The organism is Sorangium sp. So ce327 (genome assembly GCF_051530205.1).
Taxonomy (GTDB): Bacteria; Myxococcota_A; Polyangia; order Polyangiales; family Polyangiaceae; genus Sorangium; species Sorangium cellulosum_B.
Genome location: NZ_CP150330.1, coordinates 11,699,451 through 11,814,793, shown reverse-complemented (window position 1 = coordinate 11,814,793; position 115,343 = coordinate 11,699,451). Strand labels below are relative to the sequence as shown.

General features: G+C 71.3%; 90 protein-coding genes, 2 tRNA genes and 1 pseudogene (2 of these 93 cut by a window edge). 50 read left to right on the top strand and 43 right to left on the bottom strand.

Annotation, left to right across the window (positions count from 1 at the left end; translation table 11 throughout):
• A protein-coding gene (locus WME95_RS44405) for a sulfatase-like hydrolase/transferase (protein WP_437905239.1) crosses the window boundary here: on the top strand, positions 1-467 show its 3' portion. The gene continues 1,843 nt to the left of window position 1, outside the view; only the last 467 of its 2,310 coding nucleotides appear in the window; its start codon lies off the left edge, out of view; it ends in the stop codon at positions 465-467.
• 354 nt (positions 468-821) lie between these two features.
• Positions 822-1,589 (top strand): hemerythrin domain-containing protein, encoded by a 768-nt coding sequence (locus WME95_RS44400; protein WP_437905238.1) that lies wholly within the window; start codon positions 822-824, stop codon positions 1,587-1,589.
• A gap of 44 nt (positions 1,590-1,633) precedes the next feature.
• Here the strand turns inward: WME95_RS44400 and WME95_RS44395 are convergent, their stop codons facing one another.
• Complete coding sequence (locus WME95_RS44395) at positions 1,634-2,479, bottom strand: SOS response-associated peptidase (protein WP_437905237.1); 846 nt, start codon at positions 2,477-2,479, stop codon at positions 1,634-1,636.
• Positions 2,480-2,540: 61 nt separating this feature from the next.
• Here WME95_RS44395 and acnA point away from each other — a divergent pair, with 61 nt between their 5' ends.
• The 5 genes from acnA (at position 2,541) to WME95_RS44370 (ending at position 10,578) form a co-directional block, all read left to right on the top strand.
• Positions 2,541-5,294: an aconitate hydratase AcnA gene (acnA, locus tag WME95_RS44390; RefSeq protein WP_437905236.1), complete on the top strand. Its 2,754-nt coding sequence runs from the start codon at positions 2,541-2,543 to the stop codon at positions 5,292-5,294.
• A 126-nt stretch (positions 5,295-5,420) separates the two neighbouring features.
• Positions 5,421-6,722, top strand: coding sequence for a serine--tRNA ligase (serS, locus tag WME95_RS44385; protein ID WP_437905235.1), 1,302 nt, complete (start codon positions 5,421-5,423; stop codon positions 6,720-6,722).
• A gap of 5 nt (positions 6,723-6,727) precedes the next feature.
• A complete protein-coding gene (locus WME95_RS44380; protein ID WP_437905234.1) occupies positions 6,728-8,929 on the top strand; it encodes an ATP-binding protein in 2,202 nt (733 codons plus the stop codon).
• A gap of 20 nt (positions 8,930-8,949) precedes the next feature.
• Positions 8,950-9,978 (top strand): hypothetical protein, encoded by a 1,029-nt coding sequence (locus WME95_RS44375; RefSeq protein WP_437905233.1) that lies wholly within the window; start codon positions 8,950-8,952, stop codon positions 9,976-9,978.
• Positions 9,979-10,128: 150 nt separating this feature from the next.
• Positions 10,129-10,578: a universal stress protein gene (locus WME95_RS44370; protein WP_437796370.1), complete on the top strand. Its 450-nt coding sequence runs from the start codon at positions 10,129-10,131 to the stop codon at positions 10,576-10,578.
• Between the two features lie 16 nt (positions 10,579-10,594).
• On the opposite strand, the gene WME95_RS44365 is transcribed toward WME95_RS44370, so the two are convergent.
• Positions 10,595-11,140: a chalcone isomerase family protein gene (locus WME95_RS44365; RefSeq protein WP_437905232.1), complete on the bottom strand. Its 546-nt coding sequence runs from the start codon at positions 11,138-11,140 to the stop codon at positions 10,595-10,597.
• Between the two features lie 401 nt (positions 11,141-11,541).
• Between WME95_RS44365 and WME95_RS44360 the strand changes: the two genes are divergently transcribed.
• The 3 genes from WME95_RS44360 to WME95_RS44350 all read left to right on the top strand — a co-directional run bounded on the left by WME95_RS44360 (position 11,542) and on the right by WME95_RS44350 (position 16,397).
• Entirely contained in the window at positions 11,542-13,065 is a 1,524-nt protein-coding gene (locus WME95_RS44360; RefSeq protein WP_437905231.1) for a vWA domain-containing protein, read from the top strand.
• Between the two features lie 555 nt (positions 13,066-13,620).
• Entirely contained in the window at positions 13,621-14,817 is a 1,197-nt protein-coding gene (locus tag WME95_RS44355) for an aminotransferase class V-fold PLP-dependent enzyme (protein ID WP_437905230.1), read from the top strand.
• A 197-nt stretch (positions 14,818-15,014) separates the two neighbouring features.
• Positions 15,015-16,397, top strand: coding sequence for a hypothetical protein (locus WME95_RS44350; RefSeq protein WP_437905229.1), 1,383 nt, complete (start codon positions 15,015-15,017; stop codon positions 16,395-16,397).
• Between the two features lie 83 nt (positions 16,398-16,480).
• On the opposite strand, the gene WME95_RS44345 is transcribed toward WME95_RS44350, so the two are convergent.
• Positions 16,481-16,678: a hypothetical protein gene (locus WME95_RS44345; RefSeq protein ID WP_437546818.1), complete on the bottom strand. Its 198-nt coding sequence runs from the start codon at positions 16,676-16,678 to the stop codon at positions 16,481-16,483.
• Positions 16,679-18,401: 1,723 nt separating this feature from the next.
• Here WME95_RS44345 and WME95_RS44340 point away from each other — a divergent pair.
• Both WME95_RS44340 and WME95_RS44335 read left to right on the top strand, forming a co-directional pair.
• Positions 18,402-20,024: a thiamine pyrophosphate-binding protein gene (locus WME95_RS44340; protein WP_437905228.1), complete on the top strand. Its 1,623-nt coding sequence runs from the start codon at positions 18,402-18,404 to the stop codon at positions 20,022-20,024.
• Positions 20,025-20,029: 5 nt separating this feature from the next.
• Positions 20,030-20,551, top strand: coding sequence for a M17 family peptidase N-terminal domain-containing protein (locus WME95_RS44335; RefSeq protein ID WP_437905227.1), 522 nt, complete (start codon positions 20,030-20,032; stop codon positions 20,549-20,551).
• A gap of 33 nt (positions 20,552-20,584) precedes the next feature.
• On the opposite strand, the gene WME95_RS44330 is transcribed toward WME95_RS44335, so the two are convergent.
• From WME95_RS44330 to WME95_RS44305, 6 genes are all read right to left on the bottom strand, one after another.
• On the bottom strand, positions 20,585-22,651 hold the full coding sequence (locus WME95_RS44330) for an ATP-binding protein (protein ID WP_437905226.1): 2,067 nt from the start codon (positions 22,649-22,651) through the stop codon (positions 20,585-20,587).
• A 463-nt stretch (positions 22,652-23,114) separates the two neighbouring features.
• Positions 23,115-23,930 (bottom strand): hypothetical protein, encoded by an 816-nt coding sequence (locus tag WME95_RS44325; protein ID WP_437905225.1) that lies wholly within the window; start codon positions 23,928-23,930, stop codon positions 23,115-23,117.
• A 62-nt stretch (positions 23,931-23,992) separates the two neighbouring features.
• Positions 23,993-26,356, bottom strand: coding sequence for an AAA family ATPase (locus tag WME95_RS44320; protein ID WP_437905224.1), 2,364 nt, complete (start codon positions 26,354-26,356; stop codon positions 23,993-23,995).
• A 134-nt stretch (positions 26,357-26,490) separates the two neighbouring features.
• On the bottom strand, positions 26,491-27,480 hold the full coding sequence (locus WME95_RS44315; RefSeq protein ID WP_437905223.1) for a universal stress protein: 990 nt from the start codon (positions 27,478-27,480) through the stop codon (positions 26,491-26,493).
• On the bottom strand, positions 27,474-30,515 hold the full coding sequence (locus tag WME95_RS44310; RefSeq protein WP_437905222.1) for a glycoside hydrolase family 65 protein: 3,042 nt from the start codon (positions 30,513-30,515) through the stop codon (positions 27,474-27,476). Before WME95_RS44310 ends, WME95_RS44315 begins: the two co-directional genes overlap by 7 nt.
• An 88-nt stretch (positions 30,516-30,603) precedes the next feature.
• On the bottom strand, positions 30,604-31,017 hold the full coding sequence (locus tag WME95_RS44305; RefSeq protein ID WP_012240729.1) for a response regulator: 414 nt from the start codon (positions 31,015-31,017) through the stop codon (positions 30,604-30,606).
• 345 nt (positions 31,018-31,362) lie between these two features.
• On the opposite strand from WME95_RS44305, the gene WME95_RS44300 reads away from it, so the two are divergent.
• Positions 31,363-32,025 (top strand): response regulator, encoded by a 663-nt coding sequence (locus WME95_RS44300; RefSeq protein ID WP_044970202.1) that lies wholly within the window; start codon positions 31,363-31,365, stop codon positions 32,023-32,025.
• A 49-nt stretch (positions 32,026-32,074) separates the two neighbouring features.
• Here the strand turns inward: WME95_RS44300 and WME95_RS44295 are convergent, their stop codons facing one another.
• A complete protein-coding gene (locus tag WME95_RS44295) occupies positions 32,075-32,641 on the bottom strand; it encodes a pentapeptide repeat-containing protein (protein WP_437905221.1) in 567 nt (188 codons plus the stop codon).
• Positions 32,642-32,694: 53 nt separating this feature from the next.
• Between WME95_RS44295 and WME95_RS44290 the strand changes: the two genes are divergently transcribed.
• A complete protein-coding gene (locus WME95_RS44290) occupies positions 32,695-33,588 on the top strand; it encodes an alpha/beta fold hydrolase (protein WP_437905220.1) in 894 nt (297 codons plus the stop codon).
• 79 nt (positions 33,589-33,667) lie between these two features.
• A complete protein-coding gene (gene xth / locus WME95_RS44285; RefSeq protein WP_437905219.1) occupies positions 33,668-34,477 on the top strand; it encodes an exodeoxyribonuclease III in 810 nt (269 codons plus the stop codon).
• 13 nt (positions 34,478-34,490) lie between these two features.
• Here xth and WME95_RS44280 read toward each other — a convergent pair whose 3' ends face one another.
• Complete coding sequence (locus WME95_RS44280; RefSeq protein WP_437905218.1) at positions 34,491-35,540, bottom strand: penicillin-insensitive murein endopeptidase; 1,050 nt, start codon at positions 35,538-35,540, stop codon at positions 34,491-34,493.
• Between the two features lie 364 nt (positions 35,541-35,904).
• Here WME95_RS44280 and WME95_RS44275 point away from each other — a divergent pair.
• The 5 genes from WME95_RS44275 (at position 35,905) to WME95_RS44255 (ending at position 39,762) form a co-directional block, all read left to right on the top strand.
• Positions 35,905-35,978, top strand: a tRNA-Arg gene (locus WME95_RS44275).
• Positions 35,979-36,057: 79 nt separating this feature from the next.
• A tRNA-Lys gene (locus tag WME95_RS44270) sits at positions 36,058-36,130 on the top strand.
• A 949-nt stretch (positions 36,131-37,079) separates the two neighbouring features.
• The gene (locus WME95_RS44265; RefSeq protein WP_437905217.1) at positions 37,080-38,822 is read left to right on the top strand and encodes a transposase; all 1,743 of its coding nucleotides are present in this window, start codon (positions 37,080-37,082) and stop codon (positions 38,820-38,822) included.
• 137 nt (positions 38,823-38,959) lie between these two features.
• Positions 38,960-39,229, top strand: coding sequence for a hypothetical protein (locus WME95_RS44260; protein ID WP_437905216.1), 270 nt, complete (start codon positions 38,960-38,962; stop codon positions 39,227-39,229).
• Positions 39,229-39,762: a hypothetical protein gene (locus tag WME95_RS44255; RefSeq protein WP_437911092.1), complete on the top strand. Its 534-nt coding sequence runs from the start codon at positions 39,229-39,231 to the stop codon at positions 39,760-39,762. The genes WME95_RS44260 and WME95_RS44255 overlap by 1 nt, the downstream gene beginning before the upstream one ends.
• A 237-nt stretch (positions 39,763-39,999) precedes the next feature.
• Here WME95_RS44255 and WME95_RS44250 read toward each other — a convergent pair whose 3' ends face one another.
• Positions 40,000-40,806: an SDR family oxidoreductase gene (locus tag WME95_RS44250; RefSeq protein WP_437905215.1), complete on the bottom strand. Its 807-nt coding sequence runs from the start codon at positions 40,804-40,806 to the stop codon at positions 40,000-40,002.
• A gap of 287 nt (positions 40,807-41,093) precedes the next feature.
• Between WME95_RS44250 and WME95_RS44245 the strand changes: the two genes are divergently transcribed.
• The gene (locus WME95_RS44245; protein WP_437905214.1) at positions 41,094-41,543 is read left to right on the top strand and encodes a hypothetical protein; all 450 of its coding nucleotides are present in this window, start codon (positions 41,094-41,096) and stop codon (positions 41,541-41,543) included.
• A gap of 188 nt (positions 41,544-41,731) precedes the next feature.
• Here the strand turns inward: WME95_RS44245 and WME95_RS44240 are convergent, their stop codons facing one another.
• Positions 41,732-42,457 carry a hypothetical protein gene (locus WME95_RS44240; RefSeq protein ID WP_437546784.1) on the bottom strand — a complete coding sequence of 242 codons (726 nt, stop codon included), beginning with the start codon at positions 42,455-42,457 and terminating at the stop codon, positions 41,732-41,734.
• Positions 42,458-42,815: 358 nt separating this feature from the next.
• Here WME95_RS44240 and WME95_RS44235 point away from each other — a divergent pair, with 358 nt between their 5' ends.
• Together WME95_RS44235 and WME95_RS44230 are read left to right on the top strand one after the other, a co-directional pair.
• Positions 42,816-43,022: a hypothetical protein gene (locus tag WME95_RS44235; protein WP_437905213.1), complete on the top strand. Its 207-nt coding sequence runs from the start codon at positions 42,816-42,818 to the stop codon at positions 43,020-43,022.
• A gap of 76 nt (positions 43,023-43,098) precedes the next feature.
• Positions 43,099-44,514, top strand: coding sequence for a sugar porter family MFS transporter (locus WME95_RS44230; protein ID WP_437905212.1), 1,416 nt, complete (start codon positions 43,099-43,101; stop codon positions 44,512-44,514).
• A gap of 59 nt (positions 44,515-44,573) precedes the next feature.
• Here WME95_RS44230 and WME95_RS44225 read toward each other — a convergent pair whose 3' ends face one another.
• The 4 genes from WME95_RS44225 to WME95_RS44210 all read right to left on the bottom strand — a co-directional run bounded on the left by WME95_RS44225 (position 44,574) and on the right by WME95_RS44210 (position 50,464).
• Positions 44,574-45,413, bottom strand: coding sequence for an SDR family NAD(P)-dependent oxidoreductase (locus WME95_RS44225; protein ID WP_437905211.1), 840 nt, complete (start codon positions 45,411-45,413; stop codon positions 44,574-44,576).
• A 113-nt stretch (positions 45,414-45,526) separates the two neighbouring features.
• On the bottom strand, positions 45,527-48,067 hold the full coding sequence (locus WME95_RS44220; RefSeq protein WP_437905210.1) for a PAS domain S-box protein: 2,541 nt from the start codon (positions 48,065-48,067) through the stop codon (positions 45,527-45,529).
• 79 nt (positions 48,068-48,146) lie between these two features.
• Positions 48,147-50,108 (bottom strand): ferrous iron transporter B, encoded by a 1,962-nt coding sequence (gene feoB, locus WME95_RS44215; RefSeq protein WP_437905209.1) that lies wholly within the window; start codon positions 50,106-50,108, stop codon positions 48,147-48,149.
• Complete coding sequence (locus WME95_RS44210; protein ID WP_437905208.1) at positions 50,105-50,464, bottom strand: FeoA family protein; 360 nt, start codon at positions 50,462-50,464, stop codon at positions 50,105-50,107. Before WME95_RS44210 ends, feoB begins: the two co-directional genes overlap by 4 nt.
• Before the next feature lie 356 nt (positions 50,465-50,820).
• Here WME95_RS44210 and WME95_RS44205 point away from each other — a divergent pair, with 356 nt between their 5' ends.
• The gene (locus tag WME95_RS44205; RefSeq protein WP_437905207.1) at positions 50,821-51,039 is read left to right on the top strand and encodes a heavy-metal-associated domain-containing protein; all 219 of its coding nucleotides are present in this window, start codon (positions 50,821-50,823) and stop codon (positions 51,037-51,039) included.
• Between the two features lie 523 nt (positions 51,040-51,562).
• Positions 51,563-52,822, top strand: a complete 1,260-nt coding sequence (locus tag WME95_RS44200) for a cellulase family glycosylhydrolase (RefSeq protein ID WP_437905206.1) — start codon at positions 51,563-51,565, stop codon at positions 52,820-52,822.
• Positions 52,823-52,870: 48 nt separating this feature from the next.
• On the opposite strand, the gene WME95_RS44195 is transcribed toward WME95_RS44200, so the two are convergent.
• The 7 genes and pseudogenes from WME95_RS44195 to WME95_RS44165 form a co-directional block, all read right to left on the bottom strand.
• Positions 52,871-53,602 (bottom strand): nucleotidyl transferase AbiEii/AbiGii toxin family protein, encoded by a 732-nt coding sequence (locus WME95_RS44195; protein ID WP_437905205.1) that lies wholly within the window; start codon positions 53,600-53,602, stop codon positions 52,871-52,873.
• Positions 53,599-53,970 carry a hypothetical protein gene (locus WME95_RS44190; protein ID WP_437911133.1) on the bottom strand — a complete coding sequence of 124 codons (372 nt, stop codon included), beginning with the start codon at positions 53,968-53,970 and terminating at the stop codon, positions 53,599-53,601. The genes WME95_RS44195 and WME95_RS44190 overlap by 4 nt, the downstream gene beginning before the upstream one ends.
• 75 nt (positions 53,971-54,045) lie before the next feature.
• Positions 54,046-54,132, bottom strand: a pseudogene (locus WME95_RS44185) (hypothetical protein); the annotation flags it as partial.
• Positions 54,095-54,475: an RNA ligase family protein gene (locus tag WME95_RS44180; protein WP_437905204.1), complete on the bottom strand. Its 381-nt coding sequence runs from the start codon at positions 54,473-54,475 to the stop codon at positions 54,095-54,097. The pseudogene WME95_RS44185 and the gene WME95_RS44180, both read right to left, overlap by 38 nt.
• Before the next feature lie 277 nt (positions 54,476-54,752).
• On the bottom strand, positions 54,753-56,666 hold the full coding sequence (locus WME95_RS44175; protein ID WP_437905203.1) for an ATP-binding protein: 1,914 nt from the start codon (positions 56,664-56,666) through the stop codon (positions 54,753-54,755).
• 276 nt (positions 56,667-56,942) lie between these two features.
• Complete coding sequence (locus WME95_RS44170; protein ID WP_437905202.1) at positions 56,943-58,103, bottom strand: Kelch repeat-containing protein; 1,161 nt, start codon at positions 58,101-58,103, stop codon at positions 56,943-56,945.
• A gap of 342 nt (positions 58,104-58,445) precedes the next feature.
• Positions 58,446-60,368 (bottom strand): methionine--tRNA ligase, encoded by a 1,923-nt coding sequence (locus WME95_RS44165; protein WP_437905201.1) that lies wholly within the window; start codon positions 60,366-60,368, stop codon positions 58,446-58,448.
• Between the two features lie 690 nt (positions 60,369-61,058).
• Between WME95_RS44165 and WME95_RS44160 the strand changes: the two genes are divergently transcribed.
• Positions 61,059-62,582, top strand: coding sequence for a serine/threonine-protein kinase (locus WME95_RS44160; RefSeq protein ID WP_437905200.1), 1,524 nt, complete (start codon positions 61,059-61,061; stop codon positions 62,580-62,582).
• Between the two features lie 275 nt (positions 62,583-62,857).
• Positions 62,858-64,144, top strand: coding sequence for an Hsp70 family protein (locus WME95_RS44155; RefSeq protein WP_437905199.1), 1,287 nt, complete (start codon positions 62,858-62,860; stop codon positions 64,142-64,144).
• Positions 64,145-65,340: 1,196 nt separating this feature from the next.
• On the opposite strand, the gene WME95_RS44150 is transcribed toward WME95_RS44155, so the two are convergent.
• Positions 65,341-66,636, bottom strand: a complete 1,296-nt coding sequence (locus WME95_RS44150; RefSeq protein WP_437905198.1) for a metallophosphoesterase — start codon at positions 66,634-66,636, stop codon at positions 65,341-65,343.
• A gap of 766 nt (positions 66,637-67,402) precedes the next feature.
• Here WME95_RS44150 and WME95_RS44145 point away from each other — a divergent pair.
• A complete protein-coding gene (locus WME95_RS44145) occupies positions 67,403-68,797 on the top strand; it encodes a glycoside hydrolase family 6 protein (RefSeq protein ID WP_437905197.1) in 1,395 nt (464 codons plus the stop codon).
• Positions 68,798-69,087: 290 nt separating this feature from the next.
• On the top strand, positions 69,088-70,038 hold the full coding sequence (locus tag WME95_RS44140) for a LysR family transcriptional regulator (protein ID WP_437905196.1): 951 nt from the start codon (positions 69,088-69,090) through the stop codon (positions 70,036-70,038).
• A 14-nt stretch (positions 70,039-70,052) separates the two neighbouring features.
• Here WME95_RS44140 and WME95_RS44135 read toward each other — a convergent pair whose 3' ends face one another.
• Both WME95_RS44135 and WME95_RS44130 read right to left on the bottom strand, forming a co-directional pair.
• Entirely contained in the window at positions 70,053-71,132 is a 1,080-nt protein-coding gene (locus WME95_RS44135; RefSeq protein ID WP_437295898.1) for a hypothetical protein, read from the bottom strand.
• 85 nt (positions 71,133-71,217) lie between these two features.
• Positions 71,218-71,901, bottom strand: a complete 684-nt coding sequence (locus tag WME95_RS44130) for a thioredoxin domain-containing protein (RefSeq protein ID WP_437905195.1) — start codon at positions 71,899-71,901, stop codon at positions 71,218-71,220.
• A 389-nt stretch (positions 71,902-72,290) separates the two neighbouring features.
• Between WME95_RS44130 and WME95_RS44125 the strand changes: the two genes are divergently transcribed.
• Positions 72,291-75,239 (top strand): Eco57I restriction-modification methylase domain-containing protein, encoded by a 2,949-nt coding sequence (locus WME95_RS44125; protein ID WP_437905194.1) that lies wholly within the window; start codon positions 72,291-72,293, stop codon positions 75,237-75,239.
• Between the two features lie 55 nt (positions 75,240-75,294).
• On the opposite strand, the gene WME95_RS44120 is transcribed toward WME95_RS44125, so the two are convergent.
• Complete coding sequence (locus tag WME95_RS44120) at positions 75,295-75,765, bottom strand: response regulator (RefSeq protein ID WP_437295895.1); 471 nt, start codon at positions 75,763-75,765, stop codon at positions 75,295-75,297.
• A 448-nt stretch (positions 75,766-76,213) separates the two neighbouring features.
• Positions 76,214-78,535, bottom strand: a complete 2,322-nt coding sequence (locus tag WME95_RS44115) for an SdrD B-like domain-containing protein (protein ID WP_437905193.1) — start codon at positions 78,533-78,535, stop codon at positions 76,214-76,216.
• A 1,004-nt stretch (positions 78,536-79,539) separates the two neighbouring features.
• Between WME95_RS44115 and WME95_RS44110 the strand changes: the two genes are divergently transcribed.
• The 4 genes from WME95_RS44110 to WME95_RS44095 all read left to right on the top strand — a co-directional run bounded on the left by WME95_RS44110 (position 79,540) and on the right by WME95_RS44095 (position 84,865).
• Positions 79,540-80,964, top strand: coding sequence for a hypothetical protein (locus WME95_RS44110; protein WP_437905192.1), 1,425 nt, complete (start codon positions 79,540-79,542; stop codon positions 80,962-80,964).
• A gap of 212 nt (positions 80,965-81,176) precedes the next feature.
• Positions 81,177-83,141 (top strand): zinc-ribbon domain-containing protein, encoded by a 1,965-nt coding sequence (locus WME95_RS44105; protein ID WP_437905191.1) that lies wholly within the window; start codon positions 81,177-81,179, stop codon positions 83,139-83,141.
• Positions 83,142-83,866: 725 nt separating this feature from the next.
• The gene (locus WME95_RS44100) at positions 83,867-84,538 is read left to right on the top strand and encodes an Rpn family recombination-promoting nuclease/putative transposase (protein WP_437905190.1); all 672 of its coding nucleotides are present in this window, start codon (positions 83,867-83,869) and stop codon (positions 84,536-84,538) included.
• Positions 84,539-84,625: 87 nt separating this feature from the next.
• Positions 84,626-84,865: a DUF4351 domain-containing protein gene (locus WME95_RS44095; protein ID WP_437905189.1), complete on the top strand. Its 240-nt coding sequence runs from the start codon at positions 84,626-84,628 to the stop codon at positions 84,863-84,865.
• Positions 84,866-84,880: 15 nt separating this feature from the next.
• On the opposite strand, the gene WME95_RS44090 is transcribed toward WME95_RS44095, so the two are convergent.
• Both WME95_RS44090 and WME95_RS44085 read right to left on the bottom strand, forming a co-directional pair.
• Positions 84,881-86,611, bottom strand: coding sequence for a DUF3344 domain-containing protein (locus tag WME95_RS44090; protein ID WP_437905188.1), 1,731 nt, complete (start codon positions 86,609-86,611; stop codon positions 84,881-84,883).
• Entirely contained in the window at positions 86,608-88,440 is a 1,833-nt protein-coding gene (locus WME95_RS44085; RefSeq protein ID WP_437905187.1) for an OmpA family protein, read from the bottom strand. Before WME95_RS44085 ends, WME95_RS44090 begins: the two co-directional genes overlap by 4 nt.
• Positions 88,441-89,065: 625 nt before the next feature.
• On the opposite strand from WME95_RS44085, the gene WME95_RS44080 reads away from it, so the two are divergent.
• Positions 89,066-89,614 carry an HD domain-containing protein gene (locus tag WME95_RS44080; RefSeq protein WP_272102011.1) on the top strand — a complete coding sequence of 183 codons (549 nt, stop codon included), beginning with the start codon at positions 89,066-89,068 and terminating at the stop codon, positions 89,612-89,614.
• Positions 89,615-90,059: 445 nt separating this feature from the next.
• A complete protein-coding gene (locus WME95_RS44075) occupies positions 90,060-90,446 on the top strand; it encodes an SPW repeat domain-containing protein (protein WP_437546723.1) in 387 nt (128 codons plus the stop codon).
• Positions 90,447-90,462: 16 nt separating this feature from the next.
• Here WME95_RS44075 and WME95_RS44070 read toward each other — a convergent pair whose 3' ends face one another.
• From WME95_RS44070 to WME95_RS44045, 6 genes are all read right to left on the bottom strand, one after another.
• Complete coding sequence (locus WME95_RS44070) at positions 90,463-91,665, bottom strand: exo-beta-N-acetylmuramidase NamZ family protein (RefSeq protein WP_437905186.1); 1,203 nt, start codon at positions 91,663-91,665, stop codon at positions 90,463-90,465.
• 79 nt (positions 91,666-91,744) lie between these two features.
• On the bottom strand, positions 91,745-92,629 hold the full coding sequence (gene truA, locus WME95_RS44065) for a tRNA pseudouridine(38-40) synthase TruA (RefSeq protein ID WP_437905185.1): 885 nt from the start codon (positions 92,627-92,629) through the stop codon (positions 91,745-91,747).
• Positions 92,630-92,650: 21 nt separating this feature from the next.
• Positions 92,651-93,079 carry a hypothetical protein gene (locus WME95_RS44060; protein ID WP_437905184.1) on the bottom strand — a complete coding sequence of 143 codons (429 nt, stop codon included), beginning with the start codon at positions 93,077-93,079 and terminating at the stop codon, positions 92,651-92,653.
• A gap of 10 nt (positions 93,080-93,089) precedes the next feature.
• Positions 93,090-93,632: an AgmX/PglI C-terminal domain-containing protein gene (locus WME95_RS44055; RefSeq protein ID WP_437546716.1), complete on the bottom strand. Its 543-nt coding sequence runs from the start codon at positions 93,630-93,632 to the stop codon at positions 93,090-93,092.
• A gap of 253 nt (positions 93,633-93,885) precedes the next feature.
• Complete coding sequence (gene rsmD / locus WME95_RS44050) at positions 93,886-94,431, bottom strand: 16S rRNA (guanine(966)-N(2))-methyltransferase RsmD (protein ID WP_437546715.1); 546 nt, start codon at positions 94,429-94,431, stop codon at positions 93,886-93,888.
• Between the two features lie 37 nt (positions 94,432-94,468).
• Positions 94,469-95,614 (bottom strand): hypothetical protein, encoded by a 1,146-nt coding sequence (locus tag WME95_RS44045; protein WP_437905183.1) that lies wholly within the window; start codon positions 95,612-95,614, stop codon positions 94,469-94,471.
• Between the two features lie 281 nt (positions 95,615-95,895).
• On the opposite strand from WME95_RS44045, the gene WME95_RS44040 reads away from it, so the two are divergent.
• The 4 genes from WME95_RS44040 (at position 95,896) to WME95_RS44025 (ending at position 99,329) form a co-directional block, all read left to right on the top strand.
• A complete protein-coding gene (locus WME95_RS44040) occupies positions 95,896-97,323 on the top strand; it encodes a phosphomannomutase/phosphoglucomutase (protein WP_437905182.1) in 1,428 nt (475 codons plus the stop codon).
• A gap of 2 nt (positions 97,324-97,325) precedes the next feature.
• Positions 97,326-98,204: a peptide chain release factor N(5)-glutamine methyltransferase gene (gene prmC, locus WME95_RS44035; RefSeq protein ID WP_437905181.1), complete on the top strand. Its 879-nt coding sequence runs from the start codon at positions 97,326-97,328 to the stop codon at positions 98,202-98,204.
• Between the two features lie 247 nt (positions 98,205-98,451).
• A complete protein-coding gene (locus tag WME95_RS44030) occupies positions 98,452-98,832 on the top strand; it encodes a phage holin family protein (protein ID WP_437546708.1) in 381 nt (126 codons plus the stop codon).
• Positions 98,829-99,329: a hypothetical protein gene (locus tag WME95_RS44025; RefSeq protein WP_437905180.1), complete on the top strand. Its 501-nt coding sequence runs from the start codon at positions 98,829-98,831 to the stop codon at positions 99,327-99,329. Before WME95_RS44030 ends, WME95_RS44025 begins: the two co-directional genes overlap by 4 nt.
• On the opposite strand, the gene WME95_RS44020 is transcribed toward WME95_RS44025, so the two are convergent.
• Positions 99,314-100,018, bottom strand: coding sequence for a hypothetical protein (locus WME95_RS44020; protein WP_437905179.1), 705 nt, complete (start codon positions 100,016-100,018; stop codon positions 99,314-99,316). The two genes, WME95_RS44025 and WME95_RS44020, sit on opposite strands and share 16 nt — an antisense overlap.
• A 638-nt stretch (positions 100,019-100,656) precedes the next feature.
• Here WME95_RS44020 and WME95_RS44015 point away from each other — a divergent pair.
• The 3 genes from WME95_RS44015 to WME95_RS44005 are packed head-to-tail and all read left to right on the top strand — an operon-like array spanning position 100,657 to position 101,680.
• The gene (locus tag WME95_RS44015; protein ID WP_437905178.1) at positions 100,657-100,890 is read left to right on the top strand and encodes a transcriptional regulator; all 234 of its coding nucleotides are present in this window, start codon (positions 100,657-100,659) and stop codon (positions 100,888-100,890) included.
• Positions 100,887-101,435 carry an RNA polymerase sigma factor gene (locus WME95_RS44010; protein ID WP_437905177.1) on the top strand — a complete coding sequence of 183 codons (549 nt, stop codon included), beginning with the start codon at positions 100,887-100,889 and terminating at the stop codon, positions 101,433-101,435. Before WME95_RS44015 ends, WME95_RS44010 begins: the two co-directional genes overlap by 4 nt.
• Positions 101,432-101,680 carry a hypothetical protein gene (locus WME95_RS44005; protein WP_437905176.1) on the top strand — a complete coding sequence of 83 codons (249 nt, stop codon included), beginning with the start codon at positions 101,432-101,434 and terminating at the stop codon, positions 101,678-101,680. Before WME95_RS44010 ends, WME95_RS44005 begins: the two co-directional genes overlap by 4 nt.
• 130 nt (positions 101,681-101,810) lie before the next feature.
• On the opposite strand, the gene WME95_RS44000 is transcribed toward WME95_RS44005, so the two are convergent.
• Positions 101,811-102,911: a hypothetical protein gene (locus WME95_RS44000; protein WP_437905175.1), complete on the bottom strand. Its 1,101-nt coding sequence runs from the start codon at positions 102,909-102,911 to the stop codon at positions 101,811-101,813.
• A 1,030-nt stretch (positions 102,912-103,941) separates the two neighbouring features.
• Here WME95_RS44000 and WME95_RS43995 point away from each other — a divergent pair.
• The 3 genes from WME95_RS43995 (at position 103,942) to WME95_RS43985 (ending at position 106,529) form a co-directional block, all read left to right on the top strand.
• A complete protein-coding gene (locus tag WME95_RS43995; RefSeq protein ID WP_437905174.1) occupies positions 103,942-104,244 on the top strand; it encodes a hypothetical protein in 303 nt (100 codons plus the stop codon).
• A gap of 290 nt (positions 104,245-104,534) precedes the next feature.
• Positions 104,535-105,191, top strand: coding sequence for a DUF4145 domain-containing protein (locus WME95_RS43990; RefSeq protein WP_437905173.1), 657 nt, complete (start codon positions 104,535-104,537; stop codon positions 105,189-105,191).
• Between the two features lie 207 nt (positions 105,192-105,398).
• Positions 105,399-106,529 carry an IS1 family transposase gene (locus tag WME95_RS43985; RefSeq protein ID WP_437905172.1) on the top strand — a complete coding sequence of 377 codons (1,131 nt, stop codon included), beginning with the start codon at positions 105,399-105,401 and terminating at the stop codon, positions 106,527-106,529.
• Positions 106,530-106,759: 230 nt separating this feature from the next.
• Here the strand turns inward: WME95_RS43985 and WME95_RS43980 are convergent, their stop codons facing one another.
• The 4 genes from WME95_RS43980 to WME95_RS43965 form a co-directional block, all read right to left on the bottom strand.
• Positions 106,760-107,338 (bottom strand): hypothetical protein, encoded by a 579-nt coding sequence (locus tag WME95_RS43980; protein WP_437905171.1) that lies wholly within the window; start codon positions 107,336-107,338, stop codon positions 106,760-106,762.
• A 908-nt stretch (positions 107,339-108,246) separates the two neighbouring features.
• Entirely contained in the window at positions 108,247-108,729 is a 483-nt protein-coding gene (locus WME95_RS43975) for a hypothetical protein (protein WP_437905170.1), read from the bottom strand.
• A 28-nt stretch (positions 108,730-108,757) separates the two neighbouring features.
• Positions 108,758-109,444 carry a hypothetical protein gene (locus WME95_RS43970; protein ID WP_437905169.1) on the bottom strand — a complete coding sequence of 229 codons (687 nt, stop codon included), beginning with the start codon at positions 109,442-109,444 and terminating at the stop codon, positions 108,758-108,760.
• Positions 109,445-109,691: 247 nt separating this feature from the next.
• Positions 109,692-110,660, bottom strand: a complete 969-nt coding sequence (locus WME95_RS43965) for a tetratricopeptide repeat protein (protein WP_437905168.1) — start codon at positions 110,658-110,660, stop codon at positions 109,692-109,694.
• An 848-nt stretch (positions 110,661-111,508) separates the two neighbouring features.
• Between WME95_RS43965 and WME95_RS43960 the strand changes: the two genes are divergently transcribed.
• The 4 genes from WME95_RS43960 to WME95_RS43945 all read left to right on the top strand — a co-directional run.
• Entirely contained in the window at positions 111,509-112,102 is a 594-nt protein-coding gene (locus WME95_RS43960) for a hypothetical protein (protein WP_437905167.1), read from the top strand.
• A 296-nt stretch (positions 112,103-112,398) separates the two neighbouring features.
• Positions 112,399-113,700, top strand: a complete 1,302-nt coding sequence (locus tag WME95_RS43955; protein WP_437905166.1) for a sensor histidine kinase — start codon at positions 112,399-112,401, stop codon at positions 113,698-113,700.
• Positions 113,697-114,245, top strand: coding sequence for a response regulator transcription factor (locus WME95_RS43950; protein ID WP_437905165.1), 549 nt, complete (start codon positions 113,697-113,699; stop codon positions 114,243-114,245). The genes WME95_RS43955 and WME95_RS43950 overlap by 4 nt, the downstream gene beginning before the upstream one ends.
• A gap of 75 nt (positions 114,246-114,320) precedes the next feature.
• Positions 114,321-115,343: the 5' portion of a glycoside hydrolase family 15 protein gene (locus WME95_RS43945; protein WP_437905164.1), read on the top strand. It continues 807 nt past the right edge of the window; 1,023 of the gene's 1,830 nt are visible here — the first part of the coding sequence; the start codon lies at positions 114,321-114,323; its stop codon lies beyond the right edge, outside the window.

The following is a 115,343-nucleotide window of genomic DNA, read 5'->3' as shown; positions in this document are numbered from 1 at the left end:
AGCCCGTCCTGACGCTCCCGCTTTATGTCCACTTTCCCGGTGATCTGTACGCCGGCCAGCGCGTCGCTGCCCCGACCGAGATCATCGACGTCGCGCGCACGGCGATCGCCGCCCTCGGCCTCTCGTTCGCCCGCAAACCGCTCGGGAAGGATCTGGCGGCGGTCGCCTCCGGCCTCGAGGGCGTCGAGCGCGGCCCCCAGATCGCCGCCCTCGGCGATCGTTACTCCACCCGCTGGGGCAACCTCGTGCTTTCGGGTCGACTCGGCGTTCCCCCCTACCTCTGCGACCTCGACGTGGACCCGACCTGCGCCTTCAACCGTCGCGAGGTGATGCCCCTCGCCACCGTGTCGCTCTTCCGGCGTACCGTGACGTTCGACCTGTCCGTGCGCGCGCCCGCGGCGCAACGGGAGCCGGCCACGATCGACGCGGAAACGGCGGCCGTGCTCAACGTATGGGGCGCGAACTGAGGCCCGCGCGATCGACCGGCGCCCGCGCCTGCGAGCCGAGCAAAGCCCGCTGACGGCGCCCGGCGGCGCGCCGGCGCCCTGCGCGGGCGAAGGCGTCCGCGACATCGCGCAGGCCGCGCGCGATCACGCTCCAGCGGTGCCATGACGCCTCGCTGCGGGGCAGCACGCCCCGCGTCGCGCGCGCCGCGACGCCCCCGCGCGGGTTGGCCGAACGACGTACGCCTGCGCCCGCGCGTGCGCGTCGTGCGCTCGCTTCACGCGCCCATTTCGCCTGGCATGCTTCGCGCAAACCCGCAGGCCGCACAGGCCAAGCGCCTCGACGGCGCTTCATCTTTCCGTGAGAGGAGTCCCCGCATGAAGGCGACCGACCTATTGAAGGAGCATCACCAGGAAGTCGAAGAGCTCTTCGAGCGCATGTCGCAGGCCGACAGCGACGAGATCGGCGCGCTCCGCGACGAGCTCGTGGCGACCCTCGTGAGCCACTCGGCCATCGAGGAAGAGCTCTTCTACCCCGAGAGCCGGGAGGCGCTCGGCGCCTCCCCCCTGATCCCGACCTCGTACGAGGAGCACGCGCTCGTCGACGTCATGTTGCAGAAATTGCTCAGCACCGAGCCGGGTGACGAAACCTTTCACGCCAGGCTCGGCGTGCTGAAGGAGCTCGTGCAGCACCACGTCGAGGCGGAGGAGAAGGAGCTCTTCCCCCAGGTCGAGAGCGCCATGGGCGCCGCGCGCCTCGAGGAGCTCGGCAGCCGCCTGGAGGCGCGCTTCGGCCAGGTGCGCGAGAGCGACGTGGAGGCGCTCCTCGCTCGGAACGTCGCGAAGAGCATGCCCGCCGCCACCGCCGGCCGCCGCGCGCGCACGGCGAAGCCGTCGGCGCGCAAGGCGGCGGCCAAGCGTCCACCCGCGAAGCGCGCGTCGAAGCGCGCGTCGACGCAGCGCGCCGAGCCGGCGCGGGGCGCGCAGAAGGGGCGCAGCACCGCCGCGACCGGACGGAAGAAGACAGCGGCCACGGCGCCCGCGAAGACCGGGCGAGCCGCGCCCGCGCGCAAGGCGAGCCGACCGGCGAAGACCAGCCGCACAGGCCGCAAGGGCGGTCGCGCGAGCAGCGCCTCCGCGCGCTGAGCGTCGCAGGGCGGCCCGCGCACATCAACGTACGTTGCCGCAGATCAGCGGCGCGAGGTCCGGCCGGAGGGGACGGCGGGCCTCGCGCCGCCATCGAGATCGAACAGCGGAAGCGTGCCGCCGGCCTTCGAGGCAGCGGCCTTCGGAGCAGCGGCCTCCGCCGCGAGCTCCTGCAGCAGGGTGGGGTCGTCGTGGGCGACCGAGTTGACCCGCGGCGAGACGGCGCGCGCCGCGAGGGCGCCGCGAGGCGCCGGCCGGAGCAGCGCCTCGGCCCGATCCGCGTCCGCGCCGTCGCCGAGGCCGAGCCAGAGGTCCACGTCCCCGGGGCCCAGCAGGACCGGCATGCGGTCGTGGATCGGCGCGACGTCGGCGTTCGCGTCGGTGGTCAGGATCGTGAAGCGGACGTCGGGCTCCCCCGTTTCGGGGTCCTTCGCCGGCTGGTACAGCCCGGCCAGTCGGAGCAGCCCGCCCTCCGCGGGGTGGAACCAGGTGGGCCGCCGCGCGCCCTTGGGCCCGGTCCACTCGTAGAAGCCGTCCGCCGGCACCACACAGCGGCGCGCCGCGAACGCCTCGCGGAACGTCGGCTTCGCCCGCGCGCTCTCGGCGCGCGCGTTGGCCAGGAGCGAAGGGCCGGCGCCGCCCCTGGCGAAACGCCCCACGAAGCCCCAGGTCGCAGCCACCAGCGCGCGCCGGCCGTCCCGCGCGCGCAGCACCGGGTGGACGGTCGCAGGTGCGATGTTGAAACGAGGCCGAAACCTTGCCGCTATCTCCGGATCAGCGGCAATCGACCGAGCCCGGCCGCTACCTGCCCGGCCCGCGCCAGAGGAGGACTCGAGCAGCGCGATGAGGGTCGCAAAGTCCGGAACGGCGAGGGTGAAGCGCGCGCACATAACACTAGATTAGCGGCTTCGGGGCGCCTACAAGGGCGCTCCGGACGTTGGAGGAGGCCGCATGGTCGACAGCTTTGGCACCAAGAGCACGCTGACGGTTCAAGCCGAAACATACACCTATTACAAGCTCACCTCGCTGGCGCGAGGCGGCGCGTCGATCGACAAGCTCCCCTTCTCGCTGCGCATCCTCCTGGAGAACCTCCTCCGCCACGAGGACGGGCGCGTCGTGCGCAAGGACCACGTGGAGGCCGTCCTCAACTGGGACCCGAAGGCCCGCCCCTCGCAGGAGATCGCCTTCCACCCGGCGCGCGTGCTGCTCCAGGACTTCACCGGCGTTCCCGCCGTGGTCGATCTCGCCGCCATGCGCGAGGCGCTCGCGAAGCTCGGCGGCGACTCGCTCAAGATCAACCCGCTCCAGCCCGTCGACCTCGTGATCGACCACTCGGTCCAGGTCGACAAGTTTGCGTCCTCGACGGCCGTGAAGGTGAACGCGGCGCTCGAGTTCGAGCGCAACGAGGAGCGCTATGCGTTCCTCCGCTGGGGAGCGCAGGCGTTCACGAACTTCCGCGTGGTGCCGCCCGACCAGGGCATCTGCCACCAGATCAACCTGGAGTACCTCGCGGGCGCCGTCATGCGGCAGGGCACGCTGGTCTACCCGGATACGCTCGTCGGCACCGACTCGCACACCACGATGATCAACGGGCTCGGGGTCGTCGGCTGGGGCGTCGGCGGCATCGAGGCCGAGGCGGCGATGCTCGGCCAGCCGCTCTCGATGCTCATCCCCGAGGTCGTGGGCTTCAAGCTCCACGGCAGCCTGCCCGAGGGCGCGACCGCGACCGATCTCGTCCTCACGGTGACGCAGCTGCTGCGGCAGAAGAAGGTGGTCGGGAAATTCGTGGAGTTCTACGGCCCCGGCCTGAGCGCGCTCTCGCTCCCGGACCGCGCCACGATCGCCAACATGGCGCCCGAGTACGGCGCCACGATCGGCTTCTTCCCCGTCGACGACGAGACGATCGCCTACCTGCGCTTCACCGGCCGGCCCGCGCAGCTCGTCGCGCTCGTCGAGGCCTACTACAAGGAGCAGGGGCTGTTCCGCACGGACAGCACCCCGGACCCGGTCTTCAGCGACACCCTCTCGCTCGACCTCGGCGACGTGGTGCCGTCGATCGCCGGCCCGAAGCGGCCGCAGGACCGCGTCCCGCTGCGCGACGCGAAGCGCGCCTTCCGCGCCTCGCTCCAGGGCATGCTCGAGAAGGAGTTCGCCGCGGCCGACGCGCCCGCGGTCAAGGCGTTCCTCGAGGAGGGGGCCGGCAACGCCGCCGCGCGCGCGCCCGCGCTCGAGAAGGTCATGCGCCCGGCGGAGATCACCGAGGGCGACACGCGCTACACGCTGCGCCACGGCTCGGTCGTGATCGCCGCGATCACGTCCTGCACCAACACGTCGAACCCGGCGGTCATGCTCGGCGCGGGCCTGCTCGCGAAGAAGGCCGTCGAGCGCGGGCTCACGGTGAAGCCGTGGGTGAAGACGTCGCTCGCCCCCGGGTCGAAGGTCGTCACCGACTACCTGCGCCAGGCGGGGCTCCTGCCGTACCTCGAGGCGCTCGGCTTCCACATGGTCGGCTACGGTTGCACGACCTGCATCGGCAACTCCGGGCCGCTGCCGGACGTGATCGGCGACACGATCCGCAACAACGATCTCGTCGTGGCGAGCGTCCTCTCGGGCAACCGCAACTTCGAGGGCCGCATCAACCAGCACGTGCGGATGAACTTCCTCGCCTCTCCGCCGCTCGTCGTGGCGTACGCGCTGCGCGGCGACGTCGACGCCGACCTCTTCAAGGAGCCGGTCGGCACGGATCGCAACGGCGACCCGGTGTACCTGAAGGACATCTGGCCGAGCTCGGCCGAGGTCAACGAGGCGATCCGGACGGCCGTGCGTCCCGAGCAGTTCCAGGTGCAGTACGAGAACGTCTTCGCCGGCGACGAGGAGTGGCAGAAGCTCGCGGTCCCGGGCGGCCAGACGTTCGTGTGGGACGAGGGCTCGACCTACGTGCGCAGGCCGCCGTTCTTCGAGGGGCTGTCGAAGGAGCCGGCGCCGCTCACCGACATCCGGGCCGCGCGCGTGCTCGCGCTGCTCGGCGACTCGGTGACGACCGACCACATCTCCCCGGCCGGCAACATCGCCAAGAACAGCCCCGCCGCGAAGTACCTGGTCGAGCACGGCGTCGCGCCCGCGGACTTCAACTCGTACGGCGCCCGCCGCGGCAACCACGAGGTGATGATGCGCGGCACGTTCGCGAACATCCGCCTCAAGAACGCCCTCCGCCCCGGCGAGGAAGGCGGGATCACGGTGCACCTGCCCGACGGCGAGAAGACCACGATCTACGACGCGGCCATGCAGTACAAGGCCGAGGGCGTGCCGCTGCTCGTGATCGCCGGCGCCGAGTACGGCACCGGGTCGTCGCGCGACTGGGCGGCCAAGGGGACGAAGCTGCTCGGCGTGCGCGCGGTCATCGCGAAGAGCTTCGAGCGCATCCACCGGTCGAACCTGGTCGGCATGGGCGTGCTCCCGCTCGAGTTCGCGCCGGGCGAGGACGCGTCCACCCTCGGCCTCACGGGGCGCGAGGTGTTCGAGATCGACGGCATCTCGGACAACCTCACGCCGGGCAAGAAGCTCAACGTCGTCGCGACCGGGGAAGGCGGGGCGAAGAAGACCTTCACCGTCACCGCGCGCATCGATACGCCGAACGAGGTCGACTACTACCAGCACGGCGGCATCCTCCAGTTCGTGCTGCGCAGCCTCGGCGCCAGCGCCTAGCGCCTCCCTGCGCGCCGCTCCCCGCCGGGCCTCTGGCGGGGAGCGCGGGGAGCGGGCCCATCCTCGGAGCGGAGCGGCGCGTCGCGGCTGCTGACGCGCGTGCGGGCTTCGGCTAAACCCTGGGGTATGCTCGATCCTCGCTACGTCGCGGAGCACCTCGATGAGGTGCGCGCGGCGCTCGCCCTTCGCTCGCCCGCCGCCGCCGCCAGCCTCGGAGGCGACTTCGCCTCCACGGTCAGCGCGAGGCGGTCCAACATCCAGGAGCTCGAGCGGTGGCAGGCGGAGCGCAACGCGGCGAACGACGCGATGGCGCGCCTCGACAAGAAATCGCCCGAGTTCGCGCAGAAGCGCGACGAGCTGAAGGCCCTGTCGACGCGGATCAAGGAGGCCGAGCAGGTCGTCTCCGAGCTCGAGAAGCGGATGACCGAGCTGCTCTCCGTCGTGCCCAACCTGCCGGACCCGTCGGTGCCCGTGGGCGCGGGGGAGGAGGGCAACGTGGTCGTCCGGGCGTGGGGCGAGAAGCCGAGCTTCTCGTTCGCGCCGAAGTCGCACTGGGACATCGGCACGGCCCTCGGCCTCCTCGACTTCGAGCGCGCGGCGAAGCTCTCGGGGGCGCGCTTCACCGTGCTGATGGGCGCGGCCGCCCGCCTCGAGCGGGCGCTCATCTCGTTCATGCTCGACCTGCACACGCGCGAGCAGGGCTACCTCGAGGTGCTGCCGCCCTTCCTCGTCAAGGACACGGCGCTGTTCGGCACGGGCAACCTGCCCAAGTTCGCCGAGGACCTGTTCAAGACGCAGAAGAGCGACCCGGAGAGGGCGTACGACCTGTACCTCATCCCGACGGCCGAGGTCCCGGTCACGAACCTCCACGCCGACGAGATCCTGGACGGCGCGTCGCTCCCGATCGCCTACGCGGCCTACACGCCGTGCTTCCGCAGCGAGGCGGGCAGCCACGGGCGCGACGTCCGCGGGCTCATCCGGCAGCACCAGTTCGACAAGGTCGAGCTCGTGCGGTTCTCGGCGCCGGAGGATTCCGCTCGCCAGCACGAGCTGCTCACCGCGCACGCGGAGGAGGTCCTGAAGCGGCTCGGCCTGCACTACCGGGTGTCGGCGCTCTGCACCGGCGATCTCGGCTTCGGCTCGCAGAAGACGTACGATCTCGAGGTGTGGCTGCCTGGCCAGGGGCTGTACCGCGAGATCTCGAGCTGCTCGAACTTCGGCGACTTCCAGGCGCGCCGCGCCCAGATCCGCTACCGGCCGGAGCCGAAGGCGAAGCCGCGGCTTGTCCACACGATGAACGGGTCGGCGCTCGCGGTGGGGCGGACGGTCATCGCGATCCTCGAGCAGTACCAGCAGGCGGATGGCACGGTGGTCGTGCCGGAGCCGCTCCGGGCGTTCATGGGCTGCGAGGTCCTCCGCGGCAGGTAACAGCGATGGCAGCGGACGAGGAAGCCAAGCGTGAGCTTCCGGAAGCGAAGAGCGCGCACAACGGGGGGGACGGCGAGCGGCGCTCGCAGGTCCCGGAGTCGCGGGGCGCGCGCGGCGGGGGGGACGGCGAGCGGCGCTCGCAGGTCCCGGAGTCGCGGGGCGCGCGCGGCGGGGGAGACGGCGAGCGGCGCTCGCAGGTCCACGGGCCGCCGACCAACGCGGAGACGTCGATGGCGCTCGCGCGCCGGCGGCTCCTCGACCTCTGCAAGCGGCACAAGGACGAGCTCATCGACGACTGGATCGAGAACGTGCTGGCGCTGCCGCCGGAGCGGGGCCGGTACACCGATCGGCCCGTGGGCGAGGTCACGGAGAACGTGCGCTCCTGGCTCGCCGCGTTCACCAGGATCCTCGAGGACGGCAGCGAGACGCTGCTCGACGAGTTCATCACGCACCTGGTCGAGCAGCGCTACGCGACCGGGTACTCCATCAGCGCTCCGCTGATCGCCGCGTCCGAGTTCCGCACCGCGGTCGCGGGCGTCCTCGACACGACGCACGACGACGCCGAGGCGGACGGCTCGTCCTCGATCGACGTGCTCCGCGCCGTCGACGCGCTGCTGCTCCAGTTCGAGCACCGCTTCGCCGAGGCGTACGCCCAGCGCTCGCTGTTCGCCTCCGAGGAGCGCTACCGCGAGATCGTCGAGCTCTCGTCCGACGTGCTCGCGACGATCGACCAGGAGGGCATGCTGACGCGGCTGAACGTGCGGTTCGAGGCGCTCTTCGGGCACTCGCGGCAGGCGTGGATCGGCCGGCCGATCACCGCGCTCGCGGTCGCGGCGGACGTGCCGGCCCTGCGCACGCTCGTGCTGTCCGCGTCGCGGGCCGAGGCGCCGCGGGAGGCCACCATCCGCTGCGGGACGCGCGCCGGCCTGACCAAGGTGATGACGGTCCGGATCACGCGGCTCTACGGCGAGGACGCCTCGCTCGCGCTCATGCGCGACGTCACCGAGGAGGTCGCGCGCCGCGCGCAGATCCTCCACAGCGAGAAGCTCTCCTCGATCGGCCAGGTCGCGGCGAGCGTCGCGCACGAGCTCAACAACCCCATGGCGTGGGTGATGGCGAACCTGGAGCAGATCCGGAGCGGGGCGCACAAGCTCGTCTCGGCGGCGCGCCCGGTCGCCTCGGGCTCGTACGAGGACCTGCTGCGCGCCATCGACCTCATCGATCGCTCGTGCCACGAGGCGCTCGCCGGCGTCGAGCGGATGCGGGACATCGTGACGGACCTCAACCTCTTCTCGAGCAGCAGCGAGCGCAAGCCCGAGCGGGTCGATCTCGTCGACGTGATCGAGCTCGCGCTGCGCATGACGGGCCCGCAGCTCAGCCAGCTCTGCCGCATCGAGCGCAGCTACGGCGAGATGCCGCCGTTCGTCGGCTATCCGGGCAAGCTCTCGCAGGTGTTCGTGAACCTGTTCATCAACGCGGCGCAGGCGATGCCGAACCGCCCTCGCGACGAGAACATGGTGCGCGTGACGACGCGCTTCGACGCCGGCGTCCACCACGTCGAGGTGGAGGACAACGCGCGCGGGATGACCCCGGAGGTCGTCGAGCGGATCTTCGACCCGTTCTTCACGACGAAGGAAGAGAGCGCGCGCCCGGGCATCGGGCTCTGGGTGTCGCGCAACATCGTCGAGGAGCAGCACGGCACGATGACGGTGTCGAGCACGCCCGGCGTCGGGACCGTCTTCACGATCCGCCTGACCGGCCTCAACCCCACGGATCTGCCCGCGCCGCGGCCGCCGCCGGAGCCGCCGCGCGCGTCGTCGCGCGGGACGATCCTGTTCGTCGACGACGAGCCGATGCTGCTCAACGCCTTCGCGCGCGCGTTCGAGGAGCGGCACGAGGTGCTCGTGGCGAAGAGCGGCCACGAGGCGCTCGACCTCCTGCGGGACCGCGGCGGCCGGATCGACGCGATCGTCTGCGATCTGCTGATGCCGCAGATGAGCGGGATGGCCCTGTACGACGAGATCGGCGAGCGGTTCCCGCAGCTCTTGCCGAAGATGGCCTTCATGTCGGGCGGCGCGTTCACGCCGAGCGCGCGGGAGTTCGTGGAGCGGGTGGACAACCCGAAGATCGCGAAGCCGATCTCGCTCGACGATCTGGAGCGGGTGATCGGCGATCTTCTCAGCGGCGGGTCGAAGCGGGGGCACTAGGCTGGAGGAGCGGGGGCTCGATGGTGGTCGCGAAGGTGATGACGATCCGGGACCGGGCGAACCACGCGCGTTACCGGCCGGGGCAGCGGGGCGGCTTCTACGAGAGCTTCTTCCAGCGCGCGAACCACCCGACGCGGCCGCTCGCCTTCTGGATCCGGTACACGCTGTTCAGCCCGGCCGGTCGGCCCGAGGCCGCGGAGGGTGAGCTCTGGGCGGTCTACTTCGACGGTGAGTCGGGGCGCCACGCGGTCGCCAAGCGCGAGGTCCCGTTCGCCGGGCGCTGCTCGTTCGCCCGCGACAGCCTGGCGGTCGCCATCGACGGCGCCCGGCTGAGCCTCGGCAGGCTCACCGGCGCGGCGGGCGAGGGGGAGGACGCCATCACCTGGGACCTCGCCTACGAGGGCGGTGGAGAGCCCCTTCTGCTGCTCCCGGCGGCCCTCTACGGCGCCCCGCTGCCGAAGGCGAAGGCGCTGGTCGGCGCACCGATGGCCGTCTACAGCGGCCTCCTCCGCGTCGCTGGGCGCGAAGTGGACGTCTCGGGCTGGGTGGGCAGCCAGAACCACAACTGGGGGACGAAGCACACGGACCTGTACGCCTGGGGGCAGGTCGCCGGGTTCGAAAGCCACCCGGACAGCTTCCTCGAGGTCGCCACGGCCCGACTGAAGGTCGGACCGTTCTGGACGCCGAACATGACGCCGCTGGTCCTCCGGCACCGCGGCGAGGAGATCGCGCTCAGCTCGCTCGTCCAGTCGGTCCGCGCCGATGCCTCGTTCGACTACTTCACCTGGCGCTTCCGGACGGAGACCGATCGGCTGAGCGTCGAGGGGGAGATCTCCGCGTCCGTCGGCGATTTCGTGGGCCTCGCCTACAGGAACCCTCCTGGCGGCGTGAAGCATTGTCTGAACACCAAGATCGGGGCTTGCACCGTCACGCTGCGGCGGAAGAGCCTGGGCCGCGAGGTCGGGATCGAGACCCTGACCACGGCGCGGCGCGCGGCGTTCGAGATCCTCACGGACGACCGAGGCCATGGCGTGATGATCCGCGCCTGATCCACGCTGGACGCACGGTCCGCGGGGCTTGGCGCGGACGGCCTGGCCGGCGCGAAGGAGCGGGGCGCCGCCGCCGAGAGATGCGCTGCGCGTCCGGCGCCAGGTCGGCTAAAGAAGGTGCGGTACGTCACCGCACGAAAGGCGGACGCCATGAGTCTCAAGCACCCCCGGACCATCCTCGTTGCACTGGACAGCTCCCCCAAGGCGTCGCTCGTCCTCGCGGAGGGCGTCGATCTCGCGCAGAAGCTCGGCGGCAAGCTCGTGCTCGTGCGCGGGATCGGGCTGCACCACAGCCTGCCCGCGGAAGCGTTGAACGAGTCGCCCACCCGGGTCCCCGAGATCCTGGAGCGGAGCGACCGCGAGGAGCTCTCGCAGCTCGCGCGCGACGTGCCGCCCGAGCTCCTCGCGAAGGTCGTGATCCACGTCGGCGTCGCCTGGGAGGTCATCTGCCGGACGGCCGACGAGGAGAACGCGGATCTCATCGTCATCGGGTCGCACGGCTACTCGGGCATCGACAAGGTGCTCGGCACGACGGCGGCGAAGGTCGTCAACCACACGAACCGGTCGGTGCTCGTGGTGCGCGACAAGCCGTCGGACTGACAGCGGCTCGCCTGCCTCAGCGGAGCCTGGCGATGAGCTCTTCGCTCAACGTGGGCTGATCGATCTTGCCCAGCCAGATCCGCCAGGTGGCCTTCATGAAATCGACGCCTGCCACGGTCGCCGTCCCGCCGCCGGCGACCGTGACGGTGGTCGCCTTCGCGCCCGGGTCGTACGCGATGGTGACCTCCGCTCCCGACTTGAGGTCTCCCTCGAACGCCGCCACGAACCTCTCGATCTTCGGCGTGTCCGTGTATCGGTTCAACGCATACGCCTCCCGCAGCGCCTTGACGATGCTCGCGCGGTCGACGTCGCGGAGCATCGTCCAGACGAACTTCTTCGCCGTGTCCATGTCGATGACGGCGTCCTTGGACCTCGTGGCAGGGAGCTGCTCCATGTAATGGCTGATCCGATAGACATCGATGTTGAGCACGCCGATGGTCCTGACGCGGACGCCCGTGCCGGTGAGCGTGTAGCCAGGCAAAGCAAGGAGGCTCCCGACAGCGAGGAAGACCGCCGCGAACGCGGCGAGGAGAGCTGGAGATTTGCTTCGCGCGAGTTGCATCGGATCGACCTCCTCCGGCATCGCCGCTCCGTGCGGCGCATCGTGTCCGGGCGCCGCGCTCCGGCGATCGCCCGTCGACGGTCGCGAATGAGCAAGACCTGAACCACCGATAGAGGGACGTCGGGAGTCACAGATCTCGTGAGATCTCGAGGTGCGCCCTGGAGTCAGGCAGGGACGACCCATGGCTGTGTGCTCGGAGGGGGCTCCGGGCGCGGGCGCGGAGCGGCGGCCTTTCGCCGGTGCGAGGGCCGGCGGCGGTGATGCCGACGCCGGCTCTCCCGGAGATCTTTTTTCGGCCCGGTCCGTAGAAGCCGCGCGCTGCGGGGACCGGGAGATCGCGGCGGAGGGACGCGGGTCCCTCCCTGGGCCGCGCCATGGCTTGCGGCAGAAGGAGCTTCTCGATGCGGACGATGCTCGCTGGATTGCTGATGGGATGGGCGGCTCTGGGCTGCACGGCCAGCGCGACGGCGCCTCCGGGCACGACCGCCGCGGCGGTGGCGGCCGCGCCGGGCGCGGCGGCGCGGGAGGAGGCGGCGAAGCCGGTCGCCGTGGCCGCCGCCCCGACGGAGCCGGCCGAGCCCTCTGCGGCGGCGGCCGACGTGCCGTCGTCCCGGCCGGAGCCGGCGCCCGCGGGGAACCAGGGCGTCTGGATCGGCGCCGCGGGCGCGAGCGCCTTCGCGCTGCCGGGGACGCGCGAGACGCAGCTCGGCGTGTGGATCGATGTCCCGGCGGCGCGCGCGGCCCGCGGACAGCCGCGGGCGCCGGCGGCGGTCGTGCTGCTCGTGGACGCCTCCGGCTCGATGCAAGGCCCCAAGATGGAGAACGCCCGCGCGGCGGCGCAGGCGTTCGTCGACAGGCTCCCCGACGGCGATCTCGTCTCGGTCGCGTCGTTCGCCGACACCGCGCAGGCGCGCGTCTCGCCGACGGTGCTCGGCCGGTCGACGCGCCCCGCGGTGGCGCGCGCCATCGCCGCGCTCGGCCCCGACGGCAGCACCAACCTCTTCGCTGGCCTCCAGCTCGCGGAGCAGCACGCGCTCGCGGCGCCGTCGACGCACGCCGTCCGGCGCGTGGTGCTCATCTCGGACGGCCAGGCGAACATCGGGCCTTCCTCTCCCGACATCCTCGGGGCGCTCGCCCAGCGCGGCGCCGCGCACGGGGTGCAGATCACGTCGATCGGGGTGGGGGCCGACTACGACGAGCGCACGCTCAACGCGCTCGCCATCGGCTCCAGCGGCCGGCTGTACCACCTCACCGAGGCGCGGGAGATGTCCTCCGTCCTCGAGCGCGAGCTCGCCCTGCTCCAGACGACGGCGGCGACGGGCGCGTTCGTCGAGATCGTCCCGGCGCCCGGCGTGGAGCTGCTCGACGTCCCCAACGAGCGCACCGAGCGCTCCGGGGACGCGCTCCGGGTGCTGCTCGGCACGATGTTCGGCGGGCAGCACCGCGAGATGCTCGTGCGGGCGCGGGTCACCGCGCCGGCGGCCGGCTCCCACCCGCTGGCGAGCGTGCGGCTCCACTTCCGCGACGCCGAGAGCGGCAATCTCCCGCGCGTGCAGGAGGTGGTCGCCCGCTACGATGTGACGAGCGATCCGGCCCTCGTCGCCGCGCACCAGAACGAGAAGACCCAGACGATCGCCGCGGTGATGGAGGCGGGCATGATGCAGCTCGACGCGGCCCAGGAGGTGAGCGCGGGCAACTTCGGCGCGGCCGAGGCGAAGCTCGCCGCGGCGGAGGACCGGCTCCGGCAGCAGGCGTCGCGCGCCCGCTCGGACAAGGAGAAGGAGCGCGCCGTCCAGGCCGCCTCGGCGGTGGCGAGCGCGCGGAAGACCGCGCGCGCGGCCGCGGCGGCCCCGCCCTCACCCGCGGCGCGGCGCATGGAGGCGCTCGAGATGAACAGCGCCTCCCCGGTCTGGTCGGGCCGCTGATCCAGCGCCGCCGCCGAGGCGCGCCGCCGGCGCCTGTCTGCTCTGGCGCCTGCCCGTTCTGGCGCCTGCCCGTTCTGGCGCCTGCCCGTTCTGGCGCCTGCCCGTGCTGGCGCCTACCCGTTGCCGATGCCTGCCTGTTGCCGCTGACGCCTGCCCGTCGCTGATGCCTGCTCGTCGCCGCTGACGCCTGCCCGTCGATGACGGGCCGTCATGGTGGGCGGGCGCGGCGTCCATCATGAGAGGGCAGGTGCGGTGTCCATCATGGGACCGAAGATGGGATGTCCATCGTGGGATGGCAGGTGCGGTGTCCGCCATGAGAAGGCAGATGCGATGTCCGTCATGGGACGACCGGACGCCATGTCCATCATGGACGGGTTGACCGGCTCTGCATGACCGGGGGAATCCGGTCATGGTTGATCCATGATTCAACATTGACGATACAATCCATCATGGACTGGCAGCCGCTCCTCGCGTGGCCCTCGACAGGGGTCGGGGCCCGCGCGACATTGTTCCGGGCCCTCCGGCACGTCGCCTCCTCGGGGCCCGCTCCTCGCCATGAACCCGAACGCCTTCCCGGAGTCGCGCGCCGCCGCCGTGCGCGAGCTCTGGTCGCTCGACCCGGCCGTCACCTTCCTGAACCACGGCTCGTACGGCGCCTGCCCGCGCGCGGTGCTCGAGGCGCAGCAGCGCTACCGCGAGCAGCTCGAGCGCGAGCCGGTCCGGTTCTTCCTTCGCGAGCTGGAGCCGTTGCTCGACGCGGCCCAAGGCGCGCTCGCCTCCTTCGTCGGCGCTGACGTCGACGACCTCGTGTTCGTCCCCAACGCGACCGTCGGGGTCAACACGGTGCTGCGGTCGCTCTCGCTGCGACCCGACGACGAGCTCTGCATCACGGATCACGGGTACAACGCCTGCAACAACGCGGCCGAGGCGGTCGCGGCCCGCGCCGGTGCGCGCGTCGTGATCGCGCCGGTGCCGTTCCCCATCGAGGCGCCCGAGCAGGTGGTCGAGGCGGTGCTCGCGCGCGTGGGGCCGCGGACGCGCCTCGTCCTCGTCGACCACGTGACGAGCCCGACAGGGCTCGTGTTCCCTGTCGCCTCGCTGATCGCCGCGCTCGCGGAGCGCGGCGTCGACGTGCTGGTCGACGGCGCGCACGCGCCCGGCATGGTGCCGCTCGATCTCCGCGCCCTCGGGGCGGCCTATTACACCGGCAACTGCCACAAATGGCTCTGTTCGCCGAAGGGCGCGGCGTTCCTCCACGTGCGGCGGGACAAGCAGGGCGCGGTCCGCCCTCTCTCCATCAGCCACGGCGCCAACTCGCCGCGCACCGACAGGTCGCGCTTCCTGCTCGAGTTCGACTGGACCGGCACGGCCGACCCCAGCGCGGCGCTCTGCGTCGCGGACGCGCTCCGCGCCATGGCCGCGCTCGTGCCCGGCGGCTGGCCCGCGCTCCAGGCGCACAACCGGGCGACGGCGCTCGCCGCGCGCGACCTCCTGTGCGAGGCGCTCGGCTGCATGCCGCCGAGCCCCGACGCGATGATCGGCGCGCTCGCGACGGTGCCGCTCCCCGACGCGCCGTCGCCCCGGCTGCGCCTCGATCCGCTCCAGGACGCGCTGCTCGAGCGGTGGGGGATCGAGGTGCCGGTGTTCGCCTGGCCCGCGTCGCCCCGGCGGCACCTCCGGATCTCGGCCCAGATCTACAACGACAGGCCGCACTACGAGCGGCTCGCGGCCGCCCTCGCCGCGCTGCTGTAGCGGCGCGCGGGAGGGCCCGGCCCCGCGCCGCCGCTCCGCGGCGGGGCGCCGCGCGGCGGTCGCCTCTGCCTCCGGGGCGCCCCGCGCCCGTTTCGCCGCGGGTCGGCGCTCGCGTCGGCCGAGGCGCGTCCAGCGCTCGCCGGAGCAGACCGCGCGCGCCCGCCGAGACGATAGGATGCGCGCTCCAAGGAGACACGATGCCACGTCGAATCCTGGTCTTGTCCTCGCTTACCTGGCTGGCGGCGACCCTCGCGGCCGCGCCCTCCGCTGCGCAGCCCGCGACGCCTCGCCCGACAGCTAGCCCTGCGCCCTCCGCGTCGGCGGGAACGCCTCCGGCACCGGGCGCACGGCAGCCGCCCGCGACGCCGGCGCCGAGCACACCGCAGCCGCCCGCGACGCCGGCGACGGGCACACCGCCGTCGCCCGCGACGCCGGCGCCGGGCACACCGCAGCCGCCCGCGACGCCGGCGACGGGCACACCGCCGTCGCCCGCGACGCCGGCGCCGGGCACACCGCAGCCGCCGGCTTCAGGCACACCGCAGCCGCCCGCGACGCCGTTGCCCGGCGGGCCGCCGCAGCCCCCGGCGGTCGGCGCGCCCGAAGCGGGCGCACCTGAGCCGGACGCCTCGCCGCTCGCGCCGGAAGAGGCGCACACCGCGCCGGGAGCCGCCGGGCCGCCCTCGGACCCGGCGCCGCCCGACCGGAAGCCGGGCGGGGCGGAGGCGGGCCGCAAGAGCAGCACGCCGGCGCCCTGGGTGCTGTCCCTCTCGGATACCGAGCTGGGGCCGCCGCCCGCGCGCGGGTCGGGCGGCAGAACCATCGACGAGGGGGTTGTCCCGCTGAGCCAGCGTGGCGCCATCGGCCTGGAGACCTCCTCGTTCACCGGCGGCGACGGCGAGGTCTCCGGGCTCGCGGTCGCGCTCTTCGCCCGCATGCCGTTCGCCCAGCACACGTTCCTCGATGTCCGACTCCCGTTCGGGCTCGCGATGGCCGAGCGCACCGACGCCGTGCTTGGCAACGTGACGCTCGGCGCCCATCACGTCGCCCGCGTCGGCCGGACGGTCTGGCTCACGGTGGGCGGCGACGTCGGGCTGGCGACGCTCTCGGGCAAGACCCACCACCACGCCAGCTACGAGCCCGTCAGCGCCAGCCGGGCGTACTGGGATCTCCACGAGTACTTCCCGAGCATCCTCCCCATCCACGCGCGCCTCGGCGCCGAGGCCCACGTCGGCTCACTGATCATCGGGCGCTTCCAGCTCGAGCCGGTGCTCTACATCCCGCTCGGCCGCAACAAGGAGTACGAGGTCGCGATCCAGCACGCCGCCGAGCTCCAGATCGGCCACGGGATCGGCGGCGGCGTGCGCGTGCAAGGGATGGCGCTGCCCACGTTCGACAACGTGAGCATCCGGCACGCCGTCGCCCGCAATCTCTACGTCCTGGCCGTCGAGCCTTTCCTCGCCATCGAGCGCAACCTCGCGTTCCTCCGAACGGGCCTGCTGCTGCCCTTCGACGAGGAGCTCGGCCCGCCGCTCGACCACACGTGGGGCTTCCACTTCACCGCGGGCGTCCGCGCCGACTGAGGCCCGCGGCCGGGGCGCCCGGCGGCGGGCCGCCTGCCCGGCGGCCGAGCCCGCAGCGCACGAACCTGCACCCCCGCTCCAGCCTAGGCGCCGCGCGCGCGGCTTGCTTCGCCGATCGCGTAGGTGATGTGCCCCTCCAGCTCGCCCGCGGGCAGCTGCTCGGACTCCACGACGACGAGGCGTGCTCCCGCGTCCTCCGCGAGCAGCTCGAAGGTCTTCGGCGCACGATCGTGCAAGTGGCTCGGCAAGACGATGGCCAGCGGGCGGAGGCGGACGGCCACCCCCCACGCCGAGCCTGCATCGCAGGAGCGGACGAGGAAACGAGCCCGCGCTGCAACCCTCCGGCAACGAGCCAGAAAATGGGGGCTGCAGTCGAGCGCCAGCACCATGGGTATCCGGATCAACTGACTGCTACTAGGGGGCTCCGACATAGGAAGATGCTACTCCAGCGAAGCGCGATTGCGCGTCCTCTTATCCCGCATAACCGATACAGAGCCTTCCCGAAATAGAAAACAACAAGCTCGCCAGCTCATGTAAGCAGTCACGCGTGATTTTGGTGTATTGGGTAACGTTCTGTGAGCGCAGGATATTTGAAATGAACGCTGCGAGAGGGGGAGGCGCCAGCGCACGAGAGTCCCCGCGGGACCGCGCGCAAAATCGCCGAGAATTCGGCCCTCCTTGCGCTTCAACAGGAGCGCGTGATGCCCTGAGCGATCGCGCGTTGATGAAATGATGCGCCATGGACGGAGAAGGTCTCGGCGCATACCAGTGAATGCAACATGGCGATCCGGTGTCGGGAACGCCCGGACGGGTGAAGTCGGCGCACACGTGGTAGACGCCGCTCGGGACGTAGGTTGTGAAGGCAGCGTCCACGAGAGCGTCGCACAAGATGGCTCGTGTTCACCCCTGACGCTGCCCAGATCGCCGCAGCGGCTCCACGCCTCCTGCCTGTCGAGGTCGGCAGGCGGCAAAGGAGTTGGCGAGCACACGTCATGGAGATCGTGTGTCATCGCCACGCGGCAGGCGAGCCGCGCCAGCGCCGCCATCGGCCGGACCCGCTGCCCGGTCGTCGCGGCGCTCCCTCGCCGCGCGCCATGCATCGCGGCAGGCCGCGCCGCGCGCGCCCCGTGAGGGCTCGGTGAGCTCGACACGCCCTGTGTCGCCAACCACCCAGCGCCCGCCGATCGCCGCGACGGCCCTGAACCGGTTACGCTCCTCACAGAAGCTCGGGGGCGCCACCCACCCAGCCCCCTCCGAATTGTTTCCGCCAGGTTGCGGGGAGCGCCGACGCCGGAGGCGACCGCCGGCGGCGCGATGGCCCCGCCGGCAGAGAACCGGACCCTCTCCGAGGCCGGCGGCTGCAGGGGAGGAGCACCGGGGAGAGGTCGAGAGAGGTGGCGGTGTCGAGCTGGCACCTGCAATAAGGTTCCAACTATATCATCTCGTGGCCCGGATAGAAGAGAACAGCGTCGGGTTGTGATCGCAAAGGCGTCGGCCGTCGCGGTGGGGCGACGACCTCGCATCCAAGGTCGGAGTCGGCGCTGTGGCGGAGCTGTATTTTTACAGTAACACCCCGGGAAGGGGGGTTATCCTTCTCGGCGGTCGGATAGCCGACCTGATCGGGCGATAGCGTGGATCACCCGTCAGGGAGGCGGCGCGCGCGCCAGCAAGCGGGTGGTGCTCTGATCCCGAGAGAGCTCGGACGAGGTCGGGAGGTTAGGAAGAACACTTGCCTACCACCCGGACAATGGGGGTTTCAGGCGGACACGACCCCCGAGCTCCGGTGATGTTTTGACGAGTGGACTCCTCGACGCGCCGCCGCGGCGCGAGGGTCGTGCGGCCGTCGACGCGTGGCACGGGGCTCGTCCCCGGAGCGCCGGCTCGGGGCGCCGAGCGGCCCGGGCCGGCGACGCGGCCGGGCGGCGCGCGCCCGCGCACGGGCGGCGGCGCGAACCGACCGCTCGCCGGCAGGACGCTGGGTCGCACATGGTATATGCCGGCCCCATGGCGCAGGTGCACGGCGGCAGGCTTGTCTCGAAGGCCCTCGCGAGACACGGGGTGACGCACCTCTTCACCCTGTGCGGCGGGCACATCCAGGCGATCTACGACGGGTGCCTGGATGACGGCATCCGGGTGGTCGACGTGCGACACGAGCAGACCGCCGGACACGCCGCCGACGGGTACGCGCGGGTGACCGGGAGGCCGGGGGTGTGCGCCGTCACCGCGGGGCCCGGCGTGACGGACGTGGTGACGGCCGTCGCCAACGCCCAGCGCGCGGGCGTCCCGATGGTCGTCCTCGGGGGCGCCGGCCCGCGCGCCCTCGCCGACATGGGCTCGCTGCAGGACATGAACCACGTCGAGCTGATGCGCCCCATCTCGAAGTGGAGCGTCTCCGTCCCCTCGACCGATCGCATCCAGGAGTACGTGGACTCGGCCTTCCGCGTCGCCCAGGCGAACGTGCCAGGCCCGGTCTTCCTCGAGATGCCGCTCGACCTGCTGATGAACTACGCCGGCGACGAGGCGCCCGCGACCGCGCCCGCGGCCCCGCCTCGCCCCGGGGGCGACCCGGCCGCCGTCGCGCGGGCCGCGGCCCTGCTGAGGGACGCCGAGCGGCCCATGTTCATCGTCGGGAGCCAGCTCCGGTGGTCGCCGCGGCGCGACGCGCTGCGCCGCTTCGCCGACGCGGTGAAGGCGCCCTTTTACCTGAACGGCATGGCCCGAGGCGCCCTGCCCCACGCGCACCCGGGGCTCATGAGCCGCTCGCGCCGCTTCGCGCTCTCGCAGACCGACCTCTGCGTGGTGCTCGGGACCCCCTTCGACTTCCGCCTCGAGTACGGCCGCGCCATCAGCCCGGCGGCCAAGGTCGTCCAGATCGATCTCGACGGGAGCGAGCTCGGCAGGAACCGCCGCGTCGACGTCGGGATCGACGGGGACAGCGGCGTCGTCCTGGATCAGCTGCTCGCGGAGGTGCCCGACAAGACGGCCGCGGCGTGGCTCTCGGCCGTGCGCGAGGCGGAGGAGCGATCGCGCGCGAAGATGCTGGCGGAGATCGCGAGCGACGGCGACCCGCCGAACCCGCTGCGCGTCTGCGCGGAGATCGGCAAGCGCCTCGGCAAGGACGACATCGTCATCGGCGACGGAGGGGACTTCGTGGCCACGGCCGCGAACGTGCTGAAGCTCGAGTGGCCGCAGCTCTGGATGGACCCCGGTCCGCTCGGGACCCTCGGGGTCGGCCCCGGCTACGCGATGGCGGCCAAGCTGGCGCGGCCAGAGGCCAACGTGGTCCTCGTGTACGGCGACGGATCGTTCGGCTTCCACGCGCTCGAGTTCGAGGCGATGGTGCGCCAGGGCATCCCCGTCGTGAGCGTGATCGGGAACGACGCGGCCTGGACGCAGATCCGCCGGGGGCAGGTGGAGCTCTACGGCGAGGGCCGCGCGCCGGCGACGTCGCTCGACTTCACCCGGTACGACCGCGTGGTCGAGGCGCTCGGCGGCTTCGGGGCCTGCGTGGAGCGCGTCGAGGAGCTCGGGCCCGCGCTGGACGAGGCGTTCCGGTGCGGCAGGCCCGCTTGCGTCAACGTGAAGATCGCGAAGAGCGACTTCCGCAAGGGCGCCATCAGCGTCTGATCCACGTGGAATTACGGTTCATCTCCCCCGACCTGCAGAGCCTCGACGAGCTCGACTCGGAGGTGCTCGCGTGCGCCCCGTTCAGCGACGCGCGGCCAGCCCACGGCGTGGCCGGCCTCTGCGACTGGCGGCTCGGCGGCCGGATCTCCGAGCTGCGGCGGCAGGGCCTGATCACCGGCGAGCTCGGCGAGGTCGTCATGATCCCGTGCAAGCCGCGCATGGCGTTCGACAAGCTCGTCCTGTTCGGCGCCGGCGAGCGCGACGCGTTCGACGAGGCGATCTTCCGCGAGATCGTGCGCCGGATGCTGGCCACGATGGGCGGGCTCTGCACGCGCGCGGCCGTGGTGGAGCTCCCGGGGCGGCACGACGGGCTCATCCCCGCCGAGCAGGCGGCCGACGCGCTCCTCGACTGCGCGGGCAGGGAGCGCGGCGACAACGTGTGGACGCTGGTGGAGCGCGCCGAGGGCAGGCAGCAGATCACCCAGCACATGATCGAGCAGCGCCGCCGGGTGCGGCGGGCGCTCTAGTCACGCGGCGCGCGGCGCGCGGCGTGGAGGGCGTCAGGCAGGCTCCTTCGGCAGGTCGACGGTGAAGGTCGCCCCCTCGCCCGGCCGGCTGTCGACCTGGATCGTCGCCCCGAGCGCGTCGGCGATCTGCCGCACGATCCACAGCCCCATGCCGAAGCCGCTGTAGTTCTCGCTGGAGACGGCGCGCTCGAAGCGCTCGAAGATGCGGGCCTGCTGCTCCGGGGCGATGCCGATGCCGCGATCCCTCACCGTCAGGCGGGCGCGGTCCGCGAGGTCCTCCAGCGTGACGTCGATGGGCTTGCCGGCGCCGTATTTGACGGCGTTCGAGAGGAGGTTCGTGACGATCTGATCGAGCCGGAGGCGATCCCACCGGCCGACGATCGAGGCGGGGGCCGACAGGTTGACGGGGCAGCCGGCAGAGCAGAGCTCCTCGCGGAACCGCTCCAGCGCCTCGTTCACCGTGGCCGCGAGATCGACGTCCTCGAGCTCGATCTGCAGGCGGCCCGCGGAGATGCGCGAGATGTCGAGCAGGTTCGTGATGAGCCGGGCGAGCCGCTCGACCTGCCGCTTGATCATCTCGAGCCGCGGCGTGGCGCGCTCGGCGGTGAGGCCGCCGCGCTTGCCGGCGCGCAGGAGGCCGTCGACCTGCAGCTGCATGGGCGTGAGCGGCGTGCGGAGCTCGTGCGAGGCGATCGTGAGGAAATCGTCGCGCGCGCGCACCGCGAGCTGCGCCTCCCGGTAGAGCCGGGCGTTGTCGACGGCCAGCGCCGCGCGCCGCGCGAGATCCTGCGCGAGGTCGAGATCGACCGCGTCGTAGCGCCGGTGCGTCGAGGCGAACGAGAGCGTGCCCAGCGTGCGGCCGCGCGCCGTCAGCGGGACCGTGAGGTGCGAGGCGAGCGAGAGCGAGCGCAGCGCCTCGTAGTGCGCCTGATCGAACGAGATCGCGCGGACGAAGGAGTCGGTCACCTTGGGGATGAGCTCCGGCTGCGCCGTGCGCAGGACCCTGCCGATCCCTCGCCCGGCAGAGTCGGCCGTGATCCTGCCGAGCAGCTCGGTCGCCATCGCCATCGACGGATCCGCGTGGGCGGTCACCTGCCGATCGATCGCGCCGGACTCGTCCTGCAGCAGGAGCACGCAGATCGACGCGAAGTCGGGGAGCGCGACGCGGACCACGCGCCGCAGCGTCTCCTCGAAATCGAGCGACTCGCCGAGGATCTGCCCGGCGGAGACGAGGATGCGCTGCGCCTCGTGGACGCGGCGGCGCTCCGTCACGTCGCGGGTGACCTTCGCGAAGCCGCGCAGCTGCCCGGCCTCGTCGAAGAGCACGCTGATCACCTCGTTCGCCCAGTAGCGGGTGCCGTCCTTGCGGACGCGGTAGCCCTCCTGGATCGAGCGGCCGGTCTCCACGGTGGACTCGAGCTCCGCGACGGGCCTGCCGAGCTCGACGTCCTCCGGCGGGAAGAGGACCGAGCAGTGGCAGCCGATGATCTCGTCGGCGCGGTAGCCGTTGATGCGCTCGGCGCCCGGGTTCCAGCTGGCGATGCGGCCGGCGGGGTCGAGCATGAAGATGGCGTAGTCCTGGACGCCCTCCACGATGAGGCGGAACCGCTCCTCGCTCTGCTTGAGGCGCCGGTCGGCGCGCGCCTCCGCCGCCTCCATCTCCCGGCGCAGGAGGAGCTCGCGCATCCTGCGGTTCTCGTCCTCGTAATGCTTCCTGCGCAGCTGGGCGCGCAGGCGCGCCTTCAGCACCGTGAGCTCGCCCGTCTTCGTCACGAAATCGTCGGCGCCGGCCGAGAGGGCGTCGAGGATCGCCTTGTGGTCGTCGCGGCCGGTGAGCATCAGCAGCGGGATCGGCCGCCACGAGGCGTTCGCCTTGATGCGGAGGCACGTGGCCGGGCCCGACAGACCCGGCATCACCATGTCGAGAAGAATGCCGTCGACGCGCGCCACCGTGAGCCGCGCGAGCGCCTCCTCCCCCGAGTGGGCGAGCACCGGCAAGTAGCCTTCGTCGCGCATCGCCGCCGCGACCTGGTTCAGGTACGTGGGGCTGTCGTCCACGATGAGGATGCGATGGGACGGCGTATCCGCTGGGCGGTTCACGGGAGCCTCCGGGGCGGGCTCCTGTGAGCGAGGGGAGTCGCCAGGACGGGGCGCGTGGGGCTGGTTGAACCGGTGCAACACCCGCCGATCACCCCCCGTGGCGCCTCCACCCTCATTGGCCACCCATACAGGTTGGCATGCGTTCTCCCCCGGTCGACGCGAAAAGGCTACCTGGCCCGATGCACTTTGCGTACAGCATCCTTTTTCTACCAGCCGCCAGGCGCTCGCAACGTGGCTTCCCCCACCGCGAACCGGAATCCCCGGGGAAGCGCACACGATGCGCGCTGTGGGCTTCGAGCGCCCGGCGCCGGCAGACAGGGGCTTCCCGCGCGACAAACCAGGGAAATGACGCTTGACAAGCGGCGTGACGATCCGAGTTGCGCCCGACTCGAGCGACTCGAGATCCGCGCCTGGCGAGTCGCGGCCTCGCGGCGGCGCGGAAGATCGGAGACGCGCGGATCCGTCAGCCCTCGTCGATGAGCTCGATCATCGTGGCCCGGGCGGGCCCGCCCGCGGGGATCCAGCGGCAGAGCTCGTCGACGCCGACGTCATCGACCACCCGGCGGAGCTCCGCGCGCGCCGCGGCGGGCTCGCCGAGCGCGGTGAGCGCGTGCGCGCGGGTGATGCGGTAGCGCTGGCGCACCTCGGTCGGCTCTTCCCGCTCGCCATCGCGGAGGCCGATCAGGGAGAGCGCGGCCTCGACGTCGCCGGTGCGCACGAGCACCGCGGCGCGCGCTCCCCGCACGAGCGGCCGCACGGACGCCGGCGCGCGCTCCTCGTCCAGGTCCGGGAGGAGCCGCCGGGCGGACTCGATGTCGCCGGCGCAGAGCTGCCATTGGGCGAGGTTGCTCATGACGAGCACCCGAACCTGCGGAGGTATCCAGTCGCTGGGCACGTCGCGCAGCGAGGCGGCCGCCGCCTTGTAGCTCCCCTCCCAGGCGAGCGACTGACCGACGGCCTGGGCTGCAAAGGCGTAGATGATCCGCGGATCGTCGAGCTCGGTCGGCGGCGTCAAGGCGCGCTCCGCCGGGCGCGCGGCCGGCCGCCCCGTCCGCGGGAGCCGAGGCGCCGCGGGCGTCTGGCGCCAGGAAAGACCGGGCCTCGCGGCGAAGCGCCGCCGGACGACGCCGCCGAGGAGGACCAGCAGCGCGATCGCCGCGGCGGCCGCGCAGGCGGCGCCGAGCGAGAGCGACCCATCACGCCACCGCGCGAGCGCGCCCCACGCGAGCAGCGGCGCCGCGGCGCCGGCCGCCGCGAGCAGGACAAGCCGCCGCGTCATCGGCGGGCTCCGGCGTGGATCGGCGCGGGTTCGGCCGTGCGCTTCGCTGCCATCGGTCCTCTTCAGCGCTCCCTGAGCATTCTTCGAGGATCCGCGCTCGTCCCGCCCTTCTGCGTGTCGGCGATCGCCTGGTGGAACCGCTCGAGCCGCTGGTCCGCCGCGTGGAACACGGTCCCCTCCGGATACCTTCCGTCCGCGTCGGCGACGCCCGCGGGGACGCCGGTGATGATCTCGATGCCCTCCTCGACGGAGCTCACCTCGAACACGTGGAAGCGGCCGGCCTCGATCGACGTCACGACGTCGCCCCGCAGCATGAGCGCGTCGCGGTTCGCGCTCGGGATCAGCACGCCCTGCTCGCCCGTCAGGCCCTTGGCGGCGCACAGATCGAAGAAGGCCTCGATCTTCTCGTTGATGCCGCCCACGGGCTGGATGCTCCCCTGCTGATCGATGCTGCCCGTCACGGCGAGCTCCTGCCGGATCGGGACGCCGGAGAGCGCGGACAGGAGCGCGTACAGCTCGCTCGACGAGGCGCTGTCGCCCTCGATGGGCTCGTAGGTCTGCTCGAAGACGAGCGAGGCGCCGAACGAGAGCGGGCGGTGCTGGGCGAACCGGGCCGCGAGGAAGCCCGTGAGGACCATCACACCCTTGCTGTGGAGCGGGCCGGACATCTCGACCTCGCGCGCGATGTTCACCGGGCCCTCGCGGCCCGGGTAGACGACCGCCGTCACCCGGCAGGGGCGGCCGAACGTCTGCGGGCCGTCGGACAGGACCGAGATGGCGTTGACCTGCCCGACGCGCCGGCCGGTCACGTCGATGCGGATCGTCCCGTCCGAGAGCAGCTCGTGCACGTGGTCGCGGAAATGGCTCCCGCGGCGCCGCGCCGCCTCGAGCGCCTCGTTGACCTCGGGGCCGTCGACCACCTTGCGGCCGCGGCGCTGGGCCCGGTAGCCGGCCTCGGTCGCGACCTCGGCGATGAGCCCGACCTGGGCGCTCACCTTGGTCTGGCTCTCCGCGAGGCGGCCGCCGTGGAAGAGGAGCGCGGTCACGCCGTCGGCCGTGATCGGCGGGAGGCCGCGATCGTGCGCGAAGCCGGCGAGGAACGCGGGGTACGTGAGGAGCGCCTGATCGAGCGAGATCGTCGTCTCGAAGCGCGCCTGCACCTTGAAGAGCTGCGAGAACTCCGGATCGGCGTCGTGCAGATCCTGGTAGAGCTGCGGGTTCGTGACGAGGACGACCTTCACGTCGATGGGGATCGGCGGGAAGAGCAGCTCCTCCGCGGTGCCGCGGAAGTACGACGGGTTGTGCTCGGGCACGATGAACTTGCCCGCGAGGAGGCAGGCCTTGAGCTGCTCGTAGAGCGCCTCGTTCTTGAGGAGCGCGCCCGCGGGCAGGATGAGGAAGCCGCCGGCCGCCTCGTGGAGGGCGCCCGCGACGGCGAAGCCGGGCTCCGGCGGGAAGCCGGAGTCGGGCGGCGCGTGGGTGCGGCCGAACAGGGCGGTCAGCGTGGGGTAGGGGACATCGACGACCGGGGCGCCGGAGTCGGGCGTGTGCTCCGTGAGGAGCGTCGGGACGACCACGCCGCGCGGGAGGGTGGCGCCGCCCTCCTCGCCGCGCGCCTCGTCGACGAGCAGGCGGAACTCCTTCGACACGACCGTCTCGACGTCCGCGAGGAAGGCGCTGATGTCGTTGCGCCCCTCGAAGCGCGCGCGCACGGGCTGGAAGCAGGCCTTCACCCCGTCGCTGAGCAGCTGCTTCACGACGCCGCGCAGCTCGACGTCGGCCTCGTCCTGCACGGTGGCGAGCCGCATCTCGAACTCCTCGATGGAGCCGGCGATGGCGAGCAGGGCCTCGCCGTCCGGCGCGTTGGCGGCGTCCTCGATCGAGGTGATCTGCACCTCGTCCTCGCCGCGCACGAGGTCGAGGCCGAGCTCGCGCGCCGCGGACTTGAGCTGCTCCTCGAGCCGCCGCTCCTCCGCGTTCACCCGGCGCTGGATCTTGCCGCGCGCCTGCTTGAAGCGCTCGCCCTCGGTCGCGCCGCGCAGGGCGTCGACCAGCTTCTCGTGGAGCTCCTCCATCGCCTCGACGAAGGGGCGCCCCTCGCCCGGCGGCAGCGACAGGACCGTCGGCTCGCTCGGGCGGTGCGGGTTCGGCAGGAGGAGGATGTCGTCGGGCGTCGGGCGGCTCGCCGCGATCCGCTTCGCGACCGCGCGCGCGCAGAACGTGCGGCCCGTGCCGGGCGCGCCGACGACGACGACGTGGAAGCGGGGCTGGCGGATGTCGAGGCCGAAGGCGAGCGCGGCGAGGGCGCGCTCCTGCGAGCCGATGCCCGCCGACAGCGGCGCGACCTCCTCCGTCGTGGAGAAGCGGAAGCTCTGCGGCTCTACGATCTTGCGACACTCGCTGGGGGGCAGCTTCCGGGAGACCATGGCGGCGCACCATAGCGCCTTTCGCCGGTCGTTGGCGTGGAGCCCGCCCGGCGAGGCGCCCGCGCGCCGATCGAAGGCCGCGAGCGAGCGCCTCGCCGCCGCCGGGGCGCGTCACGCGTCACGTGGGGCGCGCGCTAGCGCCGCAGGACCAGCACGGGGCACGGCGCCCGAGCGAGCACGTCGCGGATGACGCCGCCATGGTGATCGGCGAGCTGCCCGTGCCAGACCAGCACTACGAGGTCGCTCGCCAGCTGCCAGGCGAGGCGCGCGATCTCCGCCGCCGGCTCGCCCTTGCCGAGGAAGAACCGCGTGGAGACGCCGTGGGGGCAGTGCCCGATCGCGCCCAGGAACCGGGCCAGGAACTCCTCGGTGAACGCGGGCCACTCGTGCTGGGGCTGGTCGACGTAGAGGGGCGCCACCATCGCGCCCGGCTCGAAGGGCACGGGCGTCGAGACGGGCGGCCCCTCATCCGCGGCCTCTCGCGGCGAGGCGCAGCCGACCAGCACGATGTCGAGCTCGGCGCCGAGCTTGCGGGCGACCTCCCCGACGGGCCTGATCGCGCTGGCCGTGCTGGGGGTCCCGTCGAGCGGCAGCAGGATGCGCTGTAGCCGCGGCGGGGAGGGCTCCTCACGGATGACGAGGACACCGAGCGCGGCGGACTCCAGCGCGCGCGCCGCGAGCTGGCCGACGCCGAAGCGCGGGTCCATGGGCTCGTCCGCGTGCGAGGCCACGATCACGAGCGCGGTCCCGCAGCTCGCCACGGCTGAAGCGAGCGCGCCGGCCGGATCGTCGCTCGCCTCGACGTCCAGCACCATGCCCTGCAGCGCCTCCGGGGCGATCCCGAAGTGGGCCGGCACCTCGCTCGCGTCGATCGGCTCCGTGGAGAGGCACAGCCCGCGCAGCGGGGCCTCGAGCCCGCGGGCGATGAGCCGACCGAGCGCGACGGCGCCGAGGTGGGCGCGGCGGCCGTGGAGCACGACGACCACGCTCCTGCGCTGCAGGCCGCTCTGCGGCGGGCGCTCGTCGGCCTCCTCGTACGCCTCGTGGGGCAGCTCGGCCGGGGGCGCCGGCCCGGGCGGCGCCTGGAGCCCGACCGGGGACCCGTTGCGTACGACGCTCAGCATGGCGTGACCTCCTCCCATGGCGTGACGCGGCCGCCCAGCCGCCGCGTCGCATAGCGGCGGCCCGGCTCCGCCAGCACGGCGCAGGCGGGCGCGCCCGCGTCGAGCAGGCAGATCGGCAGCGGCGCGCTCCCCTCGAGCGCGACCTCGACCGCCCCGTCCTCCACGTGGATCTCGAGGGCGCGGCCTCGCCAGGCGATCGGGATCTTGAGGTGCCGCCAGCCCGGCAGGAGGTGCGGCTCGATCCCGATCGCCTCGTCCTCGTCGGGGCACGGCGGCGCGTGGGGGAGCGCCTCCGAGAGCGCGCTCCGCGGCACGCGCGTGACGCCGGCCACGCCGAACGCGACGGCTTGCCAGAGGCCGCCCATGGCGGCGATGTGCACGCCCCCCGCGGAGTTGCCCATCGTGTTGCCGAGGTCGATGTCGGCGGTCTGCTCGAAGTAGCGCTCGGCGTGGGCGTGGAGATCGAGCCGGGCGGCGACGAGCGCGTGGGCGCTGGGGCTCAGCGAGCTGCCGTGGGCGGTGCGCGGCTCGTAGTAGAGGAAGTTGTCGCGCCGGGCGCTCGCGGGCACCGCGCTCCAGAGCAGCGCGATGAGCTGCACGACGTCCGCTTGCTTCACCACCTGGCACGCCTGCGTCCGCTCGCGCCCGAGCAGGACGTCGACCGGCGCGCTGCGCACGGCGTAGTCGGCGATGGAGAACGGCGCGAGGCCGAAGTAGCCCGCGAACTGCTCGATCAGGCCGGTCTGCGGGTCGATCCCGAGGAGCAGGCGGTCGGCGACGTCGCACCAGTGGTCGGGCTCGTCGGGCCGGAGGTCGAGCCGCGCGAGCACGTCCGCGCGCACGGCGTTGCGCCGGACGAGCGCGGCGGCGACGCGGAGGTTGTGCCGCGCCATCCAGTTCGTGAACGCGTTGTCGTCCACGGTCTCGTGGTACTCGTCCGGCCCGATCACCCGCCGGACGTGGGCGTGGCCATCCGGCCCGAGCTCGGCGCGGCTCGCCCAGAAGCGCGCCGTCTCGATCAGGATCTCGGCCCCCTCGCCGCGCTGGAAGTCGAGATCGCCGGTCGCGCGGACGTACGCGTGCACCGCGTACGCGATGTCGGCGCTGATGTGGTGCTCCTGCTCGCCGGAGAGCACCCGGACCACCTCGCCGAACGGCGTGACGACGAGCGCCGGCGTCGTCTCGTCGCCCGTGTCCGCCGACTCCCACGCGTAGAGCGCGCCCTCGTAGCCGAGCGCCTTCGCCTTGCGGCGCGCGCCGGCGAGGGTGCGGTGCCTGTAGAGGAGCAGCGCGCGGGCGGCCTCGGGGTAGCAGTGCGTGTAGAACGGGACGAGGAAGGTCTCCGTATCCCAGAAGACGTGGCCGCGGTACGCCTCCCCGCTGAGCCCGCGCGCGCCGATCGAGCAGCGCGGGTCGTCCGGGTTCGCGGCGCCGATGAGGTGGTACAGGGCGAACCGGAGCGCCCGCTCGATCCTGGGGGCGCCGTCGATCTCGACGTCGGCGCGGCGCCATCGCTCCGCCCACGCCCGCGTGTGCTCGCCGAGCACGTCGGCCATGACGCGGCTCGACAGCTCGTCCTGGAGCGCCTGGCCCGCCTCGCGCGGCGTGGGCGTGTCGCGCGACGTGTGCAGCGTCGTGGTCCGGAAGAGGCGGCGCTGCTGGGCGACGCGGACGCCGACGTCGCAGCGCTCGGCGACGGATCGCGCGCCGGTGGTGCGCTCGCAGCGCGCGCCCTCGAGGGCCTCGAGCGGGGGCGAGCTCTCCGCGGCCTGCTCCGGGAGCTCCCGCAGGTGCGAGGTCATCGCGGTCACGAGCCCGCCGTGCGTGTGCCCGACGAGCAGCAGGCTCTTCGCGCCCGCGTCCGCCGCGAAGCCGGCCCAGTGCGCCGCGCCGCTCGCGCTCTTCACGTCGCCGCTCAGGATCGCGTCGACGCGGATCGTCCCGGTGAAGTTGAGGGGGGCGACGCTGAGCGCTTCCATGAGGACGTGGCGGTTCGCGAGCGACGCCGCGTGGAGCGTGTGCAGGTGCGTGAGGTGGCCTCCCTCGCCGCGCCGCAGGACCTCGCGCAGCAGCACGCCCCGCCGCATGTCGAGGGCGCGGCGGTGGTGCAGCACGCCGCTCGTCTCCGCGGAGAACGACTCGCCCTCGATGGCGACGCTCAGCCGGCCCCAGTCGGGGGCGATGACGAGCTCCGGCACGCGGCTCACGTCGGCCGAGGGCTCGAAGGCGCCGGCGATGAACGTCGCCGGCCGCGACACGCTCGACCCCTCCGGCAGCGACGCGCGCGAGCCGAGGTAGCCGTTGGCGATCGCGAGCAGCGACTCGATCTCGTGCTCGCGCGCGACGTCGAACCCTGGCTCCTCGATGAGCCACGCGGCGTCTCGGGGGGCCGCGAGCGAGCCGAGCTCGCCCTCGAGATCCCGCTGGAGCGCGAGGATCTCGTGGAGCCGCTGCGCGCCGGCCGTCGCGTGGACGGCGCCCGCGAGCTCCGGCGCGCCGCGGAGGCCGCGCGCCGCGGAGGCCGCCGCGCCGTCGTGTGATTCGCGTGATTCGCGTGGTTCCGGCGAGATCGCGAGCCGATCGTGCGGCTCGATGCGGAGCGGCGCGATCACCTGAGCGAGCAGCGCGGCGACGGCGGAGCGCCCGTCCGGCTCCGCGCGGGCGGCGAGCGCGACCGCGGCGCCGCGGCGATCGAAGCCGTGGAGCTCCGCGCCCTCGAGCGCGCCGAGGAACAGCCGCCTGCGGTTCTCGGCGCGCACGCCGCGAGCGAGCCGCCGCGCGAGGTGGGGCATGGGCTCATCGGTGAAGAGCGCCACGCGCACCCCCATCGCGAGCAGCGCGTCGAGCAGCGCCGCGGCGCCGTCGGCCGCCTCCCCGAGGAGGCCCGCGTCGATCGCGATGAAGCGGAAGCGGTGGTGCAGCTCGCCCGGCAGTTTGACCGCGGCTGCCGGCGCGTTCGCGATGCTGGGGCTGCCCGATCCGCCTCGCGCGAGGACGGTCGACCCGGTGGCGCTGTCTTCGAGCAGCGACGACATCCTCGGCTCCTCCTGGGGGTCAGGGGACGCGAGGAGCGTGCCGCCGCGCCTGTGCGAGCCAGGATCGGGGGGCCGCGGTGCCGGTGCGCTAGCGTTGCACGGCGCCGGTCAGGCGCTCGAGCACGACGAGGAGCCGGTCGACGTCGAAGGGCTTCGCCAGCACGCCGGCCACGGCGCCGCGGATGTTGGGCTCGTTCACGCCGGAGAGCAGGAGGACGGGCACCTCGACGCCCGCGGCCGCGAGCGCGGCGAGGAACTCCTCGCCGGTCATCTCGGGCATCACGTAGTCGAGCAGGACCGCCCGCGGCCGCGCGCCGCGGGCGAGGCGATCGAGCGCTTCCAGCGGCCGCGTGAAGCCCTGAACGCGGTAGCCCTCGTCGGAGAGCAGGTCGAGCAGCGACTCGACGAGCGCGGGGTCGTCATCGACGACGAAGATCTCCGCGGCCGCGCGCGGCGAGGGCGAGGTGGCGGCCGGGCCGGGAGCGGGGACCGGCGAGCTCATCGTATTTCCCTGGATCGCTGGCCATTCCGGCGCATGAGGCGCGCGAAGGATACCAGACGGTTGCCGCGACCGCATGCGCAGGCCGCTCTGGGCGCATCGTTGCACCGTCCATCACGTCCTCCGTTGCGCATTCCACGTCGCGCGGATCTCCGTCGAGCTCCGAAACTCGCTCAGGACGGAGTTTTCCTCACCAATTGGGCTTGCCGCCGCGCCGCTGCTTGCAGATCGTTGAGCACCTGATACCCCTGTAAGGTTCCTCCCAGGACGACCCGAGCAGCTTGACTTGAACTGCTCACGGGTATCGAATTGTGGTCTGAAGGACACTCCAATCCCCCTGTGGTCATCATGGCGGAAACCCCTGCTAGCAAGCTGCACATCTATCTGATCGACGATCACCCCGTCGTTCGCGAAGGCTTCGCTCGAGCGCTCTCGGACGAGCCCGACATGGTCGTCGTGGGCCAGGCCGGGACGGCGGCCGACGCCCTGCGCGAGACGGCGAGCTGCAAGCCGGACGTCGTGCTCGTCGATCTCAACATCCCCGACCGGGACGGCATCGAGCTCCTCGGGGCGCTGAGAGCGCAGCTGCCGCAGGCGAAGCTCCTCGTCCTGAGCGGCTATGACGACGAGTTCCGCGTCGCCGAGGCGCTCCGCGCGGGCGCGCAGGGGTATCTCGTGAAGACCTCGAAGCTCGAGGAGGTCATCGAGGGCATCCGCCGGATCGCGACCGGGGGAGCGCCGCTCTCCTCGAGCATCGCGGGGGCCGTGGTGCGCGCGATGCGCAAGCCGGCGAGCGAGGGCTCCGGTGGTCTCGACGCGCTGACGCCGCGCGAGCGCCAGGTCCTGCGGCTGCTCGCGGCCGGCGTGTCGACGCGCGAGACGGCCGCGCGGCTGACGATCAGCCCGAAGACGGTGGAGACCCACCGCGTGCGCATCTACGCGAAGCTCGGGTGCAAGAGCGCGGTCGAGCTGACCCGCATCGCGGTCCGCACCGGGCTCATCGAGGCGTAACCGCCCGCGGTCGCGCGGGGCGCTGCCCGCTCGCTCCGCGGGTGGGGCGCTACGGTTTCCGCCCCTTTCTCGGCTTCTTCGGCGGCGCTTCCTTCTCGGTGGCCTTCGGGGCCTGGCTCGCGCGTGATTGATACTTCGCCTCCTCGAGCAGGCGATCGATCCGCACGCCGTCGATGGTGAGCCCGTCGATGGCGCAGCCGACGATCTCGACCTCGCGGAGGTCCGACCCCTCGAAGCGAGCGCGGCGCAGGCTCGCGTCGGACCAGCGGGTCGTGGCGGCGTCGGCGTCGTTGAAGCGCGCGCCGGCGAGCGAGATGTCGTCGAGCTCGGCTTCCGCGAGCGAGACGTTGTGCAGGCGTGCGTCGCGAAGGTCGACGTCGTCGAGCTCGGCCCCCGCGAGCGAGACGTTGTGCAGGCGCGCGTTGCGAAGGTCGACGTCGTCGAGCTCGGCCTCCGCGAGCGAGGCGTTGTGCAGGCGCGCGCCGCGAAGGTCGACGTCGTCGAAGCTGGCCCCTGCGAGCGCCGCGCCGTGAAACCGCGCGGGCTTCGCCGGCTGGATGCCCTCGTGTTCCGTGGCGTCCGCGCTCGGGGGCGCGATGGGGGGCTTCTTGGCCATGGGTCCATGCTAGCGCTAGGCGCAGGCCGCGCGCTCGCGCGGTCCGGAGAGCCATGAACGCACACGACGGCTTCGTGCCCCACCACGCCCTCGTCTCCGCCCCCTCCGCGGCGCCCGCCCGCTGGATGCTCGTGCTGCACGGCATCTTCGGCTCGGGCGCCAACTGGCGCACCTTCATCCGACGCCTCGTCGAGGCGCAAGCCGCCGAGGGCGCGCCTGGCGCGGCCGCCCGGCCGTGGGGTTTCATCCTTGTCGACCTGCGGGCCCACGGCATGTCGCAGAGCCCGCCTGCGCCCCACACGATCGCGGCGGCCGCGGACGATCTGCTCCGGCTGGGCGACCGCCTCGGCCTCGATATCCGCGGCGTGATGGGCCATTCGTTCGGCGGCAAGGTGGCGCTCGCCTACCTCGGGCGCCGGCCGACGGGGATCGAGCGCGGCTTCATCCTTGACGCCGATCCGAGCGCGAGGCCCGCCGGCGAGAGCGGATCGGAGAGCCCCGGCGTGCTCGAGATGCTCCGCGCGATCCCGCAGCCCATGCCGTCGCGCGAGGCGTTCCTCGAGGCGGTGCACGCCGCCGGGTTCAGCCGCGGCATCGCGGACTGGCTGGCGATGAACGTCCGCCGCGAGGGCGACGGCTTTCGCATCCGGCTCGACCTCGACATCCTGGACGCGCTGCTCACCGACTATTTCGCCCGCGATCTGTGGCACGTCCTGGAGGACCCGCCGGCGCCGGCCGGCCCGGGCGTGCCAGGCGTGGAGCCGCGGCGCATCCATGTCGTGCTCGGCGGCCGGTCCGCGTCGATCTCGCCGGCCTCGCGCGATCGCTTCGAGGCGCTCGCGGCGCGCGCGCCCTGGCTCTCGGTCCACGTCCTGCCGCGCGCCGGCCACTGGCTCCATGTCGACGATCCGGAGGGCCTCTTCGACGTGATCCGGGCGGCCTTGTGATCGGGCGCCGTGGACCCCGCGCGCGCCCCGAACCCAGGCTTCCCGCCCGGCTCTTCATCCGCTATCGCCCGGAGGACCTATGCGCATCGCGTCCTGGAACGTGAACTCCATCCGCACGCGGCTCGAGCAGCTCACGAGCTGGCTGGTCCGCGCCGCGCCCGACGTCGTTTGCATGCAGGAGACGAAGGTCGAGGACGGCAGCTTCCCCGAGGCCGCGCTCTCCGAGGTGGGCTATCGCTCCGTCATCTTCGGCCAGAAGTCCTACAACGGGGTCGCGATCGCCACGCGCTTCGGCCTCTCGGTCGACGACGTGAAGAAGGGCCTCGACGGCGATGAGCAGGACGTCGCCCGGCGGATGCTGGCGGCGACGATCGAGGGGATCCGGGTCATCAACGTCTACGTGCCCAACGGCCAGGCGGTGGGCACGCCGGCCTTCGCCTACAAGCTCGCGTGGCTTGCGCGGCTGCGGAGCGAGCTCGAGGCCCGCTACCGCCCGGATCAGCCGATCGTGATCTGCGGCGATTTCAACGTCGCGCCCGAGGCGATCGACGTCGCCGAGCCGAAGAAGTGGGAGGGGCAGGTGCTCTGCCATCCGGACGAGCGGGCCGCGCTGGGCCGCCTGATGGAGTGGGGGCTCGTGGACGCGTTCCGCGCCTGTCACCCCGCCAAGGAGGCGTACAGCTGGTGGGATTACCGGATGGGCGCGTTCAGGCGCAACAAGGGCCTCCGCATCGATCTCGCGCTGGTGACGCGCCCGCTCGCGGCGCGGTGCACCGATGTGTCGATCGACACGCGCCCGCGCGAGCTCCAGCGCCCGTCGGATCACGCGCCGGTCGTTGTGGAGATCGCAGACGGCGACGCGCCGGCCGGGGCCGTGCCAGCGGCCTGAGCGCGGGAGGGCGTCAGCGGGAAGGCACGCCGTAGATGTCCGGTTCCGTCGCCGCGGGCGCCGCGGAGTCGAGGGCCTTCTTCGGTTCGTCGACGGCGCACGCGGGCCGGGCCAGCGACTCCTCGATGCAGGCGCCGCGCATCGACGGGGGGCACATCACGCGGATGTGGAAGTGGTCGTTGTGCAGGTCGGCGTCCCTCGGGCTCATCATCGCGGCCGCGGCCCGGGCCCGGAGGTCTGCCGGGACGCGCTTCTTCGCGGCGTGGGCGAGCAGCCGCGCCCGCAGCGCGTCGGTCACGAAGAGGTATTTGACGCCCGCCTGCCGATCCTCGAGCAGCGCCTGGACGAGCGCCCAGTTGCGCGCGTCGTCGAACCGCGCGCCGGGGAGGCCGATGGCGTTGCCCTCATCGTCGAACGCCACGAACCGGTCCGTGCGGAGGTTCTTGCCCTTCGAGTTGACGACGTAGAAACCGACGTCCGCGTCGCGCCCCGTCTGGTGGGAGTTGTGCCCGTCGAGCGCGCCGCCCGTCCTGGCCGAGAGGTCGCCGACGAGCAGCGCGGAGTCGCCGTGCTTCTTGGCCACCTGGAAGGCGGCGCGCCGCAGGGTCTTCACGAGCACGGGCAGCCCCCATGTCCTGGCGCCCTCGCGCGTCTTGAGGTGCCTCGACGATCGGAGCCGCACCGCGCCGGTCAGCCGCCCGCGGTTGGGAGCGCCCTTCGACAGCGGCTTCCGCTCGTCGGCGTCTGCGGTGCCGCCGCGCTCCGCGCGGGAGGCGTCATCGCGTTTCGCCGCGCGCTTCTTGCCGGCGCGCTCCTGGGCCTTCTCCTTGGATCGGGCGCTGCGCGCCGCGCGCGACTCGCCTTCGCCGCCGGTAGAGCTCCGCCGCGCGGCGAGGCGCTTGTTCTGCGGGCTCTTGCCCGGCTGCTGCTCGGCCGCGGCCGGCTGCGCGCTCGCGGCGGGAGCGCCCTGGGCCGGCGCGGCGAGCGAGAGGGCGAGCAGGAGCGCGGCGATGGGGCCTCGCGACGCGAGGCAGCGCCGAGAGAGCGGGCGGAGCAGCGGCATGGCGGAGCGGACCCTACCTTGCGGCGCCGCGGACAGAGAACTTCTTTCGCAGCCGGCCGGGGCAAGGCGCAGCCGCGGCGGGAGCAGGAGAGCAGGAGGCAGCCGCCCCGGGCCCGGCGCCGCCGCGTCGGCCCAGGCGCGCCCGGGGAGGGCGTGCCGCTGGCCGTGGCCGCGCGGCAGGTGCCGGTGGACGACGCTGCGCCTCACGGGGGAGGAGCCTGGATGCACCCAACGCGCACGTCCGTCCGGGCTCCGCGGAGTGGGGCGGCCTAAAAATTGCGCATCATGTTGCTACAACGCCTTGACATATCGCCGCCGGTGCGGTTAGAAGCGTTCCGCGAGCCCCGCCGAGGGGCGCGCAGGAGCGCCCGTAGCTCAGCTGGATAGAGCGTCGGACTTCGAATCCGAAAGTCGCCTGTTCGAATCAGGCCGGGCGTGCCGGGCTCAACGGGCGACCCAAGCGTTCCGGCGAGATCCCGGGAGCCCTCTCAGGTTCAGTCGGTTTGACAATTCACTCGGGCCATTAGCTCAATTGGTAGAGCAGTGGACTCTTAATCCATTGGCTGAAGGTTCAAGTCCTTCATGGCCCACCCGAGATGATTGAGGAAGCCAGCCCGAGGGGCTGGCAAGGACAGCCGGGACGACGGCTGGCACAGGTAGTTGAGAGCCCGGGACCCGTGGGTCGCCGGGCTTTCGGCGTTCTGGGTTGCCCCATCGGCCTGCCCGCGCGCTTCGCATACGAGCGGCGCAGCGGCAGGGGCGCTGCTCACCGAGCTGCGGAGGCAGCTCACGGCGAAGCCGCCGACGATCACAAGAGCGTGGTGGAGGGCTCGATCGCGGCGAGAGAGAGGTCGGCCGTGATGGGCATCGGCTGAACCTCCCACGCGGAAGCGGGACGCCTCCGGGGTTCGTACCCCGAGCGCAGACCGCCGTCGCTCGCCCCGCTGAGCCGTGCCCAACCTTCCTCGCGTTCGGATTCACGCTGATCGAGCGACCCGGCGGGTCCGCCGTCGCGGCTCGTCCGAGGCGAGACACCCGGTCTCCACCATCGGGGTAGAAAGACTACCCGATGCCCCTCCCCGCCGACTTCGAGAGGGTTCGACCTCCCGGAACGTGAGCGACGCTCCGGTAGCATTCCTGTTGTGTCGTCCTCTGGCATCACAGGTACCCACGACGCCGCAAAGATCGACGCCCCGGGGATCGTGACAGGGCGATACGGTACGCTAGCCTGGATTTTCACCGAGATAGTTCGCCTAACGGCGCAGCATGAGGCCGGCCCTCCGGTTCGGTAATCGAGGGACACGGTTTTACGCCGAACGGCGTGAGACAGGCAAGCGGTGGCATCAAGGATGCCGTGAGGGGAAAGGGTGCGCTATGGGCGAATTTCTCGTCCGTCAGCCTCTCCCCCTCAGCGGACGCAGCTGATGCGCCGGCAGCGCCGATCGACCTTGAAATCCAGCAGAAATCGGCTTCATCGCTTCTCTGCACCGCTCTCCTCACCTTGACGTGATGCCTTATGTGTGGGTCACGTTTTTTGCGATGAGCGCACCAACTGCCCTAACTGACCCCGCCCGCTTCTTCCTGGCGCCCACCCAGGCGCGGCACCGCCAGTACGAGGCGCTGCGCGCCTACTTTGTGGAGCGTCGCTCGAGCGCCGAGGTCGCGAAGGCCTTCGGCTACACTTCCGGCTCGTTCCGCGTGCTCTGCCATCAGTTCCGGCACGATCCTGACCGTGCCTTCTTCGCCGAGCCGATGCGCGGCCCGCACGAGCAGCCGAAGAAGTCCCGCGCCCGGCGCCTGATCATCGCGATGCGCAAGCGCAACCTGTCGATCTACGACATCGCCGAGGAGCTCCGGGGCCAGCACATCGAGCTCAGCCCCACGGCCATCACCGAGGTGTTGCGCGAGGAGGGCTTCTCCAGGCTGCCGCGTCGCAAGGACGACGAGCGCCCCGCCAGGACGCGCCCCGAGCGCGCCAGCCGCGCCGATGTCCGCGATTTTCAGCTCGTCCCTGCGACGTTCGAGACCCATGTCGGCGGTTTGTTCGTGCTCCTCCCGCTGCTCGTCAAGGTGGGCCTTGATCGGCTCGCCGACGAAGCAGCCCTGCCTGGCTCGAAGGCGATCCCGGCAGCCCACGCGCTGCTTGCAGCGCTCGCGTTGAAGCTGACGTCCATCGAGCGCAAGAGCCACGTGATGGATCTGGTCTTCGACCAAGGCCTGTCGCTGTTCGCGGGGCTCAACGTCATCCCGAAGACGACCTTCCTCGCGCAGTACTCCGATCGCCTGGGCCGCTCCAGTTCGGTGCGACTGCTGCGCGGCTGGCTCGAACACCTGCGCGCGCATCTCGCGCTCGCGGGCGCGTCGTTCAACCTCGACTTTCACGCCGTTCCCTTCTTCGGGCAGGACGAGTTCGTCGAGCGTCACTACCTTTCCAAGCGCAGTCGCCGCGACAAGGCCGTGCTCACCTTCATCGCCCAGGACGCCGCCACCGACGTGCTCTGCTACGCCAACGCCGACCTGCGCAAGGGAGAGGAGAGCGATGAGGTCCTGCGGTTCGTCGACTTCTGGAAGAAGGCGCACGGCCAAATGCCCCCGCACCTCGTGTTCGATTCGAAGCTCACCACCTACAAGAACCTGAGCCGCCTCGATGCCCAGGGGATCACCTTCGTCACGCTGCGCCGCCGCACGGATGTCCTCAAGCGCCACGTGCTGAACGCTCCGGCTGCAGCCTGGCGCCGGGTGGAGCTTGATGTACCGCACCGCAAGTTTCGCAACCCCAAGGTCCTCGACGAGACGATCCGGATGGGCAGGGACTATCCCGCGCCGATCCGCCAGATCTGCGCGCGCGATCTTGGTCACGACGAGCCCACGGTCCTGCTGACCAACGACACCCGCTCGACGCCGCGCACGATCCTCGAGCGCTACGCTCGGCGCATGCTGATCGAGAACAACCTCGAGGACCAGGTCCACTTCTTCCACGTCGATGCGCTGTCGTCTGCGGTGGCCATGAAGGTCGACTTCGACGTGACCTTGACCGTCATCGCCACCGGTCTCTACCGGCTGCTCGGCAAGCACCTGCACGGCTTCGAGCACGCCAAGGCGCGGCAGATCTTCCGCCGCTTCCTCGACACGACGGCGAGGGTCGAGGTCAGCCCGCAGCGCGTTCACGTGCGCCTCCCTCGTCGGGCTCACAACCCGATGCTGCTTGAATCCGGCTTGCTCGCGACGCCCGTCGCTGTCCCCTGGTGGGGAGGAGCTTCGCTCGAGGTCGCGTTCGCTTGACCGCCGTCAGTGGCCTTTATGTTAACCGATCTTCTGCTGTGAAAATCCAGGCTAGGTGAGGTTTACCTCATTCGCGAGCCATTCTGGCCACTGAATACCACGTTGTTTGTGAAGGACTTCAAGGGGAGCAACCCCTATTGGTTACTCTATCTGCTGCGCTCGATGGATTTCTCTCGGCAGAATGCCGCTGGTCTGGCATCAATCGGAACGCCTTACACCTGCTCGACGTCCATATCTCATCGCGAGAGTTACAAGCGCGCTTTGGCTCGCTTGTTGACCCGTTGCTGCAGCAGGTTGAAGTGATGCAGCGACGGAACAAGGTGCTCGCCGGACAGCGCGACCTGCTTCTCTCTCTCCTCATCTCCGGCGAGATCGACGTTAGCGGACTGGAAACACCCTGCGCGTGATGGCTGGCACCAGGCCGCGCAGCGCTCGAGCCGCGCGCTCGCCGCAGCCGCGTGGTAGAATAACCCCATGGCGCCGAAGGCAGACATCTACGACAGCAGGGCCCCGGAGGAGCTTCCGGCGTATCCGGTCCCGCGTGCCGCGCGGATCGTCCGCCTGTCGCCGTCCACCCTGCGCCTCTGGGCCTCGGGCGACGGTCCGCGCAAGGCGCTCTTCAAGCCGGCCGAGCGCTCGCCCCTCGCCCTCTCGTTCTCGAACCTTATCGAGGCCTTCGTGCTCGCTCGGCCGAGGGCTCGTCGTCGAAGCGCTGCGAGCGGCGAAGCTCGACGTCCACGCCCACGACGATCACTTCGCGCAGAACACGCCCGATGCCGAGTGGCTCGTCGAGGTCGGCCGCCGTGGCTGGGTCGTCCTGACCAAGGACAAGAACATCCGTGTGAACGCGCTCGAACGCCTCGCGTTGGTCCGCGCGAACGTCGCGTGCATCATGCTCGGCCGCGGCGACCTGACGGCGCCGGCGATGGCGCAGGTCTAGGCGCACCCCCCGAGGCGAACGAGGTTGAGACGTTCAAGAAGAAGGGCCTCGACATCGCGCGGCACCGCCAGCGGATGCTCAAGGAGGACCTCGATACCAGGTTCATCGTGAAGAGGCTCGCGCGCGAGCTCCCGAAGAACGTCGCGCCGAAGCATGTTGAAGAGGGCGTGAGCCGAGCAGCTGGCTAGCCAGGCGCGTGCGTGGATCGAGCCGGCGTGAGCCTGTGCGCCGCGCGCCTCAGCTCCTCTTGACGGCGAAGCCGGCGAACGCCTGCATCACGGGCATCAGCTCCAGCCGGTTCACGTTGACGTGCTCGGGGAGCATCGCGCACCACACGACGGACTCGGCGATGTCCTCGGCCGAGAGCGGCTTCACGCCGCGGTACACGGCGGCGGCCTTCTCCTGGTCTCCCTTGAAGCGCACAACCGAGAACTCCGTCTCCGCCATGCCGGGCTCGATGTCCGTGACGCGCACCCGACTGCCGAGGATGTCGGAGCGCAGGTTCAGCGAGAACTGCGCGACGAACGCCTTGCACGCGCCGTAGACGTTGCTCCCGGGGTACGGCGTCTCCGCGGCGACCGAGCCGATGTTGATGATGTGCCCGCGGTCGCGCGCCACCATGCCGGGCAGCAGCGCCCGGGTGCAGTAAAGCAAGCCTTTGACGTTGGTGTCGATCATCTCCTCCCAGTCGTCCAGATTCGCCTGGTGCGCCGGCGACAGCCCGAGCGCGCCGCCCGCGTTGTTGACAAGCACGGTCACCTCGGAGAACTCGGGCGGGAGCTCGGCGATGGCCCTGTCGACCGCGCCGCGGTCGCGGACGTCCAGCCGGATCAGGTGGATCGCCGGCGCGCGCGCGCTAGCGGGGCCGGCGATGCGGCTGTCCGAGAGCTCCGCCGCGAGCGCCTCCAGGCGCTCGTAGCGGCGGGCGGCGAGGACGAGGCGCGCGCCCAGGCCGGCGAAGCGCCGGGCAATGGCGGCGCCGAAGCCGGAGGAGGCACCGGTGATGAAGACGATGGGAGGCTGAGCCGTCGTGGTGGCACTCATTGCGATGTCCTGGGCGGAGCTATATCAGCTGTGCAGGCGCCGAGCGACCTCCAGCGCCCTCGGGACGCGCGTCCGGGCCGCCGGACATCCTCCTGGAACAGCGCGGTGGCGCGGTCGTGGATGTGCTCGCCTCTCCGCCATCCGCCGATGCACATCCCACCTCGGCACGACGCTTGCTCAAATTGCCACGATGCGGCCGAGGGGCTGTGGCACCCGCCAGCCCGGACGCGACGCCCGACGGGGACAGCGGGTCCGCCGTGAAGCAGAGAGGCGATCGAGGTGGCGATATGAAGCACGTTGACATGGGACGACGGATCGGCGGCCGGCTAGGGCTCACGCTCGCTCTCCTCGCGAGCATGGCGCTCGCGGGCTGCGGCGGCCCGAGCGAGCAAACCATTCAGGGCACGCGGCTCGCGCCCGGCGCCGATGCGCACATCACCGCCGACATCGACTCTGACGCCGCGACCACACGGCTGCTGGTGAACGTCGTTCACCTCTCGCCGCCCGAGCGGATCGAGGCCGGCAGCACGCATTTCGTCGTCTGGCAGCGGCCGAGCTCCGAGTCCCCGTGGCGACGGGTCGGAGTGCTCGACTACAATGCTGGCAGCCGGAGAGGCAAGCTGCCCGGGATGACCGTGCCGCACGCCGAGTTCGAGCTGCTCATCACCGTCGAGAAGCAGAGCAGCCCCCGATCCCCATCGTCTGCCGCCGTCATCGGGCCGACATCGGTCGGGTAGCCAGCAGCCCCGAGCCCCCCAGCCTCGACAGCCTTCTACATCAAGCCTGCGCGCGCCTCCAGCGACAGCCAGCGACCCGATGTGAAGCACATCGATGTCGAGGCCAGGTCGATCCGGAAGCGCGCGGGGTCATGACACGCGCGTGGAGAGGGAGAGGCCGCTCGCGGCCTCCTCCGCGAGGCCCGGGCTCAGCGCCGAAGCGCCGCCGCCGCGCGCCCCGAGACGGCCGAGCCGCTCGTGACGATCGCCGACCCCAGCGCGAGCAGGGAGACGAGCGTGAGCACCAGGGGATGGATGCCGACCAGCGCGAGGATGCCGAGCACGACCGCTCCGGCGCCGACGAGCGACTGCAAGCCGGCGGCGGCCATCGCCGCCTGACGAGCGACGTGGGCGAGGTGCTGGTGCGCGCCGCGCACGTCGAGCGCGCCGAGGTCCGCGGTCGTACCGCCGCTGAGCAGCAGCGCGCCGCCAAAGACGATCACCGCGACCGACGTCAGCGCCCCGGGGGCGAGCCCGAGGAGCGCGAGGATGCCGAGCACGATGCCCGCCGCGCCGCCGACGAGCTCCGCGCCCATGCCGCCGCCGAGCTCGGCGCGCGTGTCCCACTCGACGGGCGCCGTGGTGCGCGCCAGGGCGCCGAAGCGCGAGGCGATCGCGCCCCCATGCGCGATCAGCCCGGCGCCGAAGACGATCGTGGCGATCGAGGTGAGCTCTCCCGGCATGAACCCCGTCAGCCCGAGGATGGCGAGGACGATCGTCCCCGCGCCGCACACCACCTCGGCGAGCGAGCCGCCGAGCACGATCCGCGGCGCCTCCCTCTCCTCCTCCAGCCTGCGCCGCGCGCCCGATATCGGCGCGATCGGGCTCTCCTGCTGTGTAAACCGTTCACGTTCCTCGGGTCCTGGCGTCTGCATGATTCCCCCGTCCTGAGGCGTGGCCTCGCCGCGGCTACGCGCCTCTGGCTTGCATGTTCTGCGCCCCGCCGGAGGTCGTCGAGGCGATCCAGGTCCACGGGCTCATCGGTCTCTCGCCGCGTGTCGAACGGGCCGGAGCGCTGCCCGATCGCCGCGGCCGATGACAGCGAGGCGTCGCGTCACCATGTTCCCTCGCGGTCCTCGGGCAGCGCAGACCTCATGCACTGTCGAAAGGAGCAGCGGCGAACGCCAGGCGAGCGAGCAGACGAGAGGCACCGACCGGCGGCGCGAACAGCCGCGCGGGAGCGCCCGTGAACGAACGCTCGTCCGAGGTACATGCCCCGCGTCAGGAGGAGATATGAACATGCTGCATCTCGAGCTCAGCGAGCGCGAAGCGGATGACACAAGGACAGCCCTCTCGACCCGGCTCGTGGGGATGCGAGACGAGCTGGTCCACACCGACGATCGAGCGTACCGGGCGGACCTGAAAGCGATGATCGAGCGGCTCGAGGTGGTGCTCGGCCGCCTCGAAGCGATCGTGGCGGCGCCGACGGCGGCGCCGTAGCGATCATGCCCGTGCGTCGTCGACGACGCGCACGCGCCGGGGCGGCCGGCGGCACGGTTCGTGGTTCACCGGGGGCATGGCAGAGCCCGCGGCGCAGCAGGGGGATGAACGCGGCGGGGAGCCCCTCTCGACGGTACGGATCGCCCTGATCGCGTCCGTCGCCGCGCTGGGCGGCTTCCTGTTCGGGTTCGACACCGCCGTGATCAACGGCGCCGTCGGCGCGCTGGAGAGGGTATTCACAGCGCACCCGGGGACCGTGGGCCTGTCCGTGTCCTCGGCGCTGCTCGGCGCGGCTGCCGGCGCGATGCTCGCGGGCAGGCTGGCCGACCGTTACGGCCGGACGCGGACGATGATCGCGACCTCCCTGCTGTTCGTCGTCAGCGCGGCGGGCTCGGGGGCGGCGATCTCGCCCTGGGACTTCAGCGCGTGGAGGGTGCTCGGCGGCATGGCCATCGGCGCGGCCAGCGTCGTCGCTCCCGCCTACATCGCGGAGATCGCGCCGGCCCACCTGCGCGGCCGCCTCGGATCGCTCCAGCAGCTCGCGATCGTGCTCGGCATCTTCGTCGCCCTGCTCGGCGATTACGCCATCGCGACGTCCGCGGGCTCGGCGACGGGCCCGTTCTGGCTCGGGGCACAGGCCTGGCGATGGATGTTCTGGAGCGCCGTCCCACCGGCGCTCCTCTACGGGCTCGGCGCGCTGCTGATCCCCGAGTCCCCGCGCCACCTCGTGGCGAGGGGGCGTGTGGACGAGGCGCTCGCCGTGCTCCGTGGCCTCCTCGGCGCGTCCGCAAAGGCGAAGCTCGTCGAGATCCAGAGGACGCTCTCGTCCGAGCGCCGGCCCAGGCTCGCGGATCTGCGCGGGCGCGCCGGGCTGCTCCGCATCGTCTGGATCGGCATCGGCCTCTCGGCGTTCCAGCAGCTCGTGGGCATCAACGTCATCTTCTATTACTCGAGCGTCCTCTGGCAGGCGGTCGGGTTCTCCGAGCGAAGCTCGCTCGCCATCACGGTCATCACCGGCGTCACGAACATCGTGACCACCCTCGTCGCCATCGCGACAGTCGACCGCGTCGGGCGCAGGCCGCTGCTCATCGCGGGATCCATCGGCATGACGCTGACGCTCGGCGCCATGGCGGCCGTGTTCGGCGCCGCGGGCGAGGACGCCGCGGGCAACCCCGTCCTGACGGGCGCCGCCGGCCCCGCCGCGCTGCTCGCCGCCAACCTGTATGTCTTCTGCTTCGGGGCGTCCTGGGGCCCGGTGACCTGGGTCCTGCTCGGCGAGATGTTCGAGAACCGCATCCGCGCCCTCGCCCTCTCGATCGCGGCCGCCGCGCAATGGGTGGCGAACTTCCTCGTGAGCGCGACCTTCCCGGCGCTCAAGGCGGCCGGCCTGGGCATCGCTTACGGGCTCTACACCGCCGCCGCGGCGGCCTCGCTGGTGTTCGTCGTCGCCTTCATCCCCGAGACGAAGGGCAAGGAGCTCGAGGAGATGTGATGTGCGCCCGCCTGGCGAGAGGAGATGTGAGTCAGCGAGGCGCGGCTGTCTCGAGGACCTCAGGGGGCGGCGAACTCCCGCTCGTGGATGGATCGCACCTTCTCCAGCACCCTCGGGCCATGCTCCCGGAACGGGAGATCCCTCGCGCGGTCCTTCTTCAAATAGACGCCTGAGAGGTCCCGGCTCGCGCCGAACGCCGCCTCGTAGAGCCGCGAAGCCCCCTGGCTCGGGGGCGGGAACAGGAACCTCATCAGCGGCTCCACGTAGAACGGCAGCCCTGACCGCTTTCCCTTCCTCAGCGTGTTGTTGGGCCCAGGATCCACGCTCCGGATCTTGATCCCGTCCCCCGCGAGCAGCGGCGCCACCTCACGCGTCCAGAGGGAGAGCGCGAGCTTGGAGGTCGCGTAAGGGCCGAAGAGCTGCTTGAACGACGCCGGGCGCTCCAGGGCGTCCGGATCGAAGCGCCTCGTCATCTCGAACGCATTGGAGGACGTGTTCACGACCGTCTTCAAGTCCCCCTTCCGCAGCAGCCCTCTGAGCTCCATCGCGAGGACATACGGCACCACCGTCTGGAGCTCGAAGTGCAGCTCGCGACCTTGCCTGGAGAAGGTCAGCTCCGGGGCGCTGCCGCCAGCGTTGTTGAACAGCACGTCGATCTTCTCTTCGCTCCCCTTGATCGCGTCGAGCACCCGCCTGAGGCCCTCGAAATCGGACAGATCCGCCTTGTGGACACGGAGCCTCCGGCGCTCGATGCCCTCCCGGATCAGCGCATCGTCCTCGGGGAACCCCGAGCGATTCAGCGCGATGACCTGAAAGCCCTCCGACAGCAGACGACGCGTGAGCTCGAGCCCGATACCGTGGTTTGCGCCCGTGATGAGCGCGACCTTGTCGTGTTCCATGATCTGAATATGCTACTCGGTGGCATTTGTCAAGGAGGGGCACCAGGCCGTCGCGATGTCTCCTGGTGGCTGTCTCGAGCGGCACGGCGGAGCGTCAGGTCCGCGCCTCGTCGCTACGGCAGCGGCAGCGTGAACTGGAAGGTCGTCATCCCTGGCGCGCTCTCCGCCCAGATCCGCCCCCCGTGGGCCTCGACGATCCCCCGCACGATGTAGAGCCCGAGGCCCAGCCCGGCGGCGCCTCCTGCCTTCGCCTCGCGCGTCCGGTAATAGCGGGTGAAGAGCCTCGGCACCTCGTCCGGCGCGATGCCCTTCCCCTCGTTCTCGACCGCCACGGACACCTCGCCGCTCCGCCGTTCCACGGCGATCCTGATCGGCGTCTCGGGCGCGCCGTACTTGGCCGCGTTGGACAGCAGGTTGGTGAGCACCTGCTCCAGGCGCCCGGGATCGGCCAGGAGCGGCGGGAGCCCGTCCTGCACCTCGACGTCGACCCGATGTCCCCTCGTCGCGTCGGCCGTCCGCTCCACCGTCGCGCGGATGAGCGCTGGCAGATCCACCTCGACATGCCTGAGATCCAGCCGATGCGACTCGAGGCGGGAGACGTCGAGCAGATCGTCGATCATCCGGTTGAGCTGCATCGCGCTGGCCCGGATGTGCTGCGCCCTGTCGCTCCACTGCGGCTCCGTCGCGAGCCGAGAGGCCTTGAGGAGGATGGTGGTGATCGGCTGACGCAGATCATGAGCGATGATGCTCGTCCACTCCTCGCGCATGCGCGCGAGCTCCTTCAACGCGCTGATGTCCTCGCCGGCGACGATGGCGCCCGTGATCTCCCCCGCGCTGTCGCGGAGCGGCGCGGCGGCGATAAGGAAGGTTCCGGACGAGCCGTCCGCCTTGGAGACGAGGAGCTCTTCGCCGAGGATCGTCTCGCCGCGCATCGCCCGGCTCGACGGCAGCTCGTCCAGCAGGAGGGCGGTGCCGTCCGGGCGCCGCACGCGACCGACGCACTGCTCCCGATCCTCCGCGCCCCCGGTGAGATCTCGCCCGTGCGGGTTGGCGATCAGGCGCTCTGCGCCGCTCCGATCGACGAGCAGGAGCGGGACGGGCGCGCTGTCGAAGACGGTTCGCAGCGTCCTCCGCTCGGCGTCCAGCTGCGCGAGCAGGCGCTCCCGCTCCTCCTCGGCCTGCTTGCGCGCCGTCACGTCCTCCACCTGGGCGATGTAGTGGATGGGCTCGCCGTTCTCGTCGCGCACCAAGGACGTATGAAGGACGACGTGGATGGTCGTGCCGTTCTTGTGGATGTATCGCTTGGCGAGCTGATAGCGCGGGATCTCACCGCCGCGCAGCCGCTCGACCAGGCCCACGTCGGTGTCCACGTCGTCCGGGTGGGTGATGTCCTGGAAGCGGAGCTGCGAGAGCTCGTCGGCCGTGTAGCCCACGATCTCGCAGTAGACGTGGTTGACGCGGATGAACCCCCCGCCGAGCCCGACGATGGCCATGCCGATGGGCGCGTTCTCGAAGGTGAGCCTGAAGTCCTCCTCGCTCTCGCGGAGCGACTGCTCCATCTGCCTGCGCTCGGTGATGTCGCGCCCCTCGGGGATGAGCATCACGACCCTGCCACGGTCGTCGGTGATGGGCTTGATGGAGAAATCGATGAAGCGCCGCCCGGTCGCTCCGTTCACGTAGATCTCGTCTCGCACGAGCCGGCCCGCGGCGGCCTCGGCGACGGCGGCGCGGACGTGCTCTCTGTGCTCGGGGCTCCACCCCGACAGCTCCCAGAACGGACGGCCGATCGTCTCTGCCTCCGTGGCCCTGCAGAACTCGAGGGCGGTGCGGTTGTTCTCCAGGACGATGCCCTCCGGCGAGAGCAGGCCGATGAACTGGAGGGCCCCGTCGAAGATCGCCCGAAAGCGCTCCTCTCTCTCCCGGAGCGCCCTCTCCAGGTGACTCGTGCGTCGGAGCTCCTGGGCCATGCGATCCGAGGTCCGTGCGCTCCCCCGGCGCGCGAGGGCGCTGTCCAGGCCGATCGCGAAGAGCGCGGCGAGCGCGCCGAGATCGACGTCGGCGCAAGGATAAGGGCGGGACAGGCAAAACGAGAGGACGCCAAGGCAGCGATCGCGGACGCAGAGGGGCATCGAGACCGCGCTCTGTGCGTCGGCCCGCGCGCAGAGCTCTCGCGTCACGGACGGACCCGGATCGAGCGAGCGCGCATCGCTCATCACCTGAACCCGACCCGAGCTCGCCGCCCATTCATCGAGCAGCGGCGCGCCTCGCGCGACCCGCGCGAGGCAGAGGCAGATGTCGGCGGGCACGTGGCGGTGGGAATGGAGCCCGAGCTCGCCGGTGTCCTCGGAGGTCAGGAGCAGGTAGGCAGCGCGAGCGCCGAGCTCCATCGCCTGGTCGAGCAGGAGCGCAGCGAGCTCGTCGAGATCGGCCACGCGCGCGATGCGGGGCGCCGCGCGCGCCATGAGCTCGCCCGGCGCCAGGTAGTGCTCGCGGCGAGCGCATGGGCTGAGAGAGGCCGTGCAGGCGACCTCCTCGTCGCGGCCGATCGACGCCTCGATCTCTTCTGCCGATGACGTGGCCCCCACCGGAATTGACCGATTGTTGCACGGGAGCCGCGCCGCCTGAAGGGCCGACGCGATCAGGTCCCTCGGCATGACTTCCTCGGATGCCGATCTGTTCCTGCTCGCCAGGGCCAGGATCGCCGGCGCGCGCCGCTCCCTGAGCGGCGCCGCCTCACGGCATCCCGAGCAGCCCGCTCCCCTGGTAGACGACGAGCGCCGCGACGTACGCCGCCGCGTAGGTGTAGGCGAGGACGAACGCCGGCCAGCGCCACGACTTCGTCTCGCGCCGGATCGCCGCCACGGTGCTCATGCACTGGCAGGCCAGGACGAAGAACGCGAGCAGCGCGAGCCCGGTGCGCGACGAGTACGCGATCGACCCGTCCGGCCGCCTCGCCTCGCGGATCTGCTCGGCGAGCGGCGCGGGCTCGTCGTCGGCGTCCTCGACGCCGAAGATGACCCCCATCGTCCCGACCATGACCTCGCGCGCGCCGAACGAGCCGATGAGGCCGACGTTGATGCGCCAGTCGAACCCGAGCGGCGCGGTCACCGGCTCGAGCGCGCGCCCCACGCTGCCGGCGATGCTCGCCTCGAGCGACGTCGCCTCGAGCGATGTCGCCGCGCTCTCGGCCGCGGCGGCCGGCGGCGCCGCGGGCGCGGCGCCCGGCATGGGGACCTTCAAGAGCACCCACAGCACGGCCGAGACGGCCAGGATCACGGTCCCGACGTCGCGCGTGAACCGCCACGCCGCCTGGCCCGCCTTGCGGACCACGAGCCGCGGCTCGGGGCTGCGGTACGCCGGCATCTCGAGCACCATCGGGAGCGAGCGCCCGCGGGTCGCCGTGCGCCGCAGCACGAGCGAGGCGACGAGCCCGGAGAAGATGCCGGAGACGTAGAGCGCGACGAAGAGCAGCGCCTGCACCCAGGCGCCGTGGGCCGCGAAGAAGGTCGTCAGGAGGAGCGCGTAGGTCGGGATCCGCGCCGAGCAGGCCATGAGCGGCAGGACGAGGATCGCCGTGAGCCGCTCGCGCGGGTCGCGCAGGATGCGCGTGGCGTGCACGGCGGGCACCGCGCACGCGTGCCCCATCAGCAGCGGGAGGAACGCCCGGCCGCTGAGCCCCATCAGCTGGAGCAGGCGGTCGACGAGGAAGGCGCCGCGCGCGAGGTACCCGCTCGCCTCGAGCAGCTCCATGGCGATCGTGAGGATCACGATCTGCGGCATGAAGGCGAGCACCGTCCCCGCCCCGCCGAGCAGGCCGTCGACGACGAACGAGGCGGCGAGCCCCCCGCCGAGGGCGCGGGACACGAGGCTGCCGAGCTCACCGATCGCCGCGTCGAGCACCTCGGTGACCGGGGTGGCCACGAGGAACACGGCGGCGAACAGCAGCGCCATGAGCCCGAGGAACAGCACCGGGCCGGCCGCCGGGTGGAGCAGCACGGCGTCGGCGCGCGCGGTGAACGTCCTCCGTCGCTCCGCGGCGGCGTCGCGGCGCGGCGGCTCGACGTACACGGCGCGCGCCACCTCATCGGGATCCCACGCCGCGGCGCCGGGGGGCTCCACGGCGCCCGACGCGATCGCGTCGAGCCGCGCGGCCGCCGCGTCGAGCACCACGCCCCGGGCGGCCGGGTCCCTCGCGCTCACGAGCAGCACGGGCAGGCCGATGGCGCGCTCGAGGGCGCCGACGTCGAGCCCGCGCCCCTCGCCCTCGAGCACGTCGCGCTGCGTGGCGACGACGAGCGGGGCGAGCCCGCGCCGCACGAGCTCACGCGTGAGCCGCAGGCCGAGCCCGAGCTGCGTGGCGTCCACCACCTGGACGACGAGGCGCGGCCGCTCGCCCTCGCCGGTGCGGTCGAGGAAGCGGCGCGCGACGCCCTCGTCCGTCGCCGGATCGACGACGGCCTCGATCGAGTAAAGCCCGGGGAGATCCGCGATCGTCGCGACGGCCCCGCCCGCGATGCGGACGTCGGCCGTGAGGATGTCGACGGTGATCCCCGGGAAGTTGCCGACGTGCGCGCTGCCGCCTGTCAGCCGGTTGAACAGCGACGATTTGCCGGAGTTCGGTCGCCCGAGCAGCGCGATGAGCGGCCGCTCTGTCGACGTCGGGAGGCGCTCCGTGCCCGCATGGCAGGCGGTCATCCGACCCGCCTCTGCGAGGGCAGGGGCGCCACCAGGATCGAGCGCGCGAGCGTCGCGTTGATCGCGAGCTCCCCGCCCGACCCGGTGCGCACGTGGAGCGGCCCGCCGAACGCCGCGCGCCGGATCGACGTGAGCGTCTGGCCGGGGCCGATCCCCATCGCACCCAGCCACCCGGCGAGCTCGGCGTCGAGGCCGACCTCGACCACGATCACGCGCTCACCGGCGCGCACCTCGGAGAGCGGACCCGCAGGAGCTGCGGCGCCGGCGTGCGCCGGGGCATCCGCGCCGGCCACGCTGCTGGTCGAGTCCACGTCGGGGAAGGTCACGTCAAGTTGGGGAGGAACGCTGGAAACCATGGGTCCTGCCAGATTTTGAAAATCAATTTCAAATCTGAACCCATTGTGAACGGGTTCGGCCGGGATGTCGAGCGTCTCTCGACCCGCTGCCGTGGCGGCTGGCCGCTCTGGCGTGGCGGGGACGCCTGTTCTCCTTCTCCTGTTCCTGCCCAGGTGGCCAACCCTTGCCGGTCCTGGAGATAACCGCGCTGTTCCTCGCTTCGGGGCCCGGCGCACCCTCGATCCGCTCTCGTGGGTGCGCGATGCGAGCGCCTCACGGCCCTCCATAGCAGACCTGCCGCTGCTCGGGTGTAATGAACCCCGATGGCTGCGTCTCCGAAGGTGAGCGGCCCGTGGGTCGCCGAAAGGAAGACGCCATGAAAGAGACCATGCTCCAGGTGGACGGGATGAGCTGCCCGTCCTGCGTCCGCCACATCGACAGCGCGCTCCGCGAGCTCGGCGGCGTGGCCAAGGTCGACGTGCGCCTGCGCGAGGGCACCGTCGTGGTGCAGCACGATCCGGCGAGCGCGCCCGTTACCGCCCTCGTCGAGGCCGTGCGCGGGGCCGGTTACGGCGTGCGCCCGCGCGCCGCCTGAACGCACGCAGCGCCCGCGGCGCGTGATCTCATGACCGCGCATCGCGCCATGAGATCTCCCGCGCCGCGCTCGACGATGCGGTGAAAACTTTACCGATTGATTCAAGCGGGGGCCGGCTCACACATGTGGCCGTCTCCGCGAGCTCCGAAGCGCGCTCGTCCCCCTCGGACATCCCGGCCCCGCGGCGCCCATCGAGGCGCTGGACAATGAACCGATTAAGTGGTTTGTTGTCCGCGCTTCCCGCGGGCCTCGGGCCATGTCGCAGGCGTCGTTTGTGAGCCCCGGTCCGCGGTTTCTTGGTTTCTTCATTCTCGTGGGCCCGCGGACGGAATAGGTCCTCTCCTCGCCGTGGGTTCCTCCCAGGCCTGTCCACGCAGGGCGTCACTGGCGCGCTGCCCGCGCCGCTGCGCGGCGTGCAGGACCTGTTCGACCTGGAGAACGAGAAGGGTTCACCGTGCGGTCACGCAGGGTCGAAGCCGGACGTCGCCAGGTGCAATCAGGGGAGAGGCAGAAGGAGATCACGATGCGCGTTCTTCACGGGTCGGTGGCTGGTTGGACCGGAGCAGCCCTCATGGCGCTGGGCCTCTCCGCGGGATGCGGAGACGACTCGGACGACCCGCAGGGCTCGGGGCAGGAGACGACCGGAGCGGGCGGCGGCGCATCGGGCGCGGGCGGGGGGGCCACCGGAGCCACGTCCGGCGCCGATGGCGCCACGTCGAGCAGCGGCGCCACGTCGGGCGCCGGCGGCGCCACGTCGAGCAGCGGCGCCACGTCCGGCGGCGGCGCCGCCTCGAGCAGCGGCGCCACGTCCGGCGCTGGCGGCGCCACCTCGGGCGCGGGCGCCGGCGGGGGTGACCAGGAGTCGACGGGGTTCTCGGTGCGCGGCCGCTTTCTCTACGACCGCTGCGGAGAGAAGGTGCTGCTCCGGGGCATCAACGAGATGGTCGTGTGGCTGTCGTCGGGGCCCGACGGCCTGCCGGAGTTCGCGGAGATCGCGAAGACCGGCGCCAACGCGGTGCGGATCGTCTGGCTCGCCACGGAGTCCTCGGCGGGCCTCGATCAGGCCATCACGAACGCGCTCGCGCAGAAGCTCATTCCGATCGTCGAGCTCCACGACGCGACGGGGAAATGGGATCTCCTGCCGAGCCTCGTCGACTACTGGACGAGAGCGGATGTCGTCGCCGTGATCAAGAAGCACGAGCAGAGCTTGCTCGTCAACATCGGCAACGAGGTCGGTGACCAGGTGGACAACGCGGCGTGGGAGGCGGGCTACAAGCAGGCCATCACCCGGATGCGCGGCGCCGGCATCACGGTCCCGCTCGTGATCGACGCTTCCAAGTGGGGGCAGAACATCGACCAGCTCCAGGCCGTCGGCCCCGCGCTCGTCAAGCACGACCCGAACATCCTGCTCAGCGTCCACATGTGGTGGACGGACGGCAGCGGGGCCACGATCACGAAAGAGCTGCAGGAGTCCGTGGCGTTGAACCTGCCTTTGATGGTCGGCGAGTTCGCGCAGCACGCCGTGTACGAGTGCGGCAAGCACCCGTTCGATTACAAGACGCTCCTGGCCAGGAGCGTCGAGCTCGAGGTGGGGTGGCTCGCCTGGTCGTGGGGCGCCGTCAAGAACAGCGACTGTCAGAGCGACGGGCCGTTCGACATGACGACCGACGGGACCTTCGCGGGGCTCACCGGCTGGGGTCGCGAGGTCGCGGTGACCGACCCGAACAGCATCCAGAACACCTCGGTTCGCCCTCGCTCGATCGAGACCGGATCCTGCAGGTAGGCGCGGCGACGTCCCCGGACCCGGGCGCCCACGTTCGGCGCGGCTTCGTCAGCTGGCGGGGTGCAGGAACGACCGCACCACCTCGCGCGCTTCGCGGATGGCGTCGGTGCGCGAGAAGGTGACCCACGGCGCCGACGCCACGTACTTCTTCCACTTGTGGCGGCTGCTGCGGCCGGACCCCCAATCCTCGGCCGTGAAGAACGCGTCGAGCGCGCTGAGGCTCATTTCGCGGCTGGCGAAGGCGCTCTCGACGCAACGCTTGGTGGCCACGGGATCGAGCGTGCAGTGCCGGGCCAGGAGCACCAGATCGATGAGCGTCTTCGGGTGCCAGCGACCACGCGGACCGAGCTCCACCAGCGAGTGAACCTTCCAGGCGAACATCACCTCGGGCGCGACGGCCGGCAGCGTGAAACCTTCCAGCTCGAAGGGGCGCGGAGCGACGCCGAGCACCTCGCCCCAACCGAAGTCGACCTGTAGCTTCCGTTCGCCGCGTGAAAGCTCGAGCCGCAGGCCAGGCCAGGGCGTTTCGAGCCAGATGCCCCACGCTTTGACGCAGAGGTCAGCGACGACGCCTTCAGCCGGCAGCTCGCTCGAACCCAGGAGCTGATTCACGACGCGCGTGGCGCGATCGAGGCTCCAGTCCCCCATGAGGACGAAGTCGAGATCCGCCGCGACGCGCCCGGGGACCCAGCTCGCCGTGAGCTGGCTGCCTCGCAGCACGGCGTCGGCGCCGAGCTCGGTGCGCGGCATGAGCTCGAGCCACGAACGGATCAGGCTCATGCCATCCACCCCGTGTCCACATCGAGCGCCGAATCATAGACGGTGTACTCACGCGTACGGTTGCGCAGCGGCAGACCGAGCCGCGCCGCGAGCGCCAGCACCTGATCGAAGCGCGCGTCGGCCGAAGCCTGCCCCAGGCCCCACGAGCGCAGCGTGACGAAGCGGAGCTCGACGCCGTCCGCGCGCGGCGCGCCGCGCGACAGGTAGGCCCCCAGCTCGGCGAACGCGCGCGACACCTCGGCCTCGCTATCGGGCGAAGGCAGCACGACCTTGTCGCAGGCGGCGACGGTCACGTGAGACTCGAACACGCCTTCGAAGCCCGTGCCACGCAGCTCGGCGGCGAGCTCGAGGAAAGGCAAGAGTCGCATATTGACGACGTATTTCGAGCTCCGGAGCTCGGCCAACGTGCGCTCGAAGCCGTCCGGGATCCACACAGGGTCCCAGCCGTAGCCCTGCTCGCCGCGCGGTCCCTTCGCGACGCTCCCGGAGTTTTCACCTGCCGAGCATGGCCGAGATGCCGAGCGCGCCACCTCGATGCAGGAGCGCCGGACGAGGAAATGCGCCTTGCAACCGAGCGTCGAGCTCGTCGAACGTCCATTGTCGGCCCTCATGAAAGGCGTCGAAGACCACGAATGGCTCGTGGCGGAGCTCGTAACGCGTCGAATGCGCGAGCGCGAGCCATTCGCCGACGAGCCACCCGCCGGGGTGGAGCAGCTCGCGGAACGAGGCCGCGCGCTGCTCGACCCAGGCCGCGAACATCTGGCGCCCGGGGTTCTCGGAGCGCGCGGCGAGCGTGCCTTCACGGCCCAGCGCCAGCACGGCGTCGCCGAGGCGCGCGACCGCGACGCAGGAGCCGTCGAGCTTCTCTTGCACGAGCACCTCTTCTCCAGGGCGCGGCGCGACCAGGCAGCGCTCAGCAAGCTCGCGCGGAGCGGTGCGGTCGGACGAGCCAGTGCGAGAGCCGGGCAGGTGCGGAATCTTGAAGTAAGCCTTCCGACCGAGTGGGCGTTCAAGCTCGACCACGGCTCGGCTGCGCATGACTCGGCGTCGAAGCGCTTACTTTAACCAAATGGCGTCACGGTCGACAGCCTGCGAAGGATAGCCCGCTCGAGGCCATTCCGATATGTTAGCAATTTTCCTCCAGCGCGCTTCAGCGATCGGCGAGCGGCAAGGTAAACGAGAAGGTGCTCCCGTCGCCGACCCGGCTCTCCACCCAGATTCGCCCACCGTGCGCCTGGACGATCCCTCGCGCGATCGCCAGACCGAGGCCCGTGCCGCGCTGCCTGTTGTTCGGGCGCGTCCAGTACGGGTCGAAGATGCGTGGGAGGTGTTCGGCCGCGATCCCGACACCGGAATCCCGGACGTGGATCCCGACCTCGCCGTCGAGCGCCTCGGCACGCACGCCGATCGCCCCGCCGTCGGGCGTGAACTTGTGGGCATTCCCGAGCAGGTTGGAGAGGACCTGGACGACCCGGTCGCGATCGGCGAGCACCCGCGGCAGATCCGCCGGAACCTCCACGTGCACCGACAACGAGCGGCTGGTCGCGCCGAGGCGCACCGCTTCCGTCGCATCCGCCACGAGGTCGGAGACCTCGTGAGGGGCGGGCAGGATCGACAATCGGCGAGCGTCGATGCTCGCCACGTCGAGCAGGTCGGCGATGAGGCGGTTGCTGTGGAGCGCTGCGCGCTCGATCGTCCGTACGCCGTCCCGCCACTTCTCCGCGCCGACGCGGGACCCGAGCTCCCGCTTCAGCAGGGCCGCCCGGAGCATGATCGTGCTGAGGGGATTGCGGAGATCGTGGGCCACGATGCCGAGCATCTGCTCGCGCTGCCGGACCGCATCCTGTGCCTCGGCGCGGGCGCGCATCTCCGACTCGAAGAGGCAATTGCGCTCGACCGCCTGAGCGCACTGATCTGCCATCGTGGCGACCAGCTGGCGCATCGCCGGATCGAGGCGGCACGGCCCCTCGATGACGAATACCAGGCCGCCGAGATCCCGACCGTGGATCCGGAGCGGCAGCGCCACGAGGCGTGGCGAGGCCATCGCGGCCAGGGTGGGGCTCGGGGCGAAGCGCGTGGCGGCCCCCTCGGCCTCGTCGGGGTCCGGCAGGATGACCAGCTCGCCGCGGCACAGGGCCAGGACGATCGGCTGCTCCGGATCGGACGGGATCGCCGAAAAGGGCGACGTCCCGTCGTCGCCGGTCGAGGCCACGAGGCGCAGCCCTCGTGGGTCGTCCGTTCGCAGGTAGGCCCGCGCGCCCTGGGCCCGCAGGATCGCGCCGATCGCGTGGATCGCGACGCAGGCGGACTCTCGGGCGGTGCTCGTGCGGGCGAGCGCGGCCGTGACGGCCTGCAGGTGAGCGAGCTGCTCGCGCGCCTCCTCTGCCTGGATCCGGCCTGCCTCCTCGGCCTCGCGGCGGCGACTTTCCCATGCCGCCTGCAGCTCGCGCTCGATGGTGTAGGCGATGTGCGCCACCAGCGCGAGCCGCTCGGGGCTGCCGGTCGCGACGGACGTGCTGACGTCGATCGCGCCGATGATCGTACCGTCGGGCGCGTGGATCGGCGCGCCGGTGCACGTGCAGTCGTCGAATGCGCTCGCGAAGTGCTCCGGCCCGACGATCGCGACCGGGCGATTGGCGGCAATGGCGGTGCCGGCGCCGTTGGTCCCCATCGCCCGCTCCGACCAGTCGAATCCGGGCAGGAGGCCGAATGTCTGCATCATCGAAGGAGACGTGCCGACCGAGTAAAGGACGATGCCGTCCCCATCGACGACGTAGACGGCCGGCTCCGACGCCCGCAGGAGCGCGGCGGCCCAGTGCAGGTGAGGGATGGCGGCCCGGACCAGGTCGGCGCTCCGTTCCAGCCTCCTCGCGAGCTCCTCGTCGTTGATCCGCCGGAAGGGCGGACGAACGGGGTCGACCGCCGCCGCCCGGCTGCGCTCCCAGGAGTCGAGTACGAGACGGCGCAGCGGGTCGGTGAGATTCAGCTCGCGGACGAAGTCGTTCCACGTGCGGAACCGTTCTTTCGCGACCGTGGCGCCCGGCGTTCCAGCATCCCCCACCATGGACACCAACCTCGTAACACGAGAGCTGCGCCAAGGCACGAGCCTGCTGACCTGGCAACTCACCGTTCACGTCGCCATGCTGAGGAGCGTGCTCGGCGTCGCGCGGCTGCTTGGCCGCATGGCTGCGTTCTCTCGCATGGCTACCGGGGCGCGGGCCCTCCACGTCAGGGAAGATGTTCAGCCCGGCAGTCCGGCCTGTGGAGTCCAGGAAATCGTGACCAGGGCGAGGTCGGAGAATTCGCCTGAGACCGGCGTATTCGAAGCTTTTGGGGAGACTCAGCCGCCGCAGGCGAGGGGGATCGTCAATCTCCACATGTCGTTGAGCAGCACTGGCGCGAACTCCGCGGTCGCTCCCCCGAAGATGTAGAGCTCGTAGGCCGTGGCGGTCCTCCGAGTGAAGTAGAACTGGCCGAACCTCGGCGCCGGCGCGGGGCCCGTCATCGCGGTGTCCACGCGGGTCCAGGTCCCGGTGTGGAGATCGAAGTACCAGACATCGGACAGGGTGGTACCGTCGAACTGGCTGCCCCCGACCAGCCAGATGCGGTCGTTGTGCTCATCGGCGATCAGCTTCGCGTTGTCGCGGTGACCCGGTCCGGCGGCCTCGTCGAAGACGAGCTGATCCCAGGTCTCCGTGTCGACGTCGAACCGCCAGAGGTCGCCGAGGTAGTTCTCCGGCGTGAACAGGCCGGTCCCGTTCACGGCGTCGTTCGTGTATCCCCCATAGACGAGCAGGGCGTTCCAGCCCTGGGAGTAGACGAGCGGATGGTGGGCTCGAGCGCGCGGGGCGGGTGAGCCGGTCGCGACCTGCTTCCAGCCGTTCTTGTAGCGGACCAGGTTGTGCTGGAGGCCGTCAGGGCGGTTGATGAAGGCTGGCAGCGTCGACGACGAGCCCGAGAAGGCGTACGCGACGGTCTTGTGTTTCCCCTTCTTTCGCACGGCGACCGCCTCCGTGGAGCGGTTGGCGCGCCCGATCTCGGCCGCGCTCTGCGCGATCTGCGTCCACCCGTGCACCGGATCGAACCGGAACGTGTCCTGGTGCGTGAGGTCGAGCCCGCGCCGGAAAGGACCTCTCCCGCCGGAGACGATCAGCGCGTCCTCCTCGGCGACGCACCACATCATCGACTCGGCCCTGGCGGACGGCCCGCCTGGGTACTGGCCGAGGTCGTACCAGGTCAGCGTGTCGACGTCGAAGGCGCTGAAATCGGCCACGGGCTCGTCATCCGGGTAGGTCCCGTTCAACCCACCGAAGATGTAGAACATGCCCTGGTGATAGGCGCTCGCGCCGTCCCAGATGGCGTCGGGGATGGCGCCGCCCTGCGGAATCTCGGTCCAGTAGGGCAAATTCGACTGAGCGGCGCTCGGGCGGATACCGGCGAGCAAGAGCACGAGTGAGAAAGAAGCGATGAGCACGATCCGAAGCAGAACCCTGCATCTCATCCGAGCGACCTCCTTGATCCAGGAAACGGCGGGCGCGCGCCCGGCGCATCGCGAGCGTACAGGAGAAGTATTTCGTCGATGCATGGATAAGTCGCTGATACGGAGGTAGGCGGATCGCGCAAGGTTCTCCATGTTCACCAGCGCGTGCAGCGTGGCTGTACGGTGGGACGGTGATGGCGCGACTCCCTTGGCCGCGCGCGATGCGGCGGCGCAGGGCGCCCCGTGGGGCCGCACCGGGACCGCCCTCGGCGGCGAAACAGGCGAAAGCTATGAAATAGCTGCTGTTTTCTGCGGCCGCTCGCCATCGACCGGCGTTTCTGGCGGGACTTCTGACACGCGGAGCTATTCCTCCGGCGCCGGCGGGAAGTAGACCTGCTTGGGACCGATGGCGTGCCCGGCGGGGATGGGGGTGCCGAGCTCCTCGAGGCGGAAGACCTCCGGCGGGAGCCGGAGCGACTCCCGCAGGCGATCCATCGTGGTCGGGACGAACGGGTAGAGCATGATCATCAGGTTCTTGAGTACGTAGAACGAGGAGAAGAGGGCGTCGCGGCGGCCCTCCTCCGGGTGCCGATCGTCGTGCGGCTTGAACTGCGCGAAGAGGCTGTTGATGACGCGCGCGTAGTTCTCGATCTCGAAGAGCAGCGTCGGGTAGTCGGCGCGATCCATCGCGCGCACGTAGCGCTGGACGATGCGCAGGGTGTCCGAGGCGACCTTGTCGAGCAGCGCGCCGTGGGGCACGCGCCCATCGAACTTCGAGTGCGCCGCGGAGATCGGCCGCTCGAACGCCGCGTTGAGCGGCCCGGCGAGGAACCGGTTGCGCTCGTCGAGCTTGGCGAAATCGAAGTTCGACGGCTTCTCCGCGAGGCCGAGCAGCGCCAGGTAATAACGGATCTGGTCCGCTGAATACCCCTTCTCGTCGAGGAGCTGATCGGCGGTGAAGAAGTTTCCCCGCGACTTGCTCATCTTGTCGCCCCCGACGAGCAGGTGGAAGCACCCGAGGACGTCGGTGAGCTGCAGCTCGCCGGGCGCCGGCAGCCGGCGCGGATCGGGCTGCGTACCGAGCCACATCGCGCCCTGCATGAGCACGTAAAAGAAGACGTTGTCCTGGCCGAGGAACTGGTAGATCCTGGCCTCTGGATCGCACCAGAAGTCCACGTACCGCGCCGGATCGACGCCCCTCCGGGCGAGCGCGACCTGCGAGAAGGCGATGGGCGCTATCAGCGAGTCGGGCCAGACATAGAGCGTCTTGCCGCAGAGCTCCGGATCGAGATCCACCGGCAAGGAGAGCCCCCAGGCGACGTCGCGGGTGATGGCGCGGTGAGCCCAGTCCTCGACGGGCTCGCTGGGGACGCCATGGCGCGCCAGGGCGGCGCGCGCCTCCTCCATCTCCGGCTTGCTGCCGAGCTGCAGCAGGACCTTGCGATCCTGCGTGAACTTCGCCTTGTGCTTCGGCAGCGACGCCTTGATCTCCTTGTACGCCGGGGCGAGCTCGGCCTCGAAGCGGAGCGAAGGCATCACGGTGTTCAGCACGTCCGCGAGCACCGCCGGGCGCCACGCGCCCTGCTTGCCCTGGATCCAGCCCCGGAGCGTCTCGGACACGGCCCACATGTCGAGCCACCAGTGCGCGGTGTCGCGCATCACCGGCGTGGCGTTGCTGAGCGCGCTGCGCGGGCTGCCGAGCTCCGAGGGCGAGTGCTGGTGACCGCAGCGATCGCACTCGTCGCTGTACGCGTCTCCGTTGTCGCACTTCGGGTTGGGGCAGCGCCCGCGCACGAAGCGGTCGGGGAGGAAGCACTGGAGCTCCGGATCGAACCACTGGCTGCTCGTGCGCTTCTCCAGCAGGCCGTTGTCGTGCAGGCGCCGGAGGAAGCGGTGCGCGAGCTCCTGCTGAATCGGGAAGCACTCTGGCCGCGAGGTCCCCGAGTAGACATCGAGATCGATGTCATACCGCCGGAGGCTCGCGCGCTGCTTCTCGTGGATGCCGTCGATGAACTCGCGTATCGGCACCCCGGCCTGGCGCGCCGCGATCTGGCTGGCGGAGCCGTGATCATCGGTGCCGCAGACGAAGAGGACGTTCTCGCGGCCGATGACGAGGCCCAGCCAACGCGCGTGGATGTCCGCAGGGACGTGCGCCCCCGCGAGGTGCCCAAGGTGCAACATCCCGTTGGCGTAGGGCATGCCTGCGGTGACGACCGCCCGCCTGGGCCTGCGAACCTGGCGAAGGACCGAGGCGACGTCGGTCGGGGCGCCGTGATAAGATGCCATCGAAGCTCGCTATACCCCAGCGGGCCCATCAGCACAACGCTCGCGCCTCAAGCTTCCTTCGTCGCATCATGAGCCGTGAAGCCGCGCCCGCAGCGGGCTCGGGCCCTGCCTGAGCGCCGAGGTGGCCTGCTCCTGAAGCATCCCCTCGAATAGTCCGGGAAAATTCACAGGGAGTCGGGGAGTCGGGGAGTCGGGGAGAAGAAGAAGTTAATCCCATCAATCTCCCCGTCTCCCCGCCTCCCTGTTCAATATTTCTCCAAGAATGCCGAATTGAAGACTTCCACCTTCACGGCGATCAGGCCCGCTCGGATCACGCGCAGATCGCGGCGCGTGTCGTGTGGGCACGGAGCTCCGCTGTCGCTCGCTGGTCCGGGACCACCCACCCATCGGCGCAGCCAGCGAAAGCGACAGCTCCCCACGGGTGGGCATCGACGTGATGAGGCCCGGCCAGGTGGGCCTCCAGCCCATGCCCGCGTGACACAGGGACGCGCCGCGGACGCCGCCAGGCCGCCGCGCGGCAACCGGCGGAGCTCTCCGGCGTCGCCCTGCGCCAGCCCCGGGGCCGATCCGTCGCGCCCGGAACCCGCTTCTCGATTAGACTCGCCGTCGATGGCCGACCTAGCCAGGCAAGCCGCCCCGGACCAGGCACGGCAACAGGTACCCCCGGAGAGGCCCACCCGACGCTGTCCCGTGTGCGGCGTCCGGTACCCGCTCGACTTCCTCGTCTGCCCCATCGACGCGACGGCCCTGGAGCTCCAGGGCGTGACCGCGACCGATCCGATGGTCGGCGAGCTGCTCGCGGGGAGCTTCTGCATCACCGGCGTGATCGGCGCGGGCGGCATGGGCCGCGTCTACGTCGCCGAGCACATCCGCCTGCCGAAGCGCTTCGCCGTCAAGGTGCCGCACGAGCACTTCGCCAGCCACCGGGAGGCGATGGCGCGCTTCGAGCGCGAGGCGCAGACGATCGCGCGCGTGGGCAACGAGCACGTGATCGACGTCGTCGACATCGTCCGCCTCAAGGACGGGCGCCCGTGCATGGTGACCGAGCTGCTCAAGGGCGAGGACCTCGGCGCCTTCCTCGACCAGGTCGGCAAGCTGCCGCTCCCCACCGCCATCACGATCTCGCGCCAGGTCTGCCGCGGCCTGGCCGCGGCCCACGCGACCGGCGTCGTCCACCGCGACCTCAAGCCGTCGAACCTGTTCCTCGTCCGGCGCGAAGGGGGCAGCGTCCACGTGAAGATCCTCGATTTCGGGGTCGCCAAGGTGCTCGACGGCGCCGACCTCACGCGCACCGGCTCGGTGGTCGGCACGCCCCAGTACATGGCGCCGGAGCAGGCGCGCGGCTCGGCCGACGTCGACTCGCGCGCGGACATCTACGCGGTAGGCGCCGTGCTGTACCGCATGCTGACCGGCGAGCGGCCCTTCCCCGAGGAGGAGCCGACGCGGACCATGCTCCGCCTGCTCACCGAGGACCCCCGGCGCCCGCGCGACATCGACAAGACCATCCCCGAGGGGCTCGAGGCGCTGATCCAGCGCGCCATGGCCCGGGCGCGCGAGGACCGGCCGCCGTCCGCCCAGGAGCTCGATCGCCTGCTCGCGGACTTCGATCTGCAGGATCCGCTCGCGCCTTCCCGCGCGCTCGGCGTGGGCGTCGCCGTGACCGAAGGCGCCCCGAACGACGAGCGGGCCACGGTCGTCATCCCGAACGCCCAGGGCCAGAGCGCGGACGACGTGACGCGCAAGGCGCGGCGCGCTCGCCCCGTCGCGTCGCTGCTGTCCATCGCCGTGAGCCTCGCCGCGGGCGCGGCCGTCTTCACCAGCACCGCGATGGTCCTCCGCAGGGTCTACGGCATCACCGAGCGGCGGGCGCTCAGCCAGAGCGAGGTCCTCCTCGCCGCGGGCGCCGCGGGCGCGCTCGCCTTCATCGCCTTCGTCGCCACCCTCCGGGTCCTCGTCGGCCGCTGGCGGAGCGCGCCGGCCATGGAGCGCCTCGGCCACGGCCTGCTCGGCGCGCTCGTGTGGCTGTTCGTCTCGTGCGGCGTCCTCGCGCTCGGCGCCGCCGCCTACAACGCGTTCGCGCTGCCGATCCCCGCCCTGGGCCTCGACCCGGCCGAGTGGCTCGGCTGGGTGGACGTCGGCGTGATCGCCTTGCCGACCCTGATCGCGCTCGTCGTGCTCACCGTGGCGCTCCGGCGCGTGACCCGCGTGTCGTAGAGCGGCGGTCACCCGCTTCGGATACGGGCCCATCTCGTCGTTTTCGGTGCTCAGCGCACCGGAGTGCGCTTCCGCGCCGAAAACGCCGATCTGGGCCCGTCTTCTGTGCGGGTGACCGCCGCTCTGCGTCGCGTGTGTCAGAGCGGGCTGGGCGGCAACTTTTGCTCATCCCGCGAGCCAGCCGATATTTTCTCATGCATTCGGTAGCTTGTAAATAGGTGGCCGGATCGGCGAGATCCGCGTGCTCGCGAAGCAGCCCACGAGGAGGCGAGATCATGTCCGCACGATTCAGGCCCGAGGTGTATGCCGTCGATTTCGGTACCTCCAACTCGCTGCTCTCGGCGGCCAGCGCGGAGGCGACCTGCCCGCCCATCCCGCTCGACGCCGCGGCGGCCGATCCGACCGTCCTCCGGAGCCTCCTGTTCTTCGGGCAGGAGCGGTTCTCCTGCGGCGCGGCGGCGATCAGCGACTTCGTCGCGAACGGCATGCAGGGCCGCTTCATCCGCTCGATCAAGAAATACCTCCCCGATCGCAGCTTCTCCGGCACGCAGATCGGGCACCGGGTCGTGACCATCGAGGACCTGATCGGCCGCTTCCTCCGGGAGATGCGCGAGCAGGCGAACCGCCACTTCGACGCCGACGTCGCGCGCGTCGTGCTGGGCAGGCCGGCGAAATTCTCGGCCGAACCGGCCGACGATCGGCTCGCCGAGGAGCGCCTCGAGCGGGCGGCGCGCATCGCGGGCTTCCGCGAGGTCTCGTTCTGCCCCGAGCCGGTCGCCGCCGCGCACGACTTCCACCTGGAGCTCGATCGCGGGGCCGTCGTCCTCGTCGCCGACTTCGGCGGCGGGACGTCCGATTACACGATCGTCCGGATGCGGCCGGAGGGGTTCTCGCCGTCCGACGTGCTGTCGCTCGGCGGCGTCTCGGTGGCGGGGGACGCGCTCGACGGCAGCCTCATGCGCCACAAGATCGCCCGCCACTTCGGCGCGGAGGTCACCTACCGCGTCCCGCTCGGCTCGAACCAGCTGACCATGCCGCGATCCATCGCCGAGAAGCTCTGCTCACCGGCCGACATGACGGTGCTCCAGCACCGCGACGTCCTCACCTTCCTCCGCGACGTGAAGGCGTGGTCGCTCGGGCCCGAGGATCGGCAGCGCATGGACAACCTGCTCTGCCTCGTGGAGGACTCGCTGGCCTTCCGGCTCTTCGAGGAGATCGAGCGCAGCAAGTGCGCGCTGTCCGGCGAGGCGGCCACGGAGTTCCGCTTCGATTACCCGTCGATGCACATCCGCGAGCGCATCGCCCGAGAGGAGTTCGAGGCCGGGAGCGAGCGGCAGATCGACGCCGTCCTCGGCGCGCTCGACCGGACGGTGGCGGACGCGGGCCTGTCGTTCGACGGCATCGACGTCGTGTGCTGCACGGGCGGGACCGCCAGGGTGCCGGCGCTCCGGCGCGGCATCGAGCGGCGCTTCGGCGAGGGCAAGGTGAGGCAGCTGCGGAGCTTCCACTCCGTCGTCCAGGGGCTGGCCGAGCGCGCGCGCAGCATCGCCGCCGCGTCCTGATGAGCGGGCGCCGGCCGTGCCGGTCGGCGCGGCGGCGTCCGCGGGCGGCGCGGCCCCGCCGGTCGGCGAGGCCTCGCCGTCGAGCCAGCGGGGATCGCCCTCGACGACCCACGGGTACGCCTCGTGGAGCGCGCGTTCCATCAGGCCGCCGTAGCTGTGGCCGGCGCCCACGGCGTGGACGACGCGCGCCGTGACGCCGCCGCGCTCGAGCACCTCCCGCGTCTTGCGCGCCTGCGCCGCGCAGTCGGCCCGCCCGCACGCGAGGAGCACCCGCGCCCCGCCGCCGCCGCGAAAGCGCCGCGCGGCGCCGGGCGTCCACTCGTCGAAGCTGCCGTATCCACCCTCGATCAGCGCCGCCCGCGCGAAGCGGGCGGGATGCCCGGGCAGGAGCAGCGCGCCCATGATCGCCCCCTGCGAGTACCCCGCATAGATCGGGTCGCGGAGATCCACCCGATCGCCGAAGCGCGCCGACAGCGCCGAGACCGCCGCGGCGACCTCGCGGCTCAGCGCGTGATGGTCCGGGTAGTAGAAGATCTGCCCGGCGTCCGGCGTCCGGACGTCGATCGGCTTTCCGCGCGGGCAGAGCACGAAGCCGGCCCCTTTCACGATCCCGCGCCAGATGTCGCAGTGCCATTCGGGCCGATCGCCCGCGCCGTGCGCGACCACGAGCAGGGGCCGCGGCCCCTTGCCTCGCGGCGTCACGACCACCGCGGGGCCGAAGTCCGGGACCTCGAGCGCCATGAGCTCGGGCTCGTCCGCGGCCGGCGGAGGCTCCGGCGCAGGCTGGGGCGCGCTCTCCAACCCGCGCCCGTGCTCCTGCCGGGCGGCGGGCGGATCGCTGCGGCCGACACGGCCGAGAGGCGCGGCGAGCGGCGCTCGCGCGCACCCCTCGGCGCCGATCGCGAGCGCGATCCCGAGGAGGAGCGCCCGCCGGGGGCCCGGGGCGCTCAGCGCGTGTCGACGTGCCGCGCGCGCCTCACGGTTCGCGCGTGTCGTACGTGCCGCACGTGTTGCGCTCATCGCGCATCGGAGGGTGAACACCCTCAGCACGGGAATCAAGAACCGGAGAACACGCCACTGCCGGAGACCCTCGAGCGCCCGGGAGATCGCGGCGGCTCTCCGCAGATCGATGCCGGGCTCGGCCGTCCGCTCGCCAGCGCCATGCGAGCTCGACGGGGACGGCGTCGGGCGTGACGTCAGGCGGCGACGAGGACGATGCGGCTCACCTCGGGCGGCGCGCCGACGCGGGCGGGCGGCCCGGCGGTGCCGAAGCCGCGGTTGATGTAGAGATGCGAACCGCCACGCTGGTAGAGCCCGGCGACGTAGCCGTGGGGGAGCACCAGATCGGCGGGCCGCACGAGGAGGTTGATCTGGCCTCCGTGGGTGTGGCCGCTGAGCTGCAGCGCCACCTCTCCGGCCGCGTCCGGGAAGAACACGGGGTTGTGGCAGAGCAGCACGCGCGGCAGATCGCGGGGCACGTCCGCGATCGCCCGGCCGAGGTCCGGACCGCCGCCGGGGACTCGCCCTCGCGCCCACACATCGTCGACGCCGAGCAGCGCGAAGGCGCCGCCGGGCCCGCCCACGACGCAACCGCGGTTGCTCAGCACCCGGGCGCCGCCGCGCTCCAGCGCGCCCAGCGCCGCGTCGATGCCGGCGAAGTGGTCGTGGTTGCCCGGGATCGCCGCGACGCCATGCCGGGCGAGCGGGCCGAGCCTCCGCGTGAGGCGCCCGAGGTGCTCGGCGTACCTCGGATCGAAATCCACGAGATCACCCGTCATCACGACGAGATCGCCGCGGGCCTCGCGCACGAGATCCTCGGCGGCGCGCATCTCCGGCTCGCCGACGAACAGCCCGAGGTGGATGTCGGACAGCTGCACGATGGTGAACCCGTCCAGGCTCCGCGGCAGGCCCGGTATCGGGATGGCGACCTCTTCGATTGTGTAGTCGTGTCGCCCGAGCAGCGCGCCATACACAGCGCTTCCGCCGCCGATGAGGAAGGCGGAGCCAGCGGCCCCGGTCGCGAGGAAGTCGCGGCGGGCGAGCGTCGGCAGCTCGACCGGCGGCGGGAGCGGCAGGGCCGCGGGGCCGCCGTCCTCCTGCGCCCCTCGCTCCGCGGGGTGGGACGCCGTGTCGGCAGGGCGGGCGGTCCCGCCGTCCGCGAGGGCGGCCGCCGTCGCGCGCCCGAGCGCGGCGCGCCCGAGCCGCGCGATCAGCCGGCCGAGGTCCACGACAGCGAGCAGGACCGCGGAGATCAAGACGCTCAGCGAGAGCGTGCTTCCGCCGAGCCCCATGCCGCGGAGCACGCCGTCCGGCAGCGCGCCGCGCCCGAACCGCGCGGAGATCATGGCGATGATGCCGGCGGCCAACAGGCACGCCAGCGCGCGCCGGGCGCGCACACCCAGGCCGAGCAGCCTGGAGGCGCGCCGGTGCACGTACAGGCCCAGGACGCCGAGGACGAGGGCGAGGATCAGCGAGAAGACCGCGAAGCGCATGGGCAGCTCTGCACGAAGGGGGACGGAAGCCTAACCGATCGCCGGCGGTCGGCCAGAAAGCCCTCCGTGACGGCCCGATGACGGCAACGCGCCGCGACGGACGCCGCGACACGCGGATGTCGAGCGCGATCTAACGCGCTGTCACGTCATGAGCGTCCGGCTGGGAAGGCTGGGAAGAAGGCTCACTCGCACGCGCGGGCGAGCGGCGCACTTCGCCCCTCGACATCGGATGCTCCATGGCGCCCTGCGTCGCCTGCTCGCATGACGCCAGGCGCAGCGCTCCGAGCAGCCCTGGTGTGTGTCATCAGCGCGGAGGAGCGGAGTCTGTCGCCGCTGACAACCTTGGAAATAGAACTGAAACCCTTCTATCCGTCTGCCGTGTCACATCCGGACCCAGCCGCGCTCGCAACTGCGGAGTCGTGGTGGTTGCGCGTTGCGTTGAGCGGATCGCGCTCGCCCCCCGCCGGTGCGTTCTCCCCTTGCAGAACCGCTGCAGCTTCATCGCGGCCGCGCGCGGGTCGGGCAAGACGCACGCACGCGTGACGCGCGTCGAGAGGTGTCGATCGTTCTAGCGTCCGTGGAAAAATACCTACATAGCGTACTACGACGCAGCCGCGTTGGCGTGGGATAGCCGTCGTTTGTCCTTGCCCGAGAGAGGCCATTGGTCTAAATTCGGCCCGCTATTTGACGCGTTGAATTGGCCTGGTTTCTTCATTGAAGTGATGAGAGGCTTAATATGCTGAGAAGGAAGACGCATCAGCTGGGGTTGGCAACGTCGGTTGCGGTCATCCTCGCGCTCACGGCGTGCGGGGACGGCGGGGGCGGTGACAACAGCGGGACGGGCGGGGGCAGCAGCGGCGCGGGCACCCCGACGGGCAGCGGCGTGGGCGCGGGCACCCCGACGAGCACCGGCAACGTCGATCCGACGACGACGAGCACCGGCAACGTCGACCCGACGACGACGAGCACCGGCAACGTCGATCCGACGACGACGAGCACCGGCACCGTCGATCCGACGACCAGCGCGGCTTCGGGCGGCGGCAACTGCACCACCCCGGTCGACATCGCGGCTCCGAACGGCAACCCCTTCGCGGGCGCGGAGCTGTTCGTGGACCCCGGTTACGTCAAGAAGGTCGACTCGTCGATCGCGATGGTCACGGATACGGCCCTGAAGGCGAAGATGGAGAAGGTCAAGCAGATCCAGACCGCGTTCTGGCTCGACCGGATCGAGGCGATCAAGGAGCTCCCGGCCTACCTCGACGCGGCGCTCAAGCGCCAGAACGAGACCTGTGAGCCGGTCACGGCGCTCATCGTCATCTACGACCTTCCGAACCGCGATTGCTTCGCCGAGGCGTCGAACGGCGAGCTCCAGCTCGCTCAGAACGGCACCCAGCGGTACAAAGAAGAGTACATCGCCCCGATCAAGCAGATCCTCGCCGCTCACTCGGGTCAGCGCATCGCCGCGGTCATCGAGCCCGACTCGCTCCCCAATATCGCGACGAACCTGGGCGGGAAGCGATGCGACGAGACGACGGCGCAGTCCTACCGTGACAACGTCGCGCACACGCTCAAGGAGCTCAACATGCCGCACGTGTACCAGTACATCGATGCGGCGCACTCGGGCTGGCTCGGCTGGCCTGACAACCAGAAGGCGGGCGCCAAGATCTTCGCCGAGGTCATCAAGGCCGCCGGCAGCCCGGCCAGCGTCCGCGGCTTCGCGACCAACGTCGCGAACTACACGCAGCTCAGCTACACTTCGGAGAGCTACGAACAGCAGAGCAATCCCTGCTTCGGCGAGTTCGACTACGTCGATGCCATGGCCTCGGCGCTCGCGGCCGAGGGCCTCGGCGACAAGCACTTCATCATCGACACGAGCCGCAACGGCGTCGGCAACATCCGGAAGGACTGGGGCTACTGGTGCAACAACAAGGGCGCGGGCATGGGCGAGCGGCCGAAGGCCAGCCCGGGCGGCGCGACGAACCTCGACGCCTTCGTGTGGGTCAAGCCGCCGGGTGACTCCGACGGCGTCGGCCAGGAGGGCCAGCCGCGCTACGACCTGTTCTGCGGCAAGGAGAACGCGGACACGCGCGCGCCGCAGGCGGGGCAGTGGTTCCACGACTACTTCGTGGAGTGCGTGAAGAACGCCAATCCGCCGCTCTGATCGGCGGGTCGGCCTGCTCCAGGCTGTGACGAGCGCGCTCGGCTGAGCGCGCGGCCGGCGGCCGGGGCAGGCGAGGAGCGTGAGAAAAAGGGGTCTACCTTCCCGCGGACGACGCGGCCCGCTGGAGGGTAGACCCCTTGGGAAAACGCTCCTCGCCTGTCCTGGTCGCCGCGCCGCTTTCAGGGACACCAGCAGCGCAGAGGCCCGCGACCTCGGGCGTGCACGCACGCGCACGCACCCTGCGACCGAACCGCGCCGTGCCGAACCGCGCCGTGGCATGGTGAAGCGCGGTGCACGACTCCATCACGCTCGAACAGCTGCGCACGTTCATCGCGGTCGCCGACGAGGGCAGCTTCTCGGCCGCGGCCAGGAAGCTCCGGCGCGTCCAGTCGGCCGTGAGCCACGCGATGGCCAACCTGGAGAGCCAGCTCGGGATCGCCCTCTGGGACCGGTCGACGAGGATCCCGGCGCTCACGGAGCACGGCCGCGTCCTGCTCGGCGCCGCGCGGCGGGTGTGCGCCGACGCGGACGCCCTCAGCAGCGCGGCGCAGCGGCTCGCCGGCGGCCTCGACCCGCTCGTCTCGCTGTGCGTCGACGCCATTTTTCCGCTGTCCGCGCTCGTCGATCTCTGCGTCGAGTTCGCGCGCGTCTACCCCACCGTGGAGCTCGTCGTCCACACCGAGACCATGGGCGCCGTCGCCGATCGCGTCCTCGACGGGACATGCCAGCTCGGGGTCGTGGGGCCGGCGGCGACGGCCCAGGGGCTCGAGCGCCAGCACCTCACCTCGGTGCGCATGATGCCTGTCGTCGGCAAGACACACCCGCTCGCCGCCGCAGATCCGCGCGGCGCGCGCGTTGCGATCGAGCAGCTGCGCGAGCACGTGCAGATCGTGCTGAGCGAGCGCGGCGGAGGGCGCTCGCCGGAGCAGGCCGTCCTGTCCCCCCGCACCTGGCGCGTCGTGGATCTGCAGACCAAGCGAGAGCTCCTGTGCGCGGGGCTCGGCTGGGGGAACCTGCCAGAGCACATGATCCGCGACGACCTCAACGCCGGGCGCCTGGTCCGGATCTGGCCGGCGGCGTGGGGGGACGACGAGCACGTCCTGCCGCTCGCCGTGGTCCACAGGCCGGGCCTCGTGCAGGGGCCCGCGGGGCAGTGGGTGCTGAAGCGCCTCGTCGATCTCTGCCGCCAGCACGTGGGGGGCCCGCAAGGTGGGGGGCCCGGACGCGCCGCGGTGACCTGACGTCGGCGCGGGTGTCAGAGCGAGAGACGCGACAGCAGATCGTTCACGCGGAGGGCGGCCGCGACGCTCCCGGCGTCGTGCGCGAAGTCCATGGCCGCGAACAGGTGGGTCTGCTCGAGGTCGAGCCGCTCGGGAGAGCGCTCGAGGAGCGCCATGTAATGCTCGAAGAAGCGGCGCTGATCCATCTGCGTGCGCTTCAGCACGGCGTGGCGCACCGTCGCGTGCAGCGCGAAGCGGCCCGCGAACGGCTCCTGCACCAGCCGGAAGCGGCGCAGCGAGGCCAGCGCGTCGCCGGCGCGCCGCCCGGCCCGCGCGAGCTCGGCGAGGGAGCCCTCGTCGATGTGGTCGCCGTTCGAGTGCGCCAGCACCGCGAGCATCCGCCGCGCCGGCGGCGAGAGCCCGCGGAAAGCCCACGCGACGAGCAGGCCGACCTCGGGGAGGTCGTCCTCGTGATCGATGACCCGCACGCGATCGACGCCGCCCGCCACGAGCCACCGGTGGAGCTCGGCGACGTCGGCCGCGCCGCTGCCGACGATCGCGTCGGCGAGCTCCAGGGAGACCGGGTTCCAGCGGAGCAGGCGGGTCAGCGAGGCGACCGCGGGGAAGGGGCTCCGCCCCGAGGTCACGAGCGGCGCGATGACCGGAAAGATGGAGACGCCGGCGACGAGGCAGCGCCGCGCCGTGATGACCCAGGTCACCGCCTCGTCGCGGAGGTCGTCGAGCAGCTCGGCGACGGCGCGGTCGTGCTCGTGGTTGTCGAGCACGATCAGCATCTCCCCGAGCGCTCGCAGGCGGCTCCGCAGCGCAGGCAGCGACGGCGACGGCCCTGCCCCGAAGCGGAGCGACAGCATGCCGCGCAGCGTGCGCGCGTCCCATGCGCCGACCCGGAACCAGTGGATCCCGCCGGGGAGCTCGCGCGCGAGCTTGTGCCCGAGCGCGCACGCGAGCGTGGACTTGCCGCTGCCGCCGGTGCCGACGAGCGCGACGCGGGTCGGGCGCGACGCGCGGACCGTCGCCAGGAGCGTCGCGAGCTCGCGGCGACGGCCGCGCAGCGAGGGGGGGCGGGGAGGGAACACGAGCGGCGATGCGGTCATCCCCGCGCGAGCGTACCAAAAAGCGCGCGAGGCGCCGGCGCCCGTCGCGGCGGTCGCGGCGGTTCACCCGGGCGGTCGCGGCGGCTCACCCCGGCGGTTGCGCATCGATCATGATCTGCTCTATCGCGCGGGAGATCGGCTCCGGCGACATCGAGGTGAGGCGGAGCCGGAGGGGCTCCTGCCCCTCCCGGATCAGGAACAGCGCCGGCACGCCCCGGACCTGGAGAGCCGCCGCCTCGGTCCGCGCGGCCTCGAGCTGCTGCAGGACCTCCGGGCTGTCGCGCTGCGCCATCGCCTGCTCTGCGTCCACGCCCGGCACCTCGGAGGCGACGCGCAACAGGAGCTCGTCCGTGATCACCGGGCGCTCGCGCGCCTGGAGCCGGAAGAAGCGGTCGACGAAATCAAAGAGCCGACCCTGCATCCCGACCGCGGCAGCCATGCGCGCGGCCTGCACGGAGCTCGGACCGAGGAACGCGAGATTCCGGAATACGAGCTTCACCTGCTTCGTCCTCACATGGCGTTCGAGGATCACGGGCAAGATCTCGAGCCCGTAATCGCGGCAATGCGAGCAACGCAGATCGGAGAACTCGACAAGCGTGATCGGCGCGCTCGGATCCCCGAGGACGATGCCGTCCTGGGGAATGCCGGAATAGAGGTCAATCCCGCCGGTGACCGCGCCGGTGGGCTCCTGCACCGGCGTCTCGCCGGCGTCGTGGCACGCCGAGATCCCGAGCAGGAGCGCGGCGAGCAGGGCGCCGCGCCGCGCCACGGAGCCAGAGCGCGAATTGCGTGAATGAGCGAGTGCGTATCGTTCGAACAGCTCAGGATTCATTCTTGAGCATGCGGCACGAACCGTACCTCGATGTGGTCGCGTGTGAGAGATGCTTTCACGAGGATCTCGGTAAACCGTGCTGGGTGAGGACCTCCAGGCGAGGAAGGACTCCTCTCCAGGGCGCCGCGCGGCGCGAGGAGCGACACCGGCAAGCGCCGAGATCGCCGCAAGGGGGCAGGACATGGAGGTCTTCTCTCGGCGTTCCTCCCGGCGCGGCGTTCGCGCGGCGGCGGCGCCCGGCCGCGGGCCGGCGCGGGCCGGCGCGACGCCGCGCCGGGGCGCTTGCCTGCACCCGGTCCCATCCGCAATGCTGTTGCGGAACCTGCGTGTCCTCGGAATGCCCTCAGCTCAGCGCCGCCCTCCTGGGCCGCGACCGTGAACGAGGCGGCGCCTTCGCCCAGCGCGGCGCCGCGAAGCGAACGGGCGCGTCTTTCGATGGATCCGCGCCGTCCGCCGACGGCGTGGCGCGGCAGCTCCGCGATCAGGCGCAGGGCGCGCTCGGCGAGGTCCTCCGCGGCCTTCAGGCGGCGGATCCGCAGGGCGGCGACGTCGCGTGCGCCGGCTCCGCCGAAGGGCGGCGGCGCCTCCGCGCCGGCCTCGTGTCCGCGTTGATGCGGCTCATCTTCCTCCTCTACGCCGAGGCGCGCGGCCTGCTCGCCGGCGTGGAAGGCGGCGGCGCGCCGCTCGCCCGGCTCTTCGAGGATCTCCAGGAAGAACGGCGACGGCAGGGAGACGACCTCGAGCGCCGCCACGGCGCGTGGGCGAGGATCGCGGCGCTCTTCTGCGCGCTCCGCGATCGCGGCCCCGGGGGCGCGCGCGGCGGCCTCTGCGATCCGGACGCCCACCCCTTCCTGGAGGGGAGACCGTGGCTCAGCGACGGCGCGCTCCACCGGGTGCTCTCGGCGCTCCTCGTGCACGACGGCGTGCCGTTGCGCTACGGCGAGCTCGAGGTCGAGCACCTCGGCACGCTTTACGAGGGCCTCCTGGCTTTTGACCTCGAGATCGCCGAGGGCGAGTCGATGGCGCTCCTGCCGTCGCACGTCGTCGTGGATCTGGAGGCGCTCCTCGCCCTCCCCGGCCGTGACCGGCTCGCGCAGCTCGAGGAGGTGGCGGACCTGAAGCTCGGCGCGCGGCCGGCAGCGCGCGTCGCCGCGGCCGGCAGCGTGGCCGAGCTGTCGCAGGCGCTCGCGCGCCGCGCGTCCCCGCGACAGCCGGACCGGATCGCGCGGGGCGCGCTCTACCTCCAGCCGGGGCAGCTCCGGCGGCGCGCGGGCTCGTACTACACGCCGCGGGAGATCACGTCGCATGTCGTCGAGCGCACGCTGTCGCCGCTGCTCGGCAGGGACGGCCGGCCGGCGGCGCCCGCGGATGTCCTCGCGCTCGCCGTGTGTGATCCCGCGATGGGATCCGGCGCGTTCCTGGTGGAGGCGTGCCGCCAGCTCGCCGCGCGCCTCGTCGAGGCATGGCAGAGCGCCGGTGCGGCGCCGCCCCTCGCCCCCGGCGAGCCGCTGCTCCCTCGCGCCATGGCGCTCGTGGCGGAGCGCTGTCTGCACGGCGTCGATCTCGACCCGCTCGCGGTCGACCTCGCCAGGCTATCGCTGTGGCTCGTCGTGCAGGACGCGCGCCTCCCGCTGAGCTTCCTCGACGGCAAGCTTCGCTGCGGCGATAGCCTCATCGGCGCCGAGCGCGCGGAGGTCGGCGGCTTCCCGTCCGCCGCGAGGCTGCCCCGCGGCCCCGGGGAGCGGCAAACGCGGCGGGCCCTGCTGCGGCAGGCTCCTGCGCCCCCGCGGCCCGAGGGCGCGCCGCAGGAGAGCGCGCCGCCGGAGGGCCCGCCGCCGGAGGGCGCGCCGAAGGAGGGCGCGCCGCCGGAGGCCACGCCGCCGGAGGGCACGCCGCCGGAGGGCACGCCGCCGGAGGCCGCCGAAAGAGCGCCCCGCGACGGGCCCGGGGGCGCCGAGGGAGCGGATCAGGCGGCGCTCGACGCCTGGATGGCCCTGTGGTTCTGGCCGCCGGCGGGCGAGCTCGCGGCCCTGGCGCCGGCGCCGGCCACGTTCGCGCGCTACATGGCCGCCGCGCGCGAGCCGGCCGATCCGCGGGCGGCGCTGTCGCGGCGCATCGCCGAGGAGCGCCGGTTCCTGCACTGGGAGCTCGCGTTCCCCGGCGTCTTCGATCGCTCCGAGCCGGGCTTCGACGCCGTGATCGGCAATCCGCCCTGGGTCGCGTACGTCGGCCGCGCGGCGCAGCCGATCGCGCCCGAGGTCTTCCACCTCCACCTCCGGAGGAACCCGGCGTTCCACGGCTACCGCTCGCTGCACGGCCTGTTCGTGCACCGGGCCGCGTCGCTGCTGCGGCCGGGCGGGCGGCTCGGCCTCGTCATCCCGACGTCGGTGTCGGATCTCGATGGATACGGCCCGACGCGGCGCGCGCACGACGCGCTCTGCGCCGTGGACTCCGATCTTCCGAGCTTCGGCAGCGACGCCTTCGACGGCGTGTTCCAGCCGTGCATGGGCCTCCTCTCGACCCGCCTCGCCCCCGCCGCCCCGCGGACGGTGGCCGCCCCGTGGCCGCTCGCGCGTTCGGATCTCGACGTCGTGTCCCGCCGGCTCCTCGAGCGGCTCGGCGCGCTGCCCCCGCTGCCGGCGGCCCTGTTCGGCGAGCGCGGGTTTCAGACGACGGCCGAGGACGCCGAGCGCATCCGGCGCGCGGACGCCCCGGAGCCGCCGTACACCTGCCCCATCCGGGAAGGCACCGACGTCGGCGAGCTGATCGCGCGCGCGCCGCGCCACCACGTCGATCGCGCCGGCGTGAAGGGCCGCTTCCGGAAGGACGAGGACTGGAAGGCGGTGCGGCTGCTCATCCGCCAGACCGCCCGCTATCCGATCGCCGCGCTGAGCGACGGCCTCCCGTTCCGCAACTCGATCCTGGCCGGCTTCTCCGACGCCACCTGGAGCGAGTTCGCGCTGCTCTGTTACCTCAACTCCTCTCCCGTCCGCTGGTGGCATTACACGCGTCACCGGGACGCGCGCGAGGGCATGCCGCAGGTGAAGATTGCGCACCTGCGTGCGATCCCTGCGCCCCCGCCGGCGGGAGCCGCCCTGATCGCGGCGCTCGACGCGCTCGGACGGGAGCTCGGCCCGGCGAACGCGGGCCTGCCGGCCGACGCCCGGCGCCACCTGGACGGGATGGTGGCGGACATGCTGGAGATGACCGAGGAGGAGCGGGGCTGTGTCGCGCGCTGGGCGGCGGCGACCCCCCTCCCGCGGCCGGACGGCTGAGCGGCGGCCGAGGAGCGCGGAGGAGCGCTCCCTCGTCAGTCCTCGTCGGTCCTCGTCAGTAACCGCCGTCGAAGCCGGGCGCGTCCTTCAGGTTGAACAGCACGCTGCGGAGATCGTCCAGATCGAACGGCTTCTCGAAGACGGCCGAGGCGCCCAGGCTGCGCGCGGTCGCGTGGAGGTGCGGGTGGCCGAACGCCGTGATCAGGATGACCGGCGGCCGCCGCCTCACCTCGGCGAGGCCCTCCAGGATCTCCATCCCCGAGAAGCAGGGCATCTGGATATCGCTGACGATCGCATCGATCGGCTTCGGGGGCTCGTTCCCACCGAGGCAGGGCGCCACCTTGTCGAGCAGCTCGAGGCCGTTTCGCGCCTCGGACACCTCGAACCCGTCGCTGCGGAGCGCCATGGCGATCGTGGACCGGAAATCCTCGTCGTCTTCAGCCAGGACGATATGCTGACCTTTGCCGAACAAGCCGCAAGGCGGGACCAAGGGCTTATCGCCAATCCAGCTTTCCGTCAGGTTCATGGCAACTTCTCCTTCTTCTGGCCCGCCAACGCTGCGTCGTTGGACCGTCTACCGCGGTCCTCGGAGCTCAGCCCCGCAGGATTTGCAGCGCCCGTGCCATGCTGTCCTGTCTTGCGGTGGAGCGGTCTCGACGGGCTCGACCCCGCTCCTTGGCGGGGCGCTGTTCGAGGCGTAGGCGGCGCCTGCAGGGGCCCCCCTTCGGGGCGGCAGGGGCAATTTGTCGCGCGAGGGGCAGAACACGCCCATGCGGGGGTGTAGGGGGTGTCCCGCGGGCGTCGAGGGACGTTCCGTCCTGAGTACGAGGCGGCCCCCCTGCTAGGGGTGAGGAGGGCGACGGGGGAGGCGGGGAGGGGAGGGGGGAGGCGAGGAGGGGCTGGGCCAGCTACCGCGGCTCTCCAGGCTGGTCGCCTGGAGCGGGCGCTGGCCCGGGGGCGCTCGCGTCTACGTCTCAGCGGCCGCAGCCGCGGTGATGGTCGCGATCGTTGCGGTTGTCCTCGCAGTCAAGGTCGTCGCGGTGGGGGGCGCAGAGATAGCCGTTGTTGTACTTGTCGAGCATCTCGGACAGCGGCTTGCCGGTCACCCACGGCGCGTTCCTGCCGCAGTTGTCCTTCACGTTGCTGCCGAGCGGGTACTTCTTGAGCCAGGCGTCGGCCTTGGCGATGGTGTCCTCGATGCAGCTCGACCGGTTGCCGATACCGACGTTGAGCTTGGCGACGATGAGGTGCTTCGCGATGATGTACGTGACGTCGCCCCGCGTCGGACGGCTGATGATGTCGAGGAGCTGGGACTTCGTATAGGTCTTGCCGCCGATGGTCAGCTTCGTGATCTTCCAGGCGCTCGGGTGGTTCTTCCAGTAGCCGGGGGAGCCGGTGCCGGGGGAGGAGCACTTGCAGACGCCGCAGTCGGCCGCGCAGCTCGAGCAGTTCTCGACGCCCGCCTTGCAGACCCCGTCGCCGCAGACCGGCGGGCAGGCGCCGCAGTCGGCCGCGCAGCTCGAGCAGGTCTCACCGGCCTCGCAGACGCCGCTGCCGCAGACCGGCGGGCAGACGCCGACGTCGCTCGGGCACTCGAGGCAGTTCTCGCCGGCCTCGATGACGCCGTTGCCGCAGACCGCGGGGCAAGCGCCGCAGTCGCCTGTGCAGTTCGAGCAGTCCTCGCCGTTCTCGCAGACGTTGTTGCCGCAGACCGCGGGGCAGGCGCCGCAGTCGTCCGAGCAGGTGCCGCAGTCCTCCCCGGCCTCGCACGTGCCGTTGCCGCAGACCGGCGGGCAGGCGCCGCAGTCGTCCGCGCAGGTGCTGCAGCTCTCGCTGGCGTCGCAGGTGCCGTCGCCGCAGACCGGCGGACAGACGTCGCAGTCGGCGCTGCAGCTCCCGCAGTCCTCGCCGGCCTCGCAGGTGCCGTTGCCGCAGACCGGCGGGCAGGTGCCGCAGTCGACGGCGCAGCTGGAACAGCTCTCGTCACCGCCGCAGACGCCGTTGCCGCAGGAGAGCTGGTAACCGAAGTCCGCGTCGAGCAGGTCCTGTGCCCAGCCGAGCGAGACCACGCCCACGTTGTCGAGCCCGCCGTCGGGGTCGGCCGTCGGCTCCTGTCCGGCGAGCGGACCGCTCGCCATGAAGTTGTCGGGCGTGACGACCACCGAGTAGGTGCCCGCCGGGAGCGTGTCGAAGAGGTAGAAGCCGGGCTGGCCGGTGTAGGGGCTCGTGCCGGTGATCGTGAAGTCGACAAGCTGGGCCCCCTGGAACAGCTCGACACGGACGCCGTTGACGCCGAGCTCGCCGGTCTCCGGCTCGTAGAGCCCGTCGGCGTCGCTGTCGAGCCACACCGTGTCGCCGATCGACGAGTACGTCACGTAGCCGAAGTCGGCGTTGGCCACGTTCTCACCCGCGTCGAGGGACACGCCGAGCGGCTCGTCGTCGCTGGTCAGGATGTGGCCGAGCGGGAGCGTCGCGTCGTCGACGTCGACGACGTAACAGCCCGCCTCGAGCTCGGTGAAGCGGTAGACGCCGTTCGCGCCGGTCACGGTACTCTGGAGTGCGGCGCCGTCGGCGACGCCGTCGCAGTTCGCGTCGCCGAAGAGGTCGACGACGACGTCAGAGATGCCGAGCTCGGAGGCGTCCTCGATGCCGTCCGCGTTGGCGTCGAACCACACCTTGTCGCCGATCGAGCCCTTCGGCGCCGTGTAACAGACCTCGAGGAGAGGCCGGTAAGATACATCGGTGTGGGCGCTGCCCTTGTACGACGTCTTCCCGCTGGCGCCCTCCTCGAGGAGGATCCCGTGGCTCGGCGCCGTCCCGTCCACCCAGTCCTGGACGATCCCGGTGAGATCGACCGAGCTCCACCCGGTGACGTTGGGCACGAACGAGGTGAACGCGGCGGGGTCCATGCCGCCGAAGTTGTTCCACGTGACGAGCTCCTCGCTCCAGGGGGCGAGCACCTGGTGGACGTACACGGTCTGCGCGGTGCTCGTGTACGTCTGGGCGTAGAACGTGGCCGACGTGACGAGAGAGCCGGCGGGGATGGGGCTCAGATCGAAGCGGAACAGGGCGCGCTTCTCTCCGACCGAGCTGGAGTACCCGGTGTTGACCTCGAACGGGGTCGGGACGTGGTAGCTCGGGGCGAGGCTCCAGATCTCGGCGTTGTAGACATCCCCCAGGACACCCCGCTGGATCACGGTGCACGTGGGGGACGGAGCGGTCGTGTTGGCGAGGCTGGTGGCGGTGATGAACAGCGTGGCGAGCGCGACAGAAGATGCGATTGCAAACTGCTTCATTGGTAGCTCCTCGAGGTCCTCACGGGTGAACCATTGCTGGAGCGTCATCCGGATAGCAGGCACCATGACTCACGGGTCAGGCGAGGTCGGTTTCGCGGGCTCCGGTCGGAATGAGCCCCCGCGGGCTGATCAGGATCGGATCAAGTACGCGGGTGCTTGTGCTTCGATCGGAGAGCGGATGCGCAAGGTAACAGTGTGTAAGTTAGCAACTCAGGGATGGAGATGTCCAGATCTTTTTGGCGGCAGGCGCGAGAAAAGCATTGAGTTGCACGGTGACAATTTTGGGTCGTGCGGTGACGCTTTTGGGCTGCTCGCGTCGGCTTGCGTCGGCTTGCGTCGGCTTGCGTCGGCTTGCGTCGGCTTACGGTTCGCGGAGACGAGCGCAGTCTGGCGCATCGAGTTCGATGGCCAGATCACTCGCCAGCTCGACGGTCGGTGCGCGTCCGCAGCGCGCGGTCCGCTGAGGGCGCGCTGGGCGTTCGGCGGCGTGCAGCGACGCGCAGCAGCCCTCTCCGACCCTTCGCCGGGGTCGAGGGACGAGCAGGATCGGATCAGGTACGCGGGAGTGCCTGACGAGATTTGATGCAGAATGCGCACGGGACCATTTTTCAATGTAACGAACCTTTACTTTGCCTGTCTAGATCCTTTTTCGCGGCGTGAGCATTTTGTACGGCTCTTGCTCTCGGGCGCTGGTGAGGGCGGGCCCGGGCGGTTGCGTGTCACGCGTTCACGCGTTCACGCGTTCACGCGTTGCTCGCCTGCTCGTCGCTCACGGCTCACGCCCGCCGGGGACCTGCGCCTCGGGCCCGCGGGGGCCCCGCCGCCCTGGACGCGGTCGTTGGTCGTCAGTGGTGAGGCGCGCGACGCGGTGGCGGAACGAGCGGGCCGCGTCGCCGCTCGCTGCGGTCTGGCACCTCGCGCACCTCGCGCCGCACGGCACCGCGCGGGCGGCGCTCCGAGCCTGCCGGCTGCCGCCCGCGCGCGGGCGCTGCTACGGTTCGCCTGTGCGACGCCAGCTGCTCGCCTCGTCGGCCCCGCTCCACGCGCTTCGCCTTGCGTCGCTCGCGTCGCTCGCGTCCATTGCCCTCGCCGTCGCCATCCCCCGCGCGGGCGCCGCGCAGGACCTGCCGACGCTGAGCGGGTCCTGGACCGCGAGCGCCCTCACGGAACAGTGGTCGGTCTCCGCCTGGGGGCAGGCGTGCGGGCCCAGGCCTCGCCCGCAGGGCGCCCCGGGCGGCGCCGTGCAGATCCAGCAGCACGGCTCGGAGCTCTCGATCTCGGGCGCCGGACGGTCGTGGAGCACCGCCGAATGCTGGGAGCAGATGCCCGGGCTCGCGCGGAGCAAGCACTCGGCGTCTGGCAACGCGCGCTCCTGGCAGACCCGCTGCACGACGCCGGCCAGCGATCCCCGCCGCGCCGTGGTCACCACCACGACCCAGGCGACCGACGCCAGCATCAACATGGTGGAGACGGGGCAGTACCAGTTCATCATCCAGGACACGACCTGCAGCGCGTCCGTCACGAGGACGCGGTCCTACACGCTCGTCCGGCGCGAGGGCGAAGCGCCTTCGGCGGCGAGCGCCCCGCCGCCGGTGGCGAGCGCTCCGCCGCCGGTCGTGAGCGCTCCGTCCGCGGCGCCCGCCGCAGCCGAGAAGAAGCCCGCGGCCTCGCGCTCCTGCGACGCCCCCGGCGAGCCGGCGCGCCTCGAGGTCACGCCGTCGCGCAAGCTCATGCGGCCGGGCGAACGCTTTCAGTTCCGCGCGCTGGTCATGGATGCGGAGGGGTGCGCGCTCCCGACGAGGCCCACGTGGTCGATCGCGCCCGGGCCGCTCGCGTCGGCCGCGACGGTCGACGCGACAGGCGCCCTCTCGCTCGGCGCCGGGGCGGGCGAGGGGGCGCTCGGCCTCGTCGCGTCCGTCGCCGGCAAGGGGGTGACCGTCGCGATCGAGGTGACGAGCCCCGATCGTTACGACGCGCTCCTCGCGGCGAGCGGGCTCAACGAGGCCGGCGAGAGCGAGCAGGCGGCCGTCGTGGTGATCGCGGCCGGCACCATCGGCGGGCGCACGACCTCGGGCGAGGACCTGGGACGCCAGCGCAAGAACCTGTTCGTGGCCATCGTGGGCGGGGTCGCGGCCTGCCTCGGATTTGCCGGGTTGATCCTGCTCCGCCGAGGCCGCCGGCGGACAGGAGACGAAGTGGAAGGCCCGGCCTCCACGGCCGGCGCCGCTGGCGAGCGCGACAGCGCCGGCGCCGAGGGCGCGCCGGCGCCCTCGGAGGCCTCGCTCGCGGGCGCCGCAGGGTCAGCCGCGGCGCCGGTCCGGCCGACGCTGCGGGCTCGTGGAAAGATCTGCCCAACCTGCGGCGACCGCTATCCGAGCGAGGCGATGTTCTGCGGGAAGGACGGCACCCAGCTGCTGCTGCTCAATTGATCGCGCCACACTGCGCGCGCTGCGCGAGGACGTGGACGCGCGCTGCGTCATCACGCGGCGCTGCGCCGGCGGCGATCATAAAAGAAGTCGCCGCCTTGATCGGCCTCGCGCCGTCCCGCTATTCTGCGTCGACCGACCGGGCCGCGTGATCGTGCGCGTGTGTGGTCGTTGAACCCATGCCCGCATGCCGGAACGGGAAGGGCGCCAGTCGCATGAAGATTACGTGTGAGTCGTGCCAGGCCAAGTACACGATTGCCGACGAGAAAGTCGCCGGCAAGACGGTCAAGATCAAATGCAAGAAGTGCAACCACTCGATGGTGGTCCACGGCGCGAATGAGGCTGCCCCGGCCGCACCGCAGGACGCGACCGTGGACCAGCAGGGCGACCTGTCGGATGACGCCGAGGCGAAGCTCGACGTGGGCGGCGCGCCCGCGGCGGCGGCGCCCGACACGTGGACCGTCAACGTCGCCGAGGGCGACGAGCGGACCATGACGACCGCCGAGCTCGTGGCCGAGTACGCGCGCGGAGGCCTGAGCAACGACACGTACGTGTGGAAGGACGGGATGGGCGACTGGCTGCCGATCGCCAGCGTCCCGGAGCTCAAGGAGCGATTCTCCTCACAGGAAGACGCGGCGCCCGCGCCCGCAGCAGCCGTCGCCGCGGCGGCGCCCGCTGCCGCGGCGCCCGCGATCGCGACGCCCATGCCCGCTGCTGCTGCGCCCGCTGCCGCGGCCGTCCCTGCTGCAGCTGCACCGGCGGCCGCGGCGGCGCCTCCGCCGGCCGCCGCTCCGGCGCCTGCGGCTGCAGCTGCGCCCGTCCCCACGGCTCCGGCGCCTGCTGGGCTCAGGTTCGGGCCCGAGGGGACCGTTGTCATGAAGGACTCGCGGCGCGCCCTGAACCAAGCGGGGGCCGCGACCCCGGCGCCCGCAGCCGTCGCATCGGCGAAGGCCCCGGAAGCCGCGGCGCCGGCGGCGAGTCCAGCGGCTGCGGCGCCGGCGAGTCCAGCGGCCGCGGCGCCGGCCCCAGGCGGCGCACCGGCGCCAGCGGCCGCGCGTCGCGCGGCCCGGGGGGCCGCGGTCGACGTCTTCAGCGCCGCGGAGCGCGCCGAGGACCCCGCGGCGTCCGCCCCGTCCGCCCCGCCGCCAGGCCTCGATCGCCAGGTGGGCGAGCGCAACGAGAACTCGGTCCTCTTCTCGCTCTCGGCGCTCACCGCGACCGAGAACGCGGCGGCGGCCAAGCAGAAGGAAGAAGACGAGCTCCCGTCGGGCCGGCGTCCCTCGAACCGCCCCTCGAAGAACAACGGTCGAGCCGGCTATGACGACCTGCTGAACCTCGGCGGCGGCCCCATCGCCTCCGCGCCGATGCTCGCGCCGCCGCCGTTGCTGGCGCCGGTGACGGACTCGCGGCCGCCTCCCTCGATGTCGCTTCCGTCCAAAGCGTCGGTGCCGCCCGCGTCGCTTGCGTCGCTCTCGTCGCTCTCTCCGCTCACGGCGCCGGAGGCCTCGACCAAGAAGGGCCGCACCGGTCTGATCGCGGCCGCGATCGCCGCGGTCGTGCTGATTGGCGGCGTCGCCTTCTTCTTCATGCAGTCGCCGACGCCGGAGGCGTCGACGGCCACGCCGGAGCAGGCGAACACCGCCCCCGCCGAGGTGCCGAGCCCTGCGCAGACGGCGGCGCCGGCGCCGACGCCTGCCGAGACCGCTGCGGCCGAAACGCCGTCCACGGCGGAGACGGCGGCGCCGTCCGCGGAGCCCACCGCCAGCGCCGAGGCCCCGAGCGCCGCGACGCCTGCCGCGGCGACGCCCGCCGCGGCGACTCCCGCCGCGGCGGAGAAGCCGGCGTCCGCGCCCGCTGCCGCGGCGGAGAAGCCGGCGGCATCGAAGCCGGAGCCGGCGGCGTCCGGAGGCGCCGAGTTCAACCGTGGCGCCGCGAGCTCGGCGCTCGGCGCGGCCGCTGGCTCCGCCAAGAGCTGCAAGAAGGCCGGCGGACCGACCGGGACCGGCAGGGTCAAGGTCACCTTCGCGCCGAGCGGCAGCGTCACGTCGGCCGAAGTCCAGGGGGCGCCCTTCGCCGGGACCAGCGTCGGCGGCTGCGTCGCCAGGCTGTTCCGCAGCGCGCGGGTGCCTGCCTTCGGCGGGGGCTCGGTCACCGTCAGCAAGTCCTTCACCATCAACTGATCGCGGCACGGGCGCGGGCGCGCCCGTGAGAGGCCCTCGCGGCGTGCTGGAGGGCTTCCTTCAGGCGCGAGGGCGCGGCAGCGGGCCGAGGGCTCGTGACGTGGGCAGAGCCTGCGTTGCGTGCCGGGAGGCTTCTGACGCGCGCTCCAAGGTCTCTGCCAGCGGCGCGGTACGGCCTCCGATGCGCGCCCGGAGCTCCCGTCTCATCGGGGAAGAGGAGACGACATGGCGGTGCTCGTGACCAGGGCAGAGCGGCTCGGGCGGGCAGCCACGGTGCCGTCCAGGGGGACGGTCCCCGGGCATGGGGAGCAAAGCGCCTGTTCAGCGCAATCCCAAATCACTCGGCAGATATCCCCGTAATTCATGGGTGGCGCCACGTCGCCTGTGCGCGGCGCCTTCGGGGGCACTCGATGACACCCACTTCTTCTTGTTGGCCTGCGGGACGGCAACGTTGTCCTGAGGCAACCGAGCCAGGTTGCGCCAGCAGCACGGGCGCGCGTGAGGGACGATTGTGAGACGAGATGGCTTGTATTGTCGTAATTGGGCGACACCGCTGGATGTCATCTCATGAATCGCATCCAGAAATAGATTTCTTTTTCATGGCCAATCTGTCTGCGGCTTGCTAGCGAATCGGTCTCAGAGACGGCGCGCCGCCGTGACCAGCGGAAGATGCGTGAGCTCGGCGAGCTCGCAGCCAAGGTGCGCGCCGGCAGCGGTGGTGATCGGTGACGCCTACCCCTCATGACGCTCTGTTCAAGTCCACGTTTGGACAGCCGGAGCACGCGGCCGGGGCGCTGCGCCAGGCGCTGCCTGCCGCCCTGGCGGACCGCATCGACTTCGCGTCGCTGGCGTTACAACCTGGCAGCTTCATCGATGAGGCGCTCGCCGCGAGCCATAGCGATCTGCTCTTCACCGCCAGGCTGGAGCGAGCGTCGCTGTTCATCCACGTGCTCTTCGAGCACCAGAGCACGACGCACCCGCTGATGGCGTTTCGGCTGCTCACGTACATGGTGCGGATCTGGCAGGGTTACCTGGAGCGCCACCCGAGGGCGACGCTCCTCCCGGCGATCCTGCCGGTGGTGCTGCACCACAGCGCGGGTGGCTGGAGCGCGGCGGTTTCGTTCCAGGATCTGCTGGAGGTGCCGCCGGAAACGCTGAGGCTGATGGCCGAGCATGTGCCGCAGTTCCGGTTCGTGCTGGACGACATCAGCCAGGAGACGGACGAGGCGCTGCGCGCGCGGGCGATGACGGCGCTGGGCCGGTTGGTGCTGTGGTGCTTCCGGTATGCGCGCAATCCCGAGGATCTCGTGGAGCGCCTGTCGGCGTGGCGCGACGTGGTCCAGGAGGTGCGTCGGGCGCCTGACGGAGGGGCTGCGCTCGTGCGCGTGTGGCGGTAGTTCTTGAGCATCGCCGACCCGCGCGAGCCCGACAAGCTATTGCCGAGGCTGCTCGTGGCGGCGGGACCGGATGCCGAGGAGGAAATCGTGACGATCGCAGATTATCTTCGCGAGGAGGGGCGCCGGGAGGGCCGGCTGGCAGGCGAGCGAGAGGGCCGGCTCGAGGGGCAGCGGAGCACGTTGCTGAAGCTGCTCCGTCTGCGCTTCGGCGAGCTGCCGGAGCTGATCGAGGCGCGCATCCGCGCCGCCGACGCCGCGCAGATCGAAGGCTGGACCGAGCGTGTGCTCACCGCGCCCACGCTCGACGACGCCTTGGCCGAGCGCTGACGCGGCGGTGATCGTCTACCCCCTGCGCCGCCGGCAGAGCAGACCCGCCAGCGCGAGCCCCGCGAGCCAGCCGGCGCTCCCATCCCGGCCTAGCGGGCTGGCCGCGCAGGGGCCGAGCATGCCGCTGCCGGCCGCGTAGAAAGACTCCGGCACCACGGCGACCTCGGTCGGCGGTGCGCCCGGGGCGTCGCCGTTGCCGTCCGTCGGATCGTCGCTGACCGGCGCGCCGAACGCGCCCGCCGCGGCGATCTTCGCCTGGTTCTTGATGAGGTCCGGCGCGTCCGCGTCGACCGTCACCTCGAAGCGCACGGTGACGCTGCCGTCGACAGGGATGCTCCCGCCCTGCGCGCCGTCCGCCCCATCCCCGAGCCAGAACGTGATGGTCCGCGTCGCGGGATCGTACTGCCCGAGGTCGTCGCCGGGCGCGTCCGTCTGGGGACCGGCGTTCGGCCCATCGACGATCGACAGCGAGCCAGGGACGAACGTCACCCCGGAAGGCAGCGCGTCCGTCAGCACCGCGCCCACGGCCTCGTCATTGCCCGTGTTCGTCGCCGTGATGCGGTATTCGACGGCGTCCCCGCGGTAGGTCGGCAGCCCGCCGAGATCCGTGGCCACCTTGCTCGATTTGCTGAAATCAGGGCCATAGTTGGAGATCGACGTCACCCACCCCGCGAGGAAATAGAGCTCGTCCCTGCTCGTGGCGACGAGCGTGGCCCGATCGTCCCCCGGCTTGAGCTTCGCGCTGACATCCACGATGTCGATGTCGACCCCCGACATGCTCTGAGGCGTGCCCGGGATCCTCGGGAGATCACCCTCCACCGACACCGGCTTTCCGAGCGCCGAACGGGTGCTGTTGAAGAAGTTGTCCGCGGGGTTCAGCTCGTCGCTCAGCGCCTCCGCCAGATCGGGCTTCCCCGGGTTCTTGGGGTTGAAGAACACGCTGTCCCCGGTGTTCGAGTTGTCGCCCTCGAACGCGACGATGCCCAGCTTCGCCACGAAGCCGGCGTCGGGCACCTTGAAGCCCGAGAGCTCGACCTGCTGCCATCCCACGTCGGAGACCCGGTCGAGCCCGTCGAACAGCGCGAGGTTGCGCATCGGCGATCTCGGCGCCTCGTAGAACACCACCATCCACCACGCCACGAAGACAACGTCGTCGTCGCTGTCCCTCACGTCGACGACGTCCACGCCGCCCACCCGGTAGGCCCCGGCGCCGCTCTCCTTCACGATCGAGGTGATGTCGGCGACGGACTGGTAGTTGTGCGATTCGTTGGGTTTCCCCTGGTTGATCACCGTCTCGACCGAGTCGATGGCGGTCACCGTCCCGTCGTAGCCGCCCGCGTGGTGGAGCTCCACCTCCGGATCGGCGCCGGCGGTGTTGCGCGCGGCCCAGTACAGGAACGCGTGGGTCACCGTCGCCCCCTCGGGCAGCGTCAGCACGGCGGTCGTGCGCGCCATCTCCGGGGTGATATCGAGGCTCGCCTCCGCCCTGCCGTCAGCTGGCGAGTCGGACCTCCAGAAGAGATCGGGCCCCGACTCGACGGTCGACTGGCCGCATGCGCCCATCGTGCCCTCCGTGGGCCTCGGCGTCGCGGAGCGGCACTCCTGCCCGATCGAGCTCCCGATGAGGGCGAAGTCGCCCTGCTGATCGACCTGTATACGCAGCTTGGGCTCGGCCGTCGCGCTGGCGGTCGTGAGCCCGATCAGCGTGAGGGACGCGAGCCCCGTGATGCTCAACTGCTTTCTCATCGATCCTCTCCGGTCTCATCAGCCTGCGGCTTGTACGCGGCCTTCTTGATGATGTTGAACTGGACGCGTCGGTTCCGCTGCCTCCCGGCCTCCGTCGCGTTGTCGTCGATGGGCTGCTCCCGGCCGTAGCCCTGGGCCGTCAGCCGCGTCGAGTCGATGCCGCGCCGGACCAGCGCCGCCATGACGGAGTTGGCGCGGTTCTGCGACAGGATCCTGTTGTGCTCCACCGTGCCCCGGTCGTCGGTGTGACCCTGGATCTCGATGAGCTCGATCTCCGGGTGCTCCTTCAGCACCTCGGCGACCTCGTCGAGCAGCGGATCGCTCACCGGCTTGATGGTGGCCTTGTTCGTGTCGAACTGCACCTGCTGGAGGATCACCACGTGCTTCTCGGTCACGCGCACCGCCTTCGGGCAGCCGTGCTTCTCCGGGTCCGGATCCGCGAAGCCCTTCTCCCTCGGGCAGGCGTCCGTGTCGTCGCGGAACGTGTCGCCGTCGGTGTCGCGCGGGCAGCCGTTCTTCGCCGGGTCCTTCGAGCGGAGCCCCTTGACGTCGGGGCACGCGTCCTCGGCGTCGGCCACGCCGTCGTCGTCCCGGTCCGGCGGGCAGCCGTTCTTCTTCGGGTCGTCGCTGCGCACGCCGGCGACGGCGGGGCAGGCGTCCTCGGCGTCGACGATGCCGTCGGCGTCGCGGTCCGGCGGCGGCGGGCAGCCGTTCTTCTTCGGGTCGTCGCTGCGCACGCCGGCGACGACGGGGCAGGCGTCCTCGGCGTCGACGATGCCGTCGGCGTCGCGGTCCGGCGGCGGCGGGCAGCCGTTCTTCTTCGGATCGCCGCTGCGCACGCCCGGCACGCTCGGGCACGCGTCTTCGGGGTCGCCGATGCCGTCCCTGTCCAGGTCGGTCGGCTGCTCCGGCGTGAAGGCGGCCATCGCGACGGCGCGCACGTCCGGCGTCCCGATCCCCGAGGTGATCCCCGGCCCGACGCCGATGCCCGCCTCCATGAAGGGCAGGAATCGATACCTCGCGTCGAGGAGGAGCTCCGCGTTGGTCGAGCGACTGCTGATGTCCTCGAGCACCATCGCGGCGCTGAGCTCCGGCCCGACCTGGAGCCGGCCGTCCAGCGCGAGGAGCCCGACGCCGCCGCCCAGCGTGAGCATCGTCCCCTGCGCCACGCCGCCGAACGACTGGGAGCGCCGGACCTCGGTGCCCAGCGCGGTCGACCAGACGAGCCGCTCCATGCGGCCGCCGGCCGCGACGTACGGCATCGCCCGGACGCTCCCGTCGCTCACGAACGAGTCGTCCGCGCCGGTCGGCAACCAGAGGTAGGCGCCGACGGCGAGCTGGAACGGGTCATGGTACGCGCCATGGATCTGAAAGCGCGCGCCGAGCCGCACGTCGCCGAGCGCCGCGCCGCTCGGCGACGGGAACTGCTGGCCGCCGCCGCTCGGGCTGTCGCCGGACTGCAGCGCGGTGAGCGGCGCATCGAGGTCGACGCTCAGCTTGTTCCAGAGCGGGAGCGACGCGCCCAGGTGGAACGTGAGCTGATCGCTGACGACCGCGCCGATCTCGGCGCCGTCGCGCTCGCGCCGCAGGACCAGCGGGTTGCTCGCGTAATCGGCGAGCAGCATCACATGCGGTGTGAGGTGCCCTGCCACGAACGGCGACGGCACGCTGAACATGCGGTCCCCGGCCGGCGCCGGCACGAAGCGGCTCAGGGCCATGCCCCCGGGGTTGACCGGCGCGTCCTGCCCGTGCGCGGGCGCGGGAAGGAGAGAGGCAACGACGAGGGCGGCCAGCGCGGCGGCAAGCGAACGGAGAGGCCAAAGTCTCATGAGGTGGCACCCTGCATCGGCGGGTTTCGCATGACGATATAAGACGCTGTCGCGGACGAGTATACAGGTCGGCAAGTGCGGAGTCTTGAGCAACGAGCGACGTCGTCCGCATGTTCGTAGGACTTGCGCGCACCTCCCCGGACCATTCCCCGGCCATTCCGCGCCACCCCCAGCGCATTCCCCGATCCGCTGAACGAACGAGAGGCGATCGCGCGCAGGCGGCGCGCGCTTCATCGCAGCGACGCCGCCGCGAGCGGGCCGTGCCGCGCCGGCGAAGTCGACCTCGTCGAAGAGCGGATATCCCGCGCTGCCCGCCGGACGACTGTAAAGAGAGGGACCGTCGAGCCGCAGAGAGGGCCGGGAGAGCCCCTGTCGCCGCGGCGGCGCGCCGCACACCTCGCCCGGCGCGCCCCTCGTGGCGCCTGCCCGCCGCGCAGCGAGCGCGCTCGGCGCACGCCGCTCACCGAGCTCGTGGCGCGCGGGGCGCTCGAACCGCCGCGGCCTTCGAGGGCGCGCCTCGAGCGGCACGGGGTCCGATCCGGACGGAGGACCTGCTGGACGGCACAGGGGGCGCTCGGGCGCCTGCGCTCTGGACGCCGAGCGGCTATGGTGGCGGGACATCGCGATGGGCACCCTCCTCAAGCGCGCGCTCGACCAGGCGGCGGTCTGGCATCGAGCCCAGAAGCGCAAGTATCCGAACGCCGACGTCCCCTACATCAGCCACCTCGCCGGCGTGGCGGTCCTGCTCGCGCGCCACGGCTTCGACGACGAGGTCGTCGCGGCCGGCGCGCTGCACGACGCCATGGAGGACCAGGGCGTCACGTTCGACGAGCTGAGCCAGCGCTTCGGCGATCGCGTCGCCACGCTCGTCCGCCACGTGACCGAGCAGGACAGGGCGCTGCCCTGGGAAGACCGCAAGCGGCTCTATCTCGAGGCGTTCCCGAAGAAGCCCTGGGAGGCGCAGGCGATCACGCTGGCTGACAAGATAGACAACTTCCAGTCGATCATCGTCTGCGCGCGAGAGCACGGCGATCCGTGGTCGATGTTCAAGCGCGGCAGGGACATGCAGATCGCGAGGTTCGAAGAGCTGCGCGCGATGTGCCGCGGCCTGCCGCCGCACCCGCTGCTCGACGAGTACGGGGCCGTGCTCGACGAGCTCCTGTCGACGGGCTGAGCGCCGGATCCGCGGGGGGGGGCTCGGCGACGCGCTCCGGGGCCTCGGGCTCGGCGGCGAGCGGAGCTCCGCCCGCGGCCAGGAGATCCTGGAGACCGAGGCCTCGGAGACACGGTGTGTCTCGAACGTGCACGAGGTGACGGCGACGCGCGCCGGACTCCGGAGAGGCCCTCTCGGGGCTGCGCGCTCGGCGAGAGCAAGCGTGAAGGGCCCAGCGCTCCCGTGAGCCACCCTGCCCCGCTCCGTGCCGGATCGGGTTCACTCGCGCCCTCCGCTCCCTTCCTGTGAGCACGACGAGCACCCCTCCTGCCCGTCCCGGGCGAGCGACAACCACGCTGATCCTGGCCGGCGCTGCGTTCCGGAGCGGCCGGGGCGCGCGCGCCGACAGCCGCTCACCGGCACATGCGATGCACCGGCTGAGGGGAGCTCCTCCAAGGAGGCACCGATGAAGCTTCTATCTCCCCGCCACCATGGATACGTCGATTACGCGGTCGTCGTCCTGCTCGCGCTCGCGCCGCTCGCGCTCCGCCTCGATCCGGTGCCCACGGCGGTCTGCTACGTCGCCGCCGTGGCGCACCTCGTCGTGACGCTGCTGTCCGATCAGCCGCTCGGCGCGGCCAGGATGATCCCGTTTTCGGTGCACGGCGCGCTGGAGACCTCCCTCGCCGCCGCGCTCCTCGCGTCGCCCTGGCTGTTCGGGTTCTCCGCCGATCTCCCGGCGCGGACCTTCTTCGTGGTCACCGGGCTCGCGCTCGTGCTCGTCGCCCTCACCACGAGGTACTCGACCGGCGCCGCCTCTCGGCAGGAGCCGTACGACCGCTACGATCGCTGAGCCGCGCGGGCGGCGCTCAGCAGGCGGAGACGGCCGCCTGCGCCTCCCGCATCACCTCGGGCCAGGCCGGATCCGCGCGCGACACCTCCATGGCGATCGCCAGCGGATCCTCGCCGGCCTCGATGGCGAGGCGCGCGGCAGCGGAGCCGGTGAGCAGATCGAAGGCCGGGATCGTGTCGACGTACTCGTACCGCTCGGTGCGGAAGCGGAACTGCTCCGGCTGCTGCCTGCAGGCGAACGCGATGAGCGCGACGTACGTCGCGACCGGGAGGAAGGCGCGCGGATCGGTGACGTGGATCTGGACGCCGCCGCAGATCTTGCCCGCGTGCTTCTGGAAGGTGGGCCGGAAGGTGAGCGGCCGCGCGACGAAGCCCGGCAGCGCCGTGGACGCGAGGCGCGCGGCGAGATCGCGGCCGTCGAGCCAGGGGGCGCCCACGATCTCGAACGGGCGCGTCGTGCCCCGGCCCTCCGACAGGTTCGTCCCCTCCAGCAGGCAGCCGCCCGGGTAGACGAGCGCGGTGTCCGCCGTCGGCATGTTGGGCGACGGCAAGACGAACGGGCGATCCCACCCCGACGCGAGCGCCTCCCGGCGATGCCCCTCGACCGCCACGACCTGCAGCCCGCAGGCGACGTCGCCGAGCGGGATGCCCTCGCGCCGCGCGAAGAGCGCGAGCAGCTCGCCCACCGTGAGCGAGTGGCGGATGGGCACCGGCTCCAGGCCCACGAACGACAGGAACCCCCGCGCCTGCGTCGCGCCCTCGACGCTCTCCGCCGCGCCCCCGAGGGGGTTCGGCCTGTCGAGCAGCACGACGTGCACGCCCGCCGCGTGCGCCGCCCGCAGCGCGAGGAGCGCCGTCCAGACGAACGTGTAGTACCGCGCGCCGACGTCGGCGAGATCGATGAGGAGCACGTCGATCTGCGCGAGATCCGCCGCGGAAGGGGAGAGATCTTCGAAGCTCTCGCCGTACAGGCTGACGATGCCCGCGCCGGAGCGCGCGTCGACGCTGCTCATCACCGTCGCCATGTCCTGCGCCTCGCCGCCATAGCCGTGCTCCGGGCCGAAGAAGAGGCGCGGGCGCAGGCGGAGGCGCTCGAGGACGAAGGCGATGTGGGTCAGCTCGCGATCGACGCTCGCCGGGTGCGCAAGCACCCCCAGGCGAGTCGAACGGAGGCGCTGGAGCTGCGGAAGATCCGGGAGGCGGTCCAGTCCGACGTGCACGTCGCTGTGCTACCAAGGCGAGCGCGGGCCGTCCATGCGTCCGCGGTGGATTCTGTGTGACGCGCGGCGACGGGCGGCGTCACTCCTCGGGGGCGTGCTCCGCCGGCGCGCCGAGGTCCGTCGGTTCGGCGTCGTCCCCGTCCCCCGAGCTTCCGTCGGAAGGCCCCGCCGGCCAGGCCTCTTGCCCGTCGTCGCGCAGGTGGATGCGCTCGAGGTAGAGCCCGTCCGGCGGCGCCGTGATCCCTGCGTCGCGGCGGTCCAGCGACGAGAGCGCGCGCGCGATCGCGCCGGGCGCGAGGTGGCCGCGCGCCACGTCCATCAAGGTGCCGACCAGGATGCGCACCATGTTGTGCAGGAACGCGTTCCCCTCGACGTCGATCCGCACGACGCGCGGGTCCGCGGGATCGAGCGACAGCTCGACGCCGTACAGCGTCCGCACCGTGGTCGTCCGCTCGTCCGCGCTCGTCCGGAACGCGGCGAAGTCGTGGGTGCCCTTCGCGGCGAGCGCCTCGGCGCGCGCCCGCTCGATCGCCTCGTCCGTGATGCCCTCGACCCGCCAGGCGCGACGGCTGAGGAAAGGGTCTCGGACCAGATCCCGGAGGACCAGGTAGCGGTAGCGCTTGCGGAGGCTCTCGAAGCGCGGCGAGAACCCGAGGCGCACCACGGCCGCGCGCCGGATCACGATCTCGTCCGGGAGGTGGCGCGCGGTCGCGAGGACCCAGCCGCGCGTCGGCAGCGGCGCCGTCGTGTCGAAGGCGACCCGCTGGTCGCGCGCGTGGACGCCCGCGTCGGTGCGGCTCGCGCCGCGGATCTCGCGGATGCCGGGGTCGATGACCCGCAGCGCGCCGAGCAGCTCTCCCGAGACCGTGCGCTGGTCGCGCTGGCGAGCGAAGCCCGCGAACGGGCGCCCGTCGTAGGCGACCGAGAGCAGGATCCCCCGGCTCGAAGCGGCGCTCCTCGCCACGGCGCGATCGACGCGCGCGGCCTAGCCGCCGCTCCCCCCGGCGCCGCCCGCGCCACCCGAGCCGCCGGCACCACCCGCGCCGCCGCTTCCCCCGTCGCCGTCCGAGCCGCCGTCGCCGTCCGAGCCGCCGTCGCCGTCCGAGCCGCCGTCGCCGCCCGTGCTGGCCGAGGAGGTCCGCGACGCATACCCCTTGACGCACTCCAGGTTGACGAGGCCCTCCGCGTTCTTGCAGCACTCCTCAGGGGCCGCCAGCTGGCCGTTCACCACGCAGGACGGGAGCTGATAACAACCGGCCGGATCGTTCTCGATTCCCTGGTCGGCGTCGAGGTTGTTGTCGCAGAGCGCCGTGGTCCCTTCATCGACGTGGCACGCGGCGCTCTGCAGGACGAGCGGCGCGAGCGCGAGCGCGAGGAGGAGCAAGCTGGCCATCCGGGGGGGGAGCGTTCGCATCGGCTGCTTCCTATTGCTTGATGGTGAAGTTGATCGGAACGTTCACCACGACGCATCCGCTCTGCGGCGGAGGCAGTGATTTGCCGCGGAAACGTCCCAGGACGCAAGACGCAATCTCGCCCGAGCCCACCGTGTCGTTGAGGATCGAGGCGCTGCACACCGCGCCGGTGGAGGCCACCTGCACGCTCACCGTCAGCTTGCCGGAGACCTCCGAGGTGCGCAGCGCGCGGTTATAACAACCCTGCGCCGAGCGAGCGAGCCCCAGGACGGCGGAGTCGAGCGCGGGCGAGGTCGCGCCGTCGCCGCACTTGCCGGAGCAAGGCGACTTGCCTGTGGTGGCCGGGCCCTGCCCCGACGCGACCTTGCCGGCGTCCACGCCGGCGTCCTCGACCTCCTCGACGGGCGGCGGCGGCGGGGGCGCGAACAGCGGCGGAGGCTCCGCGGGCTTCGTCTCGGCGGGGACAGCGGCGGTCGGCGCGGCAGGCGGCGCGGCCGGCTCCGGGCGAAGCTTCCAGTAGAGCAGGCCCGCCATGAGCGCAGCAAGGACGACCATTCCTGCGATGTAAGGCCCAGGGCCGCCGGATTTTCCCGGGATCTGCTGGGACGACGGAGGCATCGATGCGGACACGTTGAGAAGTCCTCCCGGAGAGACGCGCGAGGTCCGGCCGCTTCGGCGGGACCGTCGTGCGCCGGAGCCGAGACGCGGGCGCGTCCGGCGGGGGCGAGTCTACAAGGGCGGGCAGGGAAGCGCGCCAGGAAACTGGATGCGCCCCGGATGAACGCGACAGCGCCGCGCGCAGGCGGCTTCAGCGCGTGTAGAACGACACCGCGGTGTCACCGTAGGCGCGGCTCGCGGCGCAGGTGAGCCCGGCGATCTCCGGGGAGGGATCGCGGCGCGCGTGCTCGAGGACGAGGCGCCCTTCCGGGGCGAGCAAGCCGAGCGGGCCGGCGAGGCGCGCGGCCGCGGCGGCGGCCTTGGCCAGGACGGCGTAGGGCGGATCGAGCAGGGCGAGGTCGAAGGGGCCCTCGTCGCGGAGCAGATCGAGCGCGCGCTCGACGGGGAGCGGGACGACCCGCGCCGCCTCGTCGAGGCCGAGCGCGGCGAGGTTCTCGCGGAGCACGGCGAGCGCGGGGCGGCCGCTCTCGACGAAGACCGCGCGCCGCGCGCCGCGCGAGAGCGCCTCGATGCCGAGCGCGCCGGTGCCGGCGTACAGGTCGCAGACGAGCGCGCCGGTGACGTCGCCGAGCGAGGAGAAGAGCGCCTCGCGCACGCGGTCCGCCGTCGGCCGCGTGCCCTCGCCGCGCGGCGCGGCGAGCCTCCGCCCGCCGAGCCGGCCGGCGATCACCCGCACGGTCGTCCCCCCGTCACCGCGGGCAGCGAGGCAGAGCTCACCAGCGGTACGTCACGTCGACGCCGCCGCCGCCGAGGCCGACGCTGGGCTGCACGCTCCAGCCGGCGCGCTCCGCGCGCTGGCCGTCGCTCGTCACGAGCAGGTACGCGCCGACGCCCGCGGACGCCACCGCCAGCGGGTAGAAGACGTACTGGAGCGCCATGAACGTGTCGGCCTTCTCGCAGAGCTCGATGCCCTTGCGGGCGGTCTTCGCGTCGGCGGTGAAGTCGTCCTGGATGGCCCTGCGGTTCTCGAGCGCGCAGACGTCCTCCACGTTCTCCGTGAACAGCCCTCGGTAGGCCACGTACCGCGCGTCGCTCTGGATGCTCGCGACCTGGACGGAGCTGATGACGGCGACGGAGCCGAACACCGCGCCCGCGCCGAGGCCGATGAACCCGCCCATGCGCTTCCAGTTGGTCTGCGTCGATTCGGCTGGCATCTGGCTGAGCGCGACGTCCGTCGTGGCGACGGGCAGGACCACGACCGACGCCTGGGAGTCGAGGAAGCCGGCCGACTTCACGCGCACGTCGTGCGGCCCGGCCGTGACCGTGAAGGTCGCCTCGCCGTTGTGCACGTTGCCGGCCGGCTTTCCGTCGATGAAGACGCTCGCCTGCGCGGCGCCCGTCCTCACGCGGAGAGCCCCGCTCGGCGGCCCGCCGGTCAGCTTCGCGATCGCTTCCGCGGCGATCTTGCGGAGCGGCTCGTCGTTGGCCTCGGTGAGGTTCGCGCTGTACTTCACCGGCACGCTCGATTCGGGCTTGCCGCGGGTCCAGAGGTGCAGCTCGCCCTCGACCTCGGTGTCGCTGCTCTTGCGGAGCATGCCCCAGATGTAGCGGTCGCTCTTGATCTGGTCGGCGATGCGGGCCTGGCAGCCCGCGTCGGGCCGATCGTCGCACTGGAGGGAGAGCGTCAGGACCTCGAGCGAGAAATCCTCCTCGCGGACCGACCACCCCGGGGCGTCCTTGATGGCGGAGCGGAGCGCCTGGGTCAGCGCGCCGGCCTGGTCGTAGGCGTCGTCTGTCCGGAGGACGACGACGGTGATCGGCAGGGCGGTGGGCGACGGCTCCGCCGCATGGGCGGCGTTGCTGCAAGCGAGGAGGGCCACCACGGCAGCGAGACCGGTCCTCTGTGCGCGCGTCATCATGTGGTCCTGGGCTCCACGCGCCCAAGTTACCCGCCCGGCGGCCAGGAACGCAATCCGTGAGCCAGCGAGGCGGCGCGGCGGCGCGATCGCGATGTCGGCGAGGCGAGGCGGCGCGATCGCGATGACGGCGCGGCGAGGCGGCGGCGAGCGCGACGACGAGCCGGCGAGCCCACGCTGCGCGGGCGGCGTTTTTCGTTTCGCCCACGATTGCGCCGTGTCAGAGCGTCCTGGGCGCCGGCCCGCCGTGCAGCGCGGGCGCCGCGCGCTCCTCTGCCTGGTCCATGAAGGTCCCCCGACACATCTTCCGCGAGTACGACATCCGCGGCGCCGCCGAGCGCGACCTCACGAGCGAGCTTGCGCGCGAGCTCGGCGCCGCGTTCGCCAGGCTCCTCGGCCGCGAGCTCGCCGCGGGGGCGCCTCCTCGCCGGGCTCGGCCGGAGGTGGCGGTCTGCCGGGACGGCCGCCTCTCGAGCGACCGGCTGTTCTCCGCCCTCACGGACGGCCTGCTCGCTGGCGGCGCCGACGTGATCTCGGCGGGGATCGGGCCGACGCCGCTGCTCTACTTCGCGGCGCACCACCTCCACGCCGACGGCGCGATCATGATCACGGCGAGCCACAACCCGGCGCCGGACAACGGGTTCAAGCTCATGCGCGGCAAGGCCTCGTTCTTCGGCGAGGACATCCAGGCGCTCGCCGGCCTCATCGAGCAGGGCGGCGCCGATGGCCGCGGCGGCGCGGCGGCGCGGGGCGCGCTCACCGAGGTCGATCTCGCGGAGGACTACATCGCGGCGGTGCGCGCCGCGGCCCGCCTGCCCGGCACCGACGTCCGCTTCGTGATCGACGCCGGCAACGGCGCGGCCGGCCCGCTCGGCGTCCGGACGCTCGAGGCGCTCGGCTTCGCGCCGGACGCGCTCTTCTGCGACATCGACGGCCTCTTCCCGAACCACCACCCGGACCCGACCGTGCCCGAGAACCTCGAGGCGCTCCGCGCCCGCGTGCTCGCGACCGGCGCCGCGCTCGGCGTCGCGTGGGACGGCGACGGCGATCGGATCGGCGTCGTCGACGAGCGCGGCGAGGTGCTCTGGGGGGACAAGCTGCTGCTCCTGTTCGCGCGCTCGCTCCTCGCGGAGCGCCCCGGCTCGGCCGTGCTCGGGGAGGTGAAGTGCTCCGAGACGCTCTACGCCGACATCGCCGCGCGCGGCGGGCGCCCCATCCTCTGGAAGACGGGCCACTCGCTGATCAAGACCAAGATGAAAGAGGAGGGCGCCCTGCTCGCCGGCGAGATGAGCGGGCACATGTTCTTCGCCGATCGGTGGTTCGGGTTCGACGACGCGATCTACGCGACGGTCCGCCTGCTCGAGATCGTCGCCCGGGCGCGGCGGCCCCTCGGCGAGCTGCTCGCCGACGTGCCGGAGACGTTCGCCACCCCCGAGATCCGCGTCGACTGCCCCGACGCGGTGAAGTTCGAGGTCGTCCGCCGCGTGACCGAGCACTTCCGCCGCGCCCGTCCGGTCGTGGACATCGACGGCGCGCGCATCGACTTCGGCGGCGGGGCCTGGGGCCTCTGCCGCGCCTCCAACACCGGCCCGATCCTGGTGCTGCGGTTCGAGGGGCGGTCCGCCGCGGACCGCGACGCGGCCCGCGCCGAGGTCGAGGCCGTCGTCACCGCCGCCGTCCGCGACGCCGTCGCCGCCGCCCCGCTCCCGTGACCATGTCCGAAGGCGAGCAGCAGAGCGAGGCCTGGACGATCCGGCGCGTGATCACCTGGGCCACGGGCGACCTGAAGAAGCGCGGCGCGTCCTCGGCGCGCCTCGACGCCGAGCTCCTGCTCGGCAAGGTGCTGGGCATCGATCGCGTCGGGCTGCTCATCGACGCCGAGCGGCCGCTCGACCGGGCCGAGCTCGCCGCCTACCGCGAGCTGCACCAGCGCCGCCGCGCCGGCGAGCCGGTCGCCTATCTCCTCGGTGTGCGGGAGTTCTACGGCCGCCCGTTCCGCGTCGATCCGCGCGTGCTCATCCCCCGCCCCGACACCGAGATCCTCGTCGAGGTCGGCCTCGCCCGGACGAGGCACCTGGCCCTCTCCGCGCGCGTGCTCGACCTGTGCACCGGGTCGGGCTGCGTCGCCATCAGCCTCGCGTGCGAGCGGCCGACCAGCCGCGTCCTCGGCGTCGACATCTCGGACGGCGCGCTCGCCGTCGCCCGCGAGAACGCGCTCCGCCTCGGCGCGGTCAACGCGGGGTTCCTGCGCTCGGATCTCTTCGCCGGCGTGCCGTCCGGCCTTCGCTTCGACCTGATCACCGCGAACCCACCGTACATTCCGGACGAGGACGTCGCCGCGCTGCAGATCGACATCCGCGGCTACGAGCCCCACCTCGCGCTCGCGGGGGGCCCGGACGGCCTCGTCTTCACGCGCCGGATCGTCGCGGCCGCGCCGGCCTTGCTCGCCGCCGGCGGGGTGCTGGCCATGGAGGTCGAGGCCGGCAAGGCGGGCGCGGTGGCAGAGCTCTTCGCCGCGGCGGGGTTCGGCGGCGTCTCGAGGCACCTCGACTACGGCGGGCACGAGCGCGTGGTCTCCGGCGTCCTGCCCTGATCGCCCGCCGCGCGGAGAGTGGACAGAGGGCGAGAGCGGGCGCGGCGGCCGCATGGCGCGGCCTCCGCGAGGGCCGCGCAGCGCGCACGCCTCCGCGAGGATGGGGCTGGCGCGCTGTATGCACAGCGACGCACGGCGAGGGTGGCGTGGCGCAGTCGGTGGCGGGGGGCTCGGCGGTGGCCCGCGCGCCGCCGGCTGCCTGCGCCGCCCCCGAGCGCGTTCACGCCGCGAGGCGAAGAGGTGTCCCATGAGGCAGGTGGATCCCAGGCCGGAGAGCTCGACGGCAGATCTCGTGAAGGAGGCGATCGCCGAGGCCAGGGAGCTGATGCAGGTGGAGGTCGCGCTGGCGCGCGACGAGATGAACGAGGAGATCTCGCGGGCGAAGGCGTCGTGCGTCGCTCTCGGCGCCGCGGCGGCCGCGGCGCTCCTCGGGGTCGCGCTGGTGCTCGTCGCGATCGCGCTGGCGATCGCGCCGGCGCCGCTGCCGGCGCTGCTGATCGGGCTCGCGTTCATCGCGCTGGCGATCGTGGTGGGCGCGGTCGGCTACAAGCGCGCGCCGAGGAGGCCGCTCGAGAGGACCCGGGGCCGCCTCGGTGCGGACGTCCGGCTGGTCCGGGAGCTCGTATGAAGGGGCTGAACGGTCAACGCGCGGACTTCGAGCGCAGGGCGGACGAGCTGCGCGACCGGCTGATGCACACGATCGAGGCGCTCGATCGGCGGCGCCACGCGCTCGTCGACGTGCGGTCGCGGGTGCGCCGGCACGGCCCCGAGGTGCTGGCCGGCGGGCTCCTGCTCGCGATCGCGGGCGGCGCGGCGGCGATCGCGCTGATCAAGGGGGCGCGCGCGCGCAGCGAGCGGCTGGGCGGCGAGCGCCTCCGCGCGCTCGTGCGCTTCTGGCGGCACCCGGAGCGGGTGGCGCCGCGCGGCAAGCCGAGCGTGTCCCGCGAGATCGGCCGGAGGATCCTGGTGGGCATGGCGTCGTACGTGGCGATGCAGCTCATCCGGCGCGGCGTCCGGCTCACGCTGGCGCTCCCGGAGGGGGACGCGCAGGCGCGGCGGAGCCCGCTCGAGCTCAGCGCCGCGACGTCGAGGACCAGGCCGCCGTCCGGTCAGGGCCCGGTGTAGAGGGCGGTGCGCCACCCCAGGTAGAACCCTGGCTGGCGGACGGACGTGCTCCATGTGTAGTCGGCGTAGAGCCACGGGCCCATCGCCACCTTCCAGAGCCGGATCCCCTCGTAGAACACGCCGCCTCCGATGCGGGCCGGCAGGGCGCCGTCGATGACCTCGGCGCCGCCTGTGTCGGCGGTCGTGTACGCGACGCCCGTGCCGGCGTCGAAGGTGACGCCGACGTCCCTCCACCGATCCGCGAGCGAGAAGAGCGGGAAGACCTCGGTGTGGAGCATGAACCCGCCGGCGAGGGAGGCGTGGTCGGCTGCGCTCAGGCCGTGTCCGCCGAAGGCCGCGCCGAACGTGAGCCAGTCCGCGAGCGCGCCGCCGATCCAGACGTAGCCTCCCCCGCCGATCCCGACGCCGGTCTCGGTGTAATGGCGCTGGAACCCGATCTTCTGGACGTCGTTCTGGAAGCCGGCGGCGCTCCCGAGCGCCAGGCCTCCGGCGATGCCCGCCGCGAGCCCGCTGCGCCGCACGGCTGGTCTCGGCGCGAACAGCGGGTCGGCGGCGGGCGTCTCTCCGGACGCCGCCGGCTGCGCCGCGGCGGCCGCGGGGAGCAGGCTGAGGCCAAGGAGCGCCGGCAGCGCGAACGTGCGCGCGCGTCGGACGTGGCGGAGGTGGCGGAGGTGGGGACACGTCGCCATGGGCTCCCTTTCCTATACGATGACGCGGGGCTCGGCATCGCAATCCGGCGGCGCGCTTCGCTGGTGTGCCCCGTTTCATCCAGCGGTCGCGAGCTCCCGTGAAGCCCGGCGGTTGCCCCCAAGGGGCACCGCCGGCCTGCGCCCCTCTCCCGAACGATCGCCGCTCGGCCGCCTTCTCGCGTCGAGTGTCAGCTACGCGCTGATCCAGGTGGCCTCGTAAGGAGGAGGCGATCGCGGGGGCGAAGTGCTTCCGTCAGGTCGCGGGGGATGGACGCTGCGATGTGCTGCCGCTGATGGATGGGCCGCCACCCTCCTGAGCGCGCCAGCTGCGAGCGCTACACTGATACAAGAATTGTTCAATGTGGCGGCTGTCTGAAGGTAGTGGCCAAGGTTGAGTGATTCTGGCCAAGTTTGGCCAGATGCACGGACGTCGTCGCTAAGCTTCGGCCCCGAAGTAGGTGCGGCCCGCGGGTGTTCCAGCACCCCGGGCCGCGTGGCCGACACCTCACACGTAGCGCGAGGTCCCGACGATGTTGACCGTAGTCCGTTCGCCTTCGGGCGAGCAAGAAGGCGGAGGTGCGCCCGCGCGCCAACGCCGTCCCCGTTCCCCTTCGCTCAAGCTGACCGACGTGGAGCGCATGCGGCTCCGCGCTGCCGTCCGCAACCTGCGCGCGCTGTACGGCACCTGGGCCTGCTTGGCCGAGGTGATGGGCGTCAGCGCCGGATCGCTCCAGCAGCTCGCCAGCGGCAACGGAGGGTCGCACGCGATGGCCCTGCGCGCCGCGAAGGCGGCAGGGACGACGCTGGATCGCATCCTTGGGCGCCCTGCGGCAGCTGACCGCTGCCCGCACTGCGGCCGGGGTGCCCCATGAGCCCGTGGGGCCCGCACGCTGGCCCCGCTCGCGTCCTGACCATCGCCGAGATCGCCACGCAGGAGCCGCACATCCGCAGCGCCCTGCGCGGTCTCGGTGTGCGCGCCGTCGATCTCGACGACGTGGTTCAGGACGTGGTGCTCGGGGCCTGGATGAGCTCGCAAGCGGGTCGCTACAGGCCCGACCGCACACGCGAGCCGCTGGACGCGCTGAAGCGCTGGCTCTTCGGAGTGTGCAGGTTCCACTGCACGCACTACCACGAGCGCGCCTTCCGACGCCGGGAGGTGCCCGTCTTCGACCCATGGGCCGCCACGGGCGAGGACCGCGTGGACCCCGGACACGTCGGCGAGCGCATCGACGCCGGCACGGCGCTCATGGTGATCGCCGGGATGCCGCTCTGGGCTCGCGAGGTGCTGGTGCTCGCCGCGCTCGGCCACGGCGGCACCGAGATCGCCAGCATCCTCCGCATCCCGCTCGGCACGGCGGGCAGCCGCCTCCGGCTCGCTCGGGCCAGGCTCGCTCGGAAGCTGCGGAGGCGCCGATGAGCGGCCCCGACTTCAGGAAGCGCGTACTGACCGCCGACGACCTCTCCCTCATCGCCAGCGAGGTCCCCGCGTTGGCCGACTTCCCCGGCGTGCGCCCGTGGAACCGCGACAAGCTCTGGGCCGCCGCGCTCGACGCCTTCATCGAGGCCAGAACCAAGGACCAGCGCGCGGCTGCTCAGCAAGCGCTCGGCGCCATCCAGGCGCTCGACGCCATCGACCGACTCTTCGTCCGGCACGACAGGTAGGTCGTACCCCCCCGGGCGAGGCGCTGCGCGAGAGCGCCGTCATAGCGAGATGGCCGAGGACGGCGAGCGGGCCGTCGCTCGTCCCCTGATGCGACTGGGACACCAGGCAACTCCCACCACTCCGCGCGATCTAAGCGGCCTGCAGATCCATCGTTTCCACAAACGGACGACGAGATGGCGCCCTGAACTCGTCGCCTACAACGCGCACCATTTGCTTACTTGCCATCGCATCTGCGGCCTTCTGTAACCACTCAGGATGCTCGGGAGCCCAGCATTTGATAGTAGTTGATCCGTATCGAATGCGAAACCATTTCTGATCCAGATCCACAGCCCGAACGGTTCCGGTGCGATCGAACCGCTTGGGCTTTTCGCCTTCCTTTAGCACTGGTATCAACCTAGGCGCCTGATGTGGCTTTAGTGATATCGGCTCCGACCCACCGAGCAGTCGCCCGCCAACTCTGATTTCTTGGATCCCCTGCTCTGGGAGCATGCGCATCGTTTGCGCCGTGATGACCTTTCGTTGCGCTTCGTGCGGAAACAGAACATGCAACGTCTCAGGTGCCTGCTCCTCGTCTGCCCACGTCGCCACATGCATGGCGTGAGTCACCGCGTCGCGCACGGCGTTCTCGGCGAACGACGACCCATCTAGCATTAGTTGTTGACCGGTCGGCTGCACAAGCGAGACCTGCATGCGTGCGCCAGCCTTGTCGTGTATGACGCGCATCTCTGGAATCGCGTATTCTGTTGCTTGCGTTACCAGCGCCCGCTCCTTTTTTTTGACAGAGTGACGGGCGATGCCGCGGAGCGCTTTCTGAAAGTGTTCGTAGTAAGAACACACCGACGAAAATGACGGCTCCTTGCCAGATTCGAGCGCCATCTCGAGCACCAAGTCAGCAGACTCGAACGGATCCTCCTCTGGTAGTCGCGCCTGCAACTCGGCATAAAGCTGCGCAATCATTGTTGGCAGTTCTTCGACAATGCCCCGCTCTTCAAGCAGAGAGGCGAGCAGGCGCGACGGCTCAACCTTCATCGCTTGCGCGACAAAATCTCTGTACACCCGCATCGTTTCGCGATGATTGCGCTGGAAGGTCTGCGGGCGCAGCACCAACGTTCGCAATTCCAGAAGTTGCAACGCTTGCAGTTCAAGGCTTTCTGGTGAGCCCCACATTGCTGGCGCTCGCCGCATCGCCCTGATGCCCTCGTCGACATACTTCAACAGCAGATCGCGCATCGTTAGCATGGCGGTTTCACTTGGTGATTATAGGCTCGCCGTTCCAAGGTACAAGCTCATATTCTTCATGGTGCGTAAAGTGCTGTTCCAGATATGTGGCTCTGGGTTCTCCGTCGGCCTTGGTTACAGAGTCAACGCAATGCGACTCTGCTTCTACGCAGACGTGCCACGTCCAGCGTGCGCCACCTAGCGATATCTTTGGCGCGATGAGAAAGCGCCCTCGTCCCATCTTCGGAGCAACTTCCCACCGCGCTGCCCCAGCATCTTGCTTCTGAGCGTGCGGCCATATCTCATTGGCAGCACGGGCACATCGCCCACTATCTGGAGGATGCTTCTCAAGTATCTTCTCCACCGTGCTGCGACGCTGCTTGGGCCAGTTGATCGCCATGGGACGCTCGCCTTTTGCTGGACGAGCATCGAGGGTACGCCTTGGCGCATCGTGAGTGAAATTTGGAGAGGCGAACGCATGAAGGAAGTGGAGCTGAACGCGCGATTAGTGCAAGCGCTCGGCGCATGTGGGGTGACGATATATGTCCGTCCTCGGCTTCTCCTAGTCGACCGGACGGTCCAGATCAGTCTTCCTCCGCTGCGGACGGTGGATCGCCGAACAAGTTCAGCTGCACCATCCGACGGGGCTGAGGCGCGGGCGGCGGCTCTGACGGCGGCGTGGGCTCGGGCTCCGGCGTGCTCGCGGCCGTGGCCACGGGCGGCGGCTGCGGCGCAGATGGCGCCGACGGAGCGGAGCCGCCCCCGCCCCCTCCGGGTCTGCGCACAGTGTCGCACCGCGGTCGCGTGTCCACTTCGAGCTTGACTGGGCAGACAGCTCGGCGTAAAATAGTTCCGGGACGGCTGCGTGCGCCTATTGACAGAGGCGCAGCTTTCGGCCATCCTCTGGCCACGGAAGCAGCGCGCCCCGGAGGATCCGGCCCCTCAGTCAGCGGTCGCCTCCGCGCGCCATCATGGCGCCGCCTGCGCTCTCGGCGTCAAGGGAAGGCTTCCGCACGGCCCCTCACGGGCGGGAGATCAAGCGATGGTCACTCCTGATGAAATTGAACGTCTGAACGCAGACGACAACGACATACTCACCAAGATCGAGTCCAGTATAGACGCAGAGCTCAAGTCAAATCGCGGGGAATACGATCAGCGGATGTGGACCGGCTGGAAGGAGCTTCTAGGCGACAAGAAGATCGATAAGCGCATCTGGTCGGAACTGGCCAGGCGCTACGCGAAAGCTGGCTGGGTGGTCTCTATTCGGCATCATGGCGGGAACGCGCTGGGATCCTTGATCATTCAGCACCCGTTGATCGCGTTTCCGAACGAATCCTACCGGTAGAATCTAGGCTCAGGCGTGTTTCACGCGGCGCGTGAGCCCGCGCCGGTTGCTCGTTGTCCACCATGCGGCGCGCTCCCCCTCTGCGTGTCTTCGTTGTTGTTCGCGCGCACATCGGCGCGTGAGCTAACGTAAAGCCCGCACGAGGTCAATACCGCAAGTAGACCAGCTACGACAGGCTTTCTGTGGCGAATCTCTCTGGCGCGCGAAGCGCACTCGTCAATGCACTGAAGCACAGCGTTGCGCGCTCGCCCAAACTCAATATCCATACGGCACCTCCAACAGTATTGGCCATGAAACCAGAGAAAATCAAAGATAATTTTGACTCGCTCATTCGAGAAGGCAAGGCTGTTCTTGGAACCAAGCGCGGTGAATCCGCGTATCCAGAAGTTGACGCGCGAGCCAGTCGAAAATGGATAACTAGCGTGCTCGCTCTAACACGTTCTGTGTTTGGAGAATCGAGTGCGCATTACGTCATGGCGACAGAGCTTGAACGCAAGCAGCCGGCGTTCAAGTATAGTCTGGTAGACGAAATGTTCGGGGTACTCGGCTCCGCTGCCGACGCATGGGAGCGAGGATACGTTTTCGAGATGAAGCATCTCGTAGAGGCGGAGGTGGAGGCCAGCCTCATGGACCAAGCGGAGGAGCTCTTGGACAAGAGATACTACCAGCCAGCGGCAGTCCTCGCGGGCTCTGTCCTTGAGCAGCATCTCCGGTCGATGTGCTCCAGCCATGGTGTTGATACACACGGTCCAAATGGGAAGCCGTTGACGCTTGAGCCGCTCAACCTCGCGCTTTGCAAGGCCGGTGCGTACGACACCAACACGCAAAAGCACATAACGTCGCTTGGTGGAATCAGAAACAGCGCCGCCCACGACGCAAAGGCGACGGCGGAGGAAGCCCGCCGGATTGTGCAAGAGGTCCCAGGACTCTGTGGCCGGCTGCGCTAGGACATACCCCGTCCTGTCGGCATCTACTGCACCCTGATCCGAGCGGTTTTCCTCGGCAAAATCGCTATAATCAGAGGACCTTAGACGAAAACGCCCCGCCTCCGGCTGGTATCCGAAGGCAGGGCGGCAGAAGCCGAGCGGTGTGACCCGTCCGACGTCCTAGCAGACCGGATCGTGGGCCCTCCGCCGGGGGAAGGCAAGGGTCCCGTGGCGAACGTGCTCCCGGCGGAGAAGCGCCTGCGTGTGCTCGCGGCGCTTGTAGACGGCAACAGCGAGCGCGCGACCGAGCGCATGACCGGCGTCAGCCGGCCGACGATCAACCGCTTCGCGCTCCGCGTCGGCGTCGCCGCGCAGAGCCTCCACAACACCATGGCGCGCGATTTGACCTGCTCGCTCATCGAGAGCGATGAGGTCTGGTCCTTCGTGCAGAAGAAGCAGTCGCGGGTGACGCCAGCGGAGCACGCGGCCGGCCTCGGTGAGGCGTACGCCTTCACGGCGCTCGCGATGCCGAGCCGCTACGTGGTGACGTGGCACGTCGGGAAGCGCGACGAGACGAGCGCCGACGCGTTCATCAAGGACCTGCGCGCGCGGCTCGTCGTCATGCCGTCGATCACCTCCGACGGCTTCGCCGCCTACCCGGGCGCGATCGGGGCCAGCTTCGGTCCTGGCGTCGACTTCGGCCAGGTCATCAAGAACTTCTCGCGGGGTGGCCAGCGCGACGACGATCACCGCTACGAACCGCCCCGCAACCCGTGGCTGACCCGGCGCGTGGTGTTCGGCGCTCCGAACATCAAAGCGGCGACGACCGCGCACGTCGAGAGGAACAACGCCACCCTGCGGCACCACATCGGGCGGATGAGGCGCTTGGTCTTGGCCTTCAGCAAAGACCCGGAGCACCACCGGGCGGCCGTCTCGCTCGGCCTGACGCACTACAACCTGTGCCTCATCGTGAAGACGACGCGCGTCACGCCCGCGATGGCGGCCGGCGTGACGAGCCACATCTGGGAGCTTCCGGAGCTGCTCGACGCGCTGCTCTCCGTGCCCGAGACGCCAGCGCCGAGCGCGAAGCCGCTCGCTCCCCGCACGCCAGAGGGGACCTCGCGCGCGCTGCCCGGCGGCCGTGGCTTCCTGCGCGTGGTGCCGGGCGGCGCCGCGCCGACCCCGCCCGTCGCCCCTGCGCCACCTCCACCCGCCCCGGTACCCGTCGCCGCGACCCCGAGCGCGCCCGCCCCCGTCGAGTCGACCGGCCAGCTCGACCTGCTCTCCTGGCGCCCGAAGCCACGGAAGCCGGTGCAGATGTCGCTCTTCTGGGATCCGCCGGAGGAGGAGCAAACTTAGCCAGATCAAGGGCCTGGCCAAACTTGGCCACTACCTGTCTGAAGCCTCCGGTTTGAGTTTCAACTCTCCGGGGAGGCTCTCGACAGGTGATGTCCGGAACCACATCGGCGACATCCGCATTCCAGACACTCGCCCGGCGCATCCCGGACACCCGCATCTACTGAAGCGAATCTGAGTCGACGTGGGCGCGATCTCCATGGCGGGAGTGCCACGTCGCTCGCCCCGGCGCTTCAGGGGGCCTGACAGAACCTGTTGAGGCTGTCGACGAGGGGGTCTTCCTGCCTGATCGCTTTCTCGATCGCGGCCTGGGCGCGGTTGCTCTTCTCCGCATCGTTCGCGTCGGCCGCCGAGGCGAGGTCGCGCGCCGCCTTGGCGAGGTCCTTGGCCATGGCCTGATACTCGCCCGAGAACTTTTGTAGTTCGGCGGTGGTCAGCTTCACCTGCGCCGCGTCGGCCGCCACCTTGTCCATCGCATCGGCCATCACCTTCAGTTCGCTCGACCCGCCCTGGTCGGTGCCGGCCTTGGTACCTCTCTCGATGCTCTGAACGCCCTTGTTGGCAACCGCGATGAGCGCATTGCACTCCGATACTTTGGCACGGCGGAGAGCGGCGGGGTCGGGCGCCACGCACACGCACGGCTCCCAGCGGGCGCCATCGGCGGCGCACGCCTGCGCGCCCTGTTGAACGCCAGGGCAGACGCACGTCTGCGTGGACCCCGGAACGCATGCCTTCTCCTCGCCCTTGCAGGCGGTCAGCGTGAGGAGAATGGCGGCGGTTGCGAAAGCGGCGAGCGGGCTGGGGCGCGTCATCGCCGCATGATGCCGCGCGCAAGCGCTCGGCGGCAAGGTCCGTCCACGACCTCGATCCTTTCCCGGGGTCGCCGTCCTCGCGCAGGTAGACGTCCACCTCGCCGCGCTCGGCGACGGGCTCCACGCTCACCACGTCGCCGTAAGGGCGTTTGCCCAAGAGACCAATCGTCAGCGAATGTCCACTCTGGAATACTGCGCTCGGTGACCGATCAGCTGCTGCCGAAACAAAATGGTTCGTCAGATATAGTATCGCTGGAGATTTCCGGCGATTACACCTCCGATAGAAAGGAGGAAGCCAGATGGAAGCACTAGCAGCAGCGTTCTTGCTGGGCATCGTCACCGCGTTGGCGTACCTGCGGCACGTCCCACCCGCCCCCCGCTCGTAGCATCGATAGAACCCAGGCATCGTTCGATGCGGCATACCCTGAAGCTGCACGTCGAGCATGGGGATAATACCATGCCAGTCCCACCCAACGCGCCCGGAGACAGCAGCAGTACGGCCGCTGTCTCCGGGCGCCAATCCTAGTGACAGCCGTCAAACAGGCTGTAATCACGCATGCTGGCTATGACAGCGGCTGTCCTAGCCGACTCACTGAGACCGAGCGGACGATCTCTCAAGTGGTACACTAAGGGCCTTAACGAAAGAGCCCGTCTGTAGCTGGCCACTACGGACGGGCTGCAACACACCCTGTGGAGGCCCACAGAGCGCGCGTCGCAGCCGCATCATGGGCCGACCCGGTGTTGACGCTCAGGCTGTCCGATGGTCCGCCGAGCAGGCTGCTTGATGGCCATCGGACAGCCTGAGCGTCAACAGCCGGGCGCGTCGCGGCGCCCCTGCCTCCGGCTCAGGAGAGGGCGCGCGTGCCCCGCCGCCGGCGCGCGTCGAACCCGGCCGCGCCCGCCGTGCGCTACTCGTTCTCGCACTCCTTGACATGAAACGATGCGGAGACGAGCAACGCCGGATGGCCGTCGAGGACCCGCTGGAGCTCGCAGTCGGCCGCAGAGAACTCCACTTCGTGCGGATCGCCGCCGACCGTCGCCACGACGTCGCAAAACCCGGCATAGCGCTGATATTTCAGCTCTGCGATGACGTTCGGAGATGGCTCCCCATTGTCCCTCACCTTGCTGACGAGCAACGCGATCGTCTTGAGAGGCGGATCGCCGTCGCGGGCGCGGTCCAGAGTCATCGACAACCCGCCATCTTTGGTATTACACGCGGTTGACCACCGCTCTCCCATCTTCACGAACCGTTGGCCATCGTCGCCGGTGTCCAGGACCAGGGTTTCGTCGTCGAGGAGGACGGACGCTTTCCCTGCGATGTCCGGGTAGTTCTCGCATGCCATCGCAGGCAGCGATAGCATGACCAGGAGCGTGCGCCGCATGCTCGACATGCATGGCCTCATAGTCCGCATGGCTGCCCTAGGTCTCGGGAAAGGAGCACACGACGTGAGGCTCACGTCGCTCCAGGGTGCCGATGACGGCCGGAACGTTGGGGGAGCAGGCGCCCGGCGCCGCCTCCACGAGCGAGGCCCGCACGGCGCTGAGCGGGAGGGACGAGCGGATGCCCGCACAGGGAGTCTCCCCGAGCCCGGCGGAGAGCGCCGCACCCACGCGGTCTTTGCACGCGCCGTCCCCATACAAGAGGAGCTCGGCGATGCACGTGCCTCCCGCCGGCGGACCACATTCACACGGAGCGCAGGCGCGGTGGTCGATCAGCTCCTCGAAGAACTCGTGGCGGGTATGTCCATCCCAGCACGTGCCGTCGCTGCTGGCCTGCATGCAGGCGGTGAACCCCGGCGGCTCGTGGGCGGTGTCGCCGGCGCACACCCGCACGAACCTCGCAGCGACCAGCGGCGGCTCGGGTGTCTCCGACGGCGCGCACGGCGAGAGCGCCGGCGGATCGTAGACGATCGACGCGAGCTCCTCGGGCGCGACGGGCGATGGCAGTGCGGCGCACGTCCCATCCCATCCGTCGCCGGCATCGACGCTCACCGAGCTTCCGCCGCCGGGGCAGTCCAGCGAGTCCACGGTCAGCCTGGAGGGCAGCTCGCACGCGGCCGGGCCGCACGCGCATCCGTCGCACCTATCCAGTGGTTCTTCGGGCATCCAGCCCTCCCATCGGGGCGGTTGTTCGTCGGCGCAAGGCGGTGCCTCGTCCTTCGGCCCCACCCACATCCACAGCACGGGGTACGAGTCGGGCGGCGGGGTCATCAACGGCACAAACGATTCGTCCTCACACGCAAGCAGCGGTATCGCGGAGAGAGCCAGCCACATCAGCCGTCGCATCGGTCGATCCTCCGTGCGAGCTTCACGAGACGCACCGATGATGACCTGCAGGGGGCGTGGCTGGCGCTCACCATCGAAACCGTATCTCCGCGCCATGGGTTGCCACCCGGATCTGCGTGTCGTTCGGCAGCCACACGTACACGAGGGTGCCCACGCCGGCCGTCGCCCCGACGACCAGCGCGCTGGTCCCGAGAACGCGCATCAGCTTCGCGCTGGCGGCAGCATCAACGAACTCCTTGTAGTCAGGCTGAGATGCCGTGCCATCTGTCGGCCCTCTGTAAGCCCGATCCCAGGCAGCCGTCGCCTCCTGCTTATACCCCTGCGCGCTCTGCAGACACACGGCGCCCGTGACCAGCAACCCGACGGAGGCCATCGTGCCTGTGACGACCACTCGGAGATCCGGCCCGGGCCGGGCTGCCGCCCGCGGCGGCTCCTTCGTCGCCGTAGGCGCAGGAGCCTCAGGCGCAGGCGCCCCCTTCGGCGCCTGCGCGCGATCCACCGGCGCCGGCTTGTCGAGCGTGAGCGGCACCGGCTTCGACTCGCCTGCCTCCACCTTCACGCTCGTGCGCGCGACCTGACCATCCTCGCCGACGGCCGTCACCTCGTGCTGGCCGGGCGGCACGTAGACGCGGCTGCTGCCATGCTTCACCCCGCGGCCGTTCACGAGCATGCCCACGACGCCGGGCGCCGGCACGAGGACCATCTCGCCCACGCGCAATCGGGCACGGGCGAGGTCGGCGTGACGCCGCTCGTACAGGCTGCGCTCCTGCTTGGTGCGGGGGGCCGGCATCTGGTCGACGCACTGCGATAGGTCCACCATGGCCTCGGCCCAGCGGCCCATCCGCGCGTCGAGCTGCCCCATGGTGCACATCGCGACGTTCGACCGCTCGATCTCGTAGACCTCGACCCACAGCTCCCGGGCCCGCGCGATATCGAGGCGAGCCACCGCCGCCTCGGCCTCGCGGATGAGCTCCTTGACAGGCCGGGAGCGCTCGGGAGGCCCCGCCGCGTGCGCGGTGGCGGCCGCGAACAGCACAAGGAACAGCGCTGTTCCCGACGTAAAACCGGTTGCTGGTCGAGGACTGCGCATGCATCACCCTGGTCGGCGGAACGCGCCCGGCGTGCGCGGCAGCGTACAATGGCGCGGCGTTCCTCTTAACATCGTTCGTGCGTGCGTGGCTACACGTTTCCGGGTCGCCGGAGGCCCCGAGGGACACGGGTGTTGCATTGCGTCTTGGGGACGAACATTCTCATCGGACGCGCATCGATGGCGGTCCCATGGTGGCATCACCGCCAGCGCGGTGCCCTGTCATACCGGAGCCGGACTGCGACAGGAGGGATCCAAACCACCATTGCCGCGATGTCTTCGCGGACGAGGTGCAGAGGGTGGAAGGTGAGGAAGGCGAAGACGCGCGGGAGACGGATGCTCCATCAGAGGACGATCACGCGGGAGGTCAACCGCCCGACGAGGCCGCAGACGCAAACAAGGAATGAACAGCAGACGAGCCCGGCTCAGCGGACTTCACCGGTCGACGTCTGGCCGAATCTCCGCGCTCGAGGATGAGCTTTGCCCTGACATCGCTCTCCGAACCCATGCCAAGAGATCTGGGTACTTAGAGCACCTAACATTACCCCGCTGACACCGCTCGTTTGCCCGCTCGTTTGAGCGATGCCGCATGACCTGCGACGTAGCGTGAGGCGACATCCGATATCGCTGGCGGTCGGACCAGGCGGCGGAGGCCCGATGCACGCGCCCCGGAAGGCGAACGCGGTGAGCCACGGCTCCGGCACAATGCGGCACGGTCCGTCGCGCAGCGGCTCCCTGGACCGCCGGAGAATTCGCGTCAGTCAACCCTGGTGCGCTGCTTGCAATGGCACAGCTGCATGAACAACTCTGTCCGATACCTGTCCACTAGGTCCCTCTTCACGTTGGTCCTTGGCCTCGCGACCCTCCCAGCCTGCCAGGGCGGCGATGACAGCGGCGGAGGCGGCGCCGGCGGCGGAGGCGGAGGCGGCGGAGCCGCGTGCACACGGAGCGCGGACTGCGCCGCGGGCGAGTACTGTCACTTCGGCGACTACCAGTGTGGCCAGGGCCAGGCCGAGGGCGCATGCTCCCCGGTCCCGATCGAGTGCGGACACGTGATGGAGCTGGTCTGCTCGTGCGACGGCACCGTCCAGCGCCAGGACTGCCCGGAGCTGGGGCGCGTCGACATCGCAGCGAACGGCGCGTGCACGCCGCCGGAGGGCACGTTCGCGTGCGGGTTCAGTTTCTGCGAGACGGGCACCTCCTACTGCATGAAGATCGACTATGCGTCGACGCATCCGGGCGTGGTGACGTTCGTGTGCAAGCAGCTCCCCGTGTCCTGCGGCGGCACCGACGACTGCTCGTGCGTCGTGGATGATCCGGACGGGTGCGGGGAACCCGCCACCTGCGAACCGGATGCGGACGGCCACGCCGTCGTGCAGTGTACGGGCTGATAGGCATGCGGTCGCCGTCGGGCCTCCCGGCGGCGGCTTGGCAAGCTGTTGGTCCGAGATGGCTCAAGATGGGTGGCACCGATCTCCGCGCTGGAGATGCCTGCCTCCACCGAAGCGCAGACCGTCGCGAGAGGACTGCTCGAGCCGCAACGATACCACGGGAGGTGGCGATCGACGCTACGCACGTCGCGAATCGCAGCGGTTCATGGCGTCGACGTTCTCCTGACAGGGAACGGCGCTCCGACGCGGCGTGGGCCGACGACGGCCCTCCCGGGTTTCCGCGCTATGCTCCCGCCGTGACGCACGAAGCTTCCCTGGAGCGGGCGCCGGCGGGCGGGATCGTCCTCCGGTGGCTCGTCGGGCTGCGCTGGGCGGTGTTCGCGCTGCTCGCGGCGACCCTGGCCGTCGACGAGGCGCTGTTCGGCTATCACGTCCGGTACGCCATCGCCGTGCCCATCCTGGCGCTGGCCGCCGGGCTCAACCTCGCCCTCGACCGGCGGGTGCGGTCGGAGCGGGGCGCGCAGACGGCGCTCGTCGCCGGCGTCGTGGCGCTCGATCTCGTCGCGATCGCCGGGGTCCTCGCCGCGTCGGGCGGCGCGGGCAACCCGTTCAGCGCCCTCTTCTTCGTGCACGTCGCCCTCGCCGCGGCGCTCCTGCCGCCGCGGACGACCTTCGCGCTCGCGGCGCTCGCGGCCTGCCTCTTCGCCGCGCTCTTCGCGCTCCCCGCCGGCGCGTGTTGCCCGAGCCACCCGGAGCACGGCGCGTTCTCCACCCACCTCTACGGGATGCTCCTCGCCTTCGTGCTGAGCGCGGCGCTCGTCGCCCACGTCCTCCTGAAGGTCCGCCGCGCGCTCGACGAGAGCGCGGCCGAGAACGCGGCGCTGCGCCGGCGTGCGGAGGAGGCGTCCCGCTTCCAGGCGCTCGGCGCGCTCGCGGCCGGCACCGCCCACGAGCTCGGCACCCCGCTCGGCACGATCGCGGTGCTCGCCGGGGAGAGCCTCGGCGACCCCGGATCGAGCGACGCCGCCCGGCGCCGCGCCCGGACGATCGCGGAGCAGGTCGAGCGCTGCCGCGTGGTGATCGCGCGCATGCGGGCGGACGTCCGGGCGAACGATCTGCGCGCCGGGGTCGAGGTCGGCGAGGCGGCCCGGCGCGGCGTGCAGGCCTGGCAGGCGGCGCACCCCGGCGTCGCGGTCGAGGTGCGCGGCGATCTCGCGCCGCGCCGCACGGTGCCGCTCGACGCGGCCGACGTCGAGGCGGCCCTGTTCGCGCTGCTCGACAACGCGCTCGAGGCGCTCGGGCCGAGCCCCGCGGCCGCGGAGCCGATCGTGGTTACCATCGGGGACGAGGGCGGCGCGCCGGTGATCAGCGTCGAGGACAGCGGCGCGGGCGTCCCGCCCGGCCTGGAAGGGCGGCTCGGCGAGCCGTTCGTGACCACCAAGGCGCCCGGCGAGGGCATGGGCCTCGGGCTCTACCTTGTGCGGACGCTCATCGAGCAGGTCGGCGGCTGCCTCACCGTGTCGCCGAGGCAGGGGCCTGACGAGCGCGGCGCGCGCGGCACGCGCGTCGCCCTGCGCCTCGCGCCGGTGGACTCATGAGCTCCGAGGCCGCCGGCGAGCCGACGCTGCTCATCGTCGACGACGACGCGACCTTCCGGACCGCGCTCGGGCAGGCGCTCGGCAAGAGCGGGTTCGCTGTGTCCCTCGCCGCCAGCGCCGAGGAGGCCGCGGCGATGGCGCGAGGGCACGTGTTCGAGTACGCGCTCGTGGACGTCCGGATGCCAGGGCAGAGCGGGATCGACCTCGTGGGGACGCTGCGGAGCATGGATGACGGCATCCGTATCGTGGTGTTCACCGGATATGGCACCATCGCGAACGCGGTGGCGGCGATCCGGGCCGGGGCGGTCGATTACCTGACCAAGCCGGTGGACGCCGCCCAGTGCGCGCGGTCGCTGCTCGGCGTCGCCCCGGCCGCGCGCGGCGAGAAAGAGGAGGACCTGCCGTCGCTCGACCGGGTGGAGTGGGAGTACCTCCAGCGCGTGCTCGCGGACTGCGAGGGGAACATCTCGGAGGCGGCGCGCAAGCTCAGGATGCACCGCCGCTCGCTCCAGCGGAAGCTCTCGCGCTTGCCGCCGAGATCGTGAGGGGCGTGAGGGGGTAGCGGGGGAGGATCCACGAGAGGCGGTTCCGCTCGGTCGAGCGGGCCCTATGGAGAGGCCATGCCCTACAAACCGATCGAGTCCTACGGCGTCATCGGCGACATGCACTCCGTCGCGCTGGTCGGGATCGATGGATCCATCGACTGGTGCTGCCTCCCCCATTTCGACTCGCCGAGCGTGTTCGCGGCCATCCTGGACGACGAGCGCGGCGGCCGCTTCGCGCTCTCGGCGGTGAACGGCACGTCGCGCAACAAGCAGATGTACATGCCCGACACCAACGTCCTGCTCACGCGGTTCCTCGACGTGGAAGGGGTCGGCGAGGTCTGCGATTTCATGCCGATCCACCGGGACACGTACGGCGCCTACCGCCGCGGGATGCACCAGATCGTCCGCGTCGCGCGGGCCGTCCGCGGCGCGGTGCGCTTCCGGCTCGCCTGCCGCCCCGCGATCGACTTCGCCCGCCGCCCCCACCGCCTGATCCTCGACGACCCGCGCGGCGCCGTCTTCGACTCCGATGGCCTCGACCTGGCGCTCATCAGCCCGGTCCCCCTGTCGAGCGACGGCGCCGGCGGCGTCACCGCGGACTTCGTGCTCCAGCCCGGCGAGTCGGCCACGTTCTCGCTGCGCCAGGTCGAGGACTGGACGGAGAGCGCCGATCTGCTCGCCAGGCCGATCGACGGCGAGGACGCGCTCCGGCGCACGGTCGCCTTCTGGCGGTCGTGGCTCGCCCGCTCGCGCTACAAGGGGCGCTGGCGCGAGATGGTCGACCGCTCGGCGCTCGTCCTCAAGCTGCTCACGTTCGAGCCGACCGGCGCGATCGTCGCCGCGGCGACGACCAGCCTGCCCGAGGAGATCGGCGGGGTCCGCAACTGGGATTATCGCTACGTCTGGGTGCGCGACGCCGCGTTCACGCTCTACGGCTTCCTCCGGCTCGGTTACACCGAAGAGGCCGCGCGCTTCATGGAATGGCTGAGCGCCCGCGTCTCCGAGGAGGACGGCCCCACCGGGCCGCTGCAGCTCATGTACGGCATCGACGGACGCCACGAGCTGCCCGAGGTCGCGCTCACCCACCTCGACGGCTAC

Bases quoted from the DNA above. Each gene is read 5' to 3' on its own strand.
- WME95_RS44305 (WP_012240729.1), bottom strand. From the start codon at position 31,017: ATGAGCTCGCCGGTCCCCGCTCCCGGCCCGGCCGCCACCTCGCCCTCG.
- WME95_RS44280 (WP_437905218.1), bottom strand. From the start codon at position 35,540: ATGCCGCTGCTCCGCCCGCTCTCTCGGCGCTGCCTCGCGTCGCGAGGC.
- WME95_RS44360 (WP_437905231.1), top strand. From the start codon at position 11,542: ATGCGGACGATGCTCGCTGGATTGCTGATGGGATGGGCGGCTCTGGGC.
- WME95_RS44155 (WP_437905199.1), top strand. From the start codon at position 62,858: ATGTCCGCACGATTCAGGCCCGAGGTGTATGCCGTCGATTTCGGTACC.
- WME95_RS44240 (WP_437546784.1), bottom strand. From the start codon at position 42,457: ATGCAGACGCCAGGACCCGAGGAACGTGAACGGTTTACACAGCAGGAG.
- WME95_RS43975 (WP_437905170.1), bottom strand. From the start codon at position 108,729: ATGTCGAGCATGCGGCGCACGCTCCTGGTCATGCTATCGCTGCCTGCG.
- WME95_RS44175 (WP_437905203.1), bottom strand. From the start codon at position 56,666: ATGGTGGGGGATGCTGGAACGCCGGGCGCCACGGTCGCGAAAGAACGG.
- WME95_RS44085 (WP_437905187.1), bottom strand. From the start codon at position 88,440: ATGAGACTTTGGCCTCTCCGTTCGCTTGCCGCCGCGCTGGCCGCCCTC.
- WME95_RS43960 (WP_437905167.1), top strand. From the start codon at position 111,509: ATGAACAACTCTGTCCGATACCTGTCCACTAGGTCCCTCTTCACGTTG.
- xth (WP_437905219.1), top strand. From the start codon at position 33,668: ATGCGCATCGCGTCCTGGAACGTGAACTCCATCCGCACGCGGCTCGAG.
- serS (WP_437905235.1), top strand. From the start codon at position 5,421: ATGCTCGATCCTCGCTACGTCGCGGAGCACCTCGATGAGGTGCGCGCG.
- WME95_RS44165 (WP_437905201.1), bottom strand. From the start codon at position 60,368: ATGGCATCTTATCACGGCGCCCCGACCGACGTCGCCTCGGTCCTTCGC.
- WME95_RS44190 (WP_437911133.1), bottom strand. From the start codon at position 53,970: ATGCGACTCTTGCCTTTCCTCGAGCTCGCCGCCGAGCTGCGTGGCACG.
- WME95_RS44150 (WP_437905198.1), bottom strand. From the start codon at position 66,636: ATGCGCTTCGCGGTCTTCTCGCTGATCCTCGCCCTCGTCCTCGGCGTC.
- WME95_RS44000 (WP_437905175.1), bottom strand. From the start codon at position 102,911: ATGCGCGATCTGCTGTTGAAGTATGTCGACGAGGGCATCAGGGCGATG.
- WME95_RS44395 (WP_437905237.1), bottom strand. From the start codon at position 2,479: ATGTGCGCGCGCTTCACCCTCGCCGTTCCGGACTTTGCGACCCTCATC.
- WME95_RS44075 (WP_437546723.1), top strand. From the start codon at position 90,060: ATGAAGCTTCTATCTCCCCGCCACCATGGATACGTCGATTACGCGGTC.
- WME95_RS44005 (WP_437905176.1), top strand. From the start codon at position 101,432: ATGAGCGGCCCCGACTTCAGGAAGCGCGTACTGACCGCCGACGACCTC.
- WME95_RS43970 (WP_437905169.1), bottom strand. From the start codon at position 109,444: ATGCCCGAAGAACCACTGGATAGGTGCGACGGATGCGCGTGCGGCCCG.
- WME95_RS44400 (WP_437905238.1), top strand. From the start codon at position 822: ATGAAGGCGACCGACCTATTGAAGGAGCATCACCAGGAAGTCGAAGAG.
- WME95_RS44055 (WP_437546716.1), bottom strand. From the start codon at position 93,632: ATGGTCGTCCTTGCTGCGCTCATGGCGGGCCTGCTCTACTGGAAGCTT.
- WME95_RS44340 (WP_437905228.1), top strand. From the start codon at position 18,402: ATGGCGCAGGTGCACGGCGGCAGGCTTGTCTCGAAGGCCCTCGCGAGA.
- WME95_RS44310 (WP_437905222.1), bottom strand. From the start codon at position 30,515: ATGTCGTCGCTGCTCGAAGACAGCGCCACCGGGTCGACCGTCCTCGCG.
- WME95_RS44200 (WP_437905206.1), top strand. From the start codon at position 51,563: ATGCGCGTTCTTCACGGGTCGGTGGCTGGTTGGACCGGAGCAGCCCTC.
- WME95_RS44030 (WP_437546708.1), top strand. From the start codon at position 98,452: ATGAGGCAGGTGGATCCCAGGCCGGAGAGCTCGACGGCAGATCTCGTG.
- WME95_RS44060 (WP_437905184.1), bottom strand. From the start codon at position 93,079: ATGCGAACGCTCCCCCCCCGGATGGCCAGCTTGCTCCTCCTCGCGCTC.
- WME95_RS44290 (WP_437905220.1), top strand. From the start codon at position 32,695: ATGAACGCACACGACGGCTTCGTGCCCCACCACGCCCTCGTCTCCGCC.
- WME95_RS44265 (WP_437905217.1), top strand. From the start codon at position 37,080: ATGAGCGCACCAACTGCCCTAACTGACCCCGCCCGCTTCTTCCTGGCG.
- WME95_RS44040 (WP_437905182.1), top strand. From the start codon at position 95,896: ATGAAGGTCCCCCGACACATCTTCCGCGAGTACGACATCCGCGGCGCC.
- acnA (WP_437905236.1), top strand. From the start codon at position 2,541: ATGGTCGACAGCTTTGGCACCAAGAGCACGCTGACGGTTCAAGCCGAA.
- WME95_RS44235 (WP_437905213.1), top strand. From the start codon at position 42,816: ATGAACATGCTGCATCTCGAGCTCAGCGAGCGCGAAGCGGATGACACA.
- WME95_RS44355 (WP_437905230.1), top strand. From the start codon at position 13,621: ATGAACCCGAACGCCTTCCCGGAGTCGCGCGCCGCCGCCGTGCGCGAG.
- WME95_RS43990 (WP_437905173.1), top strand. From the start codon at position 104,535: ATGAAACCAGAGAAAATCAAAGATAATTTTGACTCGCTCATTCGAGAA.
- WME95_RS43980 (WP_437905171.1), bottom strand. From the start codon at position 107,338: ATGACGCGCCCCAGCCCGCTCGCCGCTTTCGCAACCGCCGCCATTCTC.
- WME95_RS44325 (WP_437905225.1), bottom strand. From the start codon at position 23,930: ATGACGCGGCGGCTTGTCCTGCTCGCGGCGGCCGGCGCCGCGGCGCCG.
- WME95_RS44350 (WP_437905229.1), top strand. From the start codon at position 15,015: ATGCCACGTCGAATCCTGGTCTTGTCCTCGCTTACCTGGCTGGCGGCG.
- WME95_RS44220 (WP_437905210.1), bottom strand. From the start codon at position 48,067: ATGCCGAGGGACCTGATCGCGTCGGCCCTTCAGGCGGCGCGGCTCCCG.
- WME95_RS44010 (WP_437905177.1), top strand. From the start codon at position 100,887: ATGAGCCCGTGGGGCCCGCACGCTGGCCCCGCTCGCGTCCTGACCATC.
- WME95_RS44320 (WP_437905224.1), bottom strand. From the start codon at position 26,356: ATGGTCTCCCGGAAGCTGCCCCCCAGCGAGTGTCGCAAGATCGTAGAG.
- WME95_RS44375 (WP_437905233.1), top strand. From the start codon at position 8,950: ATGGTGGTCGCGAAGGTGATGACGATCCGGGACCGGGCGAACCACGCG.
- WME95_RS44170 (WP_437905202.1), bottom strand. From the start codon at position 58,103: ATGAGATGCAGGGTTCTGCTTCGGATCGTGCTCATCGCTTCTTTCTCA.
- WME95_RS44105 (WP_437905191.1), top strand. From the start codon at position 81,177: ATGAAGATTACGTGTGAGTCGTGCCAGGCCAAGTACACGATTGCCGAC.
- WME95_RS44015 (WP_437905178.1), top strand. From the start codon at position 100,657: ATGCGGCTCCGCGCTGCCGTCCGCAACCTGCGCGCGCTGTACGGCACC.
- WME95_RS44115 (WP_437905193.1), bottom strand. From the start codon at position 78,535: ATGAAGCAGTTTGCAATCGCATCTTCTGTCGCGCTCGCCACGCTGTTC.
- WME95_RS44225 (WP_437905211.1), bottom strand. From the start codon at position 45,413: ATGGAACACGACAAGGTCGCGCTCATCACGGGCGCAAACCACGGTATC.
- WME95_RS44120 (WP_437295895.1), bottom strand. From the start codon at position 75,765: ATGAACCTGACGGAAAGCTGGATTGGCGATAAGCCCTTGGTCCCGCCT.
- WME95_RS44245 (WP_437905214.1), top strand. From the start codon at position 41,094: ATGAAGCACGTTGACATGGGACGACGGATCGGCGGCCGGCTAGGGCTC.
- WME95_RS44135 (WP_437295898.1), bottom strand. From the start codon at position 71,132: ATGACCGCATCGCCGCTCGTGTTCCCTCCCCGCCCCCCCTCGCTGCGC.
- WME95_RS44365 (WP_437905232.1), bottom strand. From the start codon at position 11,140: ATGCAACTCGCGCGAAGCAAATCTCCAGCTCTCCTCGCCGCGTTCGCG.
- WME95_RS44205 (WP_437905207.1), top strand. From the start codon at position 50,821: ATGAAAGAGACCATGCTCCAGGTGGACGGGATGAGCTGCCCGTCCTGC.
- WME95_RS44315 (WP_437905223.1), bottom strand. From the start codon at position 27,480: ATGCTGAGCGTCGTACGCAACGGGTCCCCGGTCGGGCTCCAGGCGCCG.
- WME95_RS44250 (WP_437905215.1), bottom strand. From the start codon at position 40,806: ATGAGTGCCACCACGACGGCTCAGCCTCCCATCGTCTTCATCACCGGT.
- WME95_RS43995 (WP_437905174.1), top strand. From the start codon at position 103,942: ATGGTCACTCCTGATGAAATTGAACGTCTGAACGCAGACGACAACGAC.
- WME95_RS44230 (WP_437905212.1), top strand. From the start codon at position 43,099: ATGGCAGAGCCCGCGGCGCAGCAGGGGGATGAACGCGGCGGGGAGCCC.
- prmC (WP_437905181.1), top strand. From the start codon at position 97,326: ATGTCCGAAGGCGAGCAGCAGAGCGAGGCCTGGACGATCCGGCGCGTG.
- WME95_RS44090 (WP_437905188.1), bottom strand. From the start codon at position 86,611: ATGAGAAAGCAGTTGAGCATCACGGGGCTCGCGTCCCTCACGCTGATC.
- WME95_RS44295 (WP_437905221.1), bottom strand. From the start codon at position 32,641: ATGGCCAAGAAGCCCCCCATCGCGCCCCCGAGCGCGGACGCCACGGAA.
- WME95_RS44195 (WP_437905205.1), bottom strand. From the start codon at position 53,602: ATGAGCCTGATCCGTTCGTGGCTCGAGCTCATGCCGCGCACCGAGCTC.
- WME95_RS44020 (WP_437905179.1), bottom strand. From the start codon at position 100,018: ATGGCGACGTGTCCCCACCTCCGCCACCTCCGCCACGTCCGACGCGCG.
- WME95_RS44300 (WP_044970202.1), top strand. From the start codon at position 31,363: ATGGCGGAAACCCCTGCTAGCAAGCTGCACATCTATCTGATCGACGAT.
- WME95_RS44025 (WP_437905180.1), top strand. From the start codon at position 98,829: ATGAAGGGGCTGAACGGTCAACGCGCGGACTTCGAGCGCAGGGCGGAC.
- WME95_RS44370 (WP_437796370.1), top strand. From the start codon at position 10,129: ATGAGTCTCAAGCACCCCCGGACCATCCTCGTTGCACTGGACAGCTCC.
- WME95_RS44080 (WP_272102011.1), top strand. From the start codon at position 89,066: ATGGGCACCCTCCTCAAGCGCGCGCTCGACCAGGCGGCGGTCTGGCAT.
- feoB (WP_437905209.1), bottom strand. From the start codon at position 50,108: ATGACCGCCTGCCATGCGGGCACGGAGCGCCTCCCGACGTCGACAGAG.
- WME95_RS44045 (WP_437905183.1), bottom strand. From the start codon at position 95,614: ATGATGACGCGCGCACAGAGGACCGGTCTCGCTGCCGTGGTGGCCCTC.
- WME95_RS44255 (WP_437911092.1), top strand. From the start codon at position 39,229: ATGGCTGGCACCAGGCCGCGCAGCGCTCGAGCCGCGCGCTCGCCGCAG.
- WME95_RS44380 (WP_437905234.1), top strand. From the start codon at position 6,728: ATGGCAGCGGACGAGGAAGCCAAGCGTGAGCTTCCGGAAGCGAAGAGC.
- WME95_RS43950 (WP_437905165.1), top strand. From the start codon at position 113,697: ATGAGCTCCGAGGCCGCCGGCGAGCCGACGCTGCTCATCGTCGACGAC.
- WME95_RS44210 (WP_437905208.1), bottom strand. From the start codon at position 50,464: ATGGTTTCCAGCGTTCCTCCCCAACTTGACGTGACCTTCCCCGACGTG.